The organism is Micromonospora tulbaghiae (genome assembly GCF_900091605.1).
Lineage (GTDB): Bacteria > Actinomycetota > Actinomycetes > Mycobacteriales > Micromonosporaceae > Micromonospora > Micromonospora tulbaghiae.
In genome coordinates, this window is record NZ_FMCQ01000003.1 from 180,166 (window position 1) to 292,553 (window position 112,388).

General features: G+C 73.3%; 108 protein-coding genes (2 of these 108 only partly in view). 55 read left to right on the forward strand and 53 right to left on the reverse strand.

Annotation, left to right across the window (positions count from 1 at the left end; all coding sequences use genetic code 11):
- On the forward strand, positions 1 to 498 hold the 3' portion of the coding sequence (locus GA0070562_RS09735) for a MerR family transcriptional regulator (protein WP_091418874.1). 261 nt of this gene lie to the left of the window's left edge; 498 of the gene's 759 nt are visible here — the last part of the coding sequence; its start codon lies beyond the left edge, outside the window; it ends in the stop codon at positions 496 to 498.
- A 27-nt stretch (positions 499 to 525) separates the two neighbouring features.
- Positions 526 to 810, forward strand: coding sequence for a putative quinol monooxygenase (locus tag GA0070562_RS09740; RefSeq protein WP_091418876.1), 285 nt, complete (start codon positions 526 to 528; stop codon positions 808 to 810).
- Between the two features lie 6 nt (positions 811 to 816).
- Here GA0070562_RS09740 and GA0070562_RS09745 read toward each other — a convergent pair whose 3' ends face one another.
- Positions 817 to 2,328, reverse strand: coding sequence for a GntT/GntP/DsdX family permease (locus GA0070562_RS09745; protein WP_091418877.1), 1,512 nt, complete (start codon positions 2,326 to 2,328; stop codon positions 817 to 819).
- A 21-nt stretch (positions 2,329 to 2,349) separates the two neighbouring features.
- Complete coding sequence (locus tag GA0070562_RS09750) at positions 2,350 to 3,891, reverse strand: gluconokinase (protein WP_091418880.1); 1,542 nt, start codon at positions 3,889 to 3,891, stop codon at positions 2,350 to 2,352.
- Positions 3,892 to 4,157: 266 nt separating this feature from the next.
- Between GA0070562_RS09750 and GA0070562_RS09755 the strand changes: the two genes are divergently transcribed.
- Positions 4,158 to 5,315, forward strand: a complete 1,158-nt coding sequence (locus GA0070562_RS09755) for a hypothetical protein (RefSeq protein ID WP_091418883.1) — start codon at positions 4,158 to 4,160, stop codon at positions 5,313 to 5,315.
- 6 nt (positions 5,316 to 5,321) lie between these two features.
- Here GA0070562_RS09755 and GA0070562_RS09760 read toward each other — a convergent pair whose 3' ends face one another.
- Positions 5,322 to 5,894 (reverse strand): hypothetical protein, encoded by a 573-nt coding sequence (locus GA0070562_RS09760; protein WP_091418886.1) that lies wholly within the window; start codon positions 5,892 to 5,894, stop codon positions 5,322 to 5,324.
- A 108-nt stretch (positions 5,895 to 6,002) separates the two neighbouring features.
- Here GA0070562_RS09760 and GA0070562_RS09765 point away from each other — a divergent pair, with 108 nt between their 5' ends.
- Positions 6,003 to 7,211 (forward strand): phosphotransferase, encoded by a 1,209-nt coding sequence (locus tag GA0070562_RS09765; RefSeq protein WP_091418889.1) that lies wholly within the window; start codon positions 6,003 to 6,005, stop codon positions 7,209 to 7,211.
- Here the strand turns inward: GA0070562_RS09765 and GA0070562_RS09770 are convergent.
- Positions 7,208 to 8,068: an AraC family transcriptional regulator gene (locus GA0070562_RS09770; RefSeq protein ID WP_091418891.1), complete on the reverse strand. Its 861-nt coding sequence runs from the start codon at positions 8,066 to 8,068 to the stop codon at positions 7,208 to 7,210. The genes GA0070562_RS09765 and GA0070562_RS09770 overlap by 4 nt on opposite strands.
- A gap of 120 nt (positions 8,069 to 8,188) precedes the next feature.
- On the opposite strand from GA0070562_RS09770, the gene yidD reads away from it, so the two are divergent.
- Positions 8,189 to 8,560, forward strand: a complete 372-nt coding sequence (yidD, locus tag GA0070562_RS09775) for a membrane protein insertion efficiency factor YidD (protein WP_254663765.1) — start codon at positions 8,189 to 8,191, stop codon at positions 8,558 to 8,560.
- A gap of 41 nt (positions 8,561 to 8,601) precedes the next feature.
- Here the strand turns inward: yidD and GA0070562_RS09780 are convergent, their stop codons facing one another.
- From GA0070562_RS09780 to GA0070562_RS09790, 3 genes are read right to left on the reverse strand one after another with little or no spacing between them, the layout of a single operon-like run.
- On the reverse strand, positions 8,602 to 9,336 hold the full coding sequence (locus GA0070562_RS09780; protein ID WP_091418893.1) for a YqjF family protein: 735 nt from the start codon (positions 9,334 to 9,336) through the stop codon (positions 8,602 to 8,604).
- A 31-nt stretch (positions 9,337 to 9,367) separates the two neighbouring features.
- Complete coding sequence (locus tag GA0070562_RS09785) at positions 9,368 to 9,733, reverse strand: VOC family protein (protein ID WP_091418896.1); 366 nt, start codon at positions 9,731 to 9,733, stop codon at positions 9,368 to 9,370.
- Between the two features lie 46 nt (positions 9,734 to 9,779).
- Positions 9,780 to 10,739, reverse strand: coding sequence for a hypothetical protein (locus GA0070562_RS09790; RefSeq protein WP_091418898.1), 960 nt, complete (start codon positions 10,737 to 10,739; stop codon positions 9,780 to 9,782).
- Between the two features lie 112 nt (positions 10,740 to 10,851).
- Here GA0070562_RS09790 and GA0070562_RS09795 point away from each other — a divergent pair, with 112 nt between their 5' ends.
- A complete protein-coding gene (locus GA0070562_RS09795; protein WP_091418900.1) occupies positions 10,852 to 13,011 on the forward strand; it encodes an MMPL family transporter in 2,160 nt (719 codons plus the stop codon).
- A gap of 22 nt (positions 13,012 to 13,033) precedes the next feature.
- On the opposite strand, the gene GA0070562_RS09800 is transcribed toward GA0070562_RS09795, so the two are convergent.
- Both GA0070562_RS09800 and GA0070562_RS09805 read right to left on the reverse strand, forming a co-directional pair.
- Positions 13,034 to 13,696 (reverse strand): response regulator, encoded by a 663-nt coding sequence (locus GA0070562_RS09800; protein ID WP_091418903.1) that lies wholly within the window; start codon positions 13,694 to 13,696, stop codon positions 13,034 to 13,036.
- Positions 13,693 to 14,907, reverse strand: a complete 1,215-nt coding sequence (locus tag GA0070562_RS09805; RefSeq protein ID WP_091418905.1) for a sensor histidine kinase — start codon at positions 14,905 to 14,907, stop codon at positions 13,693 to 13,695. Before GA0070562_RS09805 ends, GA0070562_RS09800 begins: the two co-directional genes overlap by 4 nt.
- A gap of 170 nt (positions 14,908 to 15,077) precedes the next feature.
- On the opposite strand from GA0070562_RS09805, the gene GA0070562_RS09810 reads away from it, so the two are divergent.
- Positions 15,078 to 15,650, forward strand: coding sequence for an anthrone oxygenase family protein (locus GA0070562_RS09810; protein ID WP_091418908.1), 573 nt, complete (start codon positions 15,078 to 15,080; stop codon positions 15,648 to 15,650).
- Complete coding sequence (locus GA0070562_RS09815) at positions 15,647 to 16,120, forward strand: hypothetical protein (RefSeq protein WP_091418911.1); 474 nt, start codon at positions 15,647 to 15,649, stop codon at positions 16,118 to 16,120. The genes GA0070562_RS09810 and GA0070562_RS09815 overlap by 4 nt, the downstream gene beginning before the upstream one ends.
- 25 nt (positions 16,121 to 16,145) lie before the next feature.
- On the opposite strand, the gene GA0070562_RS09820 is transcribed toward GA0070562_RS09815, so the two are convergent.
- The 4 genes from GA0070562_RS09820 to GA0070562_RS09835 all read right to left on the reverse strand — a co-directional run bounded on the left by GA0070562_RS09820 (position 16,146) and on the right by GA0070562_RS09835 (position 22,151).
- Complete coding sequence (locus GA0070562_RS09820; RefSeq protein WP_091418913.1) at positions 16,146 to 19,220, reverse strand: DEAD/DEAH box helicase; 3,075 nt, start codon at positions 19,218 to 19,220, stop codon at positions 16,146 to 16,148.
- Positions 19,221 to 19,338: 118 nt separating this feature from the next.
- The gene (locus GA0070562_RS09825; RefSeq protein ID WP_091420192.1) at positions 19,339 to 19,887 is read right to left on the reverse strand and encodes a GNAT family N-acetyltransferase; all 549 of its coding nucleotides are present in this window, start codon (positions 19,885 to 19,887) and stop codon (positions 19,339 to 19,341) included.
- Between the two features lie 45 nt (positions 19,888 to 19,932).
- Positions 19,933 to 20,832, reverse strand: a complete 900-nt coding sequence (locus GA0070562_RS09830; RefSeq protein ID WP_091418917.1) for a phosphotransferase family protein — start codon at positions 20,830 to 20,832, stop codon at positions 19,933 to 19,935.
- Positions 20,829 to 22,151, reverse strand: a complete 1,323-nt coding sequence (locus GA0070562_RS09835) for a helix-turn-helix domain-containing protein (RefSeq protein ID WP_254663766.1) — start codon at positions 22,149 to 22,151, stop codon at positions 20,829 to 20,831. The genes GA0070562_RS09830 and GA0070562_RS09835 overlap by 4 nt, the downstream gene beginning before the upstream one ends.
- Before the next feature lie 426 nt (positions 22,152 to 22,577).
- Between GA0070562_RS09835 and GA0070562_RS09840 the strand changes: the two genes are divergently transcribed.
- The 4 genes from GA0070562_RS09840 to GA0070562_RS09855 all read left to right on the forward strand — a co-directional run bounded on the left by GA0070562_RS09840 (position 22,578) and on the right by GA0070562_RS09855 (position 24,273).
- A complete protein-coding gene (locus tag GA0070562_RS09840; RefSeq protein ID WP_091418924.1) occupies positions 22,578 to 22,808 on the forward strand; it encodes a hypothetical protein in 231 nt (76 codons plus the stop codon).
- The gene (locus tag GA0070562_RS09845) at positions 22,805 to 23,047 is read left to right on the forward strand and encodes a DivIVA domain-containing protein (protein WP_091418926.1); all 243 of its coding nucleotides are present in this window, start codon (positions 22,805 to 22,807) and stop codon (positions 23,045 to 23,047) included. Before GA0070562_RS09840 ends, GA0070562_RS09845 begins: the two co-directional genes overlap by 4 nt.
- On the forward strand, positions 23,040 to 23,294 hold the full coding sequence (locus tag GA0070562_RS09850) for a hypothetical protein (RefSeq protein WP_091418928.1): 255 nt from the start codon (positions 23,040 to 23,042) through the stop codon (positions 23,292 to 23,294). Before GA0070562_RS09845 ends, GA0070562_RS09850 begins: the two co-directional genes overlap by 8 nt.
- 151 nt (positions 23,295 to 23,445) lie before the next feature.
- The gene (locus tag GA0070562_RS09855; RefSeq protein WP_091418931.1) at positions 23,446 to 24,273 is read left to right on the forward strand and encodes an SAM-dependent methyltransferase; all 828 of its coding nucleotides are present in this window, start codon (positions 23,446 to 23,448) and stop codon (positions 24,271 to 24,273) included.
- A 63-nt stretch (positions 24,274 to 24,336) separates the two neighbouring features.
- Here the strand turns inward: GA0070562_RS09855 and GA0070562_RS09860 are convergent, their stop codons facing one another.
- Positions 24,337 to 25,104, reverse strand: coding sequence for a hypothetical protein (locus GA0070562_RS09860; RefSeq protein WP_091418933.1), 768 nt, complete (start codon positions 25,102 to 25,104; stop codon positions 24,337 to 24,339).
- Between the two features lie 168 nt (positions 25,105 to 25,272).
- On the opposite strand from GA0070562_RS09860, the gene GA0070562_RS09865 reads away from it, so the two are divergent.
- The 5 genes from GA0070562_RS09865 to GA0070562_RS09885 all read left to right on the forward strand — a co-directional run bounded on the left by GA0070562_RS09865 (position 25,273) and on the right by GA0070562_RS09885 (position 29,591).
- Entirely contained in the window at positions 25,273 to 26,565 is a 1,293-nt protein-coding gene (locus GA0070562_RS09865; protein ID WP_091418935.1) for an AAA family ATPase, read from the forward strand.
- A 75-nt stretch (positions 26,566 to 26,640) separates the two neighbouring features.
- Positions 26,641 to 26,895, forward strand: a complete 255-nt coding sequence (locus GA0070562_RS09870; protein ID WP_091418938.1) for a hypothetical protein — start codon at positions 26,641 to 26,643, stop codon at positions 26,893 to 26,895.
- 68 nt (positions 26,896 to 26,963) lie between these two features.
- Positions 26,964 to 27,269 (forward strand): DUF6403 family protein, encoded by a 306-nt coding sequence (locus GA0070562_RS09875; RefSeq protein ID WP_091418941.1) that lies wholly within the window; start codon positions 26,964 to 26,966, stop codon positions 27,267 to 27,269.
- 559 nt (positions 27,270 to 27,828) lie between these two features.
- Positions 27,829 to 28,614, forward strand: coding sequence for a hypothetical protein (locus tag GA0070562_RS30615; RefSeq protein ID WP_254663767.1), 786 nt, complete (start codon positions 27,829 to 27,831; stop codon positions 28,612 to 28,614).
- Complete coding sequence (locus GA0070562_RS09885) at positions 28,611 to 29,591, forward strand: hypothetical protein (RefSeq protein ID WP_091418944.1); 981 nt, start codon at positions 28,611 to 28,613, stop codon at positions 29,589 to 29,591. Before GA0070562_RS30615 ends, GA0070562_RS09885 begins: the two co-directional genes overlap by 4 nt.
- Positions 29,592 to 29,618: 27 nt before the next feature.
- On the opposite strand, the gene GA0070562_RS09890 is transcribed toward GA0070562_RS09885, so the two are convergent.
- Both GA0070562_RS09890 and GA0070562_RS09895 read right to left on the reverse strand, forming a co-directional pair.
- Entirely contained in the window at positions 29,619 to 30,185 is a 567-nt protein-coding gene (locus GA0070562_RS09890) for a snapalysin family zinc-dependent metalloprotease (protein WP_091418947.1), read from the reverse strand.
- 67 nt (positions 30,186 to 30,252) lie between these two features.
- Positions 30,253 to 31,023 carry an SDR family oxidoreductase gene (locus GA0070562_RS09895; protein WP_091418949.1) on the reverse strand — a complete coding sequence of 257 codons (771 nt, stop codon included), beginning with the start codon at positions 31,021 to 31,023 and terminating at the stop codon, positions 30,253 to 30,255.
- A 99-nt stretch (positions 31,024 to 31,122) separates the two neighbouring features.
- On the opposite strand from GA0070562_RS09895, the gene GA0070562_RS09900 reads away from it, so the two are divergent.
- From GA0070562_RS09900 to GA0070562_RS09920, 5 genes are all read left to right on the forward strand, one after another.
- Positions 31,123 to 31,971 (forward strand): helix-turn-helix transcriptional regulator, encoded by an 849-nt coding sequence (locus GA0070562_RS09900; protein ID WP_091418952.1) that lies wholly within the window; start codon positions 31,123 to 31,125, stop codon positions 31,969 to 31,971.
- A gap of 133 nt (positions 31,972 to 32,104) precedes the next feature.
- Positions 32,105 to 32,818 (forward strand): hypothetical protein, encoded by a 714-nt coding sequence (locus tag GA0070562_RS09905; RefSeq protein ID WP_091418954.1) that lies wholly within the window; start codon positions 32,105 to 32,107, stop codon positions 32,816 to 32,818.
- A 13-nt stretch (positions 32,819 to 32,831) separates the two neighbouring features.
- The gene (locus tag GA0070562_RS09910; RefSeq protein WP_091418956.1) at positions 32,832 to 33,092 is read left to right on the forward strand and encodes a class I SAM-dependent methyltransferase; all 261 of its coding nucleotides are present in this window, start codon (positions 32,832 to 32,834) and stop codon (positions 33,090 to 33,092) included.
- The gene (locus GA0070562_RS09915; RefSeq protein WP_091418959.1) at positions 33,089 to 33,496 is read left to right on the forward strand and encodes a hypothetical protein; all 408 of its coding nucleotides are present in this window, start codon (positions 33,089 to 33,091) and stop codon (positions 33,494 to 33,496) included. The genes GA0070562_RS09910 and GA0070562_RS09915 overlap by 4 nt, the downstream gene beginning before the upstream one ends.
- A 44-nt stretch (positions 33,497 to 33,540) precedes the next feature.
- A complete protein-coding gene (locus tag GA0070562_RS09920) occupies positions 33,541 to 36,936 on the forward strand; it encodes an ATP-binding protein (protein WP_091418961.1) in 3,396 nt (1,131 codons plus the stop codon).
- Between the two features lie 45 nt (positions 36,937 to 36,981).
- Here the strand turns inward: GA0070562_RS09920 and GA0070562_RS09925 are convergent, their stop codons facing one another.
- Together GA0070562_RS09925 and GA0070562_RS09930 are read right to left on the reverse strand one after the other, a co-directional pair.
- A complete protein-coding gene (locus GA0070562_RS09925; RefSeq protein ID WP_091418963.1) occupies positions 36,982 to 37,836 on the reverse strand; it encodes an ABC transporter permease in 855 nt (284 codons plus the stop codon).
- A complete protein-coding gene (locus tag GA0070562_RS09930; protein WP_091418966.1) occupies positions 37,833 to 38,846 on the reverse strand; it encodes an ATP-binding cassette domain-containing protein in 1,014 nt (337 codons plus the stop codon). Before GA0070562_RS09930 ends, GA0070562_RS09925 begins: the two co-directional genes overlap by 4 nt.
- Positions 38,847 to 39,193: 347 nt before the next feature.
- Between GA0070562_RS09930 and GA0070562_RS09935 the strand changes: the two genes are divergently transcribed.
- The gene (locus tag GA0070562_RS09935) at positions 39,194 to 40,738 is read left to right on the forward strand and encodes an MSCRAMM family protein (protein WP_139135448.1); all 1,545 of its coding nucleotides are present in this window, start codon (positions 39,194 to 39,196) and stop codon (positions 40,736 to 40,738) included.
- A gap of 97 nt (positions 40,739 to 40,835) precedes the next feature.
- Here the strand turns inward: GA0070562_RS09935 and GA0070562_RS09940 are convergent, their stop codons facing one another.
- The 4 genes from GA0070562_RS09940 to GA0070562_RS09955 all read right to left on the reverse strand — a co-directional run bounded on the left by GA0070562_RS09940 (position 40,836) and on the right by GA0070562_RS09955 (position 45,094).
- Positions 40,836 to 41,819: an aldo/keto reductase gene (locus GA0070562_RS09940; RefSeq protein WP_091418970.1), complete on the reverse strand. Its 984-nt coding sequence runs from the start codon at positions 41,817 to 41,819 to the stop codon at positions 40,836 to 40,838.
- Positions 41,820 to 41,928: 109 nt separating this feature from the next.
- Positions 41,929 to 42,783, reverse strand: coding sequence for an aldo/keto reductase (locus GA0070562_RS09945; protein WP_091418974.1), 855 nt, complete (start codon positions 42,781 to 42,783; stop codon positions 41,929 to 41,931).
- Positions 42,784 to 42,900: 117 nt separating this feature from the next.
- Positions 42,901 to 44,076, reverse strand: coding sequence for an endonuclease (locus GA0070562_RS09950; RefSeq protein WP_091418977.1), 1,176 nt, complete (start codon positions 44,074 to 44,076; stop codon positions 42,901 to 42,903).
- Between the two features lie 40 nt (positions 44,077 to 44,116).
- The gene (locus GA0070562_RS09955) at positions 44,117 to 45,094 is read right to left on the reverse strand and encodes a LysR substrate-binding domain-containing protein (protein WP_091418980.1); all 978 of its coding nucleotides are present in this window, start codon (positions 45,092 to 45,094) and stop codon (positions 44,117 to 44,119) included.
- A gap of 38 nt (positions 45,095 to 45,132) precedes the next feature.
- Here GA0070562_RS09955 and GA0070562_RS09960 point away from each other — a divergent pair, with 38 nt between their 5' ends.
- Both GA0070562_RS09960 and GA0070562_RS09965 read left to right on the forward strand, forming a co-directional pair.
- Positions 45,133 to 46,014, forward strand: coding sequence for a serine hydrolase (locus tag GA0070562_RS09960; RefSeq protein ID WP_091418982.1), 882 nt, complete (start codon positions 45,133 to 45,135; stop codon positions 46,012 to 46,014).
- 141 nt (positions 46,015 to 46,155) lie between these two features.
- Positions 46,156 to 47,157 carry an MBL fold metallo-hydrolase gene (locus GA0070562_RS09965; RefSeq protein WP_091418984.1) on the forward strand — a complete coding sequence of 334 codons (1,002 nt, stop codon included), beginning with the start codon at positions 46,156 to 46,158 and terminating at the stop codon, positions 47,155 to 47,157.
- 9 nt (positions 47,158 to 47,166) lie between these two features.
- Here GA0070562_RS09965 and GA0070562_RS09970 read toward each other — a convergent pair whose 3' ends face one another.
- The 3 genes from GA0070562_RS09970 to GA0070562_RS09980 are packed head-to-tail and all read right to left on the reverse strand — an operon-like array spanning position 47,167 to position 50,460.
- Positions 47,167 to 47,922 (reverse strand): FkbM family methyltransferase, encoded by a 756-nt coding sequence (locus GA0070562_RS09970; RefSeq protein WP_091420195.1) that lies wholly within the window; start codon positions 47,920 to 47,922, stop codon positions 47,167 to 47,169.
- 13 nt (positions 47,923 to 47,935) lie between these two features.
- Positions 47,936 to 49,642: an alkaline phosphatase family protein gene (locus GA0070562_RS09975; protein ID WP_091418986.1), complete on the reverse strand. Its 1,707-nt coding sequence runs from the start codon at positions 49,640 to 49,642 to the stop codon at positions 47,936 to 47,938.
- A complete protein-coding gene (locus tag GA0070562_RS09980; protein ID WP_225853253.1) occupies positions 49,639 to 50,460 on the reverse strand; it encodes a CDP-alcohol phosphatidyltransferase family protein in 822 nt (273 codons plus the stop codon). The genes GA0070562_RS09975 and GA0070562_RS09980 overlap by 4 nt, the downstream gene beginning before the upstream one ends.
- Before the next feature lie 158 nt (positions 50,461 to 50,618).
- On the opposite strand from GA0070562_RS09980, the gene GA0070562_RS09985 reads away from it, so the two are divergent.
- Positions 50,619 to 51,131 carry an ArsR/SmtB family transcription factor gene (locus tag GA0070562_RS09985; protein ID WP_225853254.1) on the forward strand — a complete coding sequence of 171 codons (513 nt, stop codon included), beginning with the start codon at positions 50,619 to 50,621 and terminating at the stop codon, positions 51,129 to 51,131.
- A 32-nt stretch (positions 51,132 to 51,163) separates the two neighbouring features.
- Complete coding sequence (locus tag GA0070562_RS09990; protein WP_091418991.1) at positions 51,164 to 52,258, forward strand: serine hydrolase domain-containing protein; 1,095 nt, start codon at positions 51,164 to 51,166, stop codon at positions 52,256 to 52,258.
- 11 nt (positions 52,259 to 52,269) lie between these two features.
- Here the strand turns inward: GA0070562_RS09990 and GA0070562_RS09995 are convergent, their stop codons facing one another.
- The 4 genes from GA0070562_RS09995 to GA0070562_RS10010 form a co-directional block, all read right to left on the reverse strand.
- Complete coding sequence (locus GA0070562_RS09995; RefSeq protein WP_091418994.1) at positions 52,270 to 53,691, reverse strand: amino acid permease; 1,422 nt, start codon at positions 53,689 to 53,691, stop codon at positions 52,270 to 52,272.
- Between the two features lie 121 nt (positions 53,692 to 53,812).
- Positions 53,813 to 54,517: a YqeB family protein gene (locus GA0070562_RS10000; RefSeq protein ID WP_091418996.1), complete on the reverse strand. Its 705-nt coding sequence runs from the start codon at positions 54,515 to 54,517 to the stop codon at positions 53,813 to 53,815.
- Between the two features lie 2 nt (positions 54,518 to 54,519).
- Positions 54,520 to 55,305 carry an ABC transporter permease gene (locus tag GA0070562_RS10005; protein WP_091418999.1) on the reverse strand — a complete coding sequence of 262 codons (786 nt, stop codon included), beginning with the start codon at positions 55,303 to 55,305 and terminating at the stop codon, positions 54,520 to 54,522.
- A complete protein-coding gene (locus GA0070562_RS10010; protein ID WP_091419001.1) occupies positions 55,302 to 56,201 on the reverse strand; it encodes an ABC transporter ATP-binding protein in 900 nt (299 codons plus the stop codon). The genes GA0070562_RS10005 and GA0070562_RS10010 overlap by 4 nt, the downstream gene beginning before the upstream one ends.
- A 132-nt stretch (positions 56,202 to 56,333) precedes the next feature.
- Between GA0070562_RS10010 and GA0070562_RS10015 the strand changes: the two genes are divergently transcribed.
- The 4 genes from GA0070562_RS10015 (at position 56,334) to GA0070562_RS10030 (ending at position 60,365) form a co-directional block, all read left to right on the forward strand.
- Positions 56,334 to 57,569 (forward strand): sensor histidine kinase, encoded by a 1,236-nt coding sequence (locus tag GA0070562_RS10015; RefSeq protein WP_091419004.1) that lies wholly within the window; start codon positions 56,334 to 56,336, stop codon positions 57,567 to 57,569.
- 59 nt (positions 57,570 to 57,628) lie between these two features.
- Positions 57,629 to 58,237, forward strand: a complete 609-nt coding sequence (locus GA0070562_RS10020; protein WP_419781094.1) for a response regulator — start codon at positions 57,629 to 57,631, stop codon at positions 58,235 to 58,237.
- Positions 58,238 to 58,307: 70 nt separating this feature from the next.
- Positions 58,308 to 59,732, forward strand: a complete 1,425-nt coding sequence (locus GA0070562_RS10025; RefSeq protein WP_175438689.1) for an ATP-binding protein — start codon at positions 58,308 to 58,310, stop codon at positions 59,730 to 59,732.
- Between the two features lie 87 nt (positions 59,733 to 59,819).
- On the forward strand, positions 59,820 to 60,365 hold the full coding sequence (locus GA0070562_RS10030) for a hypothetical protein (protein WP_091419009.1): 546 nt from the start codon (positions 59,820 to 59,822) through the stop codon (positions 60,363 to 60,365).
- A 183-nt stretch (positions 60,366 to 60,548) separates the two neighbouring features.
- Here the strand turns inward: GA0070562_RS10030 and GA0070562_RS10035 are convergent, their stop codons facing one another.
- Positions 60,549 to 61,328, reverse strand: coding sequence for a D-Ala-D-Ala carboxypeptidase family metallohydrolase (locus tag GA0070562_RS10035; protein WP_091419011.1), 780 nt, complete (start codon positions 61,326 to 61,328; stop codon positions 60,549 to 60,551).
- A 257-nt stretch (positions 61,329 to 61,585) separates the two neighbouring features.
- On the opposite strand from GA0070562_RS10035, the gene GA0070562_RS10040 reads away from it, so the two are divergent.
- Together GA0070562_RS10040 and GA0070562_RS10045 are read left to right on the forward strand one after the other, a co-directional pair.
- Positions 61,586 to 62,227 (forward strand): DUF6642 family protein, encoded by a 642-nt coding sequence (locus tag GA0070562_RS10040; protein ID WP_091419014.1) that lies wholly within the window; start codon positions 61,586 to 61,588, stop codon positions 62,225 to 62,227.
- 32 nt (positions 62,228 to 62,259) lie between these two features.
- Positions 62,260 to 62,724, forward strand: a complete 465-nt coding sequence (locus tag GA0070562_RS10045; protein WP_091419017.1) for a PPOX class F420-dependent oxidoreductase — start codon at positions 62,260 to 62,262, stop codon at positions 62,722 to 62,724.
- A gap of 16 nt (positions 62,725 to 62,740) precedes the next feature.
- On the opposite strand, the gene GA0070562_RS10050 is transcribed toward GA0070562_RS10045, so the two are convergent.
- Together GA0070562_RS10050 and GA0070562_RS10055 are read right to left on the reverse strand one after the other, a co-directional pair.
- The gene (locus GA0070562_RS10050; RefSeq protein WP_091419019.1) at positions 62,741 to 63,382 is read right to left on the reverse strand and encodes an NAD(P)-dependent oxidoreductase; all 642 of its coding nucleotides are present in this window, start codon (positions 63,380 to 63,382) and stop codon (positions 62,741 to 62,743) included.
- Positions 63,383 to 63,438: 56 nt separating this feature from the next.
- Positions 63,439 to 64,671 (reverse strand): serine hydrolase domain-containing protein, encoded by a 1,233-nt coding sequence (locus GA0070562_RS10055; protein ID WP_091419022.1) that lies wholly within the window; start codon positions 64,669 to 64,671, stop codon positions 63,439 to 63,441.
- A gap of 55 nt (positions 64,672 to 64,726) precedes the next feature.
- Between GA0070562_RS10055 and GA0070562_RS10060 the strand changes: the two genes are divergently transcribed.
- The 5 genes from GA0070562_RS10060 (at position 64,727) to GA0070562_RS10080 (ending at position 69,430) form a co-directional block, all read left to right on the forward strand.
- Positions 64,727 to 65,320: a pentapeptide repeat-containing protein gene (locus GA0070562_RS10060; RefSeq protein ID WP_091419024.1), complete on the forward strand. Its 594-nt coding sequence runs from the start codon at positions 64,727 to 64,729 to the stop codon at positions 65,318 to 65,320.
- Between the two features lie 53 nt (positions 65,321 to 65,373).
- Positions 65,374 to 65,826, forward strand: coding sequence for a pyridoxamine 5'-phosphate oxidase family protein (locus GA0070562_RS10065; RefSeq protein WP_091419026.1), 453 nt, complete (start codon positions 65,374 to 65,376; stop codon positions 65,824 to 65,826).
- Positions 65,827 to 66,766: 940 nt separating this feature from the next.
- Entirely contained in the window at positions 66,767 to 67,999 is a 1,233-nt protein-coding gene (locus GA0070562_RS10070) for a hypothetical protein (protein WP_217493421.1), read from the forward strand.
- A 126-nt stretch (positions 68,000 to 68,125) separates the two neighbouring features.
- Positions 68,126 to 69,031, forward strand: coding sequence for a hypothetical protein (locus GA0070562_RS10075; protein WP_225853454.1), 906 nt, complete (start codon positions 68,126 to 68,128; stop codon positions 69,029 to 69,031).
- A gap of 87 nt (positions 69,032 to 69,118) precedes the next feature.
- Complete coding sequence (locus GA0070562_RS10080; protein ID WP_091419028.1) at positions 69,119 to 69,430, forward strand: hypothetical protein; 312 nt, start codon at positions 69,119 to 69,121, stop codon at positions 69,428 to 69,430.
- 21 nt (positions 69,431 to 69,451) lie between these two features.
- Here the strand turns inward: GA0070562_RS10080 and dacB are convergent, their stop codons facing one another.
- Positions 69,452 to 71,035 carry a D-alanyl-D-alanine carboxypeptidase/D-alanyl-D-alanine endopeptidase gene (gene dacB, locus GA0070562_RS10085; RefSeq protein WP_091419031.1) on the reverse strand — a complete coding sequence of 528 codons (1,584 nt, stop codon included), beginning with the start codon at positions 71,033 to 71,035 and terminating at the stop codon, positions 69,452 to 69,454.
- A gap of 316 nt (positions 71,036 to 71,351) precedes the next feature.
- Here dacB and GA0070562_RS10090 point away from each other — a divergent pair, with 316 nt between their 5' ends.
- Positions 71,352 to 71,633: an iron-sulfur cluster biosynthesis family protein gene (locus GA0070562_RS10090; protein WP_047894073.1), complete on the forward strand. Its 282-nt coding sequence runs from the start codon at positions 71,352 to 71,354 to the stop codon at positions 71,631 to 71,633.
- A gap of 2 nt (positions 71,634 to 71,635) precedes the next feature.
- Here the strand turns inward: GA0070562_RS10090 and GA0070562_RS10095 are convergent, their stop codons facing one another.
- Entirely contained in the window at positions 71,636 to 72,652 is a 1,017-nt protein-coding gene (locus GA0070562_RS10095; RefSeq protein WP_225853420.1) for a beta family protein, read from the reverse strand.
- A gap of 272 nt (positions 72,653 to 72,924) precedes the next feature.
- Between GA0070562_RS10095 and GA0070562_RS10100 the strand changes: the two genes are divergently transcribed.
- Positions 72,925 to 73,329, forward strand: a complete 405-nt coding sequence (locus GA0070562_RS10100; RefSeq protein ID WP_091419033.1) for a hypothetical protein — start codon at positions 72,925 to 72,927, stop codon at positions 73,327 to 73,329.
- A 250-nt stretch (positions 73,330 to 73,579) separates the two neighbouring features.
- Positions 73,580 to 73,972 (forward strand): cupin domain-containing protein, encoded by a 393-nt coding sequence (locus tag GA0070562_RS10105; RefSeq protein WP_091419035.1) that lies wholly within the window; start codon positions 73,580 to 73,582, stop codon positions 73,970 to 73,972.
- Positions 73,973 to 74,006: 34 nt separating this feature from the next.
- Here GA0070562_RS10105 and GA0070562_RS10110 read toward each other — a convergent pair whose 3' ends face one another.
- A complete protein-coding gene (locus tag GA0070562_RS10110) occupies positions 74,007 to 75,188 on the reverse strand; it encodes a threonine synthase (RefSeq protein ID WP_091419037.1) in 1,182 nt (393 codons plus the stop codon).
- Between the two features lie 8 nt (positions 75,189 to 75,196).
- Positions 75,197 to 76,231 (reverse strand): DNA polymerase ligase N-terminal domain-containing protein, encoded by a 1,035-nt coding sequence (locus GA0070562_RS10115; protein ID WP_091419039.1) that lies wholly within the window; start codon positions 76,229 to 76,231, stop codon positions 75,197 to 75,199.
- Between the two features lie 78 nt (positions 76,232 to 76,309).
- Between GA0070562_RS10115 and GA0070562_RS10120 the strand changes: the two genes are divergently transcribed.
- Positions 76,310 to 77,092, forward strand: coding sequence for an aldo/keto reductase (locus GA0070562_RS10120; RefSeq protein ID WP_091419042.1), 783 nt, complete (start codon positions 76,310 to 76,312; stop codon positions 77,090 to 77,092).
- Positions 77,093 to 77,152: 60 nt separating this feature from the next.
- On the opposite strand, the gene GA0070562_RS10125 is transcribed toward GA0070562_RS10120, so the two are convergent.
- The gene (locus GA0070562_RS10125; protein ID WP_091419044.1) at positions 77,153 to 78,286 is read right to left on the reverse strand and encodes a glycoside hydrolase family 12 protein; all 1,134 of its coding nucleotides are present in this window, start codon (positions 78,284 to 78,286) and stop codon (positions 77,153 to 77,155) included.
- Between the two features lie 330 nt (positions 78,287 to 78,616).
- On the opposite strand from GA0070562_RS10125, the gene GA0070562_RS10130 reads away from it, so the two are divergent.
- Both GA0070562_RS10130 and ctaD read left to right on the forward strand, forming a co-directional pair.
- Positions 78,617 to 79,723: an FAD-dependent monooxygenase gene (locus GA0070562_RS10130; protein ID WP_091419047.1), complete on the forward strand. Its 1,107-nt coding sequence runs from the start codon at positions 78,617 to 78,619 to the stop codon at positions 79,721 to 79,723.
- A 127-nt stretch (positions 79,724 to 79,850) separates the two neighbouring features.
- The gene (ctaD, locus tag GA0070562_RS10135) at positions 79,851 to 81,608 is read left to right on the forward strand and encodes an aa3-type cytochrome oxidase subunit I (RefSeq protein ID WP_013284349.1); all 1,758 of its coding nucleotides are present in this window, start codon (positions 79,851 to 79,853) and stop codon (positions 81,606 to 81,608) included.
- A 626-nt stretch (positions 81,609 to 82,234) separates the two neighbouring features.
- On the opposite strand, the gene GA0070562_RS10140 is transcribed toward ctaD, so the two are convergent.
- The 4 genes from GA0070562_RS10140 to GA0070562_RS10155 are packed head-to-tail and all read right to left on the reverse strand — an operon-like array spanning position 82,235 to position 88,088.
- The gene (locus tag GA0070562_RS10140; RefSeq protein ID WP_091419049.1) at positions 82,235 to 83,476 is read right to left on the reverse strand and encodes an MFS transporter; all 1,242 of its coding nucleotides are present in this window, start codon (positions 83,474 to 83,476) and stop codon (positions 82,235 to 82,237) included.
- Positions 83,477 to 83,515: 39 nt separating this feature from the next.
- Positions 83,516 to 84,097 (reverse strand): isochorismatase family protein, encoded by a 582-nt coding sequence (locus GA0070562_RS10145; RefSeq protein ID WP_091419051.1) that lies wholly within the window; start codon positions 84,095 to 84,097, stop codon positions 83,516 to 83,518.
- 15 nt (positions 84,098 to 84,112) lie between these two features.
- Positions 84,113 to 85,399, reverse strand: a complete 1,287-nt coding sequence (locus GA0070562_RS10150) for a nicotinate phosphoribosyltransferase (protein WP_091419054.1) — start codon at positions 85,397 to 85,399, stop codon at positions 84,113 to 84,115.
- Positions 85,400 to 85,415: 16 nt separating this feature from the next.
- Positions 85,416 to 88,088, reverse strand: coding sequence for a LuxR family transcriptional regulator (locus GA0070562_RS10155; RefSeq protein ID WP_091419057.1), 2,673 nt, complete (start codon positions 88,086 to 88,088; stop codon positions 85,416 to 85,418).
- Between the two features lie 192 nt (positions 88,089 to 88,280).
- Here GA0070562_RS10155 and GA0070562_RS10160 point away from each other — a divergent pair, with 192 nt between their 5' ends.
- The 9 genes from GA0070562_RS10160 to rdgB all read left to right on the forward strand — a co-directional run bounded on the left by GA0070562_RS10160 (position 88,281) and on the right by rdgB (position 95,036).
- On the forward strand, positions 88,281 to 89,822 hold the full coding sequence (locus GA0070562_RS10160) for a P-loop NTPase family protein (RefSeq protein ID WP_091419060.1): 1,542 nt from the start codon (positions 88,281 to 88,283) through the stop codon (positions 89,820 to 89,822).
- Positions 89,823 to 89,937: 115 nt separating this feature from the next.
- Positions 89,938 to 90,228, forward strand: coding sequence for an ATP-dependent Clp protease adapter ClpS (clpS, locus tag GA0070562_RS10165; RefSeq protein WP_018786685.1), 291 nt, complete (start codon positions 89,938 to 89,940; stop codon positions 90,226 to 90,228).
- A complete protein-coding gene (locus GA0070562_RS10170; protein ID WP_013284356.1) occupies positions 90,225 to 90,728 on the forward strand; it encodes a DUF2017 domain-containing protein in 504 nt (167 codons plus the stop codon). The genes clpS and GA0070562_RS10170 overlap by 4 nt, the downstream gene beginning before the upstream one ends.
- 55 nt (positions 90,729 to 90,783) lie before the next feature.
- The gene (locus tag GA0070562_RS10175; protein ID WP_091419062.1) at positions 90,784 to 91,272 is read left to right on the forward strand and encodes a M67 family metallopeptidase; all 489 of its coding nucleotides are present in this window, start codon (positions 90,784 to 90,786) and stop codon (positions 91,270 to 91,272) included.
- A gap of 67 nt (positions 91,273 to 91,339) precedes the next feature.
- Positions 91,340 to 91,678 carry a MoaD family protein gene (locus GA0070562_RS10180; protein ID WP_091419065.1) on the forward strand — a complete coding sequence of 113 codons (339 nt, stop codon included), beginning with the start codon at positions 91,340 to 91,342 and terminating at the stop codon, positions 91,676 to 91,678.
- A gap of 11 nt (positions 91,679 to 91,689) precedes the next feature.
- On the forward strand, positions 91,690 to 92,655 hold the full coding sequence (locus GA0070562_RS10185; protein WP_091419067.1) for a PLP-dependent cysteine synthase family protein: 966 nt from the start codon (positions 91,690 to 91,692) through the stop codon (positions 92,653 to 92,655).
- A 224-nt stretch (positions 92,656 to 92,879) separates the two neighbouring features.
- Positions 92,880 to 93,626: an MBL fold metallo-hydrolase gene (locus tag GA0070562_RS10190; RefSeq protein WP_091419070.1), complete on the forward strand. Its 747-nt coding sequence runs from the start codon at positions 92,880 to 92,882 to the stop codon at positions 93,624 to 93,626.
- 73 nt (positions 93,627 to 93,699) lie between these two features.
- Positions 93,700 to 94,425 carry a ribonuclease PH gene (rph, locus tag GA0070562_RS10195; protein WP_091419074.1) on the forward strand — a complete coding sequence of 242 codons (726 nt, stop codon included), beginning with the start codon at positions 93,700 to 93,702 and terminating at the stop codon, positions 94,423 to 94,425.
- Positions 94,422 to 95,036: an RdgB/HAM1 family non-canonical purine NTP pyrophosphatase gene (rdgB, locus tag GA0070562_RS10200; protein WP_091419077.1), complete on the forward strand. Its 615-nt coding sequence runs from the start codon at positions 94,422 to 94,424 to the stop codon at positions 95,034 to 95,036. Before rph ends, rdgB begins: the two co-directional genes overlap by 4 nt.
- A gap of 59 nt (positions 95,037 to 95,095) precedes the next feature.
- Here the strand turns inward: rdgB and hutH are convergent, their stop codons facing one another.
- Genes hutH through GA0070562_RS10230 form a run of 6 tightly spaced genes read right to left on the reverse strand, consistent with a single transcriptional unit; the run spans position 95,096 to position 102,867 of the window.
- Positions 95,096 to 96,634, reverse strand: a complete 1,539-nt coding sequence (gene hutH, locus GA0070562_RS10205; protein ID WP_091419079.1) for a histidine ammonia-lyase — start codon at positions 96,632 to 96,634, stop codon at positions 95,096 to 95,098.
- Positions 96,631 to 97,800, reverse strand: a complete 1,170-nt coding sequence (gene hutI, locus GA0070562_RS10210; protein WP_091419081.1) for an imidazolonepropionase — start codon at positions 97,798 to 97,800, stop codon at positions 96,631 to 96,633. Before hutI ends, hutH begins: the two co-directional genes overlap by 4 nt.
- Positions 97,797 to 99,161 carry a formimidoylglutamate deiminase gene (locus GA0070562_RS10215; protein ID WP_175438716.1) on the reverse strand — a complete coding sequence of 455 codons (1,365 nt, stop codon included), beginning with the start codon at positions 99,159 to 99,161 and terminating at the stop codon, positions 97,797 to 97,799. Before GA0070562_RS10215 ends, hutI begins: the two co-directional genes overlap by 4 nt.
- A complete protein-coding gene (locus tag GA0070562_RS10220) occupies positions 99,158 to 100,357 on the reverse strand; it encodes an allantoate amidohydrolase (RefSeq protein ID WP_091419085.1) in 1,200 nt (399 codons plus the stop codon). Before GA0070562_RS10220 ends, GA0070562_RS10215 begins: the two co-directional genes overlap by 4 nt.
- Positions 100,354 to 102,009, reverse strand: coding sequence for a urocanate hydratase (gene hutU / locus GA0070562_RS10225; RefSeq protein WP_091419088.1), 1,656 nt, complete (start codon positions 102,007 to 102,009; stop codon positions 100,354 to 100,356). The genes GA0070562_RS10220 and hutU overlap by 4 nt, the downstream gene beginning before the upstream one ends.
- 12 nt (positions 102,010 to 102,021) lie before the next feature.
- The gene (locus GA0070562_RS10230; RefSeq protein WP_091419091.1) at positions 102,022 to 102,867 is read right to left on the reverse strand and encodes a MurR/RpiR family transcriptional regulator; all 846 of its coding nucleotides are present in this window, start codon (positions 102,865 to 102,867) and stop codon (positions 102,022 to 102,024) included.
- Positions 102,868 to 102,962: 95 nt separating this feature from the next.
- Here GA0070562_RS10230 and GA0070562_RS30220 point away from each other — a divergent pair, with 95 nt between their 5' ends.
- Positions 102,963 to 104,594, forward strand: a complete 1,632-nt coding sequence (locus GA0070562_RS30220) for an integrase (RefSeq protein ID WP_175438690.1) — start codon at positions 102,963 to 102,965, stop codon at positions 104,592 to 104,594.
- A 262-nt stretch (positions 104,595 to 104,856) separates the two neighbouring features.
- Positions 104,857 to 106,059, forward strand: coding sequence for a hypothetical protein (locus GA0070562_RS10240; RefSeq protein WP_091419094.1), 1,203 nt, complete (start codon positions 104,857 to 104,859; stop codon positions 106,057 to 106,059).
- On the opposite strand, the gene GA0070562_RS10245 is transcribed toward GA0070562_RS10240, so the two are convergent.
- The 6 genes in view from GA0070562_RS10245 to GA0070562_RS10270 are tightly spaced (at most 54 nt apart) and all read right to left on the reverse strand, a layout consistent with a single transcriptional unit that may run on beyond the window.
- Complete coding sequence (locus GA0070562_RS10245) at positions 106,056 to 107,741, reverse strand: glycosyltransferase family 39 protein (protein WP_254663768.1); 1,686 nt, start codon at positions 107,739 to 107,741, stop codon at positions 106,056 to 106,058. The genes GA0070562_RS10240 and GA0070562_RS10245 overlap by 4 nt on opposite strands.
- A 54-nt stretch (positions 107,742 to 107,795) precedes the next feature.
- Positions 107,796 to 108,635 carry a glycosyltransferase family 2 protein gene (locus GA0070562_RS10250; protein WP_091419098.1) on the reverse strand — a complete coding sequence of 280 codons (840 nt, stop codon included), beginning with the start codon at positions 108,633 to 108,635 and terminating at the stop codon, positions 107,796 to 107,798.
- Complete coding sequence (locus GA0070562_RS10255; protein WP_091419101.1) at positions 108,635 to 109,546, reverse strand: glycosyltransferase family 2 protein; 912 nt, start codon at positions 109,544 to 109,546, stop codon at positions 108,635 to 108,637. The genes GA0070562_RS10250 and GA0070562_RS10255 overlap by 1 nt, the downstream gene beginning before the upstream one ends.
- Positions 109,543 to 110,877 (reverse strand): hypothetical protein, encoded by a 1,335-nt coding sequence (locus GA0070562_RS10260; RefSeq protein ID WP_091419103.1) that lies wholly within the window; start codon positions 110,875 to 110,877, stop codon positions 109,543 to 109,545. Before GA0070562_RS10260 ends, GA0070562_RS10255 begins: the two co-directional genes overlap by 4 nt.
- Positions 110,864 to 111,958, reverse strand: coding sequence for a glycosyltransferase family 4 protein (locus tag GA0070562_RS10265; RefSeq protein WP_091419106.1), 1,095 nt, complete (start codon positions 111,956 to 111,958; stop codon positions 110,864 to 110,866). The genes GA0070562_RS10260 and GA0070562_RS10265 overlap by 14 nt, the downstream gene beginning before the upstream one ends.
- Positions 111,955 to 112,388 carry the 3' portion of a glycosyltransferase gene (locus GA0070562_RS10270; protein WP_254663784.1) on the reverse strand. 400 nt of this gene lie beyond the right edge of the window, so only the last 434 of its 834 coding nucleotides appear in the window; the start codon falls outside the window, past its right edge; it ends in the stop codon at positions 111,955 to 111,957. Before GA0070562_RS10270 ends, GA0070562_RS10265 begins: the two co-directional genes overlap by 4 nt.

A 112,388-nucleotide genomic window follows, 5' to 3' on the forward strand; every position in this document is an offset into this window, starting at 1 on the left:
TCCGGTCGGATCGGGAAGCTCCAGGAAATGGTCGCGGCGATCGAACACGCGATGGAGGCGAGGACGTTGGGGATCCAGTTGACGCCGGAGGAGCGGTTCGAGGTGTTCGGGGACTTCGACCCGGACGAGCACGCCGAGGAGGCCGAGCAGCGCTGGGGTGACACCGAGGCGTACCGGCAGTCGCAGGAGCGCGCGGGCCACTACTCGAAGGAGGACTGGCTGCGCAACAAGGCGGAGAACGAGGACTGGGGGCGGCGGTTCGTCGCGCTCATGGACTCGGGCGCGCCGGCCGACGGTCCGGAGGCGATGGCGCTGGCCGAGGAGCATCGGCAGCTCATCACCAAGTGGTGGTACGACTGTTCGTACGAGATCCACACCGGCCTGGCGGACATGTACGTGGCCGACCCGCGGTTCACCGCGTACTTCGAGACGCTGCGGCCCGGGATGGCGGCGTACCTGAACGAGGCGATCCACGCCAACGCGATCACCCGCGCCTGACCCGGAACCGGTGGCAGGATGGCCGGCATGCTCATCGTCGCCGGCACCCTCTACGTCGATCCGGCCCGGCGGGACGCCTACCTGGCGTCCTGCGAGGCCGCCGTCCGCGCGGCGCGCGCCGCGCCCGGCTGTGTGGACTTCGCGGTCAGCGCCGACCTGGTCGAACCGGGCCGGATCAACGTCTACGAGCGGTGGGAGTCCGACGAGCAGTTGCTGGCGTTCCGGGGCTCCGGCCCGGAGGCCGAGCAGGTGACGGAGATCCTCGGCGCCGAGGTGCACAAGTTCCGCATCTCCGGCGTCGAGGCTCCCTGACCGCGGCTAGATGAAGACGTCGAGCAGCAGGACGCCGAGGAAACCGACCACCGAGATGATGGTCTCCATCACCGACCAGCTCTTGATGGTCTGCCCGACGGTCAGCCCGAAGTACTCCTTCACCAGCCAGAAGCCGGCGTCGTTGACGTGGGAGAAGAACAGCGACCCGCAGCCGATGGCCAGCGCCAGCAGCGCCACCTCGGGGCCCTGGAGCGTGGCGGCCAGCGGCGCGACGATGCCGGCGGCGGTGATGGTGGCGACGGTGGCCGAGCCGGTGGCGACCCGGATGCCGACCGCGACCAGCCAGCCGAGCAGCAGCGGCGAGAGGTTCGCGCCGTCGGCGGCGTTCGCGACCAGGTCGCCCACGCCGGCGTCGACGAGCACCTGCTTGAAGCCGCCACCGGCGGCGACGATCAGCAGGATGCCGGCGATCGGCGGCAGCGAGCCGCCGAGGAAACCGGAGACCTGGGCACGGCTGAAGCCGGACCGGTAACCCAGGAAGATCATGGCGAAGATGACGCCGGCCAGCAGGGCGATGATCGGGGTGCCGACGATGTCCAGCGCCTTGCGGCCGGCGGTGTCCTCGCCGAGCGTCAGCTCGCCGATGGCCCGCAGCAGCATCAGCACCACCGGCAGCAGCACTGTGACCACTGCCGCCCAGAGCGCCGGGGAGCGGCGGGAGCGCCGCCCGGCCGGCTCGTCGATCGCCCCGCCGGGCCGTCCGGTGCCCGGGTTGACCAGGTCGTCCTCGGTGACCAGGTCGCCGTCGGCGTCGAGCCGGCCGTCACCGGGCCGGGTCGGGCTGCGGTCGTCGGCGGCGTCGCGCCGGGTCGGCAGCAGCGCGGCCGGGGCGGTGGCCGGCACGTACCGGGCGATGAAGTTGCCGAAGACCGGACCGGCGATGATCACCGTGGGGATCGCCACCAGCAGGCCCAGCGCGAGCGTCTGACCCAGGTTGGCGCCGAGCGCGTCGATCGCCACCAGCGGCCCGGGGTGCGGCGGCACCAGGCCGTGCAGCACGGACAGGCCGGCGAGCGCGGGAATGCCGATCTTGATCAGCGGGACGTTCACCCGCAGCGAGACGAGCAGCACGATCGGCACCAGCAGCACTACGCCGACCTCGAAGAAGAGCGGCAGGCCGATGAGCGCGGCCACACCCGCCATCGCCCAGGGCAGCGCGGTTCCGGAGACCCGGCCGACCACCCGTTCGACGATGCCGTCCGCTCCGCCGGACTCGGCCAGCAGGCCGCCGATCATCGCGCCGAGCGCGATCAGCAGGCCCACGCCGCCGACTGTGGAGCCCACGCCGCCGCTGAACGAGGTGACGATCTTGTCGACGGGTACGGCGGCGACCACGCCGAGCACCGCTGCGCCGAGGATCAGCGCCAGGAACGGATGCACCTTGCCCCACGCGATGAGCAGCACCACCGCGGCGATGCCGAGCAGGGCCGCGAGGACGAGCTGGGTGTTCCCGGCGTTCGTGAGCGGTTCCGCGGGTGCGGCGAGCAGTGTGACCACGGCTATCACGCCCTTCGGTCGTCAGCGGGGTGGTGCGGTCGGTGGTGGTTCCGGCGGCAGGCTCGGCGCCATCCGCCGCAGGGACGCGAACGTGGGTACGAGCGCGTCGTACAGCTCGGAGAAGAGGGGGAGCAGCGCGGCGTACGTGGCGGCGGAGGCGGGATCAGGGCGGACCGTCTCCTCGATCCGGACCAGGTCGGCGGCGACCTCGATCGAGGAGATCAGGCCGAGCGCCTGCATGCCGAGCAGCGCGGCACCGAAACCGGACCCCTCGTGCCCGGCGGGGAACCGCACCGGCATGCCGAGCGCGTCGGCGAGGATCTGCCGCCACAGCGCGCTCCGGGCGAAGCCACCGCTGGCGCGGATCTCGCGTACCTCGTTACCGGCCGCGCGGACCGAGGCGAGGACCAGGGCGAGCTGCTGGCAGACGCCCTCCAGCGCGGCCCGGACCAGGTGCGGCCGGCCGTGGCCGTGGGTCAGCCCGACGTACGCGCCGCGGGGCAGCGCGCTCCAGTGCGGCGCCCGCTCGCTGAGCAGGTACGGCAGCATGATCAGCCCGCCGGAGCCGACCGGCGCCGTGGCGGCCAGGTCGAGCAGTTCCTCCTCGGCGTGCTCGCCCAGTTCGGGGGCGAGCGCGTCGCCTGCCCACTGGAGCACGATCCCGCCGTTGTTGATCGCGCCGCCGACCACCCAGCGGTCCTCGGTGAGCGCGTAGCAGAACACGCCGCCGAGCGGGTCCACGCCGGGGCGTTCCACCATCACCCGCATCGCGCCGCTGGTGCCGATCGAGCAGGCCACCACGCCGGGCCGTACCGCGCCGAGCCCGAGGTTCGCCAGCGGCCCGTCACCGGCGCCCACCACGAGCGGGGTGTCCGCCGGCAGCCCGGTGGCCCGCGCCGCCTCGGCGGTGAGCCCGGGCAGCACGTGGGTGGTGGGTACGAGCTGGGGAAGCTGCTCCTCGGTGATGCCGGCGACGCGGAGCGCCTCGGTGTCCCAGGCCAGCTTGTGGATGTCCATGAGGCCGGTGGCGGAGGCGACCGAGTGGTCGGTGACGAGCGCGTCGGCGAGCCGACGCAGCACCAGATCCTTGATGCCGACCCAGTGCGCGACCCGCTCGTGCAGTTTCGGTTCCTGCTCGGCGAACCAGACCAGCTTGGGCAGCGGCGCCATCGGGTGCACCGGGGTGCCGGTGCGCCGGTGCAGGGCGAGCCCGGACGGCGCGGCGCGCAGGCGTTCGGCCTGCGCGCTGGCCCGGGAGTCGGCCCAGGTGATCGACGGGGTGAGTGGGGTGCCGTCGGCGTCCAGCCCGATCAGGCTGTGCATGGCGGTGCTGAACGACAGTCCGGCGATCGGCCGACCCAGATCGTCGACCACCGCGCGGATCACGCCGAGGACGGCCTGGTAGATCACGTCCGGATCCTGCTCGGCCCAGCCCGGGTTCGGCTCCTCCAACGGGTAGCCGATCGAGTGGCTGGCCAGTTGCCGGCCGGTGGTGTCGAACGCGACGGCCTTGGAACTGGTGGTGCCGATGTCCACTCCCACCACCACGGCCGGGTCGCCCACCGGTGCACCTCCTCGCCGCCCGGGGGCCGCGCTCCGCCCCGCCGTTGCGGCTGACGTTACCGACGTGTCCACGCGAGCGCATGACGAAGCGGGACCGCCGTGAGCCGGTGGCACGGAACGTGAATCGACGCGGGAGTTTCCGCCGATTGTGTAGGTCAATCAGCCGATCGGTCTAATTAGCGACTTTCGCGTGTCTTCGTACCCCTGCCGCGCCGTTGACATGAATGACACCCCGATTGGTGGGCTCGCGCGGCGGAGGAGTCGGCGTGACGAAGACTGATTCGACGGGTTCCACATGGCGGTACCGGTGGGCGCACCGGCAGAACGAACGGCGGCAGCGGACCTTCCGCGCGGCCGACGAGGCGTGGCGACGCCGCGACGACGAGCTGCGCCGCCTGCGTACGCTCGCGGTGTCCTTCCACGGCTCGGCCCAGGCGGGCGTCGGCCTGCCGATGGAGCTGGCCCCCGGCGAGGTGGTCTTCTGGACGCTCCCGGCGGCGCAACTGGTGGAGGTGCGGCACACCGCGGTGCTGCCCGCCCCCGAACTGACAGTCGACCCCGACCCGCCGGTGCTGCGCCCACGCCGCCCCGAGGGCGTCAAGGTGGTCGACGCCGGGCTCGCCGTGCTCACCAACCGTCGCCTGGTGCTGCTCGGCGGACGCGGCCGACGCGACTGGGCGTACGGCCGGATGACCGGCCTGTCCCACGACCCCGGCGCACCGGTCACCCTGATCCAGGTGCTGGACCGGCGGCGTACCTCCGGGTTGCTGCTGCCCACCGGCGCGGCGGCCGACTTCCGGTTCACGCTCACGCTGGCGTTCGCCGACGCGATCGAGCAGCGCGCCGCGGTCGTGGCCGAGCTGGACGAGCTGATCGCGGAGCACACCGCGGCGCGGCCCGAACGTCCGGCCGTGCTCACCCCCGCCCAGGCCCGCATCACCGCGCTGGTGCCCGGTGGCCGGCGGACAGTGGCGGTCGGCGCGGCGCTCGCGCTGATCGTGCCGGCGATGCTCATCGAGTCCAACCCGCCCACCCGGGCCGGCTCGGAGCGGGCCGCCGCCGCGACCCCGGCCGCCAGCGTCACCCCCGCCCCACCGCAGCACGTCGCGCCCGCCGTGAAGGTCCGGCCCACCACGAGCCCGGAGCCGTCCCGCGCCCGCCCCGCGCCACCGCGCGGCACGCCGCAGCCGCCGGTCGAGCGCCGCTGCGGTGCCCCGGCGAACCCCTTCGGGTACGACTTCTGCGGCGGCCAGCGCATCCGCAGGCCGGCCGCCGGGGTCTGCGACTGGTTCGAGTGCGTGCCCGGGTTCTGGTCCGACCGCGGCTGGCTGGTGCAGTGCCGCGACGGGTCGGTCAGCCGCACCGGCGGGCAGCGCGACGTGTGCGCCGGTCACAAGGGGTTCCGCCGAACCGTCTCGCGGTGACGGGGGTCAGGCCACCGGGCGGGGCGTGACGCGCAGCGGCAGCAGCCCGGCCAGCACCAGCGCGGCGCCCACCGGCAGCAGGTTCAGGTTCACCGCGATCGCCAGGAACCCGGCCAGCACCAGCACCGGCGCCCACACCGGCAGCAGCCGTGCCGCCGCCGCCCGGTACAGCAGCACCAGCAGGCCCACCTCGAACAGCAGCGGTCCGCCGAACAACACCGGGCCGGGGGTGCGCACCGCTTCGGCGAAGGTCGGGAACAGGTCGCCGAGGATCACCCAGACGAAGGCGGCGGCGCCGACCAGGCCGGCCAGCGCGGCCACGTCGTCGAGGGTCCGCAACCGCGACGACCGGGTACGCAGCAGGCCGTGCAACCCGACGATCAGCGCGGCGAAGCCGAGGACGCCGAGCAGGAACAGGGTGTGGCCGGTGTTCCACGCCCAGGCGCCCTTGTCACTGTGCCCGTCGAGGCGGTCGATCAGACGCAGCAGGCCGTAGCCGAGCAGCAGCACCGCCGACGCCACGGCGACCGGGCGCAACCACTGGTACGCGGGACGTGTGCGGGAATCGAGAAGGCTCATCGCCTCAGCGTTCCGGGCGCCCGTGCCCGGGACATCGGGGAGCGGTCCCGAACCCGACCCGGATCAATCCGCTCGCCTCCCGTAGGGGTGCCCGGATACCGTCCGGCCGTGTCCCGCACCGTCACGCTGATCCTGCTCGACGCCGCCGGCCGTCCGCTCGGCGCGCTGCCGCCGTTCGGCGTACCGGAGCCGTGGTGGCAGGAGGTCGGCTCGATCGTCGCCGCCGTCCGGCAGCGCCACGGTCTGGAGGTCGCCGTGCTGCGGCTGCTCGACGCCGACCGCCCTGCGCCGCCGGGCGGTCACGTCCGCTACGTGGCCCAGGTCGTCGACGCGCCCGCCGTATCCCTGGAACCGGTGGCAGTGGACCTCGCGCCGCATCCGCTGCGCCAGCCGTGGGCGGAGGCGGGCGGCCCGGCCGACAGCGTCGCGTGGGCGACCGGCGAGCTGCGCCGGCTCGGCCAGCGGGTGACGGCGGTGGCGCAGCAGCGCACCTGGAACCTCTCCGCCATCTGGCGCCTGGACACCGACCAAGGCCCGGCGTGGCTGAAGCAGCTTCCCCCTTTCTCCCGCCACGAGCCCACGGTCCTGGCCTTCCCCGTTGATCAAGGAGTGTGTGTCGGTGTCGATCTCCCTGGTGACCCGAACTCCTTGATCAACGGACCGGTGGTGCTCGCCGCCGACGGGAAGGGGCGGATGCTGCTGGCAAACGTGCCCGGGGAGGACCGGTACGGGGCCGGGGAGGGGGAGCGGGCTGCCGTCGCGGCGGAGCATCATGCGGTGCAACTGCGGGCCTGTGAGGTCGTCGGCGAGCTGGTCGCGGCCGGGGTGCCCGACCTGCGCGGGGCGAGGCTGGCGGGCTGGATCCGGGAACGGCTGGCCGGGCACGACGTGTCGGCCGCGGCTGGTCTGCTCGACGGGCTCGACCATCGGTTGCGGCAGGTCGGCGACTGTGGATTGCCCGACACGCTCGTGCACGGCGACCTGCACCCCGGCAACGTGCGCGGCGACGACGGGCACCGGACGGTGATCGACTGGGCGGACTCGTTCGCCGGCCACCCCGCCTTCGACATCCTGCGCCTCACCGAGGACGTCGACGCGGGCGCCGCCGCCCGGCTGATCGACGCGTGGGCGCGGCGGTGGCGTACCGACGTGCCGGGCAGCGACCCGCACCGGGCCGTCGACCTGCTCCGGCCGGTCGCGCCGCTGCGGCTGGCCGCCGTGTACGCGATGTTCCTCGACGCGATCGAGCCGAGCGAACACCCGTACCACGTACACGACGTGCCGGCCGCGCTGGCGAGAGCGGCGGCGACGCCCTAGACCCGGCGGACCGGGATCCACAGCTCCGCGTCGGCGGTGCCGCCGCCCTCGGCGACCCGCACCCGTGAGATCTCCGGCCCCGGCCGGGCCTCGTACGGGTTGGACGGGAACCAGGACGTGAACACGGCCCGCCACAGGTGCTGCACCGCCACCGGGAACGCGCCGGAACTGGAGAACACCGCCCAGTCGCCGGCCTCGACCGGCAGGCTGCGCAGGTCGTCCGGCACGTCCGCGCCGGTCACCGCCGCGTACCAGTAGTCCAGCTCGGCGCCCTCGTCGCGGGAACCGGTCAGCTCGGCGCTGACGTTGACGATGCCGCGCGGCTCCTGGTCGGACAGCGCCTCGATCCGGCGTACGATGGCCGGGTCGAGGCCCCTGACGAACGCCACGATGTGCGGGTTCATCCCCTCGTGCACGAGCGGCACCCGGGCCGTCAACCCGGCCAGCCGGAAGGCGTCCTTGGTCACGACCCGGTAGTCCATGCTGCTGTTCCCTTCGACGACGAGCCGGAAGGACATCCGGGGCTGGGACCGCAGCACCGCGCCGGCCTGCCGGGCCTGCGTCGGCCCGACGCCGTGCACGGCCCGGAACGCGCGGGCGAACGCCTCGTTCGAGCCGTACCCCCAGCGGACCGCCACGTCGAGCAGCGAATCCCGCCCCGCGAGCACGTCGGCGCCCGCCAGCGTCATCCGGCGGCGGCGCACGTACTCCGACAGCGGCAGCCCGGCCAGCGCCGAGAACAGCCGGCCGAAGTGGTGCTCCGACACGCCCGCGATCCGGGCCAGCTCGGCCACGTCGAGCGGCCTGTCGAGCCGCTGTTCGAGGTGGTCCAGCGCGGCGTTGAGCCGATCCAGCACCCGATGTTCCTTCCTGGTGACGCCCTCGACGCTAGGTTCCCGGACGCCCGCCGACCCGATCGCAGCGGACCCGGTCCGGTCGCCTCATCGACACTGGCGAGCGTGTCGCATCATGACGTGGTGATCTTTCGGAAGCGGCACCACAACAAGAAGAAGAGCCGGGACTGGTGCAACTGCGACGTGCCCACCTGTGACGGGCCGGGCTGCTGCGACCTGGGCCTCTTCTCGATGCTGCTCACCCTCGGCTCGGTGACCGCCGGTGTCGTGCGCCGGCCCGCCGTGGACCGCGCCGGCCGGGCCGCCATCCTCGGTTATCGGCGCTGGCTGTCGCACCGCTGGCCGGCGACCTGCCGCTACACGCCCACGTGCAGCGCGTACGGGCTCGCCGCGGTGGAGCGGTACGGGCTGGCGGTGGGTGGCCGGATGGCCGCCGACCGGGTCCGCCGATGCCGTCCCGACGTGCCGCACGGCACCCACGACCCGCTGCGCTGACGCCGCCTGCCGTCGCCGGTCCGCCTCGCGTGCCGGCGGGCTCACCCGACCGACGTGGGGCCGCCGAACACGACCGGGACGCCGGGGGAGTAGAGCACGCTCACCGGCGGCCCGTCCGGTGCCGGCAGGCCCCCGGCGGTGACCAGCTCGTCGTCCAGGTGCAGCAGTTCGGCACCGTGCAGCGGCCACTGCGGATGCCAGTTCGGCACGTGAAGGGTGCGGCCGTACGCGCGGGTGTGCAGACCCCAGCGCGCGGTGAGGAAGTGTTCCAGCGGCGTCGGCTCGGGGATCGGCGCGCCGACGCGTACGGTCATCCGGTTGGTCGCGCCCGCCGGACCGGGCCAGCGGCGGCGGCAACGGTAGGTGAGCGTGTCACCGGAGCGTTCCAGCCGCATCGCCGACCACTTGTACGGCAGGCGCAGGCTCAGCTGCGCCACCAGCACCGGCACCAGCCGGGACGCGTCGAGCGAGCGGAACACCACAGCGCGCCGCCCCGAGCCGTCGACCGAGTAGAGCCGGACGTTCGTCTCCCAGAACGTGCCGAAGTAGGGCACGCCCGGCCCCCGCCCGAGCCCCAGCCCGACCATCTGGAACCCGATCAGCCCGACGTAGGTGAGCCCGTCGAACGTGTCCGGCCTGGTGCCGGCGGGCAGCAGCGGCGCCACCCGCTGCGGCGGGACCGCCCAGTGCAGGAACGCGAGGTCGTGCCAGCGCTGGGCCAGCCAGGCCCGGCGGATGGCGCGTACCGGGGCGTGCTCGACCGGCTCGATCTCCACCGGCCCATCCTGCCTCCCGGACGCAACCGACTCACTCCGGGCGGTGGCAGACCGCCTCGACGTTGTTGCCGTCCGGGTCGCGGACGAACGCGCCGTAGTAGCCGGCGTGGTATTCCGGCCACTCCTTCGGCGCGTGCAGCACCTCCGCGCCGGCCGCGACAGCGGCGTCGTGGAACGCCCGGACCGTTGCGCGGTCGGCGGCGGTGAACGCGATGTGCACCGGCACCGGCGTGGCGCCGGAGGGCGCGGGCTCCACCCAGAAGTCGGGCGCGTCGACGCCGTAGCCGATCGGGCCGGGCTCCATCAGCCGACGCCCGCCCAGCGGGGCGAGGACGGCGTCGTAGAAATCGCCGCTGGCCGCCAGATCGCGCACCGATACGGAGAAGTGGTCGAGCACGTCGCCTCCCTGCGATCGTCGATGACCGCCCCAGGCTACGAGCCCTCTACGACACTTCCGCCGCCCGGTTTTGCGTCGCGCCCGCCGCCGGGCGGGACGCGCGTCGTCGCCGGGCGGTGTCCGCGACGATCAGCGCGCCGGGCACCGCGCCGAGTAGCCAGATCACGCCCACCGGCCAGTGGATCACGTCGCCCACCGCACCCCGGATCTCCGGCACGTCACCCACCACGTAGGAGGCCTCCGGGTCGTCCGTGCGGCAGTCCAGCGTCCAGAGCCCGGCCGTGGGCACCCGCACCGTGGCCACCCAGGCGAACGTCGCGGCGTCGCCGCCGTAGTCGCCCGGCGGGACGGAGACCGGCTCGGCCGCCCGGACCTCCGAGCCGCCGGTGAGGCGGCAGTCCGGGTCCGCCGGGGAGAAACCCACCCCGAAGATCGCGTACGCCCCGGCGGCCGGTGCCGTGAACCGTCCCGTCGGCGTCGCGTAGGAACCGACTCCGCCGTACTCCCGAGAGAGTTCTTGGATCGTGCTGTCCTCGGCGCCGAGCCGTACCGCGGACTGCGCCAGCAGCGCGCCGACCACAACGGCGAGTCCGCCGACCAGATAGCCGCGCCGCGACGCCGGGCGGTCCCGGCGGGGCACGCGCCCGCCCACGGCGTACCCGATCAGCGCTCCGGCCACCGCGAGCGCCGCACCGCCGAGCAGAGCCCGCCCCCAGCGGGCCTCGCCGGTCAGCGGCACGACCCACCGGAAGAACGCCAGTGACACGGCGAGAAGCGCCACGGTCACCAGTGTGGACACGCCCACGGCCGCCGCGGCGCGCCGGGGTTGCCGGGCCGCCAGCACGGCGGCGAGCACCGGCGACGCGAGTACGGGCCACCACAGCGCGGTGGAGAGCGGCTGGTCCTCCTCCCACCTGTGCGTCCACTCGTAGACGACGAGCGGGGCCGGCACTGTCGCCGCCAACCAGGCCGTCAGCACTCCGGGATCGGGCAGCCGCGCGCTCATCCGTCGATCCTCGGCCACCCGGATCGTCGACGGAAGTCCGCGAGCCGTCCGAAAGGGATTGCTTACGCAGCGTAGGATCGCGTGCGACACAGTCGAACACACGGGGGAAACGATGTTCGAGCGCCTGGGCAGATTCGTCGTGGGCAAGGCCTGGTGGGTGATCGGCGGCTGGGTCGTCGCCGCAATCGCGATCATCGCCGCCAGTCCTTCGCTGAGCGACATCACCTCCGCGGACCAGGAGAGCTTCCTGCCGCGCTCCTACGAGTCGGTGCAGGCCACCGAGCTGGCCGCGAAGTCGTTCCCGCAGGCGGCCACCGCAACCGCCACGGTCGTGGTCAAGCGTAGCGACGGCAAGCCGCTGACCCCGGCCGACGAGGCGCGCGTGGGGCAGCTCGCCACCGCGCTCAAGGCCCGGAACATCCCGCAGACCTCCGGCTACCTCACCGGCCCGCAGGCCGTCGCGCCGGACAAGTCGGTGCAGGTGGTCACCGTCGGTCTCGACGCCGACAGCCCCGACGACCCGGGCCTGCTCGACGCCGTACGCGATCTGCGATCCGCCCTCGGGCCGGACCTGGCCGGCAGCGGCCTGACCGCCGGGGTGGCGGGCGACGTGGCGAGCTTCGTCGACAACGAGGACACGTTCAACGACGCGTTCGCTGTCGTCGGTGTCGCCACCATCGTCCTCATCATCGGGCTGATCCTGATCATCTTCCGCAGCCCGATCGCCGCGCTGCTGCCGGTGGTGGTCATCAGTGTGGTCATGTCCGTCACCACCGGGCTGGTCGCCGCCGCCGGCAAGGCGTTCGACCTCAACGTCAGCCAGGACCTGCAGACCATCCTGCTGATCGTGCTGTTCGGCATCGGCACCGACTACATCCTGTTCCTGCTGTTCCGCTACCGGGAGCGGCTGCGCGCCGGCGACGACAAGCGCACCGCGATGGTCGTCTCGGTGCAGCGGGTCGGCGAGGTCATCACCTCGGCCGCCGGTGCGGTCATCGTGGCGTTCCTGGTGCTGCTGCTCGCCTCGCTCGGCTTCTTCGGCTCGCTCGGCCCGGCGCTCGCCATCGCCGTCGGCGTCATGCTCGTCACCTCGCTGACCCTGATCCCGGCGCTCGTGTCGCTGCTCGGCCGGTGGGTGTTCTGGCCGTCGAAGGCGTGGCAGCGCCCGCCCAACGCGACCCTGTCCCGGCGGCTCGGCGCCGTCGTCGGCCGCCGTCCGGCCGTCGTGGCCGCCGCCTCCGGTGCGCTGCTCGTGGCGCTCGCCGCCGGGGTGCTCGGCTACAAGGCCGACTACGACTTCAGCGCCGGCTTCCCGCAGGACACCGAGTCGGCGCGGGCCGCCCAGGACCTCCAGCGCGGGTTCGCCGCCGGTGCGCTCGCGCCCACCGAGGTCTACCTGACCACCGGCAACGGCAGCCCGCTCAGCGAGCAGCAGGTGAACGACTTCGCCGCCGCGGCGGCACGCGCTCCCGGCGTCGGGCAGGCGCAGCCGCCGGAGCGCAGCACCACCGACCCGAGCGTCGTCCGGATCAACCTGCTGCTGGACGAGAACCCGATGTCCAACGAGGCGATCACGCTCGTCCGCGACGACCTGCGGGACGCGGTGCACGAGGCGGCTCCGCCCGGCACCAAGGCGCTCGTGGGTGGCGCCACGGCGATCTTCGCTGACATCAACTCGGCGAACAACAGGGACCTGTCGGTGATCCTCCCGGTCGCCGCCCTCCTGATCGCGATCATCTTGGCGCTGCTGCTGCGCAGCCTCGTCGCGCCGATCTACCTGGTGATCGCGGTGCTGCTCAACTTCGCCGCCACCCTGGGCGCGACCGTCTATGTGTTCCAGGGGCTCCAGGGCAACCCGGGCGTGACGTTCCAGCTGCCGATCATCCTCTACCTGTTCGTGGTGGCGATCGGCACCGACTACAACATCCTGATGATCGCCCGGCTCCGCGAGGAGGCGCGCGAAGGCCACGAACCACACCAGGCCGCCGCGATCGGGGTGGAACACGCCGGCCCGACAGTCGCCGCGGCCGGGCTGATCCTGGCCGGCACGTTCGGGGTGCTGATGCTCGCGCCGATCTCGTTCCTCCAGCAGATGGGCTTCGCGGTGGCGATCGGGATCGTGCTGTCCGCGTTCGTCATGTCGATGTTCTTCGTACCGGCACTGACCGGGCTGATCGGCCACAAGGCGTGGTGGCCGGGGCACGGCGACGAACGGCGCAACGGCGGCGGCCGGCACGCGGCGCCCGAGTCGGCCGACGCGGCGTCGGTCTGACGGCCACCCGCCCCGGCGCGGCTCAGCCCTCGCCGGGGCGGACCAGCCCGCTCTCGTACGCGATCACGACGAGCTGCGCCCGGTCACGGGCGTTCAGCTTCTGGAGCAGCCGGCTCACGTAGGTACGGGCGGTGTCGGGGCTCAGGAACAACGCCTGCCCGATCTCGGTGTTCGAACGTCCCGCGCCCACCTGCGCCAGCACGTCCCGTTCCCGGGCGGTCAGTCCGGCGAGCCGCCCCGGATCGGCCACCGGTGAGCGGGCCGCCGCGGCCAGCACCCGCCGGGTCACCGCGGGGGAGAGCAGCGCGTCACCACCGGCGACGGTCCGGACCGCGTCCCGCAGCGCGTCGGGCGGGGTGTCCTTGAGCAGGAAACCGGCCGCCCCGGCGCGGATCGCCTCGAACAGGTACTCGTCGTCGTCGAACGTCGTGAGCATGACCACCTGCACGCCGTCCAGCGTCGGGTCGGTCAGGATCCGCCGGGTCGCCTCCAGCCCGTCCCCGCCTGGCATCCGCACGTCCATCAGCACGATGTCGGGCCGCTGCTCCCGTACGACAGCGAGGCCGCTGCCGCCGTCGCCGGCCTCGCCCACCACCTCGATGTCCGGCGCCCGGTCGAGCAGCGCGCGCAGGCCCGTACGGACCAGGTGCTGGTCGTCGACGAGGACGACGCGGATCGGGCTCACGCGGCGACCCCCGCGAGCGGCAGGTGGACCGACACCCGGAAGCCGCCGCTCGTGCCGGTGGCGCCGGTTGCTCGGGTGCCGTCGATTGCTCCGGTGTCGCCGGTTGCGGCGGTGCCGGTCTGGACGGTGCCGGTTTCGACGGTGCCGCCCAGCAGGGCCACCCGCTCGGCCATACCGCGCAGACCTTGGCCCGTCCCGTCCCCGGCGGGCGGGCCGCCGCGACCGTCGTCCACCACCTCCAGCGCGAGCCGACCGGGCGTGGCACGGACCGTCACGGTGACCCGGGTGGCCCCGGCGTGGCGCAGGACGTTCGTCAACGCCTCCTGCACGACCCGGTAGACGGTGCTGCCCACCACCGCGGGCAGCGTGTCCACCGGACCCTCGACCCGCAGGTCGACCGCCAGCCCACCCCGGCGTACGCCGTCCACGAGCGCCGGGAGCTGATCGAAGCCGGGGACCGGTTCCCGTTGCCCGGGCTCGCGGCGCAGCGTGCCGAGCGTCGCCCGCAACTCCGCCATCGCGCTGCCGCTCACCGACCGGATCGCGGCCAGCGCGCCCTCCGCCTGCGCCGGATCGCTGTCGGCGAGCGCCTCCCGGGCGACTGCCGACTGCAACGTGATCACCGACATGGTGTGCCCGAGCGTGTCGTGCACCTCCCGGGCGATGCGCAGCCGTTCCGCCTCGACCTGACGGGCCGCCTCCCGGTGCCGCTCCTCGTCGGCCGCGACCGCCTGCCGGACCAGCGCCGCCCGCAGCGACCTGCGGTTGCGTACCGCGTCACCGAGGGCGATGACGGCGAGCAGCAACGCCGCCTCGGAGCCGAGTTCCGTACCGACGACGACAGCGATGTCGTCGCCCTCGGCCAGCCGGGCGACCACCGACACGGCCAGCAGGCTCCCGGCGACGACGGCGGCCGGGACCACCCGCCCGCGCTCGGACACCCGGTAGAGGACGGCGGCGGCCGGGGCGGCCACCCCGACGGGCGGCAGGTCCAGCGCGTAGTACCCGAGGATGACGAACGCCGTCGCCAGCAGCGCCGGCAGCGGCCACCGCCTGGCGCACACCACCAGCCCGCCGAGCACCGCGCCGGCCACGACGGCGAGCGCCGCGCCGCCGGGCGCGGGCCGGTCGGCCGCCACGGCCACCGCGACCAGGCCGAGCGTGGCCGCCGCCAGCAGCGCGTCGGCGCGGGTGGGCGAGGTGTCGGGCACGCCTTCGAGCCTAGGTCCGCGCGGACCCTCACCGCTGTCGTCCGCAGGCGTCAGGGGCACCCCTTAGGCGTACGCCGAGAAGCGACAACCGCTCGCGCGGCCACGCGGACGACGGCCGCCGGCTGCCGCCCTAGCGTCGATGGCGTCCCCAATTCGTGAGGAGAACCCTCGTGGTACGCACAAGACTGACCTGGATCGCCCTGATTGCAATGGTCTGGGCGGCGATGATGTCATTCGGCGGGGTCGCCGCCGAGACCGTCATGCTCTACCCGAACGTCTTCAACGACGCGCCCGCCTCCCTAGACCGGGCACGCGAGTTCCTCGTCCACGGCGGCCCACACGACTACTTCCCGCCGCTGGGCGCTTCGGTGATCCTGAGCAGCGTCGCCGCGACGCTGCTCACCTGGCGCGACCGCCGGCTGCGCTGGTGGGTCGCCGGCGCCACCGCCGTCTTCGTCGTCTGCGAGTTCCTGTTCTCGGCTGTCTTCTTCTGGCCGCGCAACGAGATCATGTTCGTGGACCCGCCCGGCACGCACTCCGCCGAGTACCTGCGTCAGGTCGCCGCCGAGTTCGTCGCCGGTCACTGGGTGCGCTTCGCCGGAGGTGCGGTGACGGCCGTCCTGGCGTTCGTCGCGCTGCTGAAGTTCGTGCGCTCGACCGCGCCGGCCGTCGCGTCGGCCCCGGTGTCGGCTCCCGTACCGGACTCGGCGCCTGCTTCGACCGCCTCGGAGGTGACGCGATGAGCGCGGGCCGCCGTACCCTCGGGTTCTCCTGGCCGGCGCTCGTCGCGCTGGCCGCGCTGGCCGCCCCGCGCGTGGTCCTGCACGACCTGGGTGTGGTGCCGGAAGGCACTGTCGTGGCCGCGCTGCTCGCGGTCGGGCCGCCGCTGTGTTGGGTGGCCGCCGTGCTGTGGCGGCGACCGCCGCGCCCGTTCCTGACGATGGTGGTGATCGGGGCGCTGTACGGGGTGTTCCTGGCGGTCGGTCACCAGGTGTTGTGGGACTCGTCGCTGGGGATGGACGCGCCAGGGCTGGCCGGGCTGGCGCCGGGCGCGCGGGAAGCGCTGTTGCGGGGTGCGGCGGTGATGTCGAGCCTGGTCACCGGGACGATGGTCGGGGTGATCGCGGGTGCGGTGGCGGTGCTGTTGTCCCGAGTGCTGCCAGCGCCGGCCCGACGTCGTGAGCAGGCCGACGCTTCTCGCCCGCTCGCCTGACCGGGCGAGCGGGCGAGATCCCAGGTCAGGCAGCGATCGCCCGGGCGGCGGCGTACATGTCGGCGGGCAGCGGATGCCGCAGCTCCCAGAGGATCCGCATGGGCCGGTCGCCGGTGTGCTCCCGGTACGTCATCGGACCCGCGTACAGGTACGGCGGTGCGCCCAGGTCGCGATCGGCGATCTTGGTCTCGCGGACGAACAGGTGCACTGTCGAGCCCTGCGCGACGTGGTTGACGTACCGCTGCCCGGTCGCCGAGCCCGACGACGTGGTGCTCTGCGACTCCCACTGGAACAGCTTGTCCGTGATGGCGCGGTCCGCGTACATGGTGGTGGGCGAGTAGTGCTCCTCGGACTTCACGAGCGTGACGAAGAACAGATCCGCGCGCTCGTCGGGGAGCCACTTCACGCCCTCGCGCAGCGAGCCGGGGTTGGTCATGCCGAATGCCGCGCACGCCTCGTTGCGGCTGTAGCGGGCGTGCACCCTCAGCGGTACGCGGCCGGAGGCCGGTCGCTCGGTGACCCGGTGGATGCGGTCCCGCAGCACGTCGGCGACTTGCCGCAGCTCGGCGCAGCGCGCCGGTTCCGCCCACAGGCGTTTGAGCCGGGCATCGCGTTCGGTCAGCGGCACCGACGGCCCCCACAGGCTGAAGTGCAGCATGTCGAGTAGGCGTCCGGGTGCGGGGCGTTGGCCGGCGGCGACCCGGGCGATCAGAGCCAGCCTGTCGACATCATCGGTGTGCAGCATCCGGCCAATGGCCCGGCTCAGGTCGAGGTCGTCCGGGCCGCCATCGGCCGGGTCGAGTCCAGCCAGCCGCCGTAGCCCGGCCCAGCCGCCGATGCTCGCAGACCGGTAGACGTCCTCAATCTCCAGGCCGGTCTCGTGCAGGAAGTCGGACAGGCTGACGTCACCGAGCTGCCGCAGCTCGGCTACCAGCGCGTTCTTCGACGTCGGCAGCGCCGACTTGAGGTTGGCGAGGACTGCCTTCTGAGCCACCGGATCCAGATGGATATGGCAGCCGCTTGGTAGCGAGGGAAAACCCTCCTCGACGGCGGTCTGCACCGCCCTACGGCTGACCCCGGCGAGCGCCCGCCACCGCAGATCGAACCGGAAGTTCGCGTGCTGGCCGCCGATGAAGTCGAGCACGGTCAGGCACGGCTTGTCGTCGTCCAGCCGCAGGCCCCGACCGAGCTGTTGCAGGAAGATCGTGGCGCTCTCGGTCGGGCGCAGCATGAGAATCGTGTCGACCATCGGCAGGTCGATGCCCTCGTTGAACAGGTCGACAGTGAAGAGCACCTTCAGCTCGCGCTTGCGGAAGCGGTCGATCAAGGCGTGTCGGTCCGCGCGGCCGACAGTCGACGTCACGGCCGCCGACGGCACACCATGCCGGGTGAACCAGTCGGCCATGAACTCGGCGTGGCCGATGCTCACGCAGAACCCGAGCGCCCGCATCCGTCCGACGTCAGCGATCCGCCGGACCGCGTGCAGGATGAGCCGCGCCCGTGCGTCGTTGCCGGTGTAGACGCCGTCCAGTTCGGCCTTGTCGTACCCCTGCCCGCGCTTCCACCGAACCCGTGCCAGGTCCACGTCGTCATGCACCCCGAAGTACTGGAACGGTGCCAGCAACTGCCGTTCGAGCGCTTCCCACAGGTGCAACTCCACCGACGCGCGGCCCTCGAACCACCGGCGCACGTCGCCACCGTCGCTCCGGTCGGGGGTCGCGGTCAAACCCAGGAGTACGCGCGGCCGAAGCCGTTCCAGCAGCGCCGTGTACGTGGCCGCCTCGGCGTGGTGGAACTCGTCGACGATCACCATGTCGTACGCCTCGGGGTCGATCTCCTGCCGGTGCAGCGACTGGATCGACGCGAAGACGTGCTTCCACCCCTGCGGCCGATCGCCGCCCACAAGCGTCTCGCCGAACGTGCCGTCGCCCATGACCTGGCGGAATACTGACCTGCTCTGCCGCAGGATCTGCTCTTGATGCGCGACGAAGAGCAGCGAGTCGACGTGACCTGCCCGCCGGAGCCGGCGGTAGTCGAGCGCTGCCACCACCGTCTTGCCGGTGCCGGTAGCCATCACCACCAGGTTGCGCCAGCGGCCGTGCACCAGACGCTCGGCGTCGAGGTCGTCAAGAACCTCCTGCTGGTACGGGAAGGGCCGCACGTCCAGGTTCGCGATCTCGGTCGGTGCCTCGTCGGTGCGTTCCCCACGCAACGCCACGCGCAGGCGCTCGGCATCGGTGGCCGGGTCGTAGTTCTCGAACGCCGAGTCGTTCCAGTAGTCGGCGAATGTGGCCTCGAACGTGTCGATGACGTGCGGCTGCTCCAGATTCGAGATCCGTACGTTCCACTCGACGCCGTCGACAAGCGCGGCCTTTGAGAGGTTCGACGAGCCGACGTACGCGGTCGTGGTGCCGTTGTTGCGCCGGAACAGCCATGCCTTCGCGTGCAGGCGGGTGGTCCGGGTCTCGTAGGAGACCTTGACCTCGGCGCCCAGCTCGGCGAGCCGATCCAGTGCTCGCTGGTCGGTGGCGCCCATGTACGTGGTCGTGATGACACGCACCCGGCCGCCTCTCGCGATCAGCTCGGTGATCGCGGGCTCGATGATGCGCAGACCGTGCCATTTGATGAAGGCGCAGAGGAGGTCCACCTCCTCCGCCGACGCCATCTCATGGCTGACCTCATGGCCGATACGCGGCTGGTGACGGCCGTTGACCAGGAGCGCGCCGGTGGAGAGCGGCGTCGAGGGGCGGATCGGGAAGACGGGTGCGGCCGGCGGGGTAGGCGGTGCGGCAATGGCGTGCAACAGACGTTGGGCGTCCGCTACCTGGTCATCGGCGGTGACGGCGCGGGGCTCGGCCTGAGCGATGTGCGCGGCGATGCGGTTCGCCAGGTCGACCTGCCGGGCCAGCTTGTTCTCCCCGCCACCGACGCCGAGGAGCGCCCGCCGCGTGAGGCCCGCGATGTGCCGGGCCAGGACGTCATGCGCGTCGGCGGCATCCAGCTTCGCATCCCGGACGAGGGCGCTATCCACATGCGTGAGCTGCGTCGCCAGCTTCTCCGTGATCAGGTGTTCGTAGATGCCCTTCTCAAGATCCCCCACGATGGCAAGCTAGCCGCGATGAACGCCGGGTGGAAGCCGGTGCGATAGGTGTCAGGAGCTTTGTCCTGTGGCCTGTCAGATCATCGACACCTAGAGGTGAAGGCCGACGCGTTGCCCATCATCGGCTGGACGCAATGGCTTTGATGCGGACCTCGAACAGTGGTGCTCCCTCACGCGTGGGCCGAAGCCACCCGGCCGGTTGCCAACCCCAGGAGTCATACGCCTGCTGGGCGGCAACGTTGTCGGGCCGTACGAGCAGGGTGGCCCTTTCCTCCCGCCGCGTGCTCAGGATCCGATCGTGGAGCGCCCGCGCGATACCCCGGCGTTGCCACGATCGCCGCACCAGCAGTTCGCAGACCGCGTAAGTCCGTTGCCCGTCTTCGTCCGTGAAGCCGTCCGGTACCGGCTCGTGGATGCCGTCCCACCAACGCGTATCGGATCCGAGCGGGAAGCCGTACACGTAGCCGACCAGATCCTCATCGGCCCTGGCCGTCACCAGCTCCCAGCCTTCCCGGGGCATGTGCGCGGCGAGCTGCTGTTCGTACCGCTCGGCCGTGTAGCGCGGGCCGTCGTCGGCGTGCGCATCGAGGTACACGTCCACAAGCTGCTCCACCAGACCCTCGGTCTCCGCTGCGGTCTGGTGCTGTAGTCGCAGATTCTCCAGCACAAGCACAGGATCCCACCGGGGCGGCAGCCGCTCGCCGAGAGGCTCTCAGACGAGATCGGCGAATGGCTTCCAACGTAGACCGTGGTCGCCTCGGGAAACTGACTGCAATCGCTTGGCAAATTCGGCCGCGACGCTCGCCGAACTCGCGAGAAGCGGCGTGGCAGCAGCGATCATTTTGAGCTCGCGGGCTTCCCGCAGAAGCGGCCAGTTGCGGTCGGACATCACGTCGTACCCGTACGCCTTGGCGAGCGCCCGATGCGCCCCGGTCTTTCCGAAGCGGGCCTCGCCCACAGCGACCGCTGCCAGGTCCACCTGCCAAGGCCCAAGACAAGTGGCGTCGAAGTCGCAGAGCAGGATGCCGCCCGATGCATCCCGGAGCAGGTTGCCGACGTGTGCGTCCCCGTGGATGAGCGACTGCTCCGCGCGCTGGTTGAGATCGGCGACCTGCGGCTCCAAGCGGTCGCACCACGTCACCAGGTAGTCGTGGTCCTCTGCGCTCAACCCGTCGGCATCCGCCAAGCGTCGGCGCGCGTCCCCGATCGGATCCCAGGTGGCCAGTGGGAAGGGTGGGGGTCCGAGCGCATGAAACCGCCGCAGCACCGAGCCGAGGTCATCGACCGTCGGAGTGGGCGCGGCGGGTGGCACGTAAGTCCAGACCGAGGCAGCCAAGTCACCGACCGTCACAGGCTGCGCAACGCCAGGCGCCAGCCGGATCGTGGGCGCGTCCAGCTCGGCGAACCAGCGCGCCAGTTGAACGACCTTCGTCACCCGGTCCCGGAGCCGGTGCGTCCGCGCGATGCGGATGACGAGCCCGGAATCCGGCAACGCGAACACGGCGTTGTTGGTCAGCCGCAGGAGGCGGGCATCCTCGGTCGGCACCTCAAGTCCGCTGGCGATCTCCCGCATGGCGCGGGTCATCGCTTCTTCCGAGAACCGTCCGCTCATACGGTGGCCGCAGCTCGTGCGGTAAGGATCCGTTCGAATTCGGCAACGACGGGAAGGTGGCGGTGCCGTCCGAGATCGCGCCGCAGGTTGAGTACTCGATCAACCACTCGACTGGAACTCAGCGCACGCGACTGCTCGACCACGCGCGTGCCGACAGCGACCGCCCGCTCGGGCTCATCGGTGAGGAAGAGCGCGCTGCACAAGCCGACCTCGTTCAGGACCATGCTGCGGACGTTCGCCGGGCCGAAGGCGACGATCGCCTCTTCGACGCTCCGCACCGCCTGTGCCGCGTGCGTTCCGGCCTGCCGGGCCATGTCACGGTACACGCGGCCGTACTGGGCTAGCAGTTCGCCACGGTCGTAGAAGGCCATCCAGGTCGGCTCGCGATCGGGATCCACACGCTCGAACTGATCGCTCGCGCGACCGAGGAGGGTCAGCGCGCTTCGGTGGTCGCCGAGTGCGGCTGTCGAGGCGGCCTCCGCGCCCCAGAGCAGCGCCCTCACCGCCGGAGTCGCCCGCGACCCCAGCTCTGAGTGGGCCAGCCTCAGCGCGGCCAGAGCATCCTGGTTGTGCCGAAGGTGCTGTAGCTGCTTGGCCTGCGAGTAGCGGATCAGGGCCGCCAGCGGGGCATCGTCAGCGGACATCGCGGCCCGCTCGCCAGCGGCGAAATGCCGCTGAGCGTCCGCGTGCCGGCCGGCGTCCAGCGCGGTCCAGCCGGCCAACTGACGCGCCGCCGCGACCGCCGCGACCAGGCGGGGTGTCAGCCCGGGCGCGTGTGACCAGTCGAGCATGCGATACACCGACTCCGCGAACCGGGCGACCTCGCGATAGAGCAGGCCGCCACCGCATTCATAGTCGACCGACCGGTAGAGCTCCAGGACTGCGTTCAGCCGAGAGACGTCCGCACTGCCGATACGCCGGGGCCGGGGCTGCTCAGCGACCCCGACCAGCCCGGCTCCTGCCGACACCGCGGCGATGCCGGCCAGAAGGGTTCGCCGGCCCAGGTCTGGTGTTGCGCGGATCCCGTCGGTCGGAGCGCTGACCGGGGAGTCTGGACCGACTGAGAACCAGAGAGACCTCGGCGGGATGCGGAGCACGGTCGCCCAATGCGTCAGCCGGTCGAGATGCACCAGGGCGGGACCGTTCTCGATCCGGCTCAACTGTGCCTGCGTGATCCCCAACCACCCCGCGACGACGCTCTGCGGCAGCGGGCTCCGCCCGTGGTACGGGTGGTGGCGGTACGCCCGGATCACCTGCCCGAGATGCCGCCGGGCCAACGCCGTCCGTACCGGTTCATGGTCCCAGAACGAGTCGGGCATCCCGGGCGGCATGCTGAGGCGGTCGCGTTCGGCGGCCTGGCAGGGCGCGCAGCGTCCCGTGCTGTTGTCGCGCGCCAGGCGGCCTCCGCAGCGGGGGCAGTTCGCAGGTGTCACCGGTAACCTCGCCGTTCGCGGAGAACCCGTGTCCGAAGTCGAGCCTAGCCATTCAACCCGTTCCGGAGCGGCCCGGTATACGCACCGTGCATATCGCCGGATGTCTCGTGACGGTGACCGAGCGTATGCGGTGTGTGCATGACGGCCACGATCATCAGGGCATGCGCCTCCTGCTGAGAAGGGCTGAGGGTCAGCGCATGGCCCGGGGCGGGTGCTGGGCTCCGGCGGCACCGCGTCCCCCGATCGCGGCGTCCGCCGTCCCCGCCCGCTCCGGCGCCACTCCACGAGACCCGACCCCGGAGGCGCCTGCCGATGTCCGCCGTACTCGCCGACTTCCCCGTCCTCACCCCGGTCACCGACGAGGACCTGCTCGTTGCCGCGCTGGCCGTGCGCGTGCACGTGCCCGAGCACTGGCCGCAGGGACCGCTGTGCCGCAGCGAGCGCGTCCCGTACCCCTGCCGGCTGGCCCGGTGGGGGAGGGCGACGCTCGCCGCGGCCGGGCTGCCCGACGAGGCCGTGGCGGCCGGGGCGGCGGCGTCGTGATCTACGTGACCGGCGAGCGGGTGCAGGCGTACCAGGTGCGCAGCGCCTTCTTCGACACCCGCTGGCGTGGCCTGGACCCGGCGCAGGTGCACGACTACCTGTGCCGGGTCGCCGACGAGATGGATCGCCTGCACCGGGAGCTGACCACGGCGCGCACCGAGTCGGAGCGGGTCCGCCAGGCGCTGCGGCAGTGGCAGTCCCGCCACAACGGCTGCCGGCGACGCGGCCACGATGGCTGAGCCGCGCTGGATCGTCCACCTGCCGACCACGCTGACCAGCCGGGACGCCGCCGTCGAGCTGGCCGCCGCGCTCGCCCGGTCGCTCGGGCACGTGGATGCCGTCGACTTCGCTGAGACGACGCTCAGCGAGGAGGACGCGCAGCACCTGCGGTACCGGGTCTGGTGCGACATGCGGCTGCCCGGCGGCGGGCGCTGCGGACGCCGGGATGGTCACGGCGGGTGGTGCGAGGCGACAGAGCTGCGGTGACGTCGACGCTCTTTCGGCGTGTCGATCGATGAACGTCCTGGTGACGGGCCGGTCCGCTGGGAGCGGTCCCAAACGGGGCGACCATCCACCCTGTACGGTCGCTACACTCCCCGAAACGCCCGGAAACGCCACACGGAGTCTGGAGACGCCTGTGACCCGCGACAAGGCCGCACCGCCCGGAATCGACGTCACCATTCCCAGCGTGGCCCGGGTCTACGACTACTTCCTGGGCGGCAAGGACAACTTCGAGGTCGACCGGAAGGTCGCCGAGCACGCCCTGCGGATCACGCCGGACGGGCCGGCCGCCGGTCAGGCGAACCGGGCGTTCCTGCGCCGGGTGATCCGCTACCTCGTGACCGAGGAGGGCATCGACCAGTTCCTCGACATCGGGTCGGGCCTGCCCACCCAGGGCAACGTGCACGAGGTCGCCGTCGAGCACAACCCGGCGGCCCGGGTGGTGTACGTGGACAACGACCCGATCGTCCTGGCGCACGGGCGCGCGCTGCTCGCCGCGGAGGGCACCGCGACAGTGATCCAGGCCGACATCCGGGAACCGGAGGAGATCCTCAACGACCCGGACGTCCGCCGGTTCCTCGACTTCGACCGCCCGGTCGGGCTGCTGCTGTTCGCGATCCTGCACCACATCGGCGACGACGAGGATCCGCGATCGGTCGCGGCGGCGCTGATCGACGCGCTGCCGTCCGGCAGCTACGTCGCGATCTCGCACTTCCGCGACCCGGGTGAGCGGGATCCGGAAGGCTCCCGCAAGGCCCGCGAGGTCGAGCGGGTGTTCAACGAGTCGCTCGGTACCGGCCGCTGGCGTACCGACGAGGAGATCCTCGCCTTCGCCGACGGGCTGACGGTGCTGGAGCCGGGCCTGGTGCCGCTGGCCGAGTGGCGTCCGGACCCGGACGCGCCGGCCCAGCAGCAGACCGACACCTACCACACCTTCGTCGGACTGCTCGCCCGCAAGCCGTAGGCGCCCGCTCGTGGACGCTTCGAGCCCTCCGGGTACGAGGGCCCTGCCAGCGGGTGCGGACGCTCAGCCAAGCTCCTCTTCGCCCTCCTCGAACCGTGCCAACACGGCGGACAGGTCCCGCAGGAACGCGTCGACCTGGACGCGGTCATAACCGTGCGCGACGAGCGGCAACTCGACCGGGGCGTGTTCGACCCGTACCTTCGCCGCGAGGTGCAGCAGGAGGTCCTCCGACCGCAGTGCCTCCCGGCCCTTCTGCACGAGGGCGTCGACGGCAGCCCGATCGTATCCGCGTGCTTCGATCGGGAAGTCGGCTGAGTCGAAACGCTGCCGGACGAGCCGGCGGTGGTCGGTGAAACGGGTGCCGCCGTACCGGGCGAGGGCGTCGGCCACCTGGTCCGTCTTCTCCCGGACGTCGTGCACTTCGAGCAGGACCAGGCAGGGCCGGTCGTCCAACGGGCTGCGGTGGGTCAGCGGGAGGTCGAGGGCCGACGTGGCGGCGGGTACGAGCAGCAGCAACGGCGACGGCATCCTCTTGTCGGACAGAACCGGAGGTGGCTGGTACAGGACCAGGTGGTCGATCTCCGCCCAGGGCAGCAGCCGGTTCAGCCCGGCTGTCCGGACGGTCAAGCCTTCGAAGCTGATGTGGAACCGGAATGGCCGCATCGCCGTGACGATGCCCGCGAAGCCGGCAAGCATGACGAGCCCGCCGAAGATCAGCCCGCCGATCAGTCGCAGGGTGCTGCCGGTCAGCCCGGACAGCACCATGCAGAAACCGAGCGGCAGCAGGAAGAAGCCGATGACAAGACCGGCGCGACTGCGGTGCAGGTCCATCGTCTCACCCGCGTTTCCCCGTCTTTCCTGACTGACAGCGTGACAGTCGGGTGCAAGGTGATCGATGAGGCAGACGGCGATCTTCCTGGCGGCGGCGCGCGGTCCTGGCCGGGGGCATGTTAAGAAGGGGCCCCGCCTCTACCGGAGACGTTAAAAGGGGGCCCTTCCTTGCACGAAGCCGAGCAGGTGATCCAGCGTGTGCTGCGGGATCTGCGCGACGGCACGCACCGCGGCGTCGTCGTGGACTCGCCTCCCGGCGCCGGGAAGTCGACCCTCGTCGTCCGCGCCGCGATCGAGACCGCCGCCACCGGCGACCCGCTGATGATCGTGGCGCAGACCAACGAGCAGGTGGACGACCTCATCGACCGGCTCGGCCGCAGGGCGCCGGAGCTGCGCGTCGGGCGGCTCTCCGCGACCGACTACCGGCCCACCGAGCGGGTCACCGCCCACCCGGCGGTCCGCGTCGCCGCGAAGGTCGCCGACCTGGGCGGGCCGGCGGTCACCATCGGTACGGCGGCCAAGTGGGCCACTGTCACCGAGGGGAGCTGGCCGTGGGCGATCGTGGACGAGGCGTACCAGATGCGCGCTGATGCGCTGCTGCGCGTGGCGGGACGGTTCGAGCGGGCGCTGTTCGTCGGCGACCCCGGTCAGCTCGATCCGTTCAGCACCGTCGAGACGTTCCGCTGGACCGGCCTGACCTGGGATCCGATGCAGTCGGCGGTGGCCACGCTGCTGCGGCACAACCCGGAGCTGCCGGTCCACCGGCTGCCGGTGTCGTGGCGGCTGCCCGACTCGGCCGTCCCTGTCGTCTCCGCCGCGTTCTACCCGTTCACCGGGTTCCGCGCCGGGACCGGGCCGGCCGACCGGGCGCTGACGTTCACCGAGCCCGGCGCGGGTGACGCCTACGACGCCTCGGTCGAGGTGGCCGCCGTCACCGGCTGGGCGTTGCACGAGCTGCCGGCCCGGCACACCGTGCGTACCGATGGAGAAGCCGCCGCGGCCTGCGCGGAGCTGGCGCTGCGGGTGCTGCGGCGCGGCGCGGTCGCGGTCAGCGAGGCCGCGCCCGGCGGCGCGCCGGTCACCGCGGACCGGATCGCCGTCGGGGCCGCGCACCGCGACCAGGTCGCGGCCATCCGGTCCCGGCTGGGCGCGGCCGGGGCGGGCATCACAGTGGACACCGCCAACCGGCTCCAGGGCCGGGAGTACGACGTGACGATCGTGCTGCACCCGCTCTCCGGCCGGCGCGACGCCACCGCGTTCCACCTGGAGTCGGGCCGGCTGTGCGTGCTGGCGTCACGGCACCGGCACGCCTGCGTGGTGGTGGCGCGGGCCGGGATCGGTGAGCTGCTCGACGCGTATCCGTCGACCGAGCGGGTTCACCTGGACGTGCCGGTGAAGTTCCCGGACGGGTGGGAGGCCAACCAGACGGTGCTGACCCACCTCGATGCCCACCGGGCGTGACGAGGGGCCGTCGCGGCAGGATCGGCGGTCCGTTCGGATCTTCCGGCGCTCGCGGCCGGTGGGCACGATGGCCGGATGCATCCTCACGATCCCTATCAGCAGGATCCGTACCAGCACCAGCCGTACCAACAGCAGGCGTACCCGCAACAGCCGTACTATCCGCCGCCGGCGTTCGCGGAGCAGCCGCGCGAGGGCATGGGCAGGTGGGCGATCGTCCTGTGGGTTGCGGTGCCGGCGCTGCTGGTGATCCTGTGCTGTGCCGGATGCGTCGTCTCCGGGTTCGCGGGCGGGTTCATGGAGGGCTTCAACGAGGGCTATTCGTCGTCGTAGGCGGCGGGCCGGCGGCGCACCGCCGCCCTCGGCGCGCGGCGCTGGCGGCGGTGCGTTAGACATGGATCATGACCGCGAGCGTGCTGCAGTGGCTGGGCGGGGGTGTGGTGGCGGTGGTCGCCGGTTTCCTCGCCGCGTCGCTGCCCCGGCGCCGCGCCCGGGCCGAGGGCCGGCGAATCGCCTGGTCGTCGGCGCGGGCGGCGATCCACGACGCCACCGTCAGCCGGGACGCGTCCCCGGCGACGGTGCCGGAGGCCGAGCGGCTGCTGGCCCACGCCGAGCTGCTCGCCGCCGGACGCGGCGGCGCCGACGCGGCCCGCGCGGCGGCCGAGCACGCCCGTCGCGCCGACGAGCTGTGGCGGGCCGGCCGGTGACGAGGGTACGCCGGGAGCTGCTGCGCTGGTCGCTGCTGGCCGCCGCGGCGGCGGTGCTCGTGGTGTTCCTGGTGGCGCAGCGGCAGAGCGTGGAGGTCAGCTACGGGCGTTCCCCGTCGAGCGCCGCGCTGCCCGAGGGCTCGGCCGGGGAACTGAGCGACGCGAGTGTGCCCTCGGTCGAGGAGATGACGGCTCTCGTCGCCGCCGATCCGGTGGTCCGGCTGCCGGGCGCTGTCGCGCGTTGGGACGAGCAGCGGGTCCGGGCCGCCATCGGTGACCGGGGAACCCGCATCCTGGTCGCCCCGCCCGGTCTGGACGAGGCCGAACGCCGGCGGGTCAAGGACGTGGAGAACGCCGAGATCCGGATCGTCGGCACCGAGGTCAGCGGCGGGCTCTACGTGGCCTCGCCGGACGACCTGCCGGGCTGGCGGGCCCGGTTCGCCACCGGCGACGTGACCGGCTCGGTGCTCGCGCTGCTGGCCGCGCTGCACGACCAGCCGACCCCGCCGGACGGCGACGACCTGCGCTGGCGGGAGCCGACCGGCCGGAGCTGGCCCCGGTGGTCGCGGCGCTGCGCGCCACCGGCCGGTACGTGGGCGCCGGCGCCACGCTGCGCGAGCTGCCGGCGAAGGCGGCGAGCGCCGCGTTCCCGGACGGCGCCTGGTTCGTCGTGCTGCCCGCCCAGCCGTACGGGGAGCCACTGCCCGCGTACGGGCCGGCGCTGCACCGGCTCGCCCCGGACCAGCCGCTCGTGTTGATGTACGGCGACTGGATCGAGTACCACGGTCCGGGCGGGGCGTCGTTCGCCGAGGTCGCGGGCGCGAGCTTCTACGCCCAGTTCGGCAGCCGACTCGGCCGTTACACCTATCCCCAGCAGAACGTGCTCGGCGCGTACCTGGCCCAGGTCACCGACGTGCGCTACGCGGGGCTGTTCGACCGTCCGCTGCCGTACCGGCCGTTCGACCCGCTGCGGGTGGCGCTGCCGGCGCTGCCCTGGATCTTCGCCGGATGCGTGGCGGGTTTCGTGGTGCTGTCCATCCGTACCGTGCGGGCCTCCGGCCGCCGTCCGGCCGACGTCGGTCCCGGTGGTACGCCGGCCCGGCTGGCCGGGCTCTCCGCGCTGGCGGTCGAGTTGTCGCTGCTCACCGACGTGCGCAGCGACCCGGCGCTGGTCCGGGGCGTGGGCCGGTTGCGGGCGGCCCGGGACGCGTTCGACGAAGGGCTGCCCGACCGGCACGTACGCGAACTGCTCGCCGATGCGGCGGCCGAGCTGGACGACGTGGCCCGGGACGTGCGGATGCCCGGCTACCGGCCGGACGTCTACCTGCGGGCGAGGCTGTCGTGAGCCGCGTCGCGACCCGTCCCGAGCGTTCGGCGGCCCGTCGAGGCGCGGCGGTGACCGGCCCGCGCCGGCTGCTCGGCCGTCTGGTCGGTACCGCGTTCGGCCGGGCGGTTCTCGCCTGCCTGGCGCTGGCCGGCTGGGCACTGTGGACCGGAGGCATCCTGGACGGCCCGGCCGCCCGGCAGGTACGTGGCTCCTCGGTCTACGCGGCGCCCGGAGTGGACCTGGACCGGGCCGCCGCCGAACGGGTCATCGGCAACCGGCGGCTGGTGGTGCTGATCATGGAGCCGGGCGCCGACCTGCGGGAGGCGTGCGACGACACCGAGCGCGCCACCCAGGGCACGCTGGTGCTGGCGATGAGCCGCGACGGCGAGGACTGGGACACGTACGGCTGCTCCCGCCTCGGCGGCGACGGCGCGCGTGACCTCGGGCGGGCCATGGTCGCCGAGACCACGATCAGCCGGGGCGCCGACGCGTTCGTGGACCGGCCGGTCGAGGCGCTGAAGGTGATCGTGCTGAACTACGACCGGTTGGTCCGGGCCGGTCTGGTGCCGGACGGTGCTCGTACCATCAGCCCGTCGCTGCCCCGGTATCTGCTGGCCGGCGGCGCGGTGGCCGGGGCCGTGGCCGGTGCCGCGGTGCTCTGGTTCGGTGGGCGGCGGGCCGGTCGGCTGGCCGACGCCCGGCGGGCCGGGAGGGACGCGCGCGCCGACGAACGGGCCGCGCTCGGCGCCGCCACCGCTGTCCTCGCCCAGCAGATCATCGACCTGGACGGGCGTGTCGGGCCGGTCGCCCCGGCGTACCGGCGGCTGGCCGCCGACTACGTCGGTCTGCTCGACGAGGTGTCCGAGAAGGACGGGGACGCCGAGGCGCTGCGCCGGCTCCGGGAGCGGGTCGAGGAGCTGAGCCGCCGCGCCGCGGACCTCGCCGACGACGCCGCGTCCGGCCGGCGCGGGACGCGCGGACGGGGCCGGCGGTGAGCCGCCGACCCCGTCGTCAGTGCGTCGTCAGCGCTGGGCGCCCACCGTCGAGGCGGCCGGCCAGCTGCCGGTGAAGACCTGGGCGGGCGTCGCGCTGCGGGCGGCGAAGCCGAACAGCGAGTCGACCCGGGCGGCCTCGGTGGAGCTGGGGTACGGGTTGGTGCAGCTCGTGCCGGCGCTGCCACCGGACATCAGGATGGCGCAGTTGCCGTTGTAGTTGTCCGGCAGGCCGAGGATGTGGCCGATCTCGTGCGTCATGATGCGCAGTGCCGAGTACTGCTGGGCCTGGTTGTAGTCGATCACCACGCGGCCGTTGCCGAGGCTGGTGCGCTGGGCGTACGAGCCCCCGCCGTAGGTGTAGGTGATCCGCAGGTTGGACCCGCACTGGGCCATGTTGATGTTGTTCGTGTAGTTGTTCCAGATCGCCGCCGCCTGCACCGCCGTGTTGGCGAACGGGCCGGCCTGGCTGATGTTGTAGCAGACGTTGCGGACGGCGGCGGAGGCCGGAGCCGGGTTGACGGCTACCGCACCGAGCGCTGCCAGCGTCGCGGCCGCGAGGGTGGCGAGGATCCGGGACAGCTTGGGGTGACGCATGGTTCACACTCCTTGGGATGGGGGGTGAGCGGAACGTCGCCAGCCTATAGATAGCTATCGATCGATATCAAGGGGTGGACGCGTGCGGATCGGACGCGTTCACCGCGGCGACCACCTGGTCGTAGTCGCCGCGCGCCTCCGCGTGGCGGAGGAACTTCACCCGCTCGACCTGGATCTCCGTCGCCTCCGGCAGCGCCTCCAGCAGCGCCACCACCTCGCTCATGAACTCGTCCAGCGGCATGGCGACCTCGTTGCTCTCGTGGCCGGGCAGGAGTTCGGTGCGCACCGCGGGCGGCACCAGTTCCAGCACCCGTACGCCGGTGCCGGCCAGGTTCAGCCGGATCGACTCGCTGAGCATGTGCACCGCGGCCTTGGAGGCGTTGTAGCTCGGCGTGACCCGCAGCGGCACGAACGCCAGGCCGGACGAGACGGTGACGATCGTGGCGTTCCCGCGCTGCCGCAGATGTTCGACGAAGGCGGCGATCAGCCGGATCGGGCCGAGCACGTTCGTGGTCACCACCTCCTCGGCCGAGGCGAGGAACGTGTCCGGCGAGCGCCAGTCCTCGATCCGCATCACGCCCGCCATCGTCACCAGGACGTTGAGATCCGGGTGCTTCGCCAGCACCTGGTCCGCGGCGGCGGCGATGCTCGCCGGGTCGGTGGTGTCGATCGTGACGGTGGCCAGGCCCGGGTTGGCGGCGGCGATCTCGTCGAGCAACTCGGTACGCCGGCCCCCGACGATCACCGTGTTGCCCCGGTCCCGCAGGGCGAGCGCCAGGGCCAGGCCGATCCCGCTGGTGGCGCCGGGAATGAAGATCGTGTTTCCGGAGATGTCCATGCGGCAAGCCTGCGGCGTCCGGCGTGGCGGGTGAAGAGACCGCTGATCGGGGGATCGCGGATCCCTGGTTCCCGGCGCAGCGCGGCGGATACTCGGATCATGGACCGCCAAGCCCTGGCCGAATTCCTGCGCCGCCGCCGCGAAGCGCTGCGCCCCGGCGACCTCGGACTGCCGGAGGGCGCCCGCCGCCGGGCGCCCGGCCTGCGACGGGAGGAGGTCGCGTCGCTCGCCACCATGTCCACCGACTACTACACGCGGCTGGAGCAGCGGCGCGGCCCGCAGCCGAGTCCGTACATGCTCGGCGAGCTGGCCCGGGCGCTGCGGCTCACCGCGCACGAGCGCGCCTACCTGTTCCGGGTCGCCGGGCACAGCCCGCCCGAGGCCGCCGCCACCACCGGCCATGTCGCGCCGGCACTGCTGCGGGTGCTGGACCGGCTGGCCGACACGCCGGCGCTCATCCTGTCCGACCTCGGCGAGACGCTGGTCCAGAACCGGTTGGCGGCCGCGCTGTTCGGGGACCGCTCCGGCCACACCGGGCTCGCCCGCAGCGAGGTGTACCGCTGGTTCACCGACCCGGCCGAGCGGGAGCACTATCCGGTGGAGGACCGTGACCGGCAGAGCCGGGCTCAGGTCGCCAACCTGCGGGCCGCGTACGGATCGATGGGGCCGCGGTCCCGCGCGGGCGAGCTGGTGCGAGCGCTGCGTGCGGCCAGCAGCGAGTTCGCCGAGTTGTGGGAGCGGCACGAGGTGGCGCAGCGCTTCGCCGACCACAAGACGCTGATCCACCCGGAACTCGGACCGATCGAGCTGGACTGCGAGGTGCTGTTCACCGAGGACCAGTCGCAGGCGCTGCTGGTGCTCACCGCCGCGCCGCGCAGCGAGGCCGAGGAGAAGCTGCGGCTGCTCGCCGTGCTCGGACACGAGCGGTTCCCGTCCGCCGCGACGTGAACCCGGCACAGGAACCGTCGTTCACGCCGCCGGGTATCCCCGGCTTTCCTGTCGGCCTCCCGTCACGCAGGGTGTTTTTCTGATCGCTTCCGGTCGATAGCGTCGGTCCACTGCCGTCGACGAAGGGCCGACGATGAACGACAACGGACACCCGCTCGACCGTCGGCGACTGCTCGCCGGCGCGGCGGCGGCCTCGGCGGTCACAGTGACCGGCCTGGCCGTCGCCTCCACCACCGGCGCCGCGGCGGCCGCACCGGGCCGCCCCGCGACGCCGCTCATCACCCGGGACCGCATCGCCACCGCCGCGCTGCGCGCACCCGACGGGTCCGCGCTCCCGGTCGCCGTCCAGGCCGACTTCCACGCCCGGCTCGCCGCCTGGCTGGCGTTCTGGTCGGCGAACTCGCCGGCGGCCTGGAGCGTGCCGGTGCAGGTGGTCGCCCGGATCGAGGCGGCCGGAGACGCGCTGGTGCTGCACGGGATCCGGCACCGCCGCGACGACGAGCTGCGCGCCGGTTTCGCCGCCGGCCGGCGGGACGCAACCCACCTGGCCACGCTGGCCAGCCTGCACCACCACTTCCCGAGCGTGCGGGTCCGCCCGGACGGCACGATCCGGATCGTCGACGGAACCGCCGGGTTCACCGGCGCGCCGGAACAGGTCGCCTTCGCGGTCGCCGCCTGCCGTGAACTGTGGGGCGAGGCGGCGACGACCGCCGACAGCTGGGCGGAGCACGCCGCCCGGGTGCTCGCCCGCGCCGGGCATCGCACCGACGCCGCCTCGCACGCCGGCTGGGCGGCCTTCACCCGCACCAGCCTGCGTCGCGGGCTGGGCACCGAATCGTACGAGTGACCGGAGGTAGCACATGGCCCGCAACGAGTTCCGCTTCGTGGTCGACGGCGTCGACCTGAGCCCCGAGCAGCAGACCCTGATCGCCGCGGAGATCCAGAAGGCCGGCCTGGCCGCGCTGCGTACCGCCGACGCCAGGCTGACCAACCCGCTGACCGTCGGCCACGGCAACATCAAGCTGCGTCCCGAGTGGTACGGGCTCTGGGTCATCGACGGCCCGTTCGCCCAGGACCTCGGGCAGAAGATCAACGACATCGGGTTCTGGATCCAGCGGTGACCGACGCCGCCCGGCCGGCCGGCACGCCGGAGCGGATGTGCCCGAGCACCCCGGCGTCGAACGCCACCGTGTTCCTCGGCATGATCACTCCGGCGGGCCGGGTGGCCTACGTGACCCCGGCCGTACCGGCCGAGGTGGCGCTCGCCGGGCTCGGTGACTCCGACGAGCCGATCGAGTCGCGGGCCCGGCTCGCCGGCCCGTGCGTCACCTCGTCCTGTGGCTTCTGGACCGGCTCGCACTGCGGGCTGGGCGCCCGGATGGCCGCCTCGTACGCCGAGACCGCCCCGCCGGCCGAGGAAACGCTGCCGAAGTGCGCGATCCGGCGTACCTGCCGGTGGTTCGCCGAACAGGGACCGGCGGCCTGCCCGGCGTGCGCGCACGTCGTCACCGACGCGCGGCTCTGAGGGCGCCCCTGTTTGTCGGACCCTTCGACTAGCGTCGTGAGGTCATGGAGCCGAGGTTCGGCGGACACATCATCGGGCGGGAGCACCCCGCTGCACTGCTGCGCGCCGAGGTGACCCGGCTGGTCGACAGCCACGGCGGTCTCGTGCTGGTCAGCGGCGAGCCGGGCATCGGCAAGACCACACTGGTCTCGGCCGCCGCCGACGAGGCCCGCCGCGGCGGGGCGCTGGTGCTCGGCGCCGCCTGCTGGGACTCCGACACCGCCCCCGACTACTGGCCCTGGGTGCAGGTGCTGCGCCGGCTGGCCCGGTCCGACGGCGACCCGCCCGGGGTACGGGAGGCAGCCGCCGCGGGCCTGGCCGCACTGCTGGGCGAGCGCGCGGCGGGCGATGCTCGTCGCGGCGGGCCGGCACCGGGAGGCGATGCGGCGACGGAGCCGGGCGACATGCGGGCCGCGGGCGACGTGAGCGAGCCAGGCGACGTGACCGAGCCGGGCGACGCCGGCCGGGCCGAGTTCGACAGACACGACGCGGTGACCGCCGCCCTGGTCGCCGTCGCCCAGCACCGGCCGGTCGCCGTGGTCTTCGACGACCTGCACTGGGCCGACCCGGCGTCGCTGCGGCTGCTCCAGTTCGTCACCCAGCACGCCTGGTTCGAACGGTTGCTGCTGATCGGCACCTACCGGGACGCCGAAGTCGAATCCGGCGAGCACCCGCTGCGGCCGTGGCTGCTGCCACTGACCGCCAAGGCCACCACCGTCACGCTCACCGGGCTGGGCCGGGCCGAGGTGGCCGCGCTGATCGCCCGTACCGCCGGCCGGGAGCCCGCTCCGAGCCTGGTCGACGAGGTACACCGGCGCACCGGCGGGAATCCGTTCTTCGTGGAGCAGACCGCCCGGCTCTGGCACACCCACGGCCTCACCGACACCGTCGCCCCCGGCGTACGGGAGGTGGTGCGCCGCCGGCTCGACCAACTGCCCGCCCCGGTGGTCGACGCGCTCACGGTGGCCGCGGTGCTCGGCCGCGAGTTCGACAGGGGGACGCTCGCCGCCTGCGTACCCGCTCCCGTCGCGCAGATCGACCGGCTGCTCGGCCGCGCCGCCGCGGCCCGGCTGGTGCTGCCCCGCAGTGACGGCCGGTTCGTCTTCGTGCACGACCTGGTCCGCGAGACGCTCTACGACGGGCTCGCCGAGGACGAGCGGCGGGCCCGGCACGCGGCCGTGGTCCGGGCCGTCGACCGGTCGGACGCGCTCGCCGGCCCGCTCAGCCCGGCCCACCTGGCCCGGCACGCCTGGCTGGCCGGCGCCGAGCTGGAGCCGGAACGCGCCGGTGACCTGCTGCTGGCCGCCGCTCGCGACGCCGGGGGCCGGATCGCGATGGACGAGTCGGTCCGGCACTACCGGCGCGCGCTCGAACTGACCGGCGAGCCCGGCCGCCGGGTCCGGGTGCTGCTGGAACTGGCCGGGCTGCTGTACCACGCCGGCCCGCCGGCCGAGGTCGAGCGGCTGCTGGCCGAGGCCGCCGCGCTGGCACGCGAGCTGCCCGATCCCGGCGTGCTGACCCGGGTGGCGCTCATCGCGCACCGGCAGCACTCCGCCACCCGCCGCCGGCTCGACGCCGCCGAGCTGGTCCGGGAGGCGTACCGGCGGTTGATCGCGGAACCGGAGCCGGAGCGGCCGGTACGCGCGCTCGTCACCGACCTGATCACCGCCACCGAGACGCTGGCCCGGCACGGCCGCGACGACGAGGCGCTCACCTTCAGCCTGTGGGCCCGACACGACACCACCTGGGGGCTCGGCACCGCGCGGGAACGGGCCGTGGTCACCGCCGAGATCCGGGAGGTGGCCCGTCGCAGCGGCGACCGGGAGACCGAGCTGTGGGCCACGGCGCTGCGCTGGGTCGCGTTGCTGGAGCTGGGCGACCCGGGCTACCGGCACGAGCTGACCGCGTTCGTGACCGGCGCGCAACGTGGCGACGTGGACCGGCAGCGGGTGGCGGCGCTCTCGGACAGCGGGATCATCGCCGCCTTCCAGGGCGACCTCGCCACCGCCGAGGCGTGCTTCGCCGAGGCGGAGAGCTACCGCGAGCCGGCGCACTCCGACCACGCGTTCATGACGCACCACATGCGCTGGTCGGTGCTGCTGCTGTACGGCCGCGTCACCGATGCCGAGGCGGTGCTCGACCGGGTGGGCGCCGGGCACCCGCAGGCCGAGCTGCTCCGCGCGCTCACCGCCGCCGAACGCGGCGACGCGGCCACGGTGCTGCGTCTCACCGCCGCGATCGAGGCCGCCGGCACCGCGTACCCCCGGTCGGTGTCGCCGCTGTGGCTGCGCCTGCGGGCGCAGGCGGCGGCCGTGGACGGCGACCCGGCCCGCTGCGCCGCGGTGCGGAGCGACCTGGCCCCGCACCGCGGGCAGTGGACGGCGGCGCTGTTCGGGTGCGACATCGGCGGCCCGGTCGACCTGTGGCTGGCCATGGTGGACGCGGCCGAGGGCCGGTGGGACGACGCGATCGACTGTTACACCGCGGCGCGGGCCGCCGCCGACCGGCTGGGCGCCCGACCCTGGTCGGTGCTGGCCCGGGCCGGACTGGTGGGCGCGCTCGCCGGGCGCGACGGGCCGGGCGACGCGGCCGAGGCGCGGCGGCTACGTGCCGAGACGGTGGCCGAGGCGCGGGCGCTGGGCATGGTCCAGGTGGTGGACCGGCTGGGCGCGGCGGATCCCGCCCCGGCCGCGGCGTCCGCGGTGGTCGCGCCGGTGGCGGCCCGGTTCGGCGCGGGCGCTCCGGCCCTGGCCGTCGCGTCGTCGGCGGGCCGCCGGACCGCGTCGGGTCTGTCCCGGGCGGGTGTGGTCCACGGGCGGTCGCCCGACCCCGGCGCGGGCGGTGCGGACGTGATCCGGCCCGAGTTCCGGCCGGACGGGCCGGTGTGGCGCCTCGGGTACGACGGCATCGTGGTGCACCTGCCCGACGCCAAAGGGCTGCACGACCTGCGGCTGCTGCTGAGCCGGCCCGGCGCGGACGTGCCGGCCGTCGAACTGCTCGACCCGGCGGCCGGTCCGGAACTCGTCGCCGCGCGCCGCCTCGGGGCCGATCCGGTGCTCGACGACGAGGCGAAGGCCCGCTACCGCCGGCACCTGCGGCGGCTCGACGACGAGATCGACCGCGCGGCGGCCCGCGACGACGAGCGGCGGCTGGCCGAGCTGGACGCCGAGCGCGCGGCGCTGCTCGACCAGTTGCGTGCCGCCGCCGGGCTGGCCGGGCGCAGCCGGCGTCTCGGCGACCAGGCGGAACGGGCGCGCAAGGCGGTGACCGGGCGGATCCGGGACACACTGCGCCGCATCGACGAGCGGCACCCGGCGCTCGCCGCCCACCTGCGCGAGTCGGTCACCACCGGCGGCGCCTGCCGGTACCGGCCGGCCGAGCCGGTGCCCTGGCGACTCTGACCGACGAGGTGGCGGAGCCGCGTGGACCCCGCCACCGTCGACACGTCAGCGGCGGTTGTAGCGGTACATCGTCAGCGTGCCGAACACGACCACGAAGAGGGCGCTCCAGAGCAGCATCCACATGGTGCTCGGGCCGTCCATCGAGCCGGCCATCGCCGCGCGGACCGAGGTGACGAGCTGGGTGATCGGGTTGACCTTGACGAACGCCTGCAGCCAACCGGGCATGGTGGAAGGGTCGACGAACACGTTGCTCAGGAAGGTCAACGGGAACAGCACCATCATGCTGGTCCCCATCACCGACTTCTCGCTGCGCAGCACCAGGCCGAAGAACGTCCACACCCAGGAGAACGCGAACGAGAAGATCACCAGCAGCCCGATCCCGGCCAGCACCCCGAGCAGCCCGCCGTCGGGACGGAAGCCGAGCACCACGCCGACGGTGAGGATGACCACGGCGGCCAGGACGTAGCGCAGCACGTCGCCGAAGATCATCCCGACCAGCGCCGCCGGCCGCCAGACCGGCAGCGTACGGATCCGGTCGAAGACGCCCTTCTCGATGTCGGTGTTCAACCCGACCCCGGTGTACATGGTGATCATCACGACGCTCGTGACCATGATGCCGGGCAGGAAGAACTGGAGGTACGCCCGCGGGCTGTCGGCGAGCGCGCCACCGAACAGGTACGTGAACATCAGCACCATGATGATCGGGAACGCGGTCACGTCGAACAGCTGCTCCGGCACGTGCTTGATCTTCAGCAGCGCGCGCCAGCCGAACGTCAGCGACGCCGACAACGCGCTGGGCCGGGCCGGCCGCTCGGCCGGGGCGAGCACCGTGGCCAGCGCCTCGGCGGACGGCATGTAGACGGACGGCGCCCGCCCGGTGGTGATCGCGGTGTCGCTCATCGCGCCGCCTCCAGTTCGTCGTCCCGCTCGTCCGCCGGGACGGCCGGGTGGTCGGTCAGGGCCAGGAAGACCTCGTCCAGGCTGGGCTGGCCGAGGGAGAAGTCGTCCACCACGATGCCGGCGGCGGCCAGCTCACCGAGCGCACGCGCCGCCTGCGTACCGGCCTCCAGGTCGGTGCCGTGCTCGCCGACGCGGGCGGTCAGCGCCGCCGGGTCCGCGGCGAGCTGCACCGGTACGCCGAGCGACGCCCGCAGCACCTGCTCGGCCTGCGGCCGCTGTCCCGGATCACGCAGCCGGATGTGGACGCTGCCCGCGCCGATCGACGCCTTCAGCTCGCCCGGGGTGCCCTCCGCGATCACCCGGCCGTGGTCGACCACCGCGATCCGGCCGGCGAGCTGGTCCGCCTCGTCCAGGTACTGCGTGGTCAGCAGCACCGTCGTGCCGTACGCCACCACCGCCCGCACGATCGCCCACACCTGGTTGCGGCTGCGCGGGTCCAGCCCGGTGGTCGGCTCGTCCAGGAACAGCAGATCCGGGGTGTTGAGGATGCTCGCGGCGATGTCGATGCGCCGGCGCATCCCGCCGGAGTACTTCTTCACCTGCCGTCCCGCCGCCTCGGTCAACCCGAACGCGGCGAGCAACTGCTCGGCCCGCTCCCGGGCGCCGGCCCGGCCCAGCCCGAGCAGCCGGCCCAGCAGGACCAGGTTCTCCGCCCCGGTCAGGTCCTCGTCCAGCGAGGCGTACTGGCCGGTCAGGCTCACCCGGGAGCGCACCGCGTCGGCGTCACGCACCACGTCGTGGCCGAAGACCCGGGCCGTGCCGCCGTCCGGGCGCAACAGCGTCGCGAGCACCCGTACGGCGGTGGTCTTCCCGGCGCCGTTCGGGCCCAGCACGCCGTAGACGGTGCCGGCGGGAACCTGCAGGTCCAGCCCGTCGAGTGCCCGGGTCGAACCGAAGGACCGGACCAGGCCCTCGGCCTCGACGGCCAGGCCGGTGTTCCGGTTGCTCATGAATAGCTACCTCTCGTCGTCGATGTCCTCGACAGGCGGCTTGCCGCCAGGCCGATCGCCTGTTTCAACGAGGCCGGGAAGCTGTGGTTGTACCGGCCTCACCCCGAAGGCGCCAGACGGCCCGCCAGATCGGTTCTGGCGGTGGGTGGATCCCCGGCCGACGGTGGCCGGTACGGGAGGAAGGCGGGTTATGACCGTTCCCGCAGCGGTCCGCCGGATGACCGGTCGCCGACAGCGCCCGATCGATCGTCTGCCATATGCTGCGCCGGCATCCGACGCACGGGGGCGTGTCCCGGTTGTGGCTACGCGGACGCCTCTCCCTGCATTGAAACCGAGAGGGGTCCACCGTGTCCATCGTCCGAAGAGTGCTCGGCGCACTCACCGTGGCGGCCCTGGCCGTCACCGTCTCACCCGGCGCGGCCGGCGCGGCCGAGGAGCCGGCAGGTGTCCTCCACCTGACCGTCATCGCGCCCGACGGCACCCCGAGCCAGGGCAGTGTCGACGTGGTGGCCGCGGACAGCGGCTACGACGTCCAACTGCTCCAGTTGGACGAGTCCGGGCAGCTGCGCGTGGAGGTGCCGGCCGGCGACTACAAGATCGCCATCAGTCCCGGGTACGTCGATCCCGACCTGCCCGACGACTCGCTGCGGCAGTGGGTGCCGGGCCGGACGGACTGGGCGGGGGCCGGAACGGTCCGGGTGTCCGCGGGGGGCACGACGGACGTCTCCGAGCGCCTGCTCACGCCCAGCCCGTTGACCCTGCGGGCGCGTGACGCGGTCACCGGCGCCCCGATCGACCGCGTCTGCGTGTACGTCGACACCCGCCGCAACCTGTGCGGCGACGGTGAGGTGACAGTGCCGCCGCTCGTCCCCGGTCCGCAGGAGGTACGGGTCTACACCGACGACTATTCCCACCTGCCCCGCGACACCACCGTGACCGTCCTGGCCGACGGCAGCGGCAGCGCGGTGGTCGACCTGACCCCGGCCGCGCACGTGGTGTCCCGGGTGGTCGACGCGGCGACCGGCGCGCCCGTCGCCGGGGCCTGTGTGACGCCGGCGCCCGCCGGCACCGGCGAGCTTCCGGACAACCCTGGACGGTACTGCTCCGACGCCTCCGGGAACGTCCGCGTCGGCCTGGTCGAGGCCGGCTCCTGGAACCTGTTCGCCCGCCCCGCCGGCGGATCGGGGTACGGCGCGCAGTGGGTCGGCGCGACCGGCGGCACCGGTGACGCGAAGCAGGCCCGGGTGGTCACCCTCCGCGCCGGGCAGACGGTCACCGTGCCCCCGATCCGGCTCGACCGCGCCGGTGTAGTCACCGGCACCGTGACCAGTGCGGCCACCGGCAGGCCGGCGACCTCCGGCACCGTGACGCTCGCGCTCGGGTCCGGCTTCTTCCCGGAGTGGGGAACGGACCTGGACGCGCAGGGCCGCTACCGGATCGACTGGCTCGGGCCGTACGCCTGGCCGCTGCTGTTCACCACCGCCGACAACGCCACCCAGTGGTCCGGCGGGTTCGCCCTGCGGGGCAAGGCCGTGCCGGTCACGGTGCGGGCCGGCGCCACCACCGTCTACAACCTCGCCGCGCGGCGAGGTGTCCTGGTCACCGGCCGGCTCGTCGACCCGGAGGGCCGCCCGGTGGCCGCGGAGCTGACGGTGCGCAACGCGCGTACCCGTGAGGTCATCGGCCGCACGTTGGATCGCGACGGCGAGTACGCACTGCGCGTGCTCGGCCCCCAGCCGGTCACCCTGGCCTGGCTGTGGACGCCGCCGTACGTCAGCTACGCCGGCTGGTACGACGGCGCGGCCCGCCCGGCCGACGCCACCCAGGTGACACTGCCGGGCACCGGAACGCTGCGGCTTGACGTCGAGGTCGACCGGTACCCGGCCGGCTGAGCGGCGAGCCGGCTGAGTGACACGAGCCGGTTGAGTGACACGAGCCGGTTGATCGGCACGGGCCGGGTGGCGTGGCGGCCACCCGGCCCGGTGCCGGTCAGCGTGCCGAATCCAGCCGGGTCCGCTGCTCGGCGGTCAGCTCCAGGTCGACAGCGGCCAGGCTCTCCTCCAACTGCGCCACCGAGGAGAAACCGACGAGCGGGATCGACGGCTGGTCCCCGCCCATCAGCCAGGCCAGCACCACCTGGTTCAGGGTGGCGCCGGTCTCGGCGGCCACCGCCCGCAGCGCCGCCAGCCGGGCCGGGGTGGCGGGCACCACGTACTCCTCGCCGAGCCGCTCCGGCCTGGCGTACGCGCCCTTCAGCAGCGGCGAGTACGCGACCAGCGTGAGCTGCGGCTCCGTACGCAGGTAACTGAGCAGGTCGGGGCCGACCCAGCCGACGTCGCCGTCCGGGTCCAGCTCGCTCGGCACGTCCAGACGCCGGGGCAGATAGCTGCGGTGGTACTGGAGCACCTCGTACCCGGGCAGGCCCGCCGCGGCAGCGAGCGCGCGGGCCCGCTCGACCCGCCAGGCGCGGTGGTTGCTGGCGCCCAGCAGCCCGACCGTGCCCTCGGCGACCAGCTCGGCGAAGCCCTCCACGGTCTCCCGCATCGGGATCGTCCGGTCCTCGATGTGGGCGTAGAGCAGGTCGATCCGCTCGACGCCGAGGCGCTCCCGGCTGCGTTCGGCGGACTCGCGGATCACCTTGGCCGACAGCCCTTCCGGGTTGTCGACATAGCTGGTGCCCGGCGCGAGCGGGCGGGCACCCAGCTTCGTGGCGATGACCACCTCGCCGCCGATGCCGCGGCTGCGCCGCCAGCGGCCGAGCAGCTCCTCGCTCTCGCCACCCTGGCCCCCGTTCTGCCAGAAGGCGTAGTTGTCCGAGGTGTCGATGAAGGTGCCGCCCGCCTCGACGTACCGGTCGAGGATGGCGAACGAGGTGGCCTCGTCGGTGGCGGTGCCGAACAGCATCGCGCCGAGACTGAGCACACTGACCTCGCGGCGGGTGGCCGGGTCCGTGCCGATGGTGCGGTAGCGCATGTATTCCTCCCCGTCGGAGCTTTGCCGGTCACCCTGCCCCTTCGAGTGCGCGCGAAGTCAACAAGCGGAGGGGCTCCGGTCTCCCGGGGCCCCTCCGACGTGTGACTGCTCAGTTCGGGATGTAGTCGAACTCGTCCGGGTTCGGGCCCGTCCGCCCGGCCTCGGCCCGGTCCAGCGCGGTGAGCCGCTCCATCGCGGCGTCGTCGAGCGTGAAGTCGAAGATCGCGAAGTTCTCCTCGATCCGCTTCGGGGTGGTCGACTTCGGGAAGACGATGTCGCCGCGCTGCACGTGCCAGCGCAGCACCACCTGGGCCGGGGTCCGGCCGACCTGCTCGGCCACGTCGACGACTGTCGGGTCGCCGAGCACCTTGCCCTGCGAGATCGGCGACCACGCCTCGGTGAGGATGCCGTGCGCCTTGTCGTACCCCCGCACCTCCTCGTTGCCGAGGTAGGGGTGCGCCTCGATTTGGTTGACCGCAGGCACCACGTCCGCCTCGGCGGCCAGCCGCTCCAGGTGCGCGACCTGGAAGTTGGACACGCCGATCGACCTCACCGTGCCCTCGCGCTGCAGGTCTTCGAGCACCTTCCAGGTGGAGACGAAGTCGCCGTCGTAGCGGGTGGGCAGCGGCCAGTGGATCAGGAACAGGTCGAGGTAGTCGGACTTCAGCTCCCGCAGCGACTGCTCGAACGCCTTACGGGCGTCGTCCGGGCGGTGGAAGCCGTTGTTCAGCTTGCTGGTGACGAAGACCTCGCCGCGGTCCAGCCCGGAGGCGCGCAGCGCCTGACCCACCTCGGCCTCGTTGCCGTACATCTGGGCGGTGTCGATGTGCCGGTAGCCGACCTCTAGCGCGGTGCCGACAGCCCGGGCGGTGTCCTTCGGCTCGATCTGGAAGACGCCGAAGCCGAGCTGCGGGATGGTGTTGCCGTCGTTGAGTGCGATGTCCGGAATGCCGTTCTGGGCCATGAGAGCCTCATCTCCGATCGTGCGGTGCCCGGGGGCGCGTCCGTGCCGACTGCCCCCGGTCGTGCCAACCGGATGTCTCTACCCGCTCGCCGCGCTTCCTCACATCGGGGACGAGCGTCAACCCCAGATCGACCGCGCCCACTCGGGGTGGTCGACGAACGGGTTCCGGTTGCCCTGCCAGCGTTCGTAGATGCGCTGGTTGCGGCGCTTCTCGAAGGTGTCCGGCGGATCCTGGTCGTTCCAGGCCAGCAGCTTCGACAGCCGCCCGAGCCGGGGCGTGGAGCCGTTCGACACCGAGTCGTTCGGTTCCAGGTCCGGCCAGCCGTCGCCGCCCTCGTACCGGATCGCCATGTAGAGGATCATGCGGGCCACGTCGCCCTTCACCGCGTCGCGCGGCTCGAACGAGTCGGCGTCGGTGTAGCAGCCGGGCGCCTCGGCCACCGCGCCGCCGCCCGAGTCGAAGTCCTTGTTGCCGCGCAACGAGTTGACCGACACGTCCTCCGGCCGCAGGTGGTGCACGTCGGTGCCGGGACCGGTGGCGGTGCCGAAGTCGCCGTGCGACTTGGCCCAGACGTGCTCCCGGTTCCAGTCGTTCGCGCCGCCGCCGTTGCTGGTCTTGCTCTGTGAGCGTCCGCTGTAGAGCAGGATCACGTTGGACGGGTTGGCCGGATCCTGGTCGGTGTCCTTGAGCGCGTGCCACACCTGGTCGTAGCTGAGCTTCGTCTGCACCTTGATGATGCCGTGCAGCGCGGTGCGCAGCGCCGGCCCGGTCCGGCCGGCCGCGGCCGCGTAGTACGCGTCCGGCACGGCGGTGCCGGTCGGGCCCGGGGTCGGCGTGGGGCTCGGCGTGGCGCCGCCGCCGAGGCTCATCGCGGTCGGGTTCTTCAGCCCGCCGTGGCTGAAGTACGCGGTGAGCGCGCCGGTCGCGGTCACCTGCCGCCCGCGCAGGGACGGGTTGGTGAGCAGCCCGAAGGTGCTCCGCCAGGCGGCCGTCACCTGCACGTACAGCATCCGGCCGGTGCCGGTCTCGCCGGCCTGGTCGGCGAGGGCGACAGCGGTGTCCGCGGTGAAGCCGGACGTGAGCACCGTGTTGGTGGCGGTGGGCTGACCGATGACGTAGCCGGTGACGGTGGCCGTCCGGCCGTCCTGGGCGGCGAGCGCCTGCGCCACGGTCAGGGGCGTCGCGGCCGACGCGGCACCGGTCACGCCGAGCGGGATCCCGACCGCGACGGCGAGCACGACCGCCGCGATCAACCGCCCGGGTCGCGAGCGGGTGACGCGCTTCATATTCATGATCAGCGATGCTAGTCGGGATGCGGCGAACTGCGGGAGGTCACCGGGCCAACTTTTCGTCCCGGCCGGCCTCGAACAGCACCGGCCAGGGCCGGGTCGCCGGGGCGAGAAGCGCCGGCCCGCCCTGTTCGTCGGGCGCGGCGAGCGTCTCGGTGGCGAGGTGGCCGAACATCGGCGCGGCCGGGTGCGCCGCCCGGATCGGCCAGGCCGCCGAGATCCGCCGGACCAGTGGCGCGCCGGCGATCGGTCGCCAGGCGACACGTGGTTCCCGGCGGGCCAGCGCGGCGGGCTCGACGGCCACCGCGCCGCCGGCCAGGAGCAGGCCGAACAGGAACTCCGGGTTGCGCGCGGGGCGGACCCGGGCCGGGGCGAAACCGTGCTGCCGGCACACGGTCAGCAGATGCTCGTGCCAGCCGGGCGCGGTGACCGCCGGCGCGGTGACCAGATCCATGCCGGCCAGATCGGCGAGCGCGATCTCCCGCGGCCGGGCCAGCGGAGACGCCCGGGGCAGCAGCACACCTACCGGCACGTCCACCGGCTCGCCGAAGCGCAGCCCGGCCCCGTCGACCGGATGGTGCAGCAGGCCGACGTCCAGCCGCCCGTCCGCAAGCATCCGGTGCTGCTCGGCGCTCGTCAGTTCGTGCAGGTCGAGGGCGAGCCCGGGCGCGCGGGCCGCGAGCGCGTCGAGCAGCGCACGCAACGTCACGGCCGGGGTCTCCGGGGGTACGCCGGCGCGCAGCACCCCGAGCGCGCCCCGCCGAACCCGCTCGGCGAGGTGACGCAGCCGGCGTTCACCGGCCAGCAGTTCGTCGGCCTCGCCGAGCAGCAACTGGCCGGCGGTGGTGAGGCCGACCTGGCGCTGCGACCTGTCGAACAGGGTGACGCCCAGCTCCCGTTCCAACCGCTGGATCGACTGGCTCAGCGGTGGCTGCGCCATGCCCAGCGTCTCGGCGGCCCGGCCGAAGTGCAGTTCCCGGGCGACCACCACGAAATGCCGCAGGTGCCGCAGCAGATCCATCCGGGCACCCTAGCGTCGCCGCTCGTTACCGTGTCGGCGTGGATGCGGGGGAGCGGGTCGCGGAGATCTTCGGGCGGGCCGGGTTGCGGGGTTGCCTGCACGTCGTGGACGTGGACGACCCGGCGGGCGGTGAAGTGGCGCTGCGCGCCGACGAGCAGATCGTCATCGCGTCCATCTTCAAGATCATGCTGGTGCTTGAGTTCGCCCGGCAGGCCGCCGCCGGGCAGCTCGACCCGACCGAACGGGTGGTGGTCGGTCCCGCCGACCGGCTCGGGGGCTGGGGTGTGGCCGGCTGCGCCGACGACGTCGAGATCTCCCTGCGTGACCTCGCTTATCTGGCCATGTCGGTGAGTGACAACACGGCGGCCGACCTTCTGCTGCGGCGGGTCGGCGCGGACGTGCTGCCGATGCTGGCCGCGGAGCTGGACCTGCCGCGCACCCGGATCGTCGGCGGCCCCCGGCAACTCGCCGAGACGATGCTCTCCGACGTGGGCGCGCGCACCGAGGCGGACTTCGCGCGGATCTTCCCCACCCTGTCGCCCGAACGGATCCGCGCGATGCGGGTCTTCGACCCCGAGCACACCAGCTCCAGCACCGCCCGCGAGCTGACCCGGCTGCTCCGTCTGGTGTGGCGGGACGAGGCCGGCCCGGCGCCCGCGTGCGCCATGGTCCGGGAGCTGATGGCACGGCAACTCTTCTGGACCCGGCTGGCCGCCGGCTTCCCACCCGGGGTTCGGGTCGCCGGGAAGACCGGCACCCTGCCGGGACTGCACCTCGAAGCCGGCGTCGCGGAGTACCCCGACGGTCGCAGGTATGCGATCGCGGTGGCCGTACGCACCGAACGGCTGGCCGCCCGCCGGATCGACGTGGACCTGGCGATGGGGGAGGCGGCCCGCACCGCCGTCGAGTCGTTGCGCTGATCCAGCTCGGCGCATCGGTGCTGAGCTGCGGTGATATCGGTTCGGATATCGGTCGTTGCGCTCGTCGATCTTGGACATCACCGTCAGCCGGGTGATGGGCTGGGCCTACCGATCACCGATCCCGAACGGGGAGGACGACACATGCCCGAGAACCGGCCGTCCGGCTACGCCCGCCGTCGACTTCTGCGCGACACCGCCGTCGGCGCCGCCGCCGTCACCACCGCCGGACTCGTCGCCGGCACCCCGGCGGGAGCCGCCGGGCGGGGCCCCGTCGCCGCGCCGAGCCGCGCCGCCGGCGGTACGCGACGCGGCGGCGCGGTGAGTTTCCGCTGGTGGGGCACCTCCGGCTGGCGCATCGACATCGGGGACCGGACGGTGCTCGTCGACCCGTACCTGAGCCGGTACGACACCGGTCTGTTCCGGAAGGCGTTCAACCCCGGCACCCGGCTGACCGTGGCGGCCGACGTGGTCGACCGGCTCGCCGACCGGGCCGAGAACATCCTGGTCACCCACACCCACTGGGACCACTTCAACGACGTGCCGCACATCGCCGCCCGGACCGGCGCCCGCGTCTTCGGCACGCTCACCGCCTACCACCTCGGGCTGGCGTACGAGTTGCCGGCCGGGCAACTGGCTCCGGTCAAGGGCGGAGAGGTGCTCGACTTCGACGGGTACACGGTGGAGGTGGTCGGCTCGCTGCACAGCCGGAATCCCACCTGGTCGATGGCCTTCCCGGGGGTACGGGTCAGCCGGCCGCCCCGTCCGGAGACGATCGCCGACCTGCCCGAGGGCGACACGCTGGCGTACCAGATCCGGATCGACGGCGGGCCGTCGGTGTTCTTCATGGGTGCCAGCGACTTCGACGAGCGCAAGCTGAGCGGGCTGGCCCCGGACGTCGCGATGGTCGCCTCCGCCGCCAGTACGTCGACCGCCGACTACGTGCCCCGGCTGATGGCCGCGCTGGGCCGTCCGAAGGTCGTGGTGCCGGTGCACTGGGACAACTTCGAGACGCCGCTCACCAACCCGCCGACGGTCGCCGACAGCGACCGGGAACGCCTCGACGCCCTCGTCGCCGAGGTGCGCCGGGTCTCGCCGCGCAGCCGCGTGCTGGTGCCCGAGTACCACACCGCGTACCGGTTCTGACGGCGTCGTTCAGGAGGCCGCCAGCCGGGCGTAGACGTCGCCGGAGCGACCGGCCGGGCGGTACGTCTCCAGCAGGCGCACCAGCTCGGCCGCGTCCAGCCACCGGTCGCTCGCGAACCGCATGGTCTCCACCGGCGAGTAGTTGTAGCGGTAGCCGCCTGCCGTCGCGCCCAGCCGTTCCACCAGCTTCAACGCGGCCAGCGCGGCGTCGTGCGCGGGCGGCAGGTACTCGAAGGACAGCCCGCGTACCGGACGGCTGAGCCCGGCGAGCACGTCGACCTCGAAGCCCTCGACGTCGACCTTGCAGAATGCCGGTACGCCGTGCCGCTCGATCAGGTCGTCCAGCGTCACGACCGGCACCTCGACCGACCGGTCCCACCGGACACCGGCGAAGCTCGGGTCGGCGGTGACCGACTCGATCCACGACGACGACATGGTGGACACCGTCGGCGTCGCGCTGGACAGCTCCAGCCGCGCGCTCCCGGACCGCGCACCGACAGCTGTCGGCTCGATCATCACGTCGGCGTCCCGCCCGAAGCCCAGGCGCAGCACCCGCAGGCAGTCGGGCTGCGGCTCCACAGCGACCACCCGCGCGCCCAGCCGCCGCCAGGTACGCACCCGGCCGCCCACGTGGGCGCCGATGTCGAAGCCGAGGTCGCCGGGGGAGAGGAACTGCCCGTAGAGCTGCCGGGCACGCCGGTGCTTGGCCGGCTGACCGTGGTAGACGGCCAGGGAGCGGGTGATCCCCCAGGCCCGAGCGAGCATCGTCACGACATCCCTAACTGTGAGTGGTGGACTTCGGTCCGAACGCGTTCAGGAACCGGTCGCGGAACGACTCCATCGGCCAGACCGGGGCCTGCGGGCCGGGGTTGAGGCCGTCCTGCCAGCCCCACCCGCCGATCCGGTCGAGCACGGCCGGGTCCTTCGCGACGACTGTGATCGGCACGTCCTTGCCGGCGCCCTCACCGGTGACCGCGCGGGCCGGCTGGTGGTCGCCGAGGAACACGAGCACCAGATTCTCGTCGCCGTACCGCTGGACGTAGGAGATGAGCGTGCGCAGCGAGTACACGACGGCCCGCCGGTACGCCTCCCGGGTGCCCTCCGCCGAGCGGTCGGCGCGCGCGGTCCCCTTGTACACCGAGCCGTCGCCGACGTCGTCCCAGTCGACCAGCGGCGGTACCGGCGTCCACGGCACGTGGCTGGACAGCAACGGGATCTCGGCCATCACCGGGGCGTGCCCGGGTCCGCGTTCGCGGCGCTGGAACGTCGACAGCGTGTACTGGTCCGGCGGTGAGGAGAAGCTGAACAGCGGCCCCCGGTAGCCGAGTTCCTTCATGCCGTACACCTGGTCCGGGGAGAAGAATTCGGCCTCCGGCCAGGCCCGGGTGAGCGCCGGCATGACCAGCGTGGTGCGCCAGCCGGCGCGCTTGAACGCGCCGTTGAGGGTCAGGTGGTCGCTGCGGACCAGGTTGGTGTAGCGCAACTGGTTGTCCGTCCGGATGCCGCTCATCAGCGTGGCGTGCGCGAGCCAGCTCCCGCCGCCGGTGGTGGACGAGGTGAGGAACGCGCTGCGGCTGCCGTATCCGGCCGCGCGCAACTGCCGGGTTCCCTCGTCCAGGACGGCGTCCACCTCCGGCGCGAGGTCCGGATCCTCCAGCGCGACCCGGCCGTAGCTCTCCACGAACGTGAACAGCACGTCCTTGCCGCGCAACGCGGTCAGCAACTGCTCGCCCGGCACGTTCTGGAACGGGTCGCCGGCGAGCTGGGTGTTGAGCGTCTCCTGGTCGTTGAGGCCCGCCCGTACCTGCCGCCCTCGGTCGTAGAGACCGGCCGCGACCGTGTCGGCGGCGACCGGGACGCCCGGCACGATCTGCGCGCCGAGCACGGCGCAGACCACCCAGGCGGCGGCGAACGCGGTGGTCGCGCGCGCGGTCACCACCCGGTGGCCGGCCACGACCCGGGTCAGCCGCCGCACCGACAGCGTCACCAGCAGCGGTACGGCGAGGACGGCGACCACCGCCAGCGCCACAGCGCCCACCTCGGCGGCGCGACCGTACGACTCGGACAGGAACTCCGCGCCCGCGCCGAGGAACGTCCAGTCGGCGATCAGGTCGAAGGGGCGGTCCAGGACCAGCGAGAACCCGAGGTCGGTGACCTTGAGGACGAGGACCAGGCCGAGCAGCGCGCCGAGAATCGTGGCCACCACCCGGCGCGGACGTGCCGGCAGGACCAGCAGCAGGGCGACGGCGATCAGCCCTTCCACCGGGATGCGCAGGAACGCGCCCGGGCCGAACTCGTTGACGTCGCTCGGCGCGACGAGTGCCACCAGCACGAGCGCGGCGGCGAGCGCGGTGACCGTGGCGGTGAGCACCCGCCGGAACCGCCGTCCGCCGGACGCCGCGATGCCGTCGGTGGTCGTGCCGTTGTTCGCGGTGCCGATCGGGGCGTCGTCGTCGCCGTCCGTCCGGCGGGACGCGTCGGTCACCGCTGCCGCCCGCCGACCTCGGCGGGCTGGCGCGCGATCCGCACGCCCGGTGTCCACTCGGGCCGGTGACCCGCCGGCGCGGGGGAGACCGGCGCGGCCGGGAGCGCCACCGGGCGCGGTGCCGGCCGTGCGCCGTGCCGCCACAACCAGCCGACGTCACGGCCGAACGACTCGACGAGCATCGCGAGCGCGCCGAGAAGCACCGCGACTGCGAGTGGCCGGGGCAGGACGCCCGCCGCCACCACCGCCAGCACGATGCCCTGCGTGGCGGCGACCACCTTGCGCCAGTAGCGCGGCGGCAGCGAGCCGCGCATCCACGGCAGCACCCAGCCGGCGGCGACGAAGACGTACCGCATCGCGCCGATCACCAGCACCCAGGCGCCCACCTGGTCGGCGACGTACCCGCAGAGGACCAGGACGAGGAAGGAGTCGACCTCCATGTCGAACCGGGCGCCCAGCGCACTCACCGTCCCGGTACGCCGGGCCACCTGCCCGTCGACCCAGTCGAGCGACAGCGCCACGGCGCTCAGCACGACCAGGACCGGCACCGCGATCGGCTCGCGGAACGAGTCGACAGTCAACGCGGCCACGCCGCCGGCGAGCGTCGCCCGGGTGAGCGTCACCCAGTCGGCCGGCCCGAGCCGGTCCGCACCCGAGCGGCGCAGCCCGTATCCGAGCGCCGCGACCATCACCACCCCGAAGAGCAGACCGGCCAGCCAGCCGTACGCGCTCAGGCCGACCGTGCCGGCCAGGGCCGCGAGTACGCCGACCTGGAGAATCGCCCCCGCGAATGGATCAGTTCGAAGTGCGGACACCATGCCTCCGAGGTAGACGTCACGAACCACACCTGTGTACGGAGAACATGCCCGAACGGTTCGTTCTGATACCGGAAACGCGCCAGCAGAAGTGGCGGCATCAGCAGCTCCGCGCGCTTGTTCGCTTGCACGTAAGTACGTACTTCCGTACTCTCGCTGCCGTGGCAAGCGTGGAGGAACGGCTCGCGGCCCTGGAGACGCAGGTGGCCCGGCTGGTCGGGGAGCGGGACGCCGGAGCCGGCGCGACGACCGGTGAGGTCGCGCCGGGCGATGCCCTCTGGGCACTCGGCGGCCTGAAGCAGCGAATTCCCGCCGGCGGCGCCGGCGCGGTGCTCTACACCGGCACCGTCCGCACCGGGGACCGGAACTACGACTGGCAGTACGGCGCCACAGTCGACGACCTGCTCGACGACGACTGGCCGGCACTGGCCGGCACGCTCACCGCGCTGGCGCATCCGGTGCGACTCCGGCTGCTGCGCGAGATCCTCGGCGGGCGGCACGGCACCGCCGAACTGGCCGGCCTCGACGGGATCGGCACCACCGGTCAGCTCCATCACCACCTGCGGCAACTCGCCGCCGCCGGCTGGCTGCGCAGTGGTGCCCGCGGGCGCTACGACATACCGCCCGAGCGGGTGGTACCGCTGCTGGCCATCCTCACCGCCGCCCGCCGTTGACCCGGCCGGCCACTTCGACGGAAGGCAGCCCCATGCGTACCCCGATCGTTCTCGCCGTCGCCGCCGGCCTCGCCGCCTCGGCCGTGGCGGCGGTCCGGAAGCCCCGGCCGCCGCGACTGGGCCCGCAGCAGACCGGCGACGCGGACCTGGCCGCGACCGTCCGCGCCGCCGTCGACGACCCCGAGGGACTGCGCGGCCTCGCGGTGGCGGTGGTCGAGGGCGACCGGGTCCGCGTCGCGGGCCTCGGCGACCGGGCCCGCGGCGAGCCGGCCGTCGAACCGGGCACGCCGTTCGAGATCGGCTCGATCGCCAAGCCGCTCACCGGGATGCTCCTGGCCCGGCAGGTGGCGGCCGGTGCGGTCGACCCCGACGACCGGCTGGCCGCCGTCCTGCCCGGCGTGACCGGTCCGGCCGGCGACGTCACGCTCGCCGAACTCGCCAGTCACCGGGCCGGGCTGCCCAGGCTGGCCCTCGACTCCACGGGTGCGACGATCCGCACGTGGTGGGCGGCGTCCACGGCCGGGAACGCGTACGCCGGCTACGACGTGGACCGGATCGTCGCCGTCGCCGCGAACACCGAGCCGGGCGGAGACCGCGGCGCCGTCTCCTACTCGAACTTCGGCGCGGCACTGCTCGGCCAGGCGCTGGCGGCCCGGGCCGGCGTCGGCTACCCGGAACTGCTGCGGCGGGAGGTGCTGGGTCCACTGGGCATGGCCGGCACCCTGGTCGCCACCGACGCCGGGCACCTGCCGGCCGGGAGGGCCGAGGGCGCCACCGCCGCCGGCCGGGCCGCCGATCCGTGGCTGGGCGCGGGCTACGCGCCGGCCGGTGTCGGGATCTGGTCCACGGCCGAGGACCTGGCCCGGCTCACCGCCGCGATGCTCGCCGGCACCGCCCCCGGCGCCGACGCGGCCACGCCCCGCTTCGACGCCGGGGAAGACCGCCGGATCGGGTACGGCTGGTTCACCAGCCGGCACGGCGACCGGGAGATCGTCTGGCACGACGGGGGAACCGCCGGCTTCCGGGCGGTCCTGGGCTTCGACCGGGCCGCCGGCCGGGGCGTGGTGGTGCTCGGCAACACCACACGCGACGTGGACCCGATCGGCCTGCGACTGCTCGACGTCTGAGGCGACGCGGGTCAGCGGGCCCGGTCGGTGGTGTCCTCGTCGCGCCGGGCCAGCGCCGAACGGCGGTAGCCGTACAGCGCGTAGACGACCGCGCCGAGCAGGAACCAGACGCCGAACCGCAGCCACGTCACCGGGTCGAGGAACGTGATCAGCCAGATCGAGAAGATCACGCCGAGTGCCGGCACCACGGGCATACCGGGGAGACGGAACGTACGCGGCGCGTCCGGGCGGCGGTAGCGCAGCACGATCACCGCGACGCACACCACCACGAACGCGAGCAGGATGCCGATGTTCGTCAGCTCGGCGGCCTGCCGGATCGGCAGGAACCCGGCGATCAGCGCCGAGCCGACGCCGACGATCCAGGTGACCCGGGTGGGCACCCGGCGGACCGGGTGCACCTTGGCGAACCAGCCGGGCAGCAGCCCGTCCCGGCTCATCGAGAACCACACCCGGGTCACGCCGAGCATGAACGTGAACATCACGGTGAGGATGCCGATGATCGCCCCGACCGCGATCACACTGGCCAGCCCGGAGAGCCCGACCGAGGCGAACGCGGAGGAGAAGCCGCTCTCCGGGTCGATGTCCCGGTAGTTCTGCATGCCGGTGAGCACCAGCGTGGCCAGCACGTAGAGCACCATCGAGACGACCAGCGACCAGATGATCGCCTTCGGCATGTGCCGCCGGGCGTCCCGCGACTCCTCCGCGGCGGTGCTCATCGCGTCGTACCCGAAGACCGCGAAGAAGACAGTGGCCGCGCCGGTGATCGCGCCACCGACGCCGAACGGGAAGAACGGCGAGTAGTTGGCGGTCTTCACGTGGAAGAAGCCGACCACGATCACCAGCAGCACGACGGCGACCTTGAGGCCCACCACGAACGTCTCGAACCGCGCGGCCGCCCTGATGCCCCGGGTCAGCAGGAACGCGATGAGCAGGCAGAGCACCACAGCGAACAGGTCCACCCGGTGCCCGTCGCCGGTGCCCGGCGCGCCGAGCATCCAGGCCGGCAGGTCCGCGCCCAACTCGTTGACCAGGAAGCCGAAGTAGCCGGAGATGCCGATCGCCACGACGGCGACGATCGCCGTGTACTCCAGCAGCAGGTCCCAGCCGATGAACCAGCCGACCGCCTCGCCCAGCACCGCGTACCCGTAGGTGTAGGCCGACCCGGCCTTGGGGATCATGCCGGCGAACTCCGCGTACGACAGCGCGGCGGCGGCGCTGGCCAGGCCGGCGATCAGGAACGACACCAGCACGGCCGGGCCGGCTGTCTCGTTCGCCACCGCCCCGGCCAGCGCGAAGATGCCCGCGCCGATGATGCCCCCGACCCCGATCGCGGTGAGCTGCCACAACCCCAGCTCGCGGGAGAGGCCCTCGTCGGTCTCGTCGGCGATCTGCTCGACCGGCTTGCGCCGGAAGATGCCCTGTCCCACCGCCATGCCGGTCCCTCCCCGTCGCTCGCGTCATACCGCCCGGGGCCACCGCGTCCGACGAGCCGCGACCCCGTGCCATGGACGAACGTAAATCCTATGCGCGAAGATCGCAGCGCGACGGCGGCGCTCACCCCGGCGGTGGGCCGGCGACCAGCCGCCAGTACTGCCGTTTGCCCTCGTCGCGGACCACGACACCGAGCCGGGCCAGCTCCCCGTGCAGCTCCCGGGTCTCGCTGTCGTGGCCGCCGTCGAGCGCCCGCTGCCGGGCCCGCAGCAGGGCGTCCGCGCCGGGCGGCAGGTCGGGCAGACCTTTCACCCACCGCCGGTACGCGTCCCGGTGCGGGTCCTGGCCGGTCCACGGCCAGCCCTGCCGGGTGAACGCCGCGCGCAACCGCTCGGCGTCCAGGTCGGACTTCTCCCGGGCCAGCTCGCCGCCGGCGGTGTCGAGCAGCACCAGCGCCTTGCCGTCGACGAACACCCCGGCCACGTCGGCGCGGGCCAGGTCCCGGCCGTGCCCGTCGCGGTGCAGCCGTACCGATCGGTGGCCGACCGTGACGGTCAGCCGCTCGCGGACCGCCACCACCGCCAGGAGCAGGCCGCCGAGCACGCCCACCCCGATACCGATCGGGTACGACAGCTCGTCCGGCCACCGGGCGAGCAGCTCGAACAGGCCCTGGAACGGAAACCACGCCAGCCCGGCGATCCAGCCGGACAGCGCGGTCAGCCCGGCGGCCAGCCCCGCGCCGAACAGTGGGAACCCGGCCCAGAACAGCACCAGCTCGCCGCGTCCGCCGTCGACCACGACGTCCTCGCCGGGTTGCCAGGCGGCCACGGTCAGGACACCTCCCGGCGCATGGTGCGGACCAGGCCGGCGGCCAGCGGCAGGAGCACCCAGACGGCCAGCGAGACGCCGAGCCGGCCCCACTGCCCGCCGGTCATCTCGGCGCCGAGCAGCGGCTCCATGGTGAGCGAGGTGTCCAGCCAGCGGGCCGGCTCACGCAGCGCGGAGATCATCGCGGACAGCAGGCTCCACACGGTGGGCAGCAGCAGGTAGGCGACGATCGCCAGCGGCGTGTTCAGCAACAGCAGACCGAAACCGGCGCCCATCAACACGTTCGCCACCTGGAACACGGCCGCGTGCGGCAGCAGTTGCCAGTCGAAGACCCAGGCACCCGCCCCGCCGGTGGCGCCGGCGGCCAGCGTGCCGACGGCGGCGACCGCCAGGCTGACGAGCACCGAGGCGAGCGCGGCGAGCACCACCGCGGCGAGTTTGGCGACGATCACCCGCTCCCGGCGGGGCACCAGCGCGAACGTGGTGAGCGCGCTGCGCTGCGACCACTCGCCGGTGATGGAGAGGATGCCGAGCACCGGCAGCAGCAGCCCGACCGGCAGCAGCGACGGCGTGAAGAACGCGGTGAACGTCTGGTCCGGCGCGTCGAGGACGAACAGCTGCACCACCACGATCACGGCCGCGATCAGGCCGATCGTGATCAGCAACCAGCGTCCGGCCCGGGTGTCGGCGAGCTTGCGCAGCTCCACAGCGGTCAGCCGGGCCAGCGTCGGCCCGGCGACGGCGGCACCGGGACGCGGCGGCGCGGGGGTGCGGGTGGCGGTGGTCATCGGACGGCCTCCTTGGTCGACGCGCCGGCGGTGAGGGTGAGGAAGAGCTGTTCCAGGCCGCCGCTACCGGCCGGGCGCAGCTCGGTGAGGACCAGCCCGGCGTCCGCCGCGGCCTGACCGACCTCGCCCGGCTCGGCCCGGACGACGAAGCCGCCGTCGGTGCCGGCGGTGGCCGGCAGCGCGGCCCGCTCCAGCGTCAGGCGCAGGGCGTGCGCGTCGCGCGCGCGGACGAGCGTGCCGGCACCTGCGAGCAGCTCGTCCTTGCCGCCCTGGGCGACCACCCGGCCGCCGCCGATCACCACCAGCCGGTCGGCCACCGCCTCCACCTCGCGCAGCAGGTGCGAGGAGAGCAGCACCGTGCCGCCCCGGTCGGCGAAGTCGCGCAGCAGGCCGCGCATCCAGAAGATCCCCTCCGGGTCGAGGCCGTTGGCCGGCTCGTCCAGGATCAGGACCCGGGGGTCGCCCAGCAGCGCCAGCGCCAGGCCGAGCCGCTGCCTCATGCCCAGGGAGTACGCGCCGACGCGGCGCCGGGCGGCGGTGTCGTTCAGCCCTACCTGGTCGAGTGCCGCCGCCACCCGTCCCCGGTCGACGCCCATGGTGCGGGCGGCGAGCGTGAGCGTCTCCCGCCCGGTCCGCCCGGCGTGCTGCGCCGAGGCGTCGAGCAGCACGCCGATCTCCCGCCCCGGATTCGGCAGCTGCCGGTACGGGCGGCCGCCCACCGTGGCGCCGCCCGAGGTGGGCGGCGTCATTCCGCAGATCATCCGCATCGTGGTGGACTTACCGGCGCCGTTCGGCCCGAGAAAACCGGTCACCGAGCCCGGTTCGCACCGGAACGTGACGTCCTCGACGGCGGTGTGCGGGCCGTACCGCTTGGTGAGCTGGTCGACTTCGATCATGCCGCCGAGCCTGCCGGGGCCACCCGGTCACGCGCTGCGGCCGGCGGTCGGCGCCGCCGTCGACCTCGGTTCACCCCAGGCGTCGACTTTGGTAGCTGGCAGCCGGTCCGGACGGCTTCCTAGCATGGACTCGTGACCAGCGCCGTCGTACCCGATCACCCCTGGCTCCTGCCGGGCTCCCTGGTGCCCGCCCGCGCCCCGCGGCGGACCCCACGGGACTGGTTCGTGGACAGCGTGCTGTTCGTGGCCTCGCTGCTCTGGGTGCTGATCACGCACGCCGACGTCACCAGCGTCACCCCGGAGTTCGGGCTCAATGCCGGTCCGGCCTGGCTGGAGGAGGTCGACCTGCTGATCGGCCTGCTGGTCAGCGGTGCGCTCTGGCTGCGCCGGCGCTGGCCGGTCGGGCTGGCGGTGGCCACCGCGCCGCTCGTGTTCTTCTCGGTCACCTCCGGCGTCGCGTTGCTCGTCATCACGTTCACCGTCCTGGTCCACCGGCCGCTGCCGCTGGGCCTGGCCCTGGTCGGCTGGAACCTGCTGAGCCTGCCGGTCTACCTCGCCGTCCGGCCCGACCCGACGATGCCGTTCTGGGCCGCCGTGGTCTGGACCGCGCTGCTCATCGGTGTGGTGGTGGCGTGGGCGCTGTTCGTCCGGGCCCGCCGCCAGCTCGTGCTGTCGCTGCGCGACCGCGCCGAACGGGCCGAGGCCGAACAGCAGCTCCGGCTCGACCAGGCCCGACAGCTCGAACGCGGCCGGATCGCCCGGGAGATGCACGACGTGCTCGCCCACCGGATCTCCCTGCTCAGCCTGCACGCGGGCGCGCTGGAGTTCCGGCCGGACGCGCCGCCCGAGGAGGTCGCCCGGGCGGCCGGGGTGATCCGGGCCAGCGCGCACGCCGCGTTGCAGGACCTGCGCGAGGTGATCGGCGTGCTACGGGCCGAGGTGGGCTCCGAGGCCACGCCCGAACGGCCGCAGCCGACGCTCGGCGACGTGCCCGCGCTCGTCGCCGAGAGCCGCGACGCCGGGGTACGGGTCGGCGTGGTGGACGAGGTGACCGAGCCGGAGGCGGTGCCCGCGGGCATCGGACGCAGCGCCTACCGGATCGTGCAGGAAGGGCTGACGAACGCCCGCAAGCACGCGCCCGGCGCGGTGGTGACGGTCCGGCTGGCCGGCGGTCCGGGGGACGGACTGGCGGTGGACATCCACAACCCGTGGCCGGTGGGTGCGCCCGCCACCGCGATTCCGGGCGCCGGCACCGGGCTGGTCGGGATCGCGGAGCGGGTCACGCTGGCCGGCGGCCGGCTCGAACACGGGCGGGACGCCGACGGCGGTTTCCGGCTGACCGCCTGGCTGCCCTGGGCGGCCCGGTGAGCGGGCCGGTGCGGGTGCTGATCGTCGACGACGACCCGCTGGTCCGGGGCGCGCTGTCGATGATCCTCGGCGGCGTGCCCGACCTGGCCGTGGTCGGCGAGGCCACCGACGGAGCCGAGGTGCCCGAGGCCGTCGCCGCGTACGCCCCGGACGTGGTGCTGATGGACATCCGCATGCCCCGGGTCGACGGGCTGTCCGCCACCGAGGCGCTGCGTGCCACCGCGGACGCGCCCGAGGTGCTGGTGCTCACCACCTTCGACGCCGACGAACAGGTGCTGCGGGCGCTGCGCGCCGGGGCGAGCGGCTTCCTGCTCAAGGACACCCCGCCGGCCGAGATCGTGGCCGCGGTGCGGCGGGTCGCGGCGGGGGAGGCGACGCTGTCCCCGGCGGTGACCCGCAAGCTCATCGCGCACGTCACCGGCACCGCGCCGGTGCCAGGCCCGGACCCGAAGCGGGAGCGGTCGGTACGGCTGCTCGACGGGCTCTCCGAGCGGGAGCGGGAGGTCGCGGTGCTGCTCGGCCGGGGCCGGACCAACGCGGAGATCTCCGCCGAGCTGTTCATGAGCGTGGCGACCGTGAAGGCGTACGTGTCGCGGCTGCTGACGAAGCTCGACCTGAACAACCGCGTGCAGGTGGCCCTGCTGGTCCAGGACGCCGGCCTGGTCTGACGCGCGGAAGCTCTCATCCGCGATACTCTCAGTGGTGAGAGTATCGTAGATGAGAGCATGAGGTTACGGCGTGGCCGGTTTCGTGGGCAGGACGCGGGAGCTGGCCCGGCTCGACGGCATGTTGGCGCGCGTCGAACGCGGCGGCCGGGCAGGTCGGCCCGGCCGGGCCCTGCTCATGCGAGGACGTCGCCGGGTGGGCAAGTCCCGCCTCGTGGAGGAGTTCGTCGAGCGCGCGGGCGTACCCCATCTCTTCTTCACCGCCTCGGCCCAACCCAGCCCCGCCGCCGACCTGCGGCTCTTCGTCGCGGCGGCCGCCGGCTCGACACTTCCCGGAGCGGGTCTGTTCGCCGGGCAGGCACCGGCCACCTGGGACGCGGCACTCACCCTCCTCGCCGCCGCGCTGCCCGCAGATCAGCCCAGCGTCGTCGTGCTCGACGAGATGCCCTACCTCATCGCCACCGATCCGGGTTTCGAGGGCACCCTCCAGAAGGTCTTCGACCGGGAGTTGTCCCGTCGCCCGGTCCTGCTGATCTGCGTCGGCTCGGACCTGGCGATGATGGAGGCGCTCAACGACTACGGCCGGCCGTTCCACCAGCGCGCGACCGAGATGGTCGTGCCGCCCCTGAGCCCCGGCGACGTGGGCGAGATGCTCGAGCTGCCGCCGGCGGATGCCATCGACGCGTACCTCGTCACCGGCGGCCTGCCGCTCGTCCTCGACGACTGGGCCCCCGGCGAGACCGTGCGCGACTACCTCGCCCAGGCCGTCCCGGACCCCACCTCCGCACTGCTCGTCAGCGGGGAACGGGCCCTCGCCGCCGAGTTTCCGCCGCAGTCCCAGCCGGGCGTGGTGCTGCGCGCCATCGGCTCCGGGGAGCGCACCGCCTCCTCCATCGCGCGGGCCGCCGGCGGAATCCCGCAGGCGTCGCTGCACCGTGCGCTCCGGCTGCTGACTGACAAGCGGGTCGTGGAGGCCACCCTCCCGCTGTCCACCCGTCCTTCGCGCGAGACCCGGTACGTGGTCGCCGATCCGTATCTCCGCTTCTGGCTCGCCTTCCTCGACCCCTACCTCGCCGAGATCGAGCGCGGTAGAGGGGATCTGACACTCGCCCGCATCCACTCGTCCTGGACCTCCTGGCGGGGACGTGCGGTCGAGCCGGTGATCCGGGAGTCGCTGCGCCGGCTGCCGCCGGGGCACCTGCCGTTCGAGACGGCGGTGGTGGGCGGGTACTGGACGCGTACCAACGATCCCGAGATCGACCTGGTCGGCGGTGACCGAAGCCCGGTGGCCAAGCGGATCACGTTCGTGGGCTCGGTCAAGTGGCTGGAGAACGGCGCGTTCGACGGTCACGACCTGGCCCGGCTGCTTCACCACCGCGCCCAGCTACCGGGCGCCGACGACCACACGCCGGTCGTCGCGGTGGTGCGCAGTGGCCGTGCGGTCGACGGTGTCACGGCGCTCGGGCCGGCCGAACTGCTCGCCGCGTGGCGGGATTGAACTGCTGCCGTTTCTCGGCCGTACCAGTGGTCGAGGATGTGGTGCGGCCGTTCCGCCGTACCGCTGCCGAGCTGCGGGAGGCCTGCCGTGCGAGTTGGTGAGCAGTCGACGGACCCCATCGACCAGATCCTGGGCGAGGTGCCGGTACCGGCGCCGTTGACCCCCGAGGACGTCCGCCTCGCGGTCCGGGCGGTGGTGGTGCACGCTGCCGAGGAGTGGCCCGCGGGGCCGAAGTGCCGCAACGACGGGTCGTCGTTCCCCTGCCGGTTGCATCGCTGGGGCCGGCGCGTGCTGGAGACACACGGTCTCAACGACCGTCAGATCGACGCGCTGATCCGGCACGGCAACCCGTTCGTGCACGTGCCGTTCCCGTTCGTGCTGACCGGGCCGTCCGGCGCCCGTCCGGCCGTCGGGCAGGTCGTCCGTCCCGGCGTACCCGGTCAGGCCGGACGCCCCGTGCCGGGACAGCCGGCACGGGCGGTGCCGGGCCAGACGGCCCGCCCCGCCGCCGCGGCCCAGGCGGCGCGCGGTCCGGTCCCGCGGGTCGCCGCGCCGCCGGTGCGGCCCGGTCTGCGGCCCGTCGCCGGCCGGCCGGCTCCCGCCGCCCGGCCCCGCTGGCCCCGGGCGAGCTGACTCCCGCCGCCCGGTTCCGGGCGGACCGCCCCCGGGCCCGCCCGGCCCGGGTGAGCTGACGCCCGGCGCCCGGTTCCGGTCGCGTCGACGCCCCGTCGCGGAGCGGCGTCGGTCGTGCCGGAGCATGCCGACGGCGGCCCGGCCGGGGAGCCCCCACCCCCGTGCCGGGCCGCCGTCACCGTGTCACTTGACGCCGCAGTCCGGCGCGGACCAGCCCTTCGTGTTCGGCGCCTTGTCCTTGTTGTTCTCCCGCCGCGAGTCCACGTGCGTGTGGTCGTCGTGGTCGGGGTAGCCGGGCCCGTAGATGCCGCTGAAGCCCTGGTCACGGGCGGATCGGGCGACGTCGCAGAGGCTGCGGTGCTTGGCGATCAGGTCGGCCGCGGTGCCGTAGAGGTGCTGGCTGTCCGCGGCGCCGCCGACCTGCCGGTTGCAGGCGATGCTGCGGAACCCGCTGGTCACGTAGAGCGGCTTGTCGCCGAGGCTGCGCCGCAGCGCCTCCAGCTTCCACATGGTGCGCAGCGCGTTCTCCCGGGTGGCCGACGAGGAGAGCGGACCCCCGGCCCACCCGCCCTTGCCGCAGCCGTTGTCCAGCTCGGCGTAGCTGAAGTGCTTGGGCGTGCAGTCGCTGTCCTTCTGCAGGTCGTAGATCTTGGCGAACGTCTGCGGTCCGGCCACGCCGTCGGCGCGCAGCCCGTACGCGGCCTGGAAGCGCTTGACAGCGGCGGCCGTCTCCGGGCCGTACACACCGTCGACCCGGACGATCCCGCCGTACCCGGCCCAGCCGGCCACCCGGATCTGGAGCTGCCGGACCTCGGCGCCGGAGCTTCCCTGGGACAGCGTCCGGTTCCAGGTGTAGCAGCCGTCGGCGTGCGCCGGCGGCGCGGCCACGACTGTCGCCACGGCGGCCCCGGGCAGGGCCAGCGCGAACGCGACCGCCGCCCGCTTCAGGGTGTTGACGCGCACAGAGTCCTCCCGATGTCAGAGCGGAACTGGGATTCGACGGGCACATCGACCGGTACGTCCCGTCTCTCTCACCGTGACAGGTGAGAGGATTCTTCGTGGTGATTAGCCGAAATTGTTCTCACATCGGGCGTTTGCTGGGCATCAGCTGTGAATACTGCCCGTTTGCGTACGTGCCGCCGGGTGTCGCCCGTCGGAGGTGAGCGGTAACGTCTGCTCCCGGACCCGGGCGACGACCTCGACGGGCGGGGAGGTGGGCGTTGGCGCGTGGCGGCGTGTTCTGCGTCGAGGGGCAGTGGCACCGCGACCTCAACGAACGAGGATCCGTCCTGCCCACGCTCGACCTGCTCGAACGGCTCGGCCGGATCCGCTACATCCACAAGGACGCGGCCACCCGCGACGAGCTGTTCTACTTCGTCGACCGGTGGCTGCTCAAGCAGTACGCGGATCACCGGGTGGGCTTCTTCGCCATGCACGGCGAGCCGAGCCGGCTCTGCCTCACCGACTGGGACTCGGTCGAGCTGTCGGACGTGGCCGAGCGGATGGCCGGCCGCTGCGAGGGCCGCCGCCTCTACTTCGGCAGCTGCTCGGTGCTGCGCGCCTCCGACGCCACGCTGCGCGAGTTCCTCGACGTCACCGGCGCGGCGCTGATCTGCGGCTTCACCCGCGAGGTGGACTGGGTCGAGTCGGCCGCCTTCGAGACCGTGCTGCTCGACGTGCTCGCCAACGGCCAGCGGCACAACGCCGCCGAGGTGCGGATGCGCTCGGCGCACTGGGCGCCGCTCGCCGCGTACCTCGGTTTCCGGGTGATCTACGCCAACGGCCGCGCCTGGCGGCCCTCGGCCCGCCCTCGCGTGCCGGAGCAGGTCACCGCGCAGCGGGCGGCCGGGCGTCCGCGCTGAGATCGACCGGCCCGCCTGGTAGAACCGAGGGCATGGCACGCAGCATCGCGAAGAACACCCGGGTCGACCGGGACGCCCTGATCGAGTTCCTCCGCCCCCGCCACCACGTCGTGCTGATGACCACCCGCTCCGACGGGCGCCCGCAGTCCTCCCCGGTGGCCTGCGGCGTGGACGCCGAGGGCCGCCTGGTGATCTCCACCTATCCCGAGCGCGCCAAGGTCGCCAACATCCGCCGCGACCCGCGCGTCTCCGCGTGCGTGCTCTCCGACGACTGGAACGGCCCGTGGGTGCAGGTCGACGGCATGGCCGAGGTGCTCGACCTGCCCGAGGCGCTGGAGCCGCTCGTCGAGTACTTCCGCAGCATCTCCGGCGAGCACCCGGACTGGGACGAGTACCGGTCGGCGATGGTCGCGCAGGGCAAGTCGCTGATCCGCGTCACGATCGAGTCCTGGGGCCCGATCGCCACCGGCGGCTTCCCGGCCCGGCTGGCCGAATGAATCAGTACGCGACGGATCAGTACGCGACGGTGAACCGGGTGTTGCCGAACCGGGGATCCTCGATCTCGTCGACGATCGCCACCGCCAGGTCCTCGTAGGTCAGCACCGAACGGCCCTGCGCGTCGGTCACCGGGTGGTCGGTGCCGGTGCGGTAGTGCCCGGTCCGCTCGCCCGGGTGGAACTCCAGCGGTGGCGGGGAGACGTACGTCCAGGTCACCCCGTCGGCGCTGGTCCGGTAGAACTCCAGCGCCTCGGCCTGGCCGTGCGCCGAGTCCCGGTACTCCTCCGGGAAGTCCGGCTCGTCCAGGTAACGGGTGCCCTTCGGGGTGAGCAGCGTCGAGCCACCGCCGACGTGGATCACCCGGGGCGGGTCCGGCAACTCACGCAGCGTGTCGACCAGAGTCCGCGCGGCGTCGCGCCACAGGTCCCGCTCGCCGCCGCCGATGGCCACCACCAGCACGTCCGCATCCTCGGCCAGTTCGCGTACGCTCCGCGCCGAGGTGGCATCGCCGGTCACAGTGCGTACGCCGGTGGGGAGGTAGCCGACCGCCTCCGGACGCCGCACCGCCGCTGTCACCCGGTGCCCCCGCTCGACCGCCTCGGCGGCGATCCGCGAGCCCGCCGTCCCACCGGCGCCGAACACGACGATGTCGCTCATGCCTCACAGGCTAGGCAGCCCACCGGCGGGCGGCGGGGAGTTCCGCCGAACCGGCTTCAGTCGACGAGCGCCGAGTAGACGAGCTGGCGCAGCTGGCCGCGCAGCGGGTACGTGCTCGACGGCATCAGCTGGGTGAACAGCAGCGCGGTGACCTCCTCCACCGGGTCCACCCAGAACGCGGTGCTGGCCAGGCCGCCCCAGTAGAACTCGCCGACGCTGCTGGGCACGCGCGACGGCACCGGGTCGAGCACCACGGCGAAGCCCAGCCCGAAGCCGATCCCGTCGAGGATCGTCTCGGCGAAGCCCTCCGGCGAGAACGAGGCCAGGTCCCGGTTGCCGGGCAGGTGGTTGCGGGTCATGAAGCGCACCGTGCGGGGACCGAGCAGGCGCACCCCGTCCAGCTCGCCACCGCGCAGCAGGAACTGGGTGAAGCGGTGGTAGTCGGCCGCCGTGGAGACCAGCCCGCCGCCGCCGGAGTGCCAGGTCGGCTCCGCCAGCGCGGCCCGGCCCACCCCGTCGGCGCGTACCGCCTGGCCGGTGGCCGGGTGCGGCGCGTAGAGGGCGGCCAGGCGCTTCGCGTCCGCCGCGTCCACCCACCAGCGGGTGTCGGTCATCCCCAGCGGGCCGAGGATCCGCTCGGCGAAGAACGCGTCCAGCGACTGCCCGGAGATCACCTCGACCAGGCGGCCCAGCACGTCGGTGGAGACGCCGTAGTTCCAGCTCGTGCCGGGCTGGAACAGCAGCGGCAGCCGGGCCAGCCCGGCCGAGGCCGCCGCCAGGTCCGCGCCCGGCGGCACGCCCAGGTCGAAGCCGGCCGCCCGGTACAGGCCGTCGACCACCGAGACCTGGGCGAAGCCGTACGTCAGGCCCGCCGTGTGGGTGAGCAGGTGCCAGATCCGGATCGGCTCGACCGCCGGCACGGTGTACGGCTTGAGCACCGAACCCCGGTCGTAGACGCGTACGTCGGCGAACTCCGGCAGCCAGCGGCTGACCGGGTCGTTCAGCTCGAACCGGCCCTCCTCCCAGAGCATCATCGCCGCGACCGAGGTGATCGGCTTGGTCATCGAGTAGATGCGCCACAGCGTGTCCGGCTCGACCGGCGTGCCGGCCTCCCGGTCGCGCAGCCCGTACGTCGAGGAGTGGGCGACCTCGCCCCGGCGGGTGACGACGATCTGCCAGCCGGCGAGCCGGCCGTCGTCGACGTACCGGGCGAAGTGCTCGTCGATCCGCGCCAGCCGGGCGGGATCGAAACCGACACGGCCGGGGTCGGTGCTCACGGTGACACTCACGACGCGAACCTACCCGCCGGTACCGCGGCCGGGAAGTGTCACTAGGGTCGGTGGCATGCCCGAGCCGGTCGAGGACGTCACCTACCGCCAGGAGGACTGGTACGCCGAGGAGCTGGCCGACCGGCACTTCGTGCGGTGCGAGTTCTTCCACGTCGACCTGACCGAGGCGGTCAGCCGCGGCGCGGTCTTCACCGACTGCGTGTTCGGCAACGTCGCGTTCAACGCCTCCCGGCACACCGACTCGGCGTTCACCAGGTGCTCATTCAGCAAGTGCAACCTGTTCGAGGCCGAGTTCACCGGCTGCAAGCTGGTCGGCAGCACGTTCGACCGCTGCGACCTGCGTCCGCTGCGGGTCGACCGGGGCGACTGGTCCTTCGTCACGCTCGCCGGGGCCGACCTGCGCGGGGCGCGGATCACCGACGTACGCATGCGGGAGGTCGACCTGACCGGCGCCGACCTGACCGGCGCGACGCTGACCGGCGTGGACCTCTCCGGCGCCCAGTTGCACGCCGCCAAGCTGATCCGGGCCGACCTGCGCGGCAGTGACCTCTCCGCGCTCGACCCGACCGCGGTGCAGCGCGCCGACGCGCGGATCGACGCCGAGCAGGCGGTGGTGCTGGCCCAGGCGCTCGGTTTCCAGGTGGGCTGAGCCGTCCGGAAAGACGCCGCGGGTTGTCAGGTTTTCCGGACAGACTCGGGCGCATGACATGGTGGTCCGATCTGGTGGCGGCCGAACCCGAGTTCGCGGCGCGGGTGCGCGCCCGTTTCGCGGTTCGCAAACACGGCACGATGGCGACGGTGCGGCGGGACGGCTCGCCGCGGATCAGCGGCACCGAGTTCGACTTCGGTGACGACGGGCAGCTGCGACTGGGCAGCATGGCCGGTGCGGTCAAAGCGCTCGACCTGCGCCGCGACCCCCGGGTGGCGCTGCACAGCCCGACCGAGGACGCCCCGCCGGACGACCCGTCCACCTGGGACGGGGATGCGAAGATCGCCGGCCGGGCGCACGAGGAGCCGCCCGCCGAGGACGGCTCGCACCGCTTCCGGATCGAGCTGACCGAGGTGGTGCTCACCCGAGTAGGCGACCCACCCGACCACCTCCTGATAGAGAGCTGGCACCCCGACCGAGGCCTACAGCGCCGCCCCCGCCACTGACCCCACCCCGCCAGACCGACCCGACCCGCCGTCCCGCCGGCCCGCCGTCCCGCCGTCCCGCCGTCCCGCCGTCCCGCGTCGATCATGAAGTTAGCGGCATTCGGCGTCCGATTTGTCGCCGCTAACCTCACGATCGACAATGCTGGCGAGGGTGGGTTGCGGTGGGTGCGTCCGCCGCGCCGGGGCTGCGGGAGATCTTGGTACGAAGTGGCCCCTATCGGGGCGTAATTCTTCCAAGATCTCTTCCTCTCAGCGGCTCAGAGCCCTGGGGGTGTGGGAATTGCGGAGGGCTGACGCCTTCTCCAAGATCGCGTTCTGTGCCATTCTCCCTACGGCGAGCCACGGGGCGGGCCGCTCGCCGCCGGTGGCCGAGGGAGGGTCGGTGGCTGAGGACGACGTCGCACGGACCGGGATCCGAGTCGGGGGCTGGCTGCCCACGCCGGACGAACCGGCCGACGCCCCGGAGCGGTCCGCGGGTCCGCGTCGCCTGCCCGGGGACACTGATCCCACCGTGCCCCGGACTGGGACCCCGCGGGACGGGAACCGCCCACCGGCCGACCCGGACGATCCGGTGCCTGCGGGGAACCTGGAGCCGCCCGGTACCGCTGTCTGGCCGCCTCCGCGCAATTTCGGCCCGGCGACTCACGATCTCCCCGCCGCAGGCCCGCTTCCAGCCGACACGTCCGCGCCCGGCCCGTCCGCAGCCGGTGCGTTCGCACCGAACCAGCTCGGCCCCGGTCAGCCCGGCCCCGGTCAGCCCGGCCCCGGTCAGCCCGGCCCCGGTCAGCCCGGCCCCGGTCAGCCCGGCGTCGGTCAGCCCGGCCTCGGCCAGCCCGGCGTCGGTCGGCCTGGACCAGGTCAGCCTGGGGCAGGTCAGCCTGGCCTCGGTCAGCCTGGGCCCGGCCTGCTCGCGCCCGGCACACTCCCGGCTGGTCTCGTCGTGCCGGACTCCCTTGCGGCGGATCCCGTCGCGCCCGGCCCACTTGCGTCGGCCCCGCTCGCCCCGGGCCAGCTCGCCCCGGGCCAGTTCCTTGGCGGGGCATCGCCGCCCGTCGGTCCCGAGCCGCGACCGAGCCCGCCCGGCGGCCGGGTTCCGCTGGTCGGGCCGGCCCCGATCGGCCTGCACCTGTCCGCTCCGTCGCCGGTCCGGGCGGGCGCCGCCCACAAGCCGGCCGAGCCGGCCGACCTCGGGGCGCTGCAGGAGACGGATGCGGAGGCGAGACCGGGCCGGCACTCCGCCCGGGAGAGCGTCCCGGCACGTCTGGCCGATCTGACCGGCGGTCTGACCGGCCTGACCGACGGGCTCGGCGTCCGGCTGCGCTCCGCAGTCCGGGCTGCGAAGACCCGGCTGAGCCGGACGCTCGCCCCGATCGCCGGCCCGCTGCGGCCCTCGCCCGACGCCCCGGCCACGCGGGTCGCCACCGCCCGGGCCCGCCGCCGGCGCCGGCGCGCCGTGCTGGCGGCGGTGGCCGTGACCGGGCTGGTGGCGGCGCTGGCGTACGCGGCCCGGTCACCCGCGCCGCCCTCACCGACCGGGGAAACCGCGCCGGTGGCAGCACCAAGCGAGCAGGCGCCGAACAAGCAAATCCCGAGCGAGCAGGCGCCGGCCGCCGGCGACCCGGTGTCGTCCGGTGGGCCGCTGCTCGATGTGGACCTGGCGCCGTTGCCGGGGTCGTTGTCGCTCACCGCGCTCGGTACGCGGGACTGGCGGCACTGGGGCGGCGGCGGCGCGGACAGCTTCCATCGCAAGGCGAGCGGCACCGGCGAGATCCAGGATCCCGGCGGGGAGCGGCTGGAGCACAACGCGGGCGCCAGCGATCTCCAGTGGACCGACGGCACGCCGACGGCCGGCCAGGAGGGCATCCGGGCGGGGGTCTTCCGGCGCGGCGCCGGGAAGAGCTTCACGCTGGGCGTGGCCGGGAGCGGGGATCTGCGTACGGTCCGGCTGTTCGTCGGCACGTTCTCGGCCGGCGCGCGGCTCGACCTGTCGCTGTCCAGCGGTGGCGATCCCGTCGTCCGCGAGGTGGCCCTCGCCGCGGGCGACCGCTTCTACCAGTACGTCATCTGCTTCCGGGCGGACCCGGGGGAGCGGCTGCTGATCAGGTGGCACGCCCTGACCGTGACCGGCGGGCAGAACGACGGGGTGGCGTTGCAGGCGATCACGGTAAGCTGAGCGGCCGGTCCGGCGAGCGGTCGCCAGGTAACGAACTGGAAACGCCCGTCACTCGACATATGGCGCAAAGAGCCGTCCGGTGACACCGTGAAGCCCGTCACGCACCGGTCGTTTCCGGGCGGTGCCGTGACCGAAGTGGAGGGTGTGGTGGGCCAGGAGGACCGTCCGCGTTCCGGCCCCGGCTCGCACCGGCACGGCTTTCCGCGTACCCGGTCCGCGCTGCGCCGACTGCGCCGCCGGCGTCGGCTGATGCTGGAAGGGCTGGCCGCGATCCTCTGCCTGGCGGCGCTGGCGGTCTACCTCGGCGTCGAACGGCACGACTCGCCGCGCGAGGAGCACGCCCGAGTGCCGGTGGCGCCGCCCGGCCGGGTCGGGCTGCCGAACGAGACCGACGACACCGTGGTCAACCCGGGGTTGCGTCCCCGGCAGCGGCCACCGTCGCCGAGCCCGTCGCCGTCCACTCCGTCGCCTTCACCGACACCCGCGCCGCCGCCGATCGTCGCCGTGACCCGCGCCGAGGTGCCCGCCACCGTCGACCTCACCGCCGCCGGCCCCACCGACTGGGTCCACTGGGGGCTCAACGGCGCCGACCGGACGGTCCGCAAGCGGGGCGGCTCCGGCGAGATCCGCGACGAGGGCGGCCGCGGGCGGCGGGAGAGCTTCAGCAACAACCCCGAGGCGTACGCCTGGCGCGACGGCAACCCGGTCGCGTCGGCGGGCGGCACCATGACCGGCGTCTACACCTGCCACCGGGGCAGCGGGTTCAACCTGGCGGTGGCCGCCGACGGGCGCCAGCGCACGGTACGTCTGTACGCCGGGCTCTGGATGGCCCGTGGCCGCCTCGACGTGCGCGTCTCCGGCGGCGGCCCGGTGACCACGCTGCGGATGGAGGACCCGCACACCGCGCTCACCGCCGAGTTCACCGTCAGGTTCCGCGCTCCGCGCGGCGAGAAGCTGCTGCTGAACTGGACGGTGGAGGAATCACTGGGCGACTGCGGCAACGTCAGCCTCCAGGCGGTGGCGCTGCGCTGAGCGGGGACAGTTTGTCCGTCGCGTACCGGGCCGGGCGTCGTACGTTTCGGTTGTCCCGTCCGACCATCCTCTGTGGAGGCCCGACCGATGACCGGCCCTGCCCCCGTCGCCCCCGCCCGCCCGCGCACCGACTGTGACGTGCTGCGCGAGATCCCGATGCCGCCGTACGTGACGGTCGAGGACGTCCAGTTCGCGGTGCGGGCGGTGGTGGTGCACGCGCCGCGGGCCTGGTCGGGCGGGACCATCTGCCGCAACGACGCCAGCCCGCACCCGTGCCGCCTGCACGTGTGGGGGCGCCGGGTGCTCACGCTGCGCGGACTGCCGTCGACCGAGATCGACGCGCTCGTCGAGCGCGGCGACCCCGCGGCCGACCCGCGTCCGTACCGCCCCGGCGCCTGAGCACCGGGGCGGTAGGGCCGGTCAGCAGAGCGCGGGCTTCACCCAGGAGCACTCCCGCCCCTCCGGTACGCGCGGCGACTCCGGTGCGGCCGGCACGGTCCGCCGGGCGGTCGCCGTTTCCTTCTCGGTGTACGAGGCGAGCGCGATCGCGATCTGGTCCTCCAGCCCCTTCACCGACGAGGTGAGGTAGTTGTTCAGCACGATCGAGAAGGCGAGCAGCCGCCCGTCGGCGTCGGTGACGTAGCCGGAGAGCGCTGATGCGCCGGTCAGGCTGCCGGTCTTGGCGTGCACGTTGTTCGCGGCGGCGGTGCCGCCCATCCGGCTGCGCAGCGTCCCGCCCACGAACCGGTCCGGGTTGCCGGCCACCGGCAGCGCGGCGTACCAGGTGTCGAACCACGGTTCGGCGCGGACCGCCGAGAGCAGCGTGACGAACTGGGCCGGCGGGACGAGGTTGCGCCGGGACAGGCCGGACCCGTCGCGCTGGCGCAGCGTGCCGGTGTCCACTCCGGCGTCGCCCACGTACCCGCTGATCGCGGACAGCCCGGCGGCCCAGGTGCCGGATCCGGAGAGCTGCCGGCCCAGTTCCTTGGTCAGCACCTCGGCGTGACCGTTGTTGGAGAGTTTCAGGAACGGCACCATCAGGTCGGCCAGCGGCATCGAGTCGTGCCGGGCGAGCGGCTTGGCGGTGTCCGGGGTGGCGGTGCCGAGCACGGTCCGGCCGAGCACCCGTACGCCGTGCCGCCGCAGCGCGGAGCGGAACACGTCGGCGGCGTAGCCGGTCGGCTCCCACACGGTCACCCAGTCGCTCTCGGCGGCCTGGCCGACCGCGATCCGGCCGGTCACGACCACCGTGTTGCCGCCGTGCTCACGTTCGAACGAGATGCTCGTCTCGCCGTCGGCGACCGTCTCGGCCCGGTTGTCGATCCGCAACCAGCCGTTGTCCGGGGTCATGGTGATCTTCGGCCGGACACCGGCCCGGGTGCCCGGGGTGGCCTGCACGATCACGGTGCCGGCGTCGTAGTCGGTGTCCGGGGCCACTGTCAGCGCTGACACCTGAGCGGCGTAGTAGTAGGGCTCGTCGTCCCAGGTCCAGTCCGGACCGAGCCGGCCCTTGTCGTACCGGGTGTCGTCGGCGACCAGATCGCCCGCGACCACGCGTACGCCTGCCGCGGCGACCTGCTCGGCGAGCCGGTCGTAGTCGGCGGCGAGGATGGTGGGGTCGCCCCCGCCGCGCAGGTAGAGGTCGCCGGAGAGCATTCCGGCGCGGCGCGACCCGTCGGCGCTCACCTCGGTGGTGAAGCGGTGGCCCGGCCCGAGCAGTTCCATCGCCGCCGCCGAGGTGAGCAGCTTGGTGTTGGAGGCGGGGATGAGCCGCCGGGTGCTGTTGCGGTCGTACAGCGTGCGGCCGGTGGCGGTGTCGACGACGACCACGCCTGCCTGCGCTCCGTCGAGCCGGCTGTCGGAGAGGATCGCGTCGATTGTGGCGTTCAGCCGGGTCTGCGCCGGGGTGGGCGCTTCGGCCGTGGCGGTGGTGGTGCCGGCGGCGGCCGCGGTGGCGACCAGCGCCAGCACCGCGAGTGCCCGGGGAAATAGGCGACGATGCATGGGAAGATGCTGCCACGGAGATTTCCTCCGGAAAAGACTCCGGTGCGAAAGGTTATTTGCGGCCCTGGCGCGGGCGCCGCAACCCTGCGTCGTTCCCGCTCCGAATCGGGGAAAACACCTGTTCACCGAGGAGCGGCGGATCATCGGGTTCCGTTTGACGGATGACCGGGCAGCGGGCACGGTGGGGGTGAGGGCCGTGGCAACCGCCCTGCTTCCAGCGCGGCGAGATCGTGTCTCGCCCGCTTCCGGGTCGCGAGCCGACCGCGTGGGCCGTGTCGCCCGCGGAACCCGACATCCAGCCATGAGGAGTTCAGCCATGCTGACCATGACCGACAACGCCGTCCTGGTGATCCGTGACCTCGCCGCCCAGCAGGACGTCGCCGACGCGGGCGGGCTGCGCATCGCCGCCGACACCGACGCCGGTTCGCTCTCGATCGAGCTGGTGCCGCAGCCGGTGCAGGGCGACCAGGTGGTGGACACCGAGGGCGCGCGCATCTTCCTCGACTCGGACGCGGCCGAACTGCTCAACGACACGTCCGTCGACGCGGTGGTCGACGAGGAGGGCGTGGTGCAGTTCGGCTTCACCGAGAAGGAGTGAGCTCAGCCGGCGCGCTGGTCCGGTTCCGGCCGGATCAGCGCGGCCAGCACGTGCGCCAGATGATGCGACGTGCTCCACGCGATCCAGTTGGCCGGTGAGCCCGCGCCGGCGCCCCGCCGGGCCCGCCGGACGATCTCGTGGTCGCCCCAGGAGAAGCCGGCCCCGGCCGGCGACCAGTGCGGCGCGGCCGTCAGCGTGCGGCACAGGTCGGCGAAGCGCTCGTCGCCCCGCCCACCCCGCCGCGACCAGCGGTAGACCCACCACGCGTCGTCCGCGGCCCAGCGCAGCGTCGGTGTCCGGTCGCCCGGCTCGTCCGCGTCCCGCACCGCGCAGCCCACCCCGTAGTCGCCGTACCCGACGCCCAGGTCGGCCAGACGCCGCCAGAGCGACCAGTCGTAGCGGTCCACCCGGACCGGTTCGTCCGCCGGCAGCCGGGACAGGGCCGGTGGCATCCCGCCGGCCGCCGTCGTCACCGAACGCCAGGCGTGCCGCCGGGCCCACTGCGCCGCACGCCGGATCCGCGGCTCGGCCAGCCGGACGTCGGCCTGGCAGCACACGTCCCCGGCGTCCAGCAGCAGGTCGCACTGCTCGGGCAGCAGACCCGTCACCCGCCACACCCGTTCCGCCGCCGCCGTGGCCGCGTCCGGTCCGGCCCGGTCCGGGCCGAGGCGCAACCTGACGACCGCGTGGTGCGCCCAGGCCCGGGCCGCCGCGCCGTGCGCGGCCAGCCGCCGGTCGCTGTCCGCGAGACCGATCACCGGCACCAGCGGTACGCCCCAGCGGACCGGATCGTGTTCGCCGGCCTCCGGCAGCGCCGACACGTCGACGGCGGGCAGCATCCCGGCGGGCAGCCGGGCCAGGGAGTCCACGATGGAGGGCGCGTCCGCCGGAACGTCGAGGACCGGTGCGAGCAGCGCGGCGGAGGCGTCGTCGAGCCGGGTCAGCGCCTCCAGCTCCCCGCGCCGTGCGGCCAGCACCGGACGGTAGACCGTCGGTCGACCTCGGAGCGGCTGCACCATACTTCAATGTAGCCAGACGGTCGCGCTGCGTCATGGTTTCCGGTCGGCTCCGGTGTGACGAGCGGTGCCGGGACGGTCGGCGGACCCGGCGGCGAATCGGCGATCCGGCTGACGTTTCCGCAGGTCAGAGCCGTCCACTGTCCTTGATCGGACACTTCTGCGGCTGGTTGCCGGGCCGACATAGCGTCGGAATCATCGAGGGTGATCGCCGACGATCGCCCGGAAGCGTACGAACGCCTCCGGCCGGCGTACCGGCGGGAGAGAGGATCACCATGCCCAGCCGTAGAGCAAGGAGGGAGACCACCGGCCAGCCGATCCCGAGCATGCGGGAGGCCGCGCGCGCCGACACCGAGATCAATTCGTGTTCGCCGGTCGGGCTGCCGGCCACCGCGCGCATGCTGTTCGCCGTGGTCGACGCCGACGGGAAGCTGGTCCGCGGCCTCGGCGCCACCTCGGCCACCCGGCTCGCCGCCGGGATGTACCAGGTCGCGTTCGACCAGGACGTGGCCGGAGCGGCGTACGTCGGGACGGTCGGCCCCGCGACTGCCGACGGGCTGGCCCCGCAGGGTGTCATCACGGTGGCGCCGCGCTCGGGGATCGCCAACGCGGTGTTCGTCGAGACGCACGGCACGAGCGGGCACGTGGACCGGCCCTTTCACCTGGCCGTGCTCGCCTGACCGGACGCGCAGACGAGCGCACGGCGCCGCACGACCTCCCGGTCGTAACGTCGCCGCGCTCCGGCCGTCTCCCGCCACCGCAGCCGTACGGCGGTACGCCGGCGGGGACCTGGCTCGACCGGCCCAGCAACGCACCGGTCTTGTCGGGAGCACATGCCCCTTCCGAGGGGATCCAAACCGGCTCGGCGTGGGAATTCCACCATCTGCGACTCCCGGCGTGGCGGGCGCGCGAACGGGGTATGAGCGGACCATGGAGCATTTCACGATCGCGACCGTCGCCGAGAAGAGTCCCGACTTCCGCCGCGTGCTCTGGACCGGGGAGCACACCCAGCTGGTCATCATGACCATTCCGCCGGGCGGCGAGATCGGCGAGGAGGTCCACGAGGGCATCGACCAGATCCTCACGTTCGTCAGCGGCACCGGCGAGGCGCGGGTGGCCGGGGAGAAGAAGGAGGTCGTCTCCGGCGACCTGGTGGTCGTGCCGTCCGGCACGAAGCACAACTTCGTCAACACCGGGCCGAACCCGCTGGTGCTCTACACGGTCTACGGCCCGCCGGAGCACGCCGACGGCGCGGTGCACAAGACGAAGGAGGAGGCGGACGCCGCCGAGGAGGCGGGCGAGGACGAGCCGCCCACCTCCTGACCGCCGGTCTCGAGCGGGGCGCCGCGACCTCAGGTCACACGGGCGCCCCGCTGTGCACCAGCCCTGGATACTTGACGCCTGCGCCGGTGTTGAGCACCACCACGCGCTCACCGGGCCGGATCCACCCGCCCGCGCGCAGGTGCCGGGCAGCGGTCAGGCAGGCCGCGCCCTCCGGGCAGAGCAGCAGCCCTTCCCGGGCGGCGAAGTCGCGCAGGTCGGTGAGGATCTCCGCGTCGTCCACAGCGATCGCGGTGCCGGCGCTGTCCCGCAGCGCGGACAGGATCAGCTCGTCGCCGAGCGGGGCGGGCACCGTGATGCCGAACGCGACGGTACGCGCGCCCTCCCACGGGGTGACGCGATCCTCGCCGGCCGCGAACGCCCGCACGACCGGCGCGCACCCGGTGGACTGCACCGCGACCAGCCGGGGCAGCCGGTCCTCCACCCAGCCCAGCTCGCGCAGCTCGTGCAGCGCCTTGTGGATGCCGATCAGCCCGACGCCCCCGCCGGTGGGATAGACGATCACGTCGGGCACCTGCCAGCCGAGCTGCTCGACGATCTCGTACCCCATGGTCTTCTTGCCCTCCAGGCGGTACGGCTCGCGTAGCGTGCCGGCGTCGAAGATCCCGCCGTCCGACCCGGCGATCAGCGCCGCGATGTCCCGGCCCGCGTCGTTGATCAGACCGTCGATCAGCCGCAGGTCGGCGCCGGCGGCCAGGCACTCCTCGCGGCAGATCGTCGGCGCGGCCAGCGGCATGGCGATGGTCGCGCCCATCCCGGCCCGCGCCGCGTACGTGGCCCAGGCCGCGCCGGCGTTGCCGTTCGTGGGCATGGCGATCCGCTTCACGCCCAGCTCCCGGGCCCGGCTCACGCCCACCGACGCCCCGCGCGCCTTGAACGATCCGGTCGGGGTGAGCCCCTCGTCCTTGACGATCAGGTCCACGATGCCGATCTCGTGCCCGTACGCGGGCGCGCGCCACATCGGCGTCCAGCCCTCGCCCAGCGTGGTGACGAACCGGGGATCGGCCACCGGCAGCAGCTCCCGGTAGCGCCACAGGTCGGCCGGGCGCAGCCCGAACTGCTCCGGGGCGACGGTGGAGGCCACCGCGGCGAGGTCGTAGCGGGCCAGCAGCGGGGAGCCGCAGCCGCACAGGTTCTGCAACACGTCGGCCGGGTGTTCACGGCCGCAGCGCGGGCACTCCAGGTGCGTCAGGTGCACGGTGGTCCTCAGCTCGCGTCGATGCTCAGCCAGTGCCGGCTGCGCCGGCCCGGCTCGTACGGGGAGTCGAGGCGTTTCGCCACCACTCCCGGGAGCCCCTGCTCACGGGCGGCCCGCAGGGCGTCCGCACCGACTCCCGGGAACCACGGCGGAGTCTGCCAGTGCGGGCCGGTGAGCGCCAGACCGTCGAGCAGGTCACGGCGTTGCGCGTACGGCACGTCGAGGCTGGACACGCCCTCCAGCCAGAGCAGGTCGACGGCGAGGAACTGCCCGTCGCGCCGGGTCGGCGGGCGGACCCGCCCGGCCGGGTCGATCCGTACCAGCACGCCGTCGAGCACCGCCTCGGCCGGAGCGAGCGCCTCGGCCATCGCCCGCGCCCACGGGTACTCACCGGTGACCTCCGCGTCGTCGCCGTCGAGCAGCCGCAGCCGGCCACCCGACACGTACGCCATCGCGCGCACGCCCGCCCAGCGCAGCTCGTACCCCCAGGAGGCGGCGTCGCGCGGAAGCCGCCCGCCCTCGGCGGGCCGCATCGGGCGGACCAGCTCGGGCATCGGCGTCCAGCCCTCCGGCGCCGGGTCGGTGCGCCTGATCATCCAGTCCCGGCCCCGCCCTCCGGTGGCGAACAGGACGTACCGGCCCTTCGTGCGCTCGCCGTCGAGCACCACGATCACCTCGTCGTCGCGCCACTTCTCCGCGCGGTAGGTGCCGGTGTCGTGCACGATCATCCGCCCGCCGCCGTACTCCCCGGCGGGGATCTCCCCGGAGAACGTCAGGTACTCCATCGGGTGGTCCTCGGTGTGCACGGCCAGGTGGTTGCGGCCCGGGTCGCGGGGCAGGCCGCGCGGCACCGCCCAGGAGGCCAGCACGCCGTCGTGCTCCAGCCGCAGGTCCCAGTGCAGGCTCCGGGCGTGGTGCTGCTGGATGACGAAGCGGGGCGCGCGCCGCGCGGACCGCTTCCGCCCGGAAGCCCGCTCGGGCACCGGTTCCGGGGTACGCGCGGCGTCCCGTTTCCGCCGGTACTCCTCCAGCCGGTCCGCCACCCCCGCATCCTCCCCCAGACCCGCCGTGCGCGCCGGGATGCCGGTGTGTGTGCGATGAACCGGGGTAGAACGGGGGACATGGACAGCGACCAGCCCACCCTCCCGCTCACCGGCGACGTCCGGATCCCGCTGCTCGGCTTCGGCACGTGGCAGGCCACCGGCGAGGCCGGGTTCAAGGCGGTGCTCGCCGCGCTGGACGCCGGCTACCGGCACATCGACACGGCCACCATGTACGGCAACGAGAAGGAGGTCGGGCAGGCGGTCAAGGAGAGCGGGCTGCGCCGCGAGGACGTCTTCATCACCACCAAGCTGCCGCCGGACCGGGTGGGCCGGGAGCGGGAGACCATCGAGGCCAGCCTGGCCGCGCTGGACACCGACTACGTCGACCTGTGGCTGGTGCACTGGCCGCCGTCCGCGCCCGGCGACAGCATCCCGGTGTGGCGGGAGATGCTCGCCGCGCGGGACGAGAACATGGCGCGCACGGTCGGGGTGAGCAACTACTCGATCGGCCAGATCGACGAGCTGATCCAGGCCACCGAGGAGACGCCGGCGGTCAACCAGATCCGCTGGAGCCCGTCGCTGTACGACAGGCAGACGTACGCCGCCCACCGGGACCGGGGCGTGGCGCTGGAGGGGTACAGCCCGTTCAAGACCAGCGACCTGTCCGACCCGGTGCTGGTCCGGATCGCCCAGGCGCACGACGTGTCGCCGGCCCAGGTGGTGCTGCGCTGGCACATCGACCACGAGACCGTGGTCATCCCGAAGTCGGTCACGCCGGAGCGCATCCGCGCCAACGTCGACGTGTTCGGGTTCTCGCTCACCGCCGAGGAGATGCGCGACATCGACACCCTCGCCGGCTGAGGCGTACACGGACAGGGGGCGCGATCCGCAGCGGACCGCGCCCCCTGTCGTGTGCGGTGGTCAGCCCCGGGCGCAGGCGGAGCCGTTGAGCGTGAAGCTGCTCGGCGCGGAGTAGCTGCCGTTCAGCGTCGCCTGGTAGCCGAAGCTGGTCGACGCCCCGGGCGCCAGCGTGCCGTTGTAGCCGGCGTTGCGGGCGGTCACCGCCGAACCGCTCTGGCTCACCGTGGCGTTCCACGCGTTGGTGACGGTCTGCCCGGAGGGCAGGTTGTAGTTCAGCGTCCAGCCGTTGATGGTGCCGGAGCCGGTGTTCTTGACCGTCACGTCGGCGGTGAAGCCGTTGTTCCAGACGTTCGCCGCCTTGTAGGTGACGGTGCACGACGCGCCGCCCGAGGGCGGGGGCGTGGTCGGTGCCGACGTGGTCGGCGGCGGGTTGGAGCCGGTGTTGACGGTCTGCGAGAACGAGTTCACCGCCAGGCCGACGCCACCCTGCCACGGCTCGAACCCGGCCTGGATGCTGGTCAGGTACCAGTCGTTGGTGATCGCGCCCCGGTTACGGGTGTCGTTGATGAACGCCATCGCGTCGAAGCTGAAGCTGGGGATGGCCGACGGCGCCACGTACGAGATGACGTTGTTGGAGCCGTTGCTGCCGCGCCAGACCTCCCAGGTGCGGCCCGCGATGCTGGCGTTGCCGACCACCGAGCCGATGGGCTGGATCGAGCCCTGCCGGTTGAGCCAGATCATGATCTCCATCTGGTTCACGCCGTCGCGCTTCGGCGACGGGTCAAGCCAGATGTCGTACGCGGCGTCGTAGATCGCGCCGCTCACGTAGTTGTAGCTGATGCTGGCCGGCGCGCTGCTGATGTTCTTCACCTGCACCGGCAGGTTCGTGCCGGGCGAGCAGTTGGTGTAGTGGCAGCCCACGAAGATCGACGGGTAGGAGACCGGCGCACCGTTCGTCGGCGCGGAGCCGTCCGCGCGGGTGATCGAGAAGCCGGTCGAGGTGACGTTGATGCACTGCTGGGCACTGGTGCCCCAGCGGTTGTTCTGCACCACGTACTTGCCGCCGATCGTGGTCGAGCCGTACTGCTCGCAGATCTGGGTGTCGGCGGAGGCGGTGCCGCCGAGCGCGACGGCGACGAGGGTGCCGGCGGCCAGCAGTCCGGCTGCCGCGAGGGCCCTGAGTGGACGCTTCATGATGCTCCTTGGCTCGGCGCGGGGACGGCGCCGGTTCGGTCGGTGATACGGGCGGGAGCGCTCCCACGATGCAAGGAATACATTTACATGTCTCGAATCATTGCGCAAATGCGCCGGGCTCGTTAACGCTCCGCGTCCGGCTCGTGGCGCGAGAGGTCACGGCGGCCGCCCCCTTCCCCCAGATGGAGGCGGGATTCCTGCCGGTGGGACGGGGTGCGCCGCCGACCGGTGGCCGGTGCCAGGGCGCACGGGCACTTCCGCCGCCTGGTTGCGGCGAGTAATGTCTTGCCTCCAACGCGTTCCGATCCCCCTCCGGAGGCGTACCCCGTGATGGGTGGTTCCCCCCTGCGCATCCTCGTCGTCGGCGCGGGCATCGCCGGCCTCGCCGTGGCCCGGGCGCTGCGCCTGGCGGGGTTCCGGCCCGACGTCACCGAGCGGCTGCCACCCACCGAAACGATCGACTCCGGCCTCTACCTGCCGGGCAACGCCGCCCGGGCGATGCGCCGGCTCGACCTCGACGGGCCACTGCGCCCGCTCGGCCAGGTGATCCACCGGCAGCGCTTCCTCGACGCCGCCGGAGCGCCACTGTGCGACGTCGACCTCGACGCGCTCTGGGCCGGGGTGGGGGAGTGCCGGGCGCTGCCCCGGACCGAACTGCACCGGGTGCTGCTCACCGGTGCCGGCGGCGCGGTGCGCCACGGCGCCGAGGTGAGCACCGTCGACCTGCTGCCCGACCGGGTCGCCGTCGGCTTCACCGACGGCACCGGCGGCGAGTACGACCTGGTCGTCGGCGCCGACGGGCCCCGCTCGGCGGTACGGACCCTCGCCGCGCTCGGCGGACCACCGCGCCCCGCCGGGCAGGTGGTCTACCGCGCGCTGGTGCGCGGCGGCCCCCGGATCGCGGACTGGACGGCACTGCTCGGCCAGCGGGCCGGGTTCCTGGTCGTGCCGCTCGGCGCCGGGAGGCTCTACTGCTATGCCGACGAGGCCGGCACCGAACTGCCCGCCGACCCGCTCGCCCGCCTGCACGAACTGTTCGGCTCCTACGGCGGGCCGGTGCCCGAGGTGCTGGCCGCGCTGGAGACCGTGTGCGTGGAGCGCACCGAGGAGGTCGAGCTGGGGCGCTGGTTCCACGGCCGGGTGCTGCTCGTCGGTGATGCCGCTCACGCCACCGCCCCGACGCTGTCCCAGGGCGCGGCCATGGCGCTGGAGGACGCCGTCGTGCTCGCGGAGTCGCTGCGGGCCGCCGGCAGCGTCGACGCCGCGCTGATCGCGTACGAGAGTCGTCGCCGGCCGCGTACCCGCTGGGTGCGGGACCGGACCCGCGACCGCAACCGCACCCGCGACGTGCCGCCGGCGCTGCGCGACCCGTTGTTGCGCGGACGCGGCGGGCGGATCTTCCGGGAGCACTACCGGCTCCTCACCGGCCCGCTCTAGCGGGCCGGTGATCGTAGCCGCCCACCCCACGCGGCGGGGCCACCTACCGGGGACTATCCTCCTTGCGGATGACGGCTGCGCCGATGACCAGCGCGCCGAGCGGGACAACCAGAACCGGAGGCCACTCGTGACCACCGTCGCACCCAAGCCGGTCGTGACCCGGCCCTGGCCGGTCCGCGAGCCGGTCAAGGGGTCGGCCATCGCGCGGCTGCTGCGCACCACGGACGCGAAGCAGATCGGGATCATGTACATGGTCACCGCGTTCGTGTTCTTCATGATCGGTGGCCTGATGGCCCTGATCATGCGCGCCGAACTCGCGCGACCGGGCCTGCAGTTCCTGTCGCCCGAGCAGTACAACCAGCTCTTCACGATGCACGGCACGATCATGCTGCTGTTCTTCGCGACGCCGATCGTGTTCGCCTTCGCGAACTACGTGGTGCCGCTGCAGATCGGCGCGCCGGACGTGTCGTTCCCCCGCCTCAACGCGTTCGCCTACTGGCTGTACCTGTTCGGCGGCACGCTCGCCACCGCGGGCTTCATCGCTCCGGGTGGCGCGGCCGACTTCGGCTGGACCGCCTACACGCCGCTGAGCACCGCCGACCACGCCCCGGGCGTGGGCGCCAACATGTGGGTCGTCGGCCTGGCCATCTCCGGTCTGGGCACGATCCTCGGCGCGGTCAACCTGATCACCACGATCCTGACCCTGCGCGCGCCCGGCATGACCATGTTCCGGATGCCGATCTTCACCTGGAACATGCTGGTCACCAGCCTGCTGGCCATCCTGGTCTTCCCGCTGCTGGCCGCCGCGCTGTTCGCGCTCGCCGCGGACCGCCTGATGGGCGCCCACGTGTACGACCCCGCGACCGGCGGCCCGATGCTGTGGCAGCACCTGTTCTGGTTCTTCGGTCACCCCGAGGTGTACATCATCGCGCTGCCGTTCTTCGGCATCATCAGCGAGATCATCCCGGTGTTCTCCCGGAAGCCGATCTTCGGCTACAAGGGCCTGGTGGCCGCCACCATCGCCATCGCCGCCCTGTCGATGAGCGTCTGGGCGCACCACATGTTCGCCACCGGTCAGGTGCTGCTGCCGTTCTTCAGCTTCCTGAGCTACCTGATCGCGGTGCCCACCGGTATGAAGTTCTTCAACTGGATCGGCACCATGTGGCGGGGCCAGATCACCTTCGAGACGCCGATGCTGTTCTCGATCGGCTTCCTGGTGACCTTCCTCTTCGGTGGTCTCACCGGTGTGCTGCTGGCCAGCCCGCCGCTCGACTTCCACCTGCACGACTCGTACTTCGTGGTGGCGCACTTCCACTACGTGCTCTTCGGCACCATCGTGTTCGCCGTCTTCGCCGGCATCTACTTCTGGTTCCCGAAGATGTTCGGCCGGATGCTCGACGAGCGGCTCGGCAAGATTCACTTCTGGCTCACCATGATCGGCTTCCACACCACGTTCCTGGTGCAGCACTGGCTGGGCAACGAGGGCATGCCGCGCCGGTACGCCGACTACCAGGCCGCCGACGGCTTCACCACGCTGAACACGATCTCCACGATCGGCGCGTTCATCACCGGTATCTCGACGCTGCCGTTCATCTGGAACTGCTGGAAGTCGTACAAGACCGGCCCGGTCGTCGAGGTCGACGACCCGTGGGGTCACGGCAACTCGCTCGAGTGGGCCACCAGCTCCCCGCCGCCGCTGCGCAACTTCGACCGCATGCCGCGCATCCGCTCCGAGCGGCCGGCGTTCGACGCGAAGTTCCCCGAGCTGGCCGCCGGGCAGAGCCTGGCCGGTCCGCCCGAGGGTGGTGCCAAGCCGCTGACCAGCGAGGTCAACGGTGGCGCCAGCTACCAGGAGGACACCGCAGGCAACCTCGACCAGCGCTAGCACCACCGCACCGCCACGTCGAGACGGGCGCCGCACCCCTAACCAGGGGCGCGGCGCCCGCCCCTTTCCCCGCCCTCCCTCCCGGCTGCCCCACCCCCCACCCCCGCTCCCCTCCGGGTTGATCATGAAGTTAGCGGCGCTCGGCGTCCGATTTATCCCCGCTAACTTCATGATCAACGGGCCAGTCCGGGCCGGGCCAGTCCGGGCGGGCAGGGCCAGTTCGGGCGGGCCGGGTGAGTTCAGCGCCGCGCGCTGCGGCCCGTGATCAAGGAGTTTGTGGCAGTTCACCGGGCCGGCGCGGACACAAACTCCTTGATCACCCTCGGGAGCCCCGCCTGTGCACTGTGCGTTGAACGGTCATCACGGCGTTGAGAGCGGTTCGCCGCGCCGGCGGGGGCACGAACTCCTTGATCACGCCTGGCGCGCCCGCCCGAGCCCCGCCCTGATAGCGGTGATCAAGGAGTTTGTGGCCGTTGGCCGCGCTGGCGGGGACACAAACTCCTTGATCACGCCCGGGACCGGCCCGAGTGCCCTGCCATGCCCAGTGATCAAGGGGTTTGGGGCGGTTCACGCCGCTGATGGGACGCGAACTCCTTGGTCAACTCCGGGAGGGGTGGAGGGGAGGGCTACGAGGGGGCGGGGGCCAGGTCGGGTTCCGGAGTCGGGGTGGGGACCGGAGTGCGGCGGTGGCGCAGCTCGATCGGGAGCACCGCCAGCGCCACCAGCGCGCCGATCGCGCCCGTGACCACGAAGCCCCACACCGGTGCCGTCGCGTCGATCACCGCGCCGGCCAGCGGTGCGCCGAGCGCGATGCCCACCGTCACCGCGGAGCCGTGCAGGCCCATGGCCAGGCCCCGGACCGAGGGCGGGGCCAGCCGGCTGACCGCGTCGGAGGTGGACGCGAGGGTGGGGGCGCAGAGCGCACCGGCCGGGATCAGCGCGAGACAGAGCAGCCACCAGTGCGACCCGCCCAGCCCGACCGGGATGGTGGCGAGGCTCAGCGCCGCCATCAGCGCCAGCGGGGAGAACGAGCGGCGTACCGCGCCGTAGGCGAAGCCGCCCATCAGTGAGGCGACCGCCCAGGCGGCCAGCACGGCGCCGGTCCAGCCGATCTCGCCTCCGGCGCGGAGCACGGCGACCACTGCGACGTCGGTGCCGCCGAGCACCAGCGTGCCGGCGAGGCTGACCGCCAGCACGGCGAGCAGACGCGGGGTGAGCCATTCGCGGCGGTGCACCGGGCGTTGCGGCCCGGCCTGCTCGTCGGCGGCTCGCACCGGCGGGTTGAGCAGCCAGAAGCAGATGCCGGAGCCGACGATCCCGGCGCCGACCGCCCAGAGCGTCAGGCGCGGCGTGACGGCGGTGGCCAGGGCGACGGCGAGCGCCGGGCCGACCATGAACGACAGCTCCATCGCGATCGAGTCCAGCGCGTATGCGGGCCGGCGCTTCTCCACCGGCACGAGCGCGGCGATCGACTGGCGGATCATCGAGAAGATGGGCAGGGCGAGCAGCCCGGCGAGGAACGCGGCGGGCAGCAGCACCGGGTACGGCAGTGTGGGCGCGGCGGACCAGAACAGCGCCTCGGCGACGGTGGTGAGCACCAGCACCGGCCGGAGCCCACGGCGGTCGATGAGCCGCCCGAGCAGCGGGGCGCCGACCGCCGCGCCGATCGTGGACGCGGCGCCGACCAGGCCGGCGGCGCCGTAGCCGCGGCCCAGGTCGAGCACCACGTAGAAGGTGAGCGTCACCCCGGTGGCGGTCAGCGGCACGCGGGCCAGCACCGACACCAGCAGCAACGATCGGAGACCGGGCAGCGCGAGCGCTTCCCGGTAAGGCTTCAGATTCACGACGGACCGTACCTCCGGCGCCATCCTGGGGCCGGGGTACGACACCCGCAACCGATTACCCGGTCAAGCGGTCCTGATCACAGGCTCGCCCGCCATGGTCACCCCGGCGCCGTCGAGCGCCCGCAGCGCCACGTCGAGCGTGTCCGGCGCGACCGCGGCGGTCAGGTCCAGCAGCACCGTGGTCCGGAAGCCCTCCCGGGCGGCGTCCAGGGCGGTCGCGCGCACGCAGTGGTCGGTGGCGATGCCGACCACGTCGACCCGGTCCACGTCGTGCCGGCGCAGCCAGTCGGCCAGGCACTCGCCGTCGGGGGCGTGCCCCTCGAAACCGGAGTACGCGGCCGCGTGCTCGCCCTTGTGGAAGATCGTCTCCACGCGGTCGGTGGCCAGCTCGGGGTGGAACTCGGAACCGGAGGTGCCGACCACGCAGTGCCGGGGCCAGGAGTCGACGTAGTCCGGCGGGTCGCCGAAGTGCGCCCCCGGGTCGACGTGGTAGTCCTTCGTCGCGACGACGTGGTCCCACCGGTCCGGCTCGGCGGCGAGCAGCCGGGAGATGCCGGCGGCCACGCCGGCCCCGCCGCCGACCGCGAGGGAGCCGCCCTCGCAGAAGTCGTTCTGCACGTCCACGATGATCAGGGCGTTCGCCATCTGACGGGTTCCTCCTCAGCTCGCGGGTACGACGGTCACCGGTACGGCCGGATCTCCGGCGGAGAGCTTGAGCCCTTCCCACGGGATGGAGATCAGGCACTGGCGCAGGTGGTCCCGGGACTCCTCCAGCGTGGGCAGCGTCTCCGGCTCGCCCGACACCACGTACGAGTGCTGGAGCAGCCGGTCGTTGGGCTGCCGGTCCGGCACGCCCTGCGGCACGATGACCTCCTCGGTGGCGGTGCCGGTCGGCTTGTGCCGGCGGACCGCGACCTTCCGGCCGCCGATGGTGGCCTTGTGCTCGGAACGCTTGACCACCGGCCGCCCCTCCACCTCGACCAGCTTGTAGACCAGGCCGGCGGTGGGCGCCCCGGAGCCGGTCACGACCGCGGTGCCGGCGCCGTACATGTCGACCGGTTCGGCGGCGAGCGCGGCGATGGCGTACTCGTCGAGGTCGCCGGAGACGATGATCTTCGTCTCGGTGGCGCCGAGCGAGTCGAGCAGCTCGCGGGACTGCTGGGCGATCACCGCGAGGTCGCCGGAGTCGATCCGGACCGCCCGCAGCTCGGGCCCGGCCACCGCGATGGCGTTGCGAATGCCCTGGGCGATGTCGTACGTGTCGACGAGCAGCGTGGTGTCCTTGCCGAGCGTGGCGACCTGGGAGGCGAACGCGGTCCGCTCGTCGTCGTGCAGCAGCGTGAAGGCGTGGGCGGCGGTGCCCGCGGTGGGGATGCCGTAGCGCTGGCCGGCGGCCAGGTTGGAGGTGAACCGGAACCCGGCCAGGTAAGCGGCCCGCGCCGCCGCGACGGCGGCCTCCTCGTGCGCCCGGCGGGAACCCATCTCGATCAGCGCCCGGCCGCGGGCCGCGGTGACCATCCGGGCCGCCGCGGCGGCGACCGCGCAGTCGTGGTTGAGCACCGACAGCACCAGCGTCTCCAGCACCACGCACTCGGCGAACGTGCCGGACACGGTGAGGATCGGGGAGCCGGGGAAGAACAGTTCGCCCTCGGCGTAGCCGTCGATGTCGCCGGTGAAGCGGTAGTCGGCCAGCCACTGCGCGGCCCGGTCGTCCACCACACCGGTGCGGCGCAGGAAGTCGATCTCCGCCGGGTCGAACCGGAAGTCGCGGATCATCTCGATCAGCCGGCCGGTCCCGGCGACCACGCCGTACCGGCGCCCGGTCGGCAGCCGCCGGCTGAACACCTCGAAGACGCAGCGTCGGTCGGCCGTGCCGTCATGCAGGGCCGCGCTGACCATGGTCAGCTCGTAGTGGTCGGTCAGCAGCGCGGGGCGAAGGGTGCTCACCGCTCCAGCCTAGAGTTCAGCCCGGGTCCGTGCCGTCGTGCCCCGGCATCGACCGCAGGGCGGCCCGCAACTCGCCGCGCCCGGCGACGCCGAGTTTGCTGTAGACGCGCTGGAGGTGGTTCTCCACCGTGCGCGTGGACAGGAACAGCCGTTCAGCGATGGTGCGGCTGGTCACGCCGTCGGCGGCGAGGCGGGCGATCTCCCACTCCCGCTCGCTGAGCGTCGGGCGGAGCAGCCGCAGCGCCGGGGTGGAGATCTCGTCGCAGCGGCGCAGCAGACCGGCCAGGCGTTCCCGGATCGGGCCGGTGGCGCCGCCCCGGACGTGTCGCGTCCGGTGCAGTGCCAGGGCGGTCGCCTCGGCCGCGTACACGGTCAGCTCCCGGTCGGCGAAGCCGTCGGCGACGGCGAGCAGCGCGTCCGGGGCGCCGTCGACGGCGGCCCGGCCGAACCGGGCGACCAGCGGCGGCAGCACGCCGTCGACCTGCTCGGAGAGTTCGGCCAGGCGTTGCGCCACGGTGCGGCGGCCACCGTCGTTGCAGGTCGGGCCGACCGGCGCGGCGGCCTGGTCCAGCCGGACCAGGTCGAGCAGGACGAGCAGCTCGTGCCCGGCCAGGCCGTCCTCGCGCAGCCGGTCGGCGAGCGCGCACAGGTGCTTCGTGGCCGCCGGCAGGTCACCCGTCGCGGCCTGGACCGCGCCCCGGGCCTGTTCCAGCCACGGGTAGAGCACGGCCATCCCGGGCGCGTGCGTCCGGTCCGCCTCGGCCATCGCCTCGGCCGCGTGCGTCGCGTCCCCGCGCAGCGCGGCGGCCTGGGCACGCTCGGCGTGTGCGAGACCCGCGTACACCCGGCTGGTGGCGAGCACCGCGCACGCCTCCAGGCTGGTCCGCAGCGCGTCGTCGCCGCGTCCGCGCAGCCGCGCCGCGTACGCCTGGAGGATGGCCAGGTAGCCGGTGCCGAGCCGGAAGTCGCCGGCCCCGGCCAGGTCGGCGAACTCGTCGGCGACGATCGCGTCGATGCCGGGCAGGTCGCCGGAGAGCGTCAGCCGGGTGCCCCGGGCCAGTTCCATGGCGAGCTGGAGGTAGGGCATGTCGGCCCGCCAGCACGCCGCCTCGGCCTGCACCCGGGCGATCGCCGTGGTGCTGAGCTGGTACTGCCCCTGCGCGGCCTGGAGGTGGGCGAGCGTGCAGCGGGCCAGCTCCCGGGCGGCCATCGGGGCGGCGGGCCGGTCCAGCACCTCCTGGGCCAGCCGTACCGCGACGTCGACGTCGAGCCGGTGCAGCCGCATGATGGCCTCGAACGCGCGTACGCGGGCCCGGTCGGCGGGGTCGCTCAGCTCCTCGCCGCGCGCGGCGATCTCCTCCACCGTGGACTCGCGGTTGAGCCCCCAGTAGCTGACCATCCCCCGCACGGTCAGCCACCGGCTGCGCCGCCGGTCGTCGTGGATCTCACCGGCGACCTGGTCGAGCACGCCGAGCGCCTCGTCCGGCCGGTCGCCGAACATCAGGATGGTGGCGAGCAGCTCCGCCGCGTCCGTGCCGCCGCCGGCCTCCAACGCGGCCCGGGCCAGCCGGGTGGCCAACGGCACGTCGTACCGGCCGAACGCCTGCACCGCCGCTTCGAGCAGCAGGGCCACGTCCTGCGCCGTACCCGAGTCGAGCCGCCACACCGCGACGCGCAGCAGATCCTCCCGGCGGCGCTTGCCGACCTGTTCCAGCAGCCCGGCCAGGGTGGCCTGGAGCCGGCGGGTGCGGCTGACCGGGCAGTGCCGGCGCATCACCTCGCCGTAGAGCGGGTGCGCCAGGCGGACGTTGAGCCGCCGGTCGTCGTGGACCAGCGCGATGAGCCCTCGTTCCTCGGCGGTCTCCACGTCCGCCGGGTCGACCGCCCGTTCCAGCAGTTGCAGGCCCAGCGGCTCACCGAAGGCGACCAGCTCGACGACCGCCCGGACGCCGGGGGTGAGCTGGCCGATCCGGGTGCCGATCAGCTCGGTGAGGCTGGGCGCCAGCTCCAGCCGGCCGGTCCACGTCCAGATCCCGTACCTGCGGTTCAGCTCGTCGTCGGCGGCCAGTACCAGCTCCCGCAGCAGCAGCGGGTTGCCCGCGGAGAGCTGGAACAGCCGGTCCGAGGAGCAGGCGTCGACCGGACCGCCCAGGATGGCGGCGAGCAGCCCGGTGGTCTCGCTGCGGCACAGCGGGCCCAGCTCCACCAGGTCGACCAGGTCGTCGGTCCAGAGTGCGCGGATCGGCAGCGGGACCTGCTCGCCGTTGCGCAGCGTCCCGATGACGTACGCGTTCTCCGAGCGGGCGACCAGGTGCACGAGCGCCGCCGAGGGCGGGTCGAGCAGATGCGCGTCGTCGATGGCGAGCACGATGGGCCGGCCGGCGGCCTGTTCCTGGAGCACGTCCATGGCCCAGCGCAGGATCCCGGCGGGGGAGAGGCCCTGCGGTTGCGTGGCGGGCAGCACCTGGACCAGCCCGCCGAACGGCAACGCGGCGGTGGTGGCGCTGGCCGCGATGGACCAGATCGCGTACCGCTCGGGGGAGAGCGCGGCGACGCCCTCGCGCAGCAGCCGGCTCTTGCCGACCCCGGCGTCGCCGCTGAAAAGCAACCCACGCCCTTCCGGGCCGCCGACCGCCGACAACAGACGGTTGAGTTCATCAGTACGGCCGACGAACTCCCACCTACTCATCAATGCAGCATATCGACCGTGTTCCGTCCGCGTCCGCACCGTCACGCAGTGAAGTTGAGTAATCTGTTCCTTAGCCGTGAGTACCGGCTGTGTTGGTTGTCGGATGGCCGACACCCGTACTCTTCCGGCAGCCCCTGCACCCAGGGAAAATCCGCGACCGGCACCCCGGTCGCCCGACCGGGAGGCCACCTGATGACGCCAGGTCCGCTCCCTTCGGTCGACGTGCCCGACCCAGGCCGGCAGGCCGAGCCACCCGGCTGCGCCCCGCTGCCGACCCGGCTCGGGGTGACGACGCCCGGGCCGGACGAGCCGATGGCGGTGGTCGTCGCCGGCCCGGCCGGCGCGAACCGGCGCGAGCTGATCGCCGGCCTGCTCGGGATCGAGGCCGCGACGCTCGCCGTGCCGCCGGGAAGCAACCTGCTGGTGCAGCACGCCGCCACCCCGACCCGCGCCGCCTACGTCCCGGGCTACCGCCAGCCGCACGCCTACGGCGCCGACCCGCTCGCCGCCGGCCCGGCGCTGGCCCGGCCGCCGCGCCGGGTCGAACTGAGCCTGCCCGATCCGCTGCTGCGGCACTTCGCGGTGGTCGACACACCGGACACCGGCACGCTCGGCGTGGCCGGGGGCCGGGTGCTGCGCGACGCCGTCGGCCGGGCCGGCGCGCTGCTCTTCGTGATCTCCGCCGACCAGGCGTTCAGCGCGGCCGAGCTGCACCTGCTGGCCGAGGTGGCGCGTACCAGGGTCGAGGTGTTCTTCGCCGTCACGCCCGGCGTGACCGGCCCGGCCGCGCCGGGCGACGGCGCGCGGGCCCAGGACCGGGCGGCGTCCGGCCGGAACGGGTCGGCCCGCCGGCTCGACCCGGTGTCGGTCTCCATCGAGGCGCACCGGGCGGCGCTGCTGGCCGCGGTGCCGGCGCTCACCCCGGCCCGGTGGTTCCCGGCCCGCCGCGCCGAACTGCCGCAGCTGCGCCGCGCGCTGGTGGGCTGGGCCGCCGACGAGGTGCTGCGTCGCGGCAGCGACCGCCCGCCGGTGCCGGCCGGCGCGCACGGCCGGGTGCCGGTGCTCGGCGGCGTCGAGCCGGGTGAGCTGGCCGACCGGATCGACCGTCAGGCCCGCGCCTGTGCCCGCCGGATCCGCCAGCACCTCGCCCTGGAGCTGGCCAACATCCACCTGCGGGTGGTGCAGGAGATCGTCTTCGGGGTCGGCTGCGCCGGCCTGCCGCAGATGCTCGACCGGGAGCTGGAGGCGTTGTCGCTGCTCGCCACCGCCCAGTGCGACGAGGCCGTGCGGGGCCTGGTCGACGAGGCCGCCGCCCGGGTGTTCGGCGCGCCGCTGGCCGAGGGCGTACGACGGCGGATCACCCACGCGGTGCGCTGGGGCCTGGCCGACCACCCGGACGGCCCCGAGCTGGACCGGGTGCTCCTGGTGACCAGCACGGCCGGGGTCGCCGGGCTGACCGGTGCCGGCGCCCTGGACGCGCTGGCCGGGCTGCCCGGCGCGCAGCGCGACGAGGTGCTCCCACCGGTCGGCGTCGCCCTCAACGGCGGCTGCTGGCAGCACTGGCGGGCGCCCGGCAACAACGACGCGAACGCCGCTCGCTCCTGGTCTCAGCGCGCGCTGCGCGAGGTCGAACTCGAACTGTCCCGCGAGGTGTCCCGCCGCTTCGAGGTGATCCGTCTCTCGCTCGGCGCGGTGCTCGCCGATGCGGTCGACCACGGCATCCTGCTTGCCTGACCACGGCGCCGGCACACGGCGAACCGGGCTCGCGTACGCGGCCCGGGCGGGTGACGACGACCCGCGCGCCGTTCCGGTTCATCGGTTCCCCGGATCCGGTGGCACGATGGGGGGCATGGCGGCTCCACAGGTTGCGCCGGTCGAGACGCCGGACACCGAAGAGGTGCCGGTCTCCGACCGGCCATGGGTGACGATCGTCTGGGACGATCCGGTCAACCTGATGACGTATGTGACCTGGGTGTTCCAGAAGCTCTTCGGGTACAGCCGGGAGAAGGCGGAGCGGCTCATGCTGGACGTGCACCACAAGGGCAAGGCCGTGGTCTCCAGCGGCGCCCGGGAGCGGATGGAGCACGACGCGGCGCAACTGCACGCGTACGGCCTGTGGGCGACGGTGGACCGGTCATGAGCATGTTCCGCCGCCGGGGCGACCACTACGTGGCCACGTTCGCGGTCGACGAGGTCCGGGTGCTGCGCAAGGTCGCCAACGAGGTGGTCGGCCTGCTGACCGACGGTTTCGACCACGGCGACCCGGTGGTCGGGCGGCTCTTCCCCGACGTCTACCCGGACGACGACGCCGGCACCGCCGAGTTCCGCCGCTACACCGAGGGCGACCTGAAGACCGGCAAGATCGACCAGGCGGGCGCCGTCCTCGCCGCGCTGCCCGACGGGGACGCCGGCGGCGAGGTGCGGCTGGACGCCGAGGCGGCCGAGGCGTGGCTGCGGGCGCTGAACGACGCCCGGCTGGCGATGGGCGTACGCCTGGAGATCAAGGACGGCACCGACCTGGGCGAGGAACTCGACGACGCGGTGGCCGCGGACCCGGGTTCGTCCCGGGTGTTCCAACTGTCGGTCTACGCCTATCTCGGATATCTCCAGGAATCCCTGCTCAACGCGCTCATCGACTGAGTGGTGACGGTCGCCACCTCGCCGCCTGGCCGGGCCAGGGGCTAGGCTTGGCGGCGTGCTGAGCATCGACCGGTCGATCATCGACGCGATCGTCGCCCACGCGCGTCGGGACCACCCGGACGAGGCGTGCGGCGTCGTCGCCGGTCCCGTCGGCAGCGACACCCCGGCCCGGCACATCCCGATGGACAACGCCGCCCGTTCCATGACGTTCTACGAGTTCGACTCGATGGAGCAGTTGCGGGTGTGGCGCGAGATGGACGACCGTGACGAGGAACCGGTCGTCATCTACCACTCGCACACCGCGACGGAGGCCTACCCGTCGCGTACGGACGTCGCCTTCGCCGGCGAGCCGGGCGCGCACTACCTGCTCGTCTCGACCCGCGAGCCCGACACCGAGGAGATCCGCTCCTTCCGGATCGTCGACGGCGTGGTCACCGAGGAACCGGTGGAGATCGTGGATGCCGCCGTGGACCCGAACGCCGTCCAGTCCTACATGTTCGGGCAGAGCCCGGCGACGGTCGACTACGAGTGTTCCGACCGCTGACCCTCAGCGCCGGCACCTTCCTTTTCCCGTCACCTGGCACGATCCCGAACGAGGAGCACGAGACACCATGGCCATCGAGGTTCGCATCCCCACCATCCTGCGCAGCTACACCGGCGGCGCGAAGGTCGTCGAGGGCAGCGGCGACACGCTCACCGACCTGATCGCCGACCTGGACTCCCGGCACGGCGGTCTGAAGGCCCGCCTGGTCACCGACGCGGGCGCGCTGCACCGGTTCGTCAACGTCTACGTCAACGACGAGGACGTCCGCTTCCTCGGCGCGCTCGACGCCAAGCTCAACGACGGCGACAGCGTGACCATCCTGCCGGCCGTCGCCGGTGGCGCGTTCGGCTTCGCGGCCGCCGCGGCGATCGCCTCGCACGCGGTCTCCACGCGCGCCGCCCGCTGAGGGGGCCCGCGATGGCTCGGTACGACAGCCTGCTCGACGCCTGCGGCGGCACGCCGCTGGTCGGGTTGCCCCGGCTCTCGCCGACGGTGCCCGAGGGCGCGCCGCCGGTGCGGCTCTGGGCCAAGCTGGAGGACCGGAACCCGACCGGCAGCATCAAGGACCGCGCGGCCCTGTTCATGGTCCGCGCGGCCGAGGAGTCCGGCCGGCTGCGTCCGGGTGACACGATCCTGGAACCGACCAGCGGCAACACCGGCATCTCGCTGGCCATGGTGGCGAAGCTGCGCGGCTACCGGCTGGTCTGCGTGATGCCGGAGAACGTCTCCACCGAGCGGGTGCAGCTGCTCCGCATGTACGGCGCGGAGATCATCTTCTCGCCGGCCGCGGGCGGCTCGAACCAGGCGGTCGCGACCGCGAAGCAGATCTCCGCCGAGCACCCGGACTGGGTGATGCTCTACCAGTACGGCAACGAGGCGAACGCCCGGGCGCACTACGAGACGACCGGGCCGGAGCTGCTGCAGGACCTGCCGGGCATCACCCACTTCGTGGCCGGGCTGGGCACCACCGGCACGCTCATGGGCACCGGGCGCTACCTGCGGGAGAAGGTCGAGGGCATCCAGATCGTGGCGGCCGAGCCGCGCTACGGCGAGCTGGTCTACGGTCTGCGCAACATCGACGAGGGGTACGTGCCCGAGCTCTACGACGCCGGGGTGCTGTCCCGCCGCTTCTCGGTGGGCACCCGGGACGCGGTGCTGCGTACCCGGCAGCTCGTCGAGGTGGAGGGCATCTTCGCCGGGTTCTCCACCGGCGCCATCCTGCACGCCGCGCTCGCGGTGGCGCACGAGGCGGTCCGCGACGGCCGCCGCGCGGACGTCGCGTTCGTGGTCTGCGACGGCGGCTGGAAATACCTGTCGACCGGCGCGTACGGCGGCACCCTCGCCGACGCGGAGGAGGCCCTGGAGGGTCAGCTCTGGGCCTGACGGACCGATGGCCGGTCCGGTCGGTGGCGTGCCCGCCGGCCGGACCGCCGTCTCGTCCGGAGCGGACGTGTATGGGTGTCACGTTGATGACAACTTCCGGCAGATGATTCTTGCCCGACCGGGGCGACGCGTAGGCTGCGCAGCGTGGCGAGCGCGTCGGTAGAGATCATCGGCGGTGCCGCCGCCGGCGCATCGACTACTCATCGTGAGATCGAGGCCACCGGATGAGACTGACCGTCCTCGGCTGCGCGGGCAGCTTCCCGGGGCCCGAATCCCCCTGTTCGGCCTATCTCATGGAAGCCGAGGGCTTCCGGCTTCTGATCGACTTCGGGGTGGGGTCGCTCTCCACGCTCCAGCGCTACGTCGGGCTGCACACGCCCGACGCCATCCTCCTCACCCACCTGCACTGCGACCACATGTTCGACGCCGTGTCCTACGTGGTGGTACGCCGGTACGCGCCGGACGGCCCGTACCCGCCCCTGCCGATGTACGCCCCCTCCGGCGCGCCCGAGCGGCTGGCCACCGCGTACGGGCAGGAGGAGGGCTCGGTGGAGGACGTCTACCAGTTCTACGGCCTCCAGCCGGGCACGTTCCCGATCGGCCCGTTCACCGTCACCGTCGACCGGATGAACCACCCGGTCGAGACGTACGGGGTGCGGCTGGAGCACGGCGGCCGGGTGTTCTGCTACTCCGCCGACACCGCACCCTGCGAGGCGCTGCTGCGCCTGGCCCAGGACGCCGACGTGTTCCTCTGCGAGGCGAGCTACATGGACGGCGTGGAGAACCCGCCGGATCTGCACCTGACCGGCCGGGAGGCCGGCGAGGCGGCCACCAAGGCGGGCGTGGGACGGCTCCTGCTCACCCACCTCGTACCGGCCTGGGGCAGCGAGTCGCAGACCGTGGAGGCGGCGGCCGGGGCGTACGCCGGGCCGCTGGACGTGGTCCGGCCCGGCGCCTGCTACGACGTCTGAGCCCGGCGGCGGCCGGGCCGTGTCGGCGGGCACCCGCGGGCGGTGCGATCACCGCACCGCATAGGGTGCAGGCATGGCGCGACCTGACGGGCGGCAGCCCGACCAACTCCGACCGGTGACCCTGACCCGGGGCTGGAGCACCCACCCGGAGGGCTCGGTGCTCGTCGAGTTCGGCGCGACCCGGGTTCTCTGCACGGCGAGCGTCACCGAGGGTGTGCCCCGCTGGCGCAAGGGCTCCGGGCTGGGCTGGGTGACTGCCGAGTACGCGATGCTGCCGCGAGCCACGAACACCCGCTCGGACCGGGAGAGCGTGCGCGGCAAGGTCGGCGGGCGTACGCACGAGATCTCCCGGCTGATCGGCCGCAGCCTGCGCGCCTGCGTCGACCTCAAGGCGCTCGGCGAGAACTCGATCGTGCTGGACTGCGACGTGCTCCAGGCCGACGGCGGCACCCGTACCGCCGCGATCACCGGCGCGTACGTCGCGCTGCACGACGCGGTGACGTGGCTGGCGGAGCGCAAGGCGCTGGCCGGCAAGGTGGAGAAGGTGATGCACCGCTCGGTGGCAGCGGTGAGCGTCGGGGTGATCGGCGGCGAGGCGATGCTCGACCTCTGCTACGCCGAGGACGTCACCGCCGAGGTCGACATGAACGTGGTCTGCACCGGCACCGGCGACTTCGTCGAGGTGCAGGGTACGGGCGAGGCGGGCGTCTTCGCCCGCGACCAGCTCGACGCGCTGCTCGACCTGGGCGTGGCGGGCTGCCTGGAACTGGCCGACGCGCAGCGGAAGGCGCTCTCGTGAACAAGGTCCTGCTCGCCACCCGGAACCGGAAGAAGCTGGTCGAGCTGCAGCGCATCCTGGACGGCGCGCTCGGCGCGCACCGGATCGCCCTGCTCGGGCTCGACGACGTGGAGGAGTACCCGGAGCTGCCGGAGACCGGCCTCACGTTCGGTGAGAACGCGCTGATCAAGGCGCGGGAGGGCTGCCGGCGTACCGGCCTGCCGACCATCGCCGACGACTCCGGGCTGGCGGTGGACGCGCTCAACGGCATGCCCGGCGTGTTCAGCGCGCGCTGGTCCGGCCGGCACGGCGACGACCGGGCCAACCTTCAGCTCGTGCTGGACCAGGTCGGCGACGTGCCGGACGAGCACCGGGGCGCGGCGTTCGTGTGCACCGTCGCGCTGGTACTGCCCGGCGGCAAGGAGCACCTGGTCGACGGCCGTCAGTCCGGCCGGCTGCTGCGCGCGCCGCGCGGCGATGGCGGCTTCGGCTACGACCCGATCTTCCTGGGCGACGGGCAGGAGCGGACGAACGCGGAGCTGACGCCCGAGGAGAAGGACGCGGTCAGCCACCGCGGCAAGGCGCTGCGGGACCTGGCCAAGCTGGTCGCGAAGGTGCTCCCACCCGCCTGATCCGCTCCCGCCCGGGCGCCCGGCCGCAGCGCCGGGCCGGAGCGGCCGGACCGGCCCGCTCAGGCGAGCGGGCCGATCTCCCGTTCGACCGCCGCGCGCAGCTCCGGGCCGCCTACCACCTCGCGCGCCGCCTCCATCAGCGGCGCGAGGAACACGTCCGGTCCGGGCTCGCCGATGGTGCCGCCGAGCGCGTCGAGCGCCGCCCGCCCGGCCGGCGACGGGGTCAGCGGCGCGCGGAGCTGGAGCCCGCGTACGGCCGCCAGCAGCTCCACCGCGAGCAGGCTGGTCAGGTTGTCCAGCACCGTGCGCAGCTTCTTGGTGGCCGCCCAGCCCATCGAGACGTGGTCCTCCTGCATGCCGCTGGTCGGCAGCGAGTCGATGGAGGCGGGGGCGGCGAGCCGGCGGTTCTCGGCCACGATCCCGGCGGCGGTGTACTGGGCGATCATCAGGCCCGAGTTCACACCGGCGTCGGGGGACAGGAACGCGGGCAGCTCACGGGAACGGGTGACGTCCAGCAGCCGGTCGACCCGGCGCTCGGCGATCGCGCCCACCTCGGCGGCGGCGATGGCCAGGTAGTCGGCGGCGAAGCCGAGCGGCGCGCCGTGGAAGTTGCCTGTCGACTCGACCCGCCCGTCCGGCAGCACCACCGGATTGTCCACAACGGACAGCAGCTCCCGGCCGGCCACCACCTCGACGAAGTCGAGCGTGTCCCGGGCCGCGCCGGCCACCTGCGGCGCGCAGCGCATCGAGTACGCGTCCTGCACCGCGTGTGCCAGGTCGTCGCGGTGCGAGTCCATCACCGCCGAGCCCTGCAACAGCCGGTGGATGTTCGCCGCCGACGCGGCCTGGCCGGGATGCGGGCGGATCGCGTGCAGCTCCGGCAGGAACGGCCGCTCCGAGCCGAGCATCGCCTCGATGGCCAGCGCCGCCGTCACGTCCGCCATGGCGAACAGGTGCCGGGCGTCGGAGACGGCGAGCAGCAGCATGCCGAGCATGCCGTCGGTGCCGTTGATCAGCGCCAGCCCCTCCTTGGCGGCCAGCGACACCGGCTTCAGCCCGACCCGGCGCAGCGCGTCCGCTGCCGGGATGCGGTCACCGGCCGGGCCGAGCACCCAGCCCTCGCCGAGCAGCACCAGCGCGCAGTGTGCCAGCGGCGCCAGGTCGCCGGAGGCGCCGAGTGAGCCGTGCTCGGGCACCCACGGGGTGACCTCGTGGTTGAGCAGGTCCACGAGCGCCTCGGCGACCAGCGGGCGGACCCCGGAGCGGCCGAGCGCCAGCGACCGGACCCGCAGCAGCATCATGGCCCGCACCACCTCGCGGGGCATCGGCGCGCCCACCCCGGCCGCGTGCGAGCGGATCAGCGCGTGCTGAAGCTCGGCCCGGCGCTCCGGGGCGACGAACGTGTTCGCCAGCGCGCCGAAGCCGGTGGAGACGCCGTACACCGGCCGGCCGGCCGCCTCGATGCCGTCCACGATGGATCGGGAGGTCGCCATCGCCTCGGTGGCGGCCGGGTCCAGCACGACCTTTGCGGTGCCGCGGGCCACCGCGAGCACGTCGGCGGCTGTGACGCCGGTGGACAGGATGGTCACGGTGGTCATCGCGGTACTCCGTTGTGCAGGACCTGGCGGATCAGTGGCACGCCCGGCCGGTAGGCCAGGTGCAGGTGGGACGGGGCGTCGAGGATGATCAGGTCGGCCCGCGCCCCGGGGGTCAGCCGGCCCACGTCGGTGCGACGCAGCGCCGCCGCCCCACCGGCGGTCGCGGCCCACACGGCCTCCGCCGGGGTCATCCGCATCTCGCGTACGGCGAGCGCGACGCAGAACGGCATCGACGACGTGTACGACGAACCGGGGTTGCAGTCGGTGGCCAGCGCCACCGTCACGCCCGCGTCGAGCAGCCGCCGGGCGTCCGGGTACGGCGACCGGGTGGAGAACTCGGCGCCTGGTAGCAGCGTGGCGACCGTCTCCGACCCGGCCAGCGCGTCGACGTCGGCGTCGGCCAGGTGGGTGCAGTGGTCGACGCTGGCCGCCCCCAGCTCCACGCCGAGCCGCACACCCGGCCCGGGGCCGAGCTGGTTGGCGTGCAGCCGTACGCCCAGACCGGCAGCCTGCCCGCAGGCGAGGATCGCCCGCGCGTGGTCGGCGTCGAACGCGCCCCGCTCGCAGAACACGTCGATCCAGCGGGCGTACGGCGCGGCGGCGGCGAGCATCGGCCCGCACACCAGGCCCACGTAGTCGTCCGGGCGGTCGGCGTACTCGGCCGGGACGACGTGCGCGCCGAGGAACGTGGTGTCGTCGGTGAACTCGGCGGCGATCCGCAGCGAGCGGGCCTCGTCGGCGACGTTGAGGCCGTACCCGCTCTTGATCTCGACGGTGGTGGTGCCCTGCCGCAGCATCTCCGCGCGCAGCCGGCCCACTGTGGCGCGCAGGTCGTCGTCGGAGGCGGCGCGGGTGGCGCCGACTGTGGTGCGGATGCCGCCGCCGGTGTAGCGCTCGCCGGCCATCCGGGCGGCGAACTCGGCCGCCCGGTTCCCGGCGAAGACCAGGTGGGCGTGGCTGTCCACGAAGCCGGGCAGCACGGCCGCGCCACCGGCGTCGATCCGCCGGTCGGCGGCGGGCGCGTGCCGGGCCGGACCGGTCCAGGCCACCTCGCCGTCCTCCACGAGCAGGGCGGCGTCGCGCCGGATACCGAGCGGGTCACCGTCGCGGCCGTCGTTGGTGACCAGCTCGCCGATGTGGTCGACGAGCAGGCTGCCGCGCGTCACGAGTCCTCCTTCGCGGTCACCGCCGCGATCGCGTCCCGCAGCTCGGTGGGCACGTCCACGGTCAGGTGCCGGCCGCCGTCCACCACGGGCCGGCCGTCGACCACGACGCTGGTCACGTCGGCGGCGGTGGCGGCGAAGAACGCGCCGACCGGCGGCACCCCGGCGGTGCGTGCGCTGTCCAGCCGTACGGTGACCAGGTCCGCGCGCTGCCCGACCGCGAGCCGGCCGGCGTCGCCCCAGCCCAGCGCGGCGTGCCCGCCGACGGTGGCGGCCGTGACCAGCTCGACCGGCTTGAAGTGCCCCCGCCGGCGGGTACGCAGCCGCTCGTCCATCTCGACCGCGCGGGCCTCCTCGAACAGGTCCACCACGGCGTGACTGTCGCTGCCGAGGCTGAGCGGGCTGCCCGCGTCGGCCATCCGGCGCACCGGGCCGATCCCGTCGGCCAGGTCGCGTTCGGTGGTGGGGCAGAGGCAGACGCGGGTGCGGCTGTCGCCGAGCAACGCCACGTCGGCGGCGGTCGGGTGGGTGGCGTGCACGGCTGTGGTGTGCGGGCCGAGCACGCCGTGGTCGGCCAGCAGCCGGGTCGGGGTGCACCCGTGCACGGCCCGGCAGGCGTCGTTCTCGGCCGGCTGCTCGGACAGGTGCACGTGCATCGGCAGCCCGTTGCGGTCGGCCCAGCCGGCCACCGTGGCGAGCTGCTCGGCCGGGACCGCGCGCACCGAGTGGATGGCCGCGCCGAGCCGGACGTGCTCGTCGGACGGGCGGAACTCGTCCACCCGCTGCGCCCAGCGCAGCGCGTCGCCGTCGCCGAACCGGCGTTGCGGCCCGGCCAGCGGCGCGCCGTCCACGCCCCCCGCCAGGTACGCGGTGTCCAGCAGCGTGAGCCGGATCCCGGCGTGCGCGGCGGCCTCCACGAGTGCGGCGGACATGGCGTTCGGGTCGTCGTACGGGGTGCCGCCGGGACCGTGGTGCAGGTAGTGGAACTCACCCACGCAGGTGATCCCGGCCAGCGCCATCTCCGCGTACACGGCGCGGGCCAACGCCAGGTAGGTGTCCGGGTCGAGCCGGATCGCGACGGCGTACATCAGGCTGCGCCAGGACCAGAAGTCGCCGCGCCCGTCGTGGGTGCGCCCGCGCAGCGCCCGGTGGAACGCGTGCGAGTGGGCGTTGGCCAGGCCGGGCAGCGTCAGCCCGGGCAGCCGGACCGCGTCGGCGAGCACCTCGACCCCGGCGGTCGGCGGCCCGTCCACGGTCAGCGGGGTGACCGCGGTGAGCCGCCCGTCGGTCGCCTCGATCAGCACGTCCCGGGTGGGCTCGGCGCGGTCGGGCAGCCAGGCGTACTCGGCCAGCCAGCGGGTCAGCGGCATGCCAGCTCCTCCAGCACCCGGGCCAGGGCGGCCACCCCGGCGGCGCAGTCGGCGTCGGTGGCCGCCTCGGCGGGGGAGTGCGACACCCCGGTCGGGTTGCGCACGAACAGCATCGCGGTGGGCAGGTGCGCCGCCAGCACGCCCGCGTCGTGCCCGGCGCCGGTGGGCAGCACCGGCGCGCCGAGCAGCGCGGCCAGCCGGCCGGCGAGCCCGTGGTCGAACGCGACGAGCGGGGTCGCCGACTCCTGGGTGCAGGTCAGCGCGGTCCCGTCGCGGCCGGCCCGGTCGGCGGCCTTGGTGCGTACCGCCTCGACCAGACCGTACAGCGTCTCCGCCTCGGCCGCCCGCGCGTCCAGCCAGCCGGTGACCCGGGACGGAATCGCGTTCGTGGCGTTCGGCTCGACCGACACCCGGCCCACAGTGGCGTGCGCGTCGCGCAGCCGGGCCTCCTTGTTCGCCGCCAGCACGGTGAACGCGTAGGTGAGCATCGGGTCGCGGCGGTCGGCCATCCGGGTCGTACCCGCGTGGTTGCCCTCGCCGGTGAAGTCGAACCGCCACCGGCCGTGCGGCCAGATCGCCGACCCCACCGCGACCGGCGCGTCCAGGTCGACGAGCGCGCGGCCCTGCTCGACGTGCAGCTCCACGAAGGCCGCGAAGCGGCCGAGCAGCGCCGGGTCGGCGCCCGCCGGCCGCTCGCCCAGCGCCTCGGCGAAGGTCGTCCCGGCCTGGTCGGGCAGCCCGGCCGCGCGGTCGACGTCGATCTCGCCGGTGAGCAGCCTCGACCCCAGGCAGGGTACGCCGAACCGCGCGCCCTCCTCCTCCACGAACGCGGCCACCACCACCGGCCGGTCCGGGGTGACGCCCGCTGCCCGCAGCTCGTCCACGGCGAGGAACGCGCTGACGATGCCGAGCGGACCGTCGTACGCGCCGCCGTGCGGCACCGAGTCGAAGTGGCTGCCGGTGAGCACCGCCTCGCCGGCCGCCGGGTCGCCCCACCAGGCGAACAGGTTGCCGTTGCCGTCCTGAGACACCGGCATGCCCCGCCGGTCGGCCTGCTCCCGGAACCAGGCGCGCAGCGCCAGCTCCGGCTCGGTGAGCGCGTAGCGCAGGTAGCCGCCGCTGCCGGCGTCCCGCCCGACCGGGGCGATCTCGTCCCACAGCTCCCGGAACCGTGCCGCCAGGTCGGTCACAGGTTGCCCTCGGTCATGGGGACGCGGACGCCGGTGCGCTCGGCTACCTCGCGGGCGTCGTCGTAGCCGGCGTCGACGTGCCGGATCACGCCCATCGCCGGGTCGTTGGTGAGCACCCGCTCGATCTTCTGCCCGGCCAGCGCGGTGCCGTCGGCGACGCAGACCTGGCCGGCGTGGATGGACCGGCCGATCCCCACGCCGCCGCCGTGGTGGATGGACACCCACGACGCGCCGCTCGCGGTGTTCACCAGCGCGTTCAGCAGCGGCCAGTCCGCGATCGCGTCGGAGCCGTCGGCCATCGCCTCGGTCTCCCGGTAGGGGCTGGCCACGCTGCCGCAGTCCAGGTGGTCCCGGCCGATCACCACCGGCGCGCTCAGCTCGCCCGACGCCACCATCTCGTTGAACCGCACCCCGGCCCGGTCGCGCTCGCCGTAGCCGAGCCAGCAGATCCGCGCCGGCAGGCCCTGGAACGCGACCCGCTCGCCGGCCATCCGGATCCACCGGGCGAGGGACTCGTTCTCCGGGAACAGGTCGAGGATGGCCCGGTCGGTGGCCGCGATGTCCTTCGGGTCGCCGGAGAGCGCGGCCCAGCGGAACGGGCCCTTGCCCTCACAGAACAGCGGCCGGATGTACGCGGGCACGAACCCGGGGAAGTCGAACGCCCGCTCGTACCCGCCGAGCTTGGCCTCGCCCCGGATCGAGTTGCCGTAGTCGAAGACCTCCGCGCCGGCGTCCAGGAAGCCGACCATCGCCTCCACGTGCTTCGCCATCGACGCCCGCGCCCGGTCGGTGAACTCGGTCGGCTTGGCCGCCGCGTAGTCCCGCGCGTCGGCCGGGTCCACGCCCTCCGGCAGGTACGACAGCGGGTCGTGCGCGCTGGTCTGGTCGGTCACGATGTCGATGGCCACGCCCCGGCGCAGCAGCTCGGGGAAGACGGTGGCGGCGTTGCCGACCACCCCGACGCTGAGCGCGCGCCGGTCCCGCTTCGCCGCGAGGGCCCGCTCGACCGCGTCGTCGAGCGAGTCGGCGATCTCGTCCAGGTAGCGGTCGTGCGCCCGCCGCTCCAGCCGGGACCGGTCCACGTCCACGATCAGGCAGACGCCGCCGTTCATGGTGACCGCGAGCGGCTGCGCCCCGCCCATGCCGCCGCACCCGGCGGTGAGCGTCAGCGTGCCGGCGAGCGTGCTCTCGAAGCGCTTGGCCGCCACCGCGGCGAACGTCTCGTACGTGCCCTGGAGGATGCCCTGGGTGCCGATGTAGATCCAGGAGCCGGCGGTCATCTGCCCGTACATGGTCAGGCCCAGCGACTCCAGGCGGCGGAACTCCGGCCAGGTGGCCCAGTCGCCGACCAGGTTGGAGTTGGCGAGCAGCACGCGCGGCGCCCACTCGTGGGTGCGCATCACGCCGACCGGGCGACCCGACTGCACGAGCATCGTCTCGTCGTCGCGCAGGTCGGTCAGCGTCCGCACGAGCGCGTGGTACGACGGCCAGTCCCGGGCCGCCTTGCCGGTGCCCCCGTAGACCACCAGGTCCTCGGGGCGCTCGGCCACCTCCGGGTCGAGATTGTTCATCAGCATCCGCAGGGCGGCCTCCTGCGGCCACCCCTTCGCGGTGCGTGCGGTGCCGCGGGCGGCGCGGACGGGCTGGTGCATCTCGTACTCCTCTCAGCCGAGGAACAACTGGCGGCGGGCGGCGGACGACTCGAACGCCTCGAGCCGGTTCTGGGTCTCGGCCGGTGCGGCGTCGCAGATCGCCTGGAGCACCACCATGGCCAACGTCATCGGGGCGGTGTGCAGGTCGAAGACCAGGTCGGCGCCGACGGCGGCGGGCAGCACCACCTCGGCGTGCTCGGTGGCCGGGCTCACCGGCGAGTCGGTGATCGCCACGACAGTCAGCCCGGCGTCCCGGGCCTCGCGCAGCGCGTCGAGGGTCTCCCGGGGGTAGCGGGGCAGCACGAACGCGAGCATCGCCGTGGCACCGGCCGCGACTGCCTGGTCCAGCCGGTCGACCAGCATGCTGCCGCCGTCGTCGAACACCCGCACGTCCGGGTGCACCTTCGCGGCGAAGTACGCGAAGTACGCGGCGAGCGGCGCGGCGGCGCGCAGTCCGAGCACCGGCAGCGGGCGGCTCGCCGCGAGCAGCTTTCCCACCTCGGCGACCCGGCCGGCGTCGGCGAGTTGCGCGGCGAGCCGGTCGAGATTGTCCCGCTCGGCGTGCACCGCCCGTTGCAGGGCGTTGCCGCCCGCCGGTCCGGCCGACCCGGTGACTGTGAGTTCCCGCAGGCGGCGGCGCAGCGCGGGGTAGCCGTCGTGCCCGAGCGCCATGGCGAACCGGGTCACCGACGGCTGGCTGACGCCTGCCAGCTCGGCCACCTCGGCGGCGGACAGGTACGCCGCCGCGCCCGCGTGCCGCACCAGGCAGTGGGCGATGCGGCGTTGGGTCGGGGTGAGCCGTACGCCGTGGAACAGGTCGAGCAGGCGGTCGGGGGAGGCCGCACCGCTTTCATTCACAGCGCGACTCTATGCATGAAAACTTTCAGAGCGCAAGCGTCGATCAGCCGTTCCGGGGCTGCGCGGGCGGCGCAGACGCCCTTACGGTGCCACCCGTGACGCCCGAGACCTCGGCAGATACATACGACAGCCATATCCGCGCCCGAGTCATCGACTTCTTCACCCTGGAGGGATTGCCCTGGCCGCGTCGGCTTTGGGATGTCGGCTCTTTGCTCGCTCTGGAGGAGTTGCTGGAAGCAAGCTCATGGGCACGGCACCGCGTTCTGTCCCCGGCCTCGGTGGACTGGCAGCGTCACGAACTCCTGAAAGCCATCGGGCCGGACGTCGGTCTCGGAAGTAGAGAACTGCGTGCCCAACTGACGTCGTTGCTGAAGCAACCGCTTCCAGATCCCAGCCCCGCTCACCGCCGACTGCGGGAGGTTGTCGAACATGCCCGGGGTGGCTACCTGGATCGCTGGGCCGCGGCAGCGGCCCTACCCGAGGGGCGCCGGCCCCAGCCGGAACGGCTTGCCCGTGTCATCGCGGCGCATCTGCTCGACCTCGGCTACGACGCGAGTTACCTGGCTACCTGGATCGGGCAACTCGCGCACCGGCGGGCGAGCGCCGAGGAGGTCCTACAGGGTGCTGTCGCTCTCGACAGGGCCGCGCCGCACGAATTCACCGTTCTCGTGGTTCTGGAAAGTGCTCCCGAGCGCGAGCAGGCACAAAAGCACGAGATGTGGCTCTCCGGCCGGGAGGTCGTGGATTGGCTGAAGCAACGTGGCCATCCGACCAGTGGTGTCCGGGCCGGCGGCGGATTCCTTTACCGGATGACCGCGCGGGATCCGTTCAGTGCGGCGAGCCAGGCCCGCGAATTTGTCGAGCGGATGGTGGCTCGATCGTCGTTCATGCGCGGCAACCGAGGTGGTATTCGCCCGGCCGCACACATGTGGGTCGACCAGCATCCGGACCCGATCCCCTTCGTCACCCCGGCCCGAGGTGCAGATGTCCTGTCTCTGGTGAACGAAGGGCATCTCTATCAGGTAGACGGGCAACGAACGTTGATCGACGATGCTCTGGAGCTTGCGGCGCCTGTCAACCGCGGTGTGCTCGGGCCAGCAGTCGCCGGAGCGTGGGCGGCAGTGGAATCATTGCTGTCGCACCCGGACGACCCGGCCGAAGAGCAGCGGTCAGGCAAGGCGGTCGCCGCGGATCGATTGGCGGCCATCATCGCCTGCTCATGGCCCAGAGCCGAGTTGACCGCCCTCGCGCACAGGCATCAGCCCTCGACCCCTGATGCCCTCACCGAGCAGCTGACAGCTTGCACGACCAACCGTGAGCGGGCCTCAGCGGTAGCCGATGCCCTGGCGGCCGGGAAGTCACTCCACCTGGCCGACCGGTTCCGCCGCGACGCGGACATCGCGGCGGTGCACCGGATGCGCCGGGTTGTCGCCAGCCCGAGGGGAGAACTAGCAACCGCAGTGACGATCTTCCGCATCGGCATACGCCGTCTGTACCGGACCCGCAACATCGTGCTGCATGGTGGCTCCACCCAGGGGGTGGCGTTGAAGGCCGCCCTGCGCATTGCTGCTCCGCTGGTGGGCGCCGGGCTGGATCGGATCACGTACGCAGCGCTTGCGGAAGGCCTAACTCCGCTCGACCTGGCCGCGCGGGCCGAGGTAGGTCTCAAGCTGGTAGGGGGCGAAACCGGTCTGAGCGTGGTCGATCTCCTTGAGCCCCGCAGGTGACCTGAGAATCAAACTGACCAAGCAAGAGGGCCCCGGCCAATTGGCGGGGGCCCCTGCAATGCTGAGACGAGTATACACAGGCCTTGGAGATCGGTGGGCTCAAGAGATGAAACTTGCCCAGGGCGCCTTGTCGTCGCCGTGATGGAATTTCAGGCACGAACGAGGTTGAACAGCCGATGTCGGCGCTGACGAACGCGGGCGGCAAGCTCGCGAGCGTGCTCTCTGTATGATCCCGCACGGCGGGTGAGCAGAGGAGTGGGGCATGCAGCCGGAAGGTCCGTACAGGTTCACCGAGGTGCTGGGCGAGTGCCAGGTCGGCAGGGCCTGGGCCGCGCTCGACGGGCAGGACCGCGCCCTGACCGTGGCGGTTCTGGACGGCGCCGCAGCCGGTGACCAGCGCTGGCGCGAGGCGTTCACCAACGCGGCGAACGTGCTGGCCCAGACGCCCGGCGGCCACCGGTACGTGAACTCCGACTTCGCTGCCGGCCAGCCCTGGGTGGCGTACCCGTCCGAAGAGGACGGCGCGGCCGAGCGGCTGTTCCGCAGCCTGGGCATGGACTACCAGCGCATCGCCACCGCCGAGATCCTCCCGCCGCCCCCGCCGGTGTCCGCGCCGCCGCAGCAGGTCTCGTCGCCGCCGCAGTTGCCGTGGAGCCCGCAGCCGTGGGCGATGACGCCGCAGCAGCCGGTCTCCGGCGCGCCCGTCTCGTCCGGCGCGCCCGTGTCACCCGGCATGCCGGTGTCGCCGGGCATGCCGGTGCCGGCGATCCCGGCCCAGGCCACCGCCCCGGATCCGCTCGTGCCGACCGGCGGTCCCCGGATCGCACCGGTCGCCCGCCCGCCCAAGAGCCGTACCGGGCTGTGGATCGGGGGCCTGGTCATGGCGGCGGTGCTGGCCGGCGGCGCCGGTCTGCTGGCCGGACGGTCGCTCGCCGACGGCGGCGAACCGTCCACTCCGGCTGCCAGCGCCTCCCCGGCGCTCTACGAGGCCACCCAGCAGTCGCTGAACAAGGCGAAGTTCGACGCCACGCTCATGCCGCTCGCCGAGCCGTGGCTCGACGGGGTGGGCGGCTGCGCGATCAACACGGAGAAGAGCGGTCCCGGGCTCGCCGCGGGCGAGAAGCAGCACGTCTTCTGCCGCTACCTGGGCGTGTCCCTGCACTTCGCCGAGTACGAGTCGGCCGAGAAGAAGGAGGCGGCGCGCGCCTTCCGCCAGCAGATGGGCATCATCGGCCGCGCGCTCGCGCCGGGCATGCGGGAGGCCGGACCGGCCACCGGCGGCGTCAGCGGGGCGCAGGGCAGCTACGTCGAGTACGCCGGCAACGGCCAGGACGGCCGTCCGGTGTGCGGCATCTGGTGGGGCCGCGACGACAACACCAGCGCCATCTACATGGAGACGCCGTGCGGGGCCGGGCTCGGCGGCAACTGGGACGCCCTGCGCGACCTCTGGCAGCGCCACAGCTAACGGACGCGGGCGCCGTTCGGCGGGGGCACCAGGCAGACGTCGCTGCCCTTGGTGACGCCCGCCGCCAGGTCGAAGCGGACCACGCGCGCCCCGCCGAACTGCCGCTCGGTGACCGCCACGCCGCTGCCGCCGAGCCGCACGATGACGTCCCGGTTGGCCCCGTCGGCCCAGTCGGTGGCCTGGAACAACCAAACCCGGGACCGCCCGGGCAGCAGCGTCGACACGGTCTGCTTCGGACACCCGCCGGGGCCGGCGGCGACCACGTAGGCGTCCGCCGCCGGGCCGTACCAGGCCTGGGCGTTCCACGAGACGGTGGTGGCCAGCACCAGGTCACCCGGGCGGCGCTTGTCCTCCAGGTAGCTCAGCGCGCCCCGGTAGTCGACCGCGTTGGCGCCGCCGCCCTGGGCGAAGGCCCGCGCCGGATGCACAGTCGCCACCACGGCGGTGGCCAGCTGCGGAACGGCGAGCGCCAGCAGGAGCACCACCCCGACCACCCACCTGACCCGGGCGGGCAGGCCGGCCCGCAGCGGCGGCGGTGCGACGGCGAGCGCAGTGACCAGCATGCACGCCGGCACCGCGTAGAGCGCCAGCCGGCCGTTGAACGGGTAGACCGACACCGCCGCGCCGGCCAGCCCGGCCGCCAGCGGGGTGAGCAGGACCAGCACCGCCACTGTGGAGAGCCGGCGCAGCCCGGCGGCCGTGCCCAGCACCAGCAGCGGCACGACGACCCACGCCGACCAGGCGACGAACGGCACCGTGGCGAGACTCCGGTACGTCGCCGCGAGCCATTCCACAGTGGCCGCCAGGTCGGTGAGCGAGTGCGCCGGGTAGATCGACTTCGCCCGCCAGTACGCGGCGAGCTGCGGGTCGGCCAGTCCCGGCGCCAGGAACAGCACGTACACCACGAGCGCGACCACGCCCCAGGCCGGCGCCGGGGCGAGGAACCGGCCCAGCTCACGCCACCTGCTCGCCCGTGGGCGGTCCGGGCGGGACAGCGCGTACCCGGCCAGCAGCACGCCGAGCGCGCCGGTGACCGGAATGGACAGCGTGCTGACGAACGCCATGGCCGCCGCGGCCGACCAGAACACCGCCGACCCGGCCCAGGTCGGGCCCGTCCCGACGAGCAGCAGCGCCAGGCCGACCACGAGCGTGACGCCGAACGCCTCGGCGCTGTACTGCTTCAGCTCGTTGGAGTAGCCGATCAGGAACGGCGCGACGGCGACCAGCAGCAGCGCCGCCAGCGCGGCGAGCGGCGGCAGGAGTGCCCGGCCGAGCCACGCCACGAGCGGCAGCAGCGCCAGCCCGAACAGCAGCGGCACCAGCCGGAGCGCCCGCTCACCGTCGCCGAACTGCTCGAACGCGAACCGTTCCAGCCACAGCCAGCCGGGCGGCGCCGACTGGCTGAACGCCAGCGGCTGCAACAGGTCCAGGTAGCCGCGCTCCCGGATGTTGTGCGCGACGTACAGCTCGTCGCTCCAGAAGCTGCGCGCGTACGCCCACTGCCGGATCCGCAGCACGGCACCGAAGGCGACCAGCAGGCCCGCCACGGACCAGTACGGGGACCGGCTCAGCCGCTCCCACGCCACCGCGACGACAGCCGCCGGCGTGCCCGGCCGCGACGGCACCGGCGTCGCCGACGCGGGCGCCATCGAGGGGGAGAAGGCCGGGCGTGTCACGGACACGGCGAGACGGTATCAAAGCGTCATTCATGTCAGCGGCCCCGCGACCGCCCTCGATCACTGCCCGTGCGGGTCCGGAGTGGACGCGGTGGACGGAACCGCCGTGCCGACCAGGCCGGCGGCCCGGCGGTGCCGGCGTGCCGGTCGCGGCAGGCCGACCAGGAACTCCGGGAACATGCCGAAGAACGTCCGGGCACTGCGCAGCTCCAGCGTGTGCGCCCGGGACCAGCGCACCGAGTTGGTGGCGCGGGCCCAGTGGTGGGTCCACCGCACGTCACCGAGCACCGCCACCGGCAGTCCGTGCCGCCAGGCGCGCAGCCCCAGCTCGTGGTCCTCGTAGTAGAGGAAGAACCGCTCGTTCCACCCGCCCAGTTCGGTGACGTCGGCGGTCCGTCCGGCCACCGCCGCGCCCATCACCCACGCGACGTGGCGCGTCTCGCCGGGCGCGGCCACCAGCCGGTACGAGGCGTGCAGCCGGGACAGCGGCCACACCTTGCGGTTGCCGAGTTTCGCCGTCGCGTACGGGAAGCCACGCCCGTTGGCCTGCGGCGTGCCGTCGGTGCCGAGCAGTTGCGGCGCGACCAGGCCGCCGTGGCCGTCCAGGTACCGGGCCAGCGCGTCCAGGCCGTCCGGGTGTACCTCCAGGTCCGGGTTGGCGAACAGCACGTACCGGCCGGTCGCCTGGCGCAGGGCGACGTTGTTGGCGCGGGAGAAGCCGACATTCTCCGGCAGCCGGATCACCCGCGCGCCCAGCTCCTCGGCGACCGCCGCCGAGTCGTCGGTCGAGGCGTTGTCGACCACCAGCCACTCGTACGGCTTCGGCCCGCGCCAGCAGCGGCGCAGCGTGTCCGCCGAGTGGTAGGTGACCGTCACCACGGTCCACGGCTGTGCCGTCATCACGCCCTCCGTGCGGTCAGGTAGCCGAGCAGGGACGCGAACCCGAACCGCCGGCCGGTCCAGCGACGGCGGGCCGCCGGACCCTCGGCCAGCCCGCGTCCGATGCCGCGCAGGAACGGCCGCAGCAGGCCCTGCCGGGCGCGCCGGGCGGCGAGCGCGAGGTGCGCCAGCGCCAGCACCGGCACCGCCACGAGCAGCAGCGGCCAGGTGAACGTGCGGGACGCGACCAGCAGCCGGTTGCGGGCCAGCAGGAACGCCCGGAATCCCTGCAACCGGTCGTCGCCGTCCACGCTGTGCCCGCCCGCGTGCGGCAGCACCACGTCCAGCCCGCGCGTGCGCAGCCCCGAGGCGTAGAGCCGGAACGCCAGGTCGGCGTCCTCGCCCCAGGCGAACAGGTGCTCGTCGAAGCCGCCGAAGCGCCGGTACAGCGCCGTCGGGAAGACCGCCGCGCCGCCGGACGGGCCGAGCGGGGCCCGGCCCGTCGTGGCTCGCCTGTCGATGAACAGCGACACCGGGTTCAGGTCGATGCCCACGTACTCGCCGCCGTGCATGGCCAGGCCGACAGCGATCGGGGCGTCCGGGTCGGCGGCGGCGCAGATCCGGGCCAGCGCGTCGTCGGGCAGCCACACGTCCGGGTTCAGCAGCATCAGGTGGCTCGTGGTGACCGTTGCCGCCGCCCGGTTGCAGCCGGCCGCGAAACCCGGGTTCGTGGCGTCGGGCAGGTACGCGTACCGGTCGGCGGGCAGGTGCCCGGCGATCACCTCGGCGCACCCGTCGGACGGCCAGTTGTCCGCGAAGACGAACCGGACCGGCAGGTCACCGGCGCTGCGTACCCAGGTCGGCAGCGTCTCGGCGAGCATGCCGGCGGACCGGTAGAGGACGGTGACCACGGTGAGGCCGTCGAACGTCATGCCGCGCTCCTGCCCAGCCGGTGCAGCACCCAGAGGCCGGGCACCAGGCTCAGCCAGGTCGGGTAGATCAGCGGATACAGCTCGTAGACGCCGAACAGCGCGAAGTAGACGACGAACGCCCGCGCCAGCTGCCCGGCCGGCGCACGGGAGAACTCGAACCACCGTTCGGTGGCGCCCACCGCCAGCCCCAGCGCGGCCAGGAAGAACACCGCGCCCAGCGGGCCGTAGTCGAGCAGCGGGATGGCCACGAACGTGGCCGTGTTCATCAGGTACGGCTGGCTGAGCTGGGACGTCAGCCCGTACAGGTCCGCCTTGCCGACGATCGGCTCGACGCGGGAGCCGAGGAACGTCAGCGAGTACGTGCCGTACCGCGGCTCCAGGTGCTCCCGCTGTGACCACACCCGCCCGAACGTCTCGGTGGACGAACTCAGCGACAGATCCAGCGACCCGGCGCTGCTGGCCAGCGCGTTGCTGCCGTAGCGGGCCCGGAACTCGGTCTCGAACGCGCCGGTGCCGGCCATGGTGCGCTGCCCGCCGAGGAACACCGCCGCGCCGAGCGCCACCGCGCCGATCAGCAGCACCACCGGTGTACGCGCGGCCAGGAACGACGCGGCCCGTCCCCGGGTACGCCGTACCGACAGCGCCGCGATCAGCGCGGGCGCGATGCCCACCAGCACCGAGTTCTTGCTCGCGCCGAGCGCCGCCCCGACGGTGAAGACAGCCGTCAGCGCGTAGTAGACCGGCAGCGCCCGGCCACGCGCGGACAACGCGCGCAGCAGCGACACCGCCATGCCGAGCGTCCACGCCTCGGACAGCAGCCCGATGACCAGGTTCGACTGCTCGCGCAGCACCTGCCGGGCGGCGTCCGGGTTGTCGGCGAGCAGCGGCGGCACAGTGCCCCGGAACCGGATCGCCGCGGTCACCACAGCGACGCCGAGCAGCACGAACAGGTACGTCAGCAGGCGGCGCTCGGACGGCCAGGACAGCGCCGGACGGGACCGGTCGCCGTCCTCGTCCCGCCTGTCGATCAGCCGCCGGCCCACCGCCCAGGCCAGCAGGAAGACCGTCACGTAACCGGCGAGCACCGGCAGCACGCCGCGACCGGCCCAGGAGTCGTACGGGCCGGGCAGCACCCGCACGGCGAGCAGCGCGGCGGTCCAGACGGCGGCGCAGGCCGCGAGCGCCCACATCCGCAGTCGCGCGGCGAGCAGCGTGCCGACCGCCAGCGCGAGCGCCACGGCGATCCCGGCGTCGAGCGTGGCCAGCAGCAGGGCCGCGCCCAGCGCGAACGGGACTCCGACCGACCAGAGGCGTCGCTCAGCGGCTGGCACGGGCGACCGTCCGGTACAGGTCGTGCCAGTTGTCCACGCATCCGTCGAACGAGTGCCGGTCCGCGTACTGCCGGGCCAGCTCGCGCCGCCGCTCGTCCCACGCGGCCGGGTCGGTGGCCGTCCGCACGGCGGCGGCCAGCGCCTGCGGCGTCAGCTCCGCCCGGTACGCGAGCACGCCGTCGCCGGCGGCGGTGACCTCGGTCAGGCCGCCCGCGCCGGAGTGCACCACCGGCACGCCGAGCGACATCGCCTCCAGCGCGCTGCGCCCGAACGCCTCCACCCGGGACGGCACCAGCAGGCAGTGCAGCCGCTGCAGGAACGGCGCGGCGTCGACGCGGCCGACCAGATGCAGGTTCGGCCGCTCCTCGACGTCGACGGTGCCCGCGCCGGCCACCAGGAACTCCACGTCCGGCAGCGCCGCGGCGACGCCCGCCAGCAGGTCGGCGCCCTTCTCCCGTTCCAGCCGGCCGAGGAAACCGACCCGCACCGGGCCGTCCGGCGCGAGGCCGCCGGTGTCGGTCACCTGCGGCCAGATGGCGGGCAGCGGGTTCGGGATCACGCGCACGTCGCGGATCCGCCCGCGTACCCGGAGCTCGTGGGCCTCGAAGTCGGAGACCGCGACCGTCGCGTGCGGCCGCAGCCGCCGGAACATCAGGTCCGTGCTGATGTTGGCCTGCACCGCGGCCTTCGCGCGCAGCGTCTCCGCCGTGTCGCGGTACTGCCAGAGACTGTTGTGCAGCGTCACCACGAGCGGCGTGCGGCGCCCCCGCACGCCCAGCCCGGCGCGGGCGTGCATCGCGGCGGAGAGCAGGTGTGCGCTCACCACGTCCGGCCGCAGCTCCTCGACGAGCGCGCGGATGCCGCGCGCGTACCGGAGGTCCACCCGCTTCGCCGCGCCCAGCGGACACCACGGCACGCCCGCGTCCCGCAACGCCGCCGCGACCTCGTCGTCAGGCGTGGCGGCGACCACGTCGACGCCACGGGACGCGAGCGCCGGCAGCATCTCGATCAGGAAGCGCTCGGCGCCGCCGAGCTGCCGCCGCCCCGACCCGCCGGTGGTGCAGACGAACAGCACCCTCATCGGACGCCCATGCCTTCCAGGGCGCCGCGGGCGATCGCCCGCCGCGCGGCCCCGCCGCCCACAGCCGCCCGGGCGAGCACCCCCACCGTGTACGCGGAGCAGGCCACAGTGCCCCGCCACCCGGCCAGCTCACGGCTGGCCCGGATGAACTCCCGGGTCTGCCGGCGGGAGATCTCCTCGGCCGCCCACCGGCGCTTCGCGCTCGCGTCGTCCTCGTGCGTGACCACGGCGTCCGGCAGGTACGCCAGGCGCAGCCCCAGCCGGCGCACCGCCCAGCACAGCCGCAGGTCCTCGGAGTAGAAGAACGACGACTCGTCCACCCCGCCGATCCGGTCCAGCGTCTCCCGCCGGATCGCCACGAACGGCCCGGACAGCCAGTCGCCGCGCTCCGGCGAGGCCACGATCCGCAGCCTCGGGAACACCAGGCTGA

Bases quoted from the DNA above. Each gene is read 5' to 3' on its own strand.
- GA0070562_RS09740 (WP_091418876.1), top strand. From the start codon at position 526: ATGCTCATCGTCGCCGGCACCCTCTACGTCGATCCGGCCCGGCGGGAC.
- GA0070562_RS09760 (WP_091418886.1), bottom strand. From the start codon at position 5,894: ATGAGCCTTCTCGATTCCCGCACACGTCCCGCGTACCAGTGGTTGCGC.
- GA0070562_RS09790 (WP_091418898.1), bottom strand. From the start codon at position 10,739: ATGAGCGCGCGGCTGCCCGATCCCGGAGTGCTGACGGCCTGGTTGGCG.
- GA0070562_RS09795 (WP_091418900.1), top strand. From the start codon at position 10,852: ATGTTCGAGCGCCTGGGCAGATTCGTCGTGGGCAAGGCCTGGTGGGTG.
- GA0070562_RS09815 (WP_091418911.1), top strand. From the start codon at position 15,647: ATGAGCGCGGGCCGCCGTACCCTCGGGTTCTCCTGGCCGGCGCTCGTC.
- GA0070562_RS09830 (WP_091418917.1), bottom strand. From the start codon at position 20,832: ATGAGCGGACGGTTCTCGGAAGAAGCGATGACCCGCGCCATGCGGGAG.
- GA0070562_RS09835 (WP_254663766.1), bottom strand. From the start codon at position 22,151: ATGCCCGACTCGTTCTGGGACCATGAACCGGTACGGACGGCGTTGGCC.
- GA0070562_RS09840 (WP_091418924.1), top strand. From the start codon at position 22,578: ATGTCCGCCGTACTCGCCGACTTCCCCGTCCTCACCCCGGTCACCGAC.
- GA0070562_RS09850 (WP_091418928.1), top strand. From the start codon at position 23,040: ATGGCTGAGCCGCGCTGGATCGTCCACCTGCCGACCACGCTGACCAGC.
- GA0070562_RS09860 (WP_091418933.1), bottom strand. From the start codon at position 25,104: ATGGACCTGCACCGCAGTCGCGCCGGTCTTGTCATCGGCTTCTTCCTG.
- GA0070562_RS09870 (WP_091418938.1), top strand. From the start codon at position 26,641: ATGCATCCTCACGATCCCTATCAGCAGGATCCGTACCAGCACCAGCCG.
- GA0070562_RS09875 (WP_091418941.1), top strand. From the start codon at position 26,964: ATGACCGCGAGCGTGCTGCAGTGGCTGGGCGGGGGTGTGGTGGCGGTG.
- GA0070562_RS09890 (WP_091418947.1), bottom strand. From the start codon at position 30,185: ATGCGTCACCCCAAGCTGTCCCGGATCCTCGCCACCCTCGCGGCCGCG.
- GA0070562_RS09895 (WP_091418949.1), bottom strand. From the start codon at position 31,023: ATGGACATCTCCGGAAACACGATCTTCATTCCCGGCGCCACCAGCGGG.
- GA0070562_RS09900 (WP_091418952.1), top strand. From the start codon at position 31,123: ATGGACCGCCAAGCCCTGGCCGAATTCCTGCGCCGCCGCCGCGAAGCG.
- GA0070562_RS09905 (WP_091418954.1), top strand. From the start codon at position 32,105: ATGAACGACAACGGACACCCGCTCGACCGTCGGCGACTGCTCGCCGGC.
- GA0070562_RS09910 (WP_091418956.1), top strand. From the start codon at position 32,832: ATGGCCCGCAACGAGTTCCGCTTCGTGGTCGACGGCGTCGACCTGAGC.
- GA0070562_RS09920 (WP_091418961.1), top strand. From the start codon at position 33,541: ATGGAGCCGAGGTTCGGCGGACACATCATCGGGCGGGAGCACCCCGCT.
- GA0070562_RS09925 (WP_091418963.1), bottom strand. From the start codon at position 37,836: ATGAGCGACACCGCGATCACCACCGGGCGGGCGCCGTCCGTCTACATG.
- GA0070562_RS09930 (WP_091418966.1), bottom strand. From the start codon at position 38,846: ATGAGCAACCGGAACACCGGCCTGGCCGTCGAGGCCGAGGGCCTGGTC.
- GA0070562_RS09940 (WP_091418970.1), bottom strand. From the start codon at position 41,819: ATGCGCTACCGCACCATCGGCACGGACCCGGCCACCCGCCGCGAGGTC.
- GA0070562_RS09945 (WP_091418974.1), bottom strand. From the start codon at position 42,783: ATGGCCCAGAACGGCATTCCGGACATCGCACTCAACGACGGCAACACC.
- GA0070562_RS09950 (WP_091418977.1), bottom strand. From the start codon at position 44,076: ATGAATATGAAGCGCGTCACCCGCTCGCGACCCGGGCGGTTGATCGCG.
- GA0070562_RS09955 (WP_091418980.1), bottom strand. From the start codon at position 45,094: ATGGATCTGCTGCGGCACCTGCGGCATTTCGTGGTGGTCGCCCGGGAA.
- GA0070562_RS09965 (WP_091418984.1), top strand. From the start codon at position 46,156: ATGCCCGAGAACCGGCCGTCCGGCTACGCCCGCCGTCGACTTCTGCGC.
- GA0070562_RS09970 (WP_091420195.1), bottom strand. From the start codon at position 47,922: ATGCTCGCTCGGGCCTGGGGGATCACCCGCTCCCTGGCCGTCTACCAC.
- GA0070562_RS09980 (WP_225853253.1), bottom strand. From the start codon at position 50,460: ATGGTGTCCGCACTTCGAACTGATCCATTCGCGGGGGCGATTCTCCAG.
- GA0070562_RS09990 (WP_091418991.1), top strand. From the start codon at position 51,164: ATGCGTACCCCGATCGTTCTCGCCGTCGCCGCCGGCCTCGCCGCCTCG.
- GA0070562_RS09995 (WP_091418994.1), bottom strand. From the start codon at position 53,691: ATGGCGGTGGGACAGGGCATCTTCCGGCGCAAGCCGGTCGAGCAGATC.
- GA0070562_RS10005 (WP_091418999.1), bottom strand. From the start codon at position 55,305: ATGACCACCGCCACCCGCACCCCCGCGCCGCCGCGTCCCGGTGCCGCC.
- GA0070562_RS10010 (WP_091419001.1), bottom strand. From the start codon at position 56,201: ATGATCGAAGTCGACCAGCTCACCAAGCGGTACGGCCCGCACACCGCC.
- GA0070562_RS10020 (WP_419781094.1), top strand. From the start codon at position 57,629: ATGATCCTCGGCGGCGTGCCCGACCTGGCCGTGGTCGGCGAGGCCACC.
- GA0070562_RS10045 (WP_091419017.1), top strand. From the start codon at position 62,260: ATGGCACGCAGCATCGCGAAGAACACCCGGGTCGACCGGGACGCCCTG.
- GA0070562_RS10050 (WP_091419019.1), bottom strand. From the start codon at position 63,382: ATGAGCGACATCGTCGTGTTCGGCGCCGGTGGGACGGCGGGCTCGCGG.
- GA0070562_RS10060 (WP_091419024.1), top strand. From the start codon at position 64,727: ATGCCCGAGCCGGTCGAGGACGTCACCTACCGCCAGGAGGACTGGTAC.
- GA0070562_RS10065 (WP_091419026.1), top strand. From the start codon at position 65,374: ATGACATGGTGGTCCGATCTGGTGGCGGCCGAACCCGAGTTCGCGGCG.
- GA0070562_RS10080 (WP_091419028.1), top strand. From the start codon at position 69,119: ATGACCGGCCCTGCCCCCGTCGCCCCCGCCCGCCCGCGCACCGACTGT.
- dacB (WP_091419031.1), bottom strand. From the start codon at position 71,035: ATGCATCGTCGCCTATTTCCCCGGGCACTCGCGGTGCTGGCGCTGGTC.
- GA0070562_RS10090 (WP_047894073.1), top strand. From the start codon at position 71,352: ATGCTGACCATGACCGACAACGCCGTCCTGGTGATCCGTGACCTCGCC.
- GA0070562_RS10095 (WP_225853420.1), bottom strand. From the start codon at position 72,652: ATGGTGCAGCCGCTCCGAGGTCGACCGACGGTCTACCGTCCGGTGCTG.
- GA0070562_RS10100 (WP_091419033.1), top strand. From the start codon at position 72,925: ATGCCCAGCCGTAGAGCAAGGAGGGAGACCACCGGCCAGCCGATCCCG.
- GA0070562_RS10105 (WP_091419035.1), top strand. From the start codon at position 73,580: ATGGAGCATTTCACGATCGCGACCGTCGCCGAGAAGAGTCCCGACTTC.
- GA0070562_RS10120 (WP_091419042.1), top strand. From the start codon at position 76,310: ATGGACAGCGACCAGCCCACCCTCCCGCTCACCGGCGACGTCCGGATC.
- GA0070562_RS10125 (WP_091419044.1), bottom strand. From the start codon at position 78,286: ATGAAGCGTCCACTCAGGGCCCTCGCGGCAGCCGGACTGCTGGCCGCC.
- GA0070562_RS10130 (WP_091419047.1), top strand. From the start codon at position 78,617: ATGGGTGGTTCCCCCCTGCGCATCCTCGTCGTCGGCGCGGGCATCGCC.
- GA0070562_RS10140 (WP_091419049.1), bottom strand. From the start codon at position 83,476: ATGGCGCCGGAGGTACGGTCCGTCGTGAATCTGAAGCCTTACCGGGAA.
- GA0070562_RS10145 (WP_091419051.1), bottom strand. From the start codon at position 84,097: ATGGCGAACGCCCTGATCATCGTGGACGTGCAGAACGACTTCTGCGAG.
- GA0070562_RS10155 (WP_091419057.1), bottom strand. From the start codon at position 88,088: ATGAGTAGGTGGGAGTTCGTCGGCCGTACTGATGAACTCAACCGTCTG.
- GA0070562_RS10160 (WP_091419060.1), top strand. From the start codon at position 88,281: ATGACGCCAGGTCCGCTCCCTTCGGTCGACGTGCCCGACCCAGGCCGG.
- clpS (WP_018786685.1), top strand. From the start codon at position 89,938: ATGGCGGCTCCACAGGTTGCGCCGGTCGAGACGCCGGACACCGAAGAG.
- GA0070562_RS10170 (WP_013284356.1), top strand. From the start codon at position 90,225: ATGAGCATGTTCCGCCGCCGGGGCGACCACTACGTGGCCACGTTCGCG.
- GA0070562_RS10180 (WP_091419065.1), top strand. From the start codon at position 91,340: ATGGCCATCGAGGTTCGCATCCCCACCATCCTGCGCAGCTACACCGGC.
- GA0070562_RS10185 (WP_091419067.1), top strand. From the start codon at position 91,690: ATGGCTCGGTACGACAGCCTGCTCGACGCCTGCGGCGGCACGCCGCTG.
- GA0070562_RS10190 (WP_091419070.1), top strand. From the start codon at position 92,880: ATGAGACTGACCGTCCTCGGCTGCGCGGGCAGCTTCCCGGGGCCCGAA.
- rph (WP_091419074.1), top strand. From the start codon at position 93,700: ATGGCGCGACCTGACGGGCGGCAGCCCGACCAACTCCGACCGGTGACC.
- hutH (WP_091419079.1), bottom strand. From the start codon at position 96,634: ATGACCACCGTGACCATCCTGTCCACCGGCGTCACAGCCGCCGACGTG.
- hutU (WP_091419088.1), bottom strand. From the start codon at position 102,009: ATGCACCAGCCCGTCCGCGCCGCCCGCGGCACCGCACGCACCGCGAAG.
- GA0070562_RS10240 (WP_091419094.1), top strand. From the start codon at position 104,857: ATGCAGCCGGAAGGTCCGTACAGGTTCACCGAGGTGCTGGGCGAGTGC.
- GA0070562_RS10250 (WP_091419098.1), bottom strand. From the start codon at position 108,635: ATGACGGCACAGCCGTGGACCGTGGTGACGGTCACCTACCACTCGGCG.
- GA0070562_RS10255 (WP_091419101.1), bottom strand. From the start codon at position 109,546: ATGACGTTCGACGGCCTCACCGTGGTCACCGTCCTCTACCGGTCCGCC.
- GA0070562_RS10265 (WP_091419106.1), bottom strand. From the start codon at position 111,958: ATGAGGGTGCTGTTCGTCTGCACCACCGGCGGGTCGGGGCGGCGGCAG.